Origin of the sequence: Flavobacterium flavigenum (genome assembly GCF_027111255.2) — a bacterium.
GTDB classification, from domain to species: Bacteria; Bacteroidota; Bacteroidia; order Flavobacteriales; family Flavobacteriaceae; genus Flavobacterium; species Flavobacterium flavigenum.
In genome coordinates, this window is record NZ_CP114285.2 from 5132759 (window position 1) to 5248101 (window position 115343).

General features: G+C 34.5%; 89 protein-coding genes and 3 pseudogenes (2 of these 92 running past the window's edge). 61 read left to right on the forward strand and 31 right to left on the reverse strand.

The genetic code is table 11. The features are described 5' to 3' along the window. The 11 genes from OZP09_RS21320 to OZP09_RS21370 all read left to right on the forward strand — a co-directional run. Positions 1-117, forward strand: the 3' end of a protein-coding gene (locus tag OZP09_RS21320; protein WP_269235637.1) for an acetate/propionate family kinase. It extends 1068 nt beyond the left edge of the window; only the last 117 of its 1185 coding nucleotides appear in the window; its start codon lies off the left edge, out of view; the stop codon is at positions 115-117. A 130-nt stretch (positions 118-247) separates the two neighbouring features. Then, a complete protein-coding gene (locus OZP09_RS21325; RefSeq protein WP_281309972.1) occupies positions 248-2992 on the forward strand; it encodes a helix-turn-helix and ligand-binding sensor domain-containing protein in 2745 nt (914 codons plus the stop codon). Positions 2993-3236: 244 nt separating this feature from the next. Beyond that, positions 3237-6266 (forward strand): SusC/RagA family TonB-linked outer membrane protein, encoded by a 3030-nt coding sequence (locus OZP09_RS21330; RefSeq protein ID WP_281309973.1) that lies wholly within the window; start codon positions 3237-3239, stop codon positions 6264-6266. A 4-nt stretch (positions 6267-6270) separates the two neighbouring features. After that, positions 6271-7752 (forward strand): RagB/SusD family nutrient uptake outer membrane protein, encoded by a 1482-nt coding sequence (locus OZP09_RS21335; RefSeq protein ID WP_281309974.1) that lies wholly within the window; start codon positions 6271-6273, stop codon positions 7750-7752. A 70-nt stretch (positions 7753-7822) separates the two neighbouring features. Further along, positions 7823-9199 carry a glucoamylase family protein gene (locus OZP09_RS21340; protein WP_269235641.1) on the forward strand — a complete coding sequence of 459 codons (1377 nt, stop codon included), beginning with the start codon at positions 7823-7825 and terminating at the stop codon, positions 9197-9199. Positions 9200-9207: 8 nt separating this feature from the next. Further along, a complete protein-coding gene (locus OZP09_RS21345) occupies positions 9208-9921 on the forward strand; it encodes a carboxylesterase family protein (RefSeq protein ID WP_269235642.1) in 714 nt (237 codons plus the stop codon). A 176-nt stretch (positions 9922-10097) separates the two neighbouring features. Then, on the forward strand, positions 10098-12398 hold the full coding sequence (gene bglX, locus OZP09_RS21350) for a beta-glucosidase BglX (protein WP_281309975.1): 2301 nt from the start codon (positions 10098-10100) through the stop codon (positions 12396-12398). 209 nt (positions 12399-12607) lie between these two features. Continuing rightward, entirely contained in the window at positions 12608-14527 is a 1920-nt protein-coding gene (locus tag OZP09_RS21355) for a family 43 glycosylhydrolase (RefSeq protein WP_269235643.1), read from the forward strand. A 167-nt stretch (positions 14528-14694) separates the two neighbouring features. Continuing rightward, positions 14695-16083, forward strand: a complete 1389-nt coding sequence (locus tag OZP09_RS21360) for a M20/M25/M40 family metallo-hydrolase (RefSeq protein WP_281309976.1) — start codon at positions 14695-14697, stop codon at positions 16081-16083. Between the two features lie 72 nt (positions 16084-16155). Next, positions 16156-17058: an Imm44 family immunity protein gene (locus OZP09_RS21365; protein ID WP_269235645.1), complete on the forward strand. Its 903-nt coding sequence runs from the start codon at positions 16156-16158 to the stop codon at positions 17056-17058. Positions 17059-17172: 114 nt separating this feature from the next. Beyond that, positions 17173-17676 (forward strand): hypothetical protein, encoded by a 504-nt coding sequence (locus OZP09_RS21370; protein ID WP_281309977.1) that lies wholly within the window; start codon positions 17173-17175, stop codon positions 17674-17676. Positions 17677-17703: 27 nt separating this feature from the next. Here the strand turns inward: OZP09_RS21370 and OZP09_RS21375 are convergent, their stop codons facing one another. Both OZP09_RS21375 and OZP09_RS21380 read right to left on the reverse strand, forming a co-directional pair. Beyond that, positions 17704-18009 (reverse strand): hypothetical protein, encoded by a 306-nt coding sequence (locus tag OZP09_RS21375; protein WP_269235647.1) that lies wholly within the window; start codon positions 18007-18009, stop codon positions 17704-17706. A 4-nt stretch (positions 18010-18013) separates the two neighbouring features. Then, entirely contained in the window at positions 18014-18466 is a 453-nt protein-coding gene (locus tag OZP09_RS21380) for a hypothetical protein (RefSeq protein WP_269235648.1), read from the reverse strand. A 256-nt stretch (positions 18467-18722) separates the two neighbouring features. Between OZP09_RS21380 and OZP09_RS21385 the strand changes: the two genes are divergently transcribed. After that, complete coding sequence (locus OZP09_RS21385) at positions 18723-19211, forward strand: TlpA family protein disulfide reductase (RefSeq protein WP_269235649.1); 489 nt, start codon at positions 18723-18725, stop codon at positions 19209-19211. Between the two features lie 52 nt (positions 19212-19263). Here OZP09_RS21385 and OZP09_RS21390 read toward each other — a convergent pair whose 3' ends face one another. Further along, complete coding sequence (locus tag OZP09_RS21390; protein ID WP_281309978.1) at positions 19264-20085, reverse strand: polysaccharide deacetylase family protein; 822 nt, start codon at positions 20083-20085, stop codon at positions 19264-19266. Between the two features lie 158 nt (positions 20086-20243). Here OZP09_RS21390 and OZP09_RS21395 point away from each other — a divergent pair, with 158 nt between their 5' ends. From OZP09_RS21395 to OZP09_RS21405, 3 genes are all read left to right on the forward strand, one after another. Then, positions 20244-21275, forward strand: coding sequence for a LacI family DNA-binding transcriptional regulator (locus OZP09_RS21395; protein WP_269235651.1), 1032 nt, complete (start codon positions 20244-20246; stop codon positions 21273-21275). Positions 21276-21347: 72 nt separating this feature from the next. Then, entirely contained in the window at positions 21348-21599 is a 252-nt protein-coding gene (locus tag OZP09_RS21400; RefSeq protein ID WP_269235652.1) for a type II toxin-antitoxin system ParD family antitoxin, read from the forward strand. Continuing rightward, positions 21592-21885 (forward strand): type II toxin-antitoxin system RelE/ParE family toxin, encoded by a 294-nt coding sequence (locus OZP09_RS21405; RefSeq protein ID WP_269235653.1) that lies wholly within the window; start codon positions 21592-21594, stop codon positions 21883-21885. Before OZP09_RS21400 ends, OZP09_RS21405 begins: the two co-directional genes overlap by 8 nt. Positions 21886-21911: 26 nt before the next feature. Here the strand turns inward: OZP09_RS21405 and OZP09_RS21410 are convergent, their stop codons facing one another. The 4 genes from OZP09_RS21410 to OZP09_RS21425 all read right to left on the reverse strand — a co-directional run bounded on the left by OZP09_RS21410 (position 21912) and on the right by OZP09_RS21425 (position 27388). Beyond that, a complete protein-coding gene (locus OZP09_RS21410) occupies positions 21912-22916 on the reverse strand; it encodes an FAD:protein FMN transferase (protein WP_281309979.1) in 1005 nt (334 codons plus the stop codon). Between the two features lie 215 nt (positions 22917-23131). Further along, positions 23132-25315, reverse strand: a complete 2184-nt coding sequence (locus OZP09_RS21415) for a PepSY domain-containing protein (protein WP_269235654.1) — start codon at positions 25313-25315, stop codon at positions 23132-23134. Between the two features lie 27 nt (positions 25316-25342). Beyond that, positions 25343-25825, reverse strand: a complete 483-nt coding sequence (locus OZP09_RS21420) for a DUF2271 domain-containing protein (protein WP_269235655.1) — start codon at positions 25823-25825, stop codon at positions 25343-25345. A 54-nt stretch (positions 25826-25879) separates the two neighbouring features. Beyond that, positions 25880-27388 carry an ankyrin repeat domain-containing protein gene (locus tag OZP09_RS21425; RefSeq protein ID WP_281309980.1) on the reverse strand — a complete coding sequence of 503 codons (1509 nt, stop codon included), beginning with the start codon at positions 27386-27388 and terminating at the stop codon, positions 25880-25882. Positions 27389-27699: 311 nt separating this feature from the next. On the opposite strand from OZP09_RS21425, the gene OZP09_RS21430 reads away from it, so the two are divergent. The 5 genes from OZP09_RS21430 to OZP09_RS21450 all read left to right on the forward strand — a co-directional run bounded on the left by OZP09_RS21430 (position 27700) and on the right by OZP09_RS21450 (position 34012). Beyond that, positions 27700-28926: a PQQ-dependent sugar dehydrogenase gene (locus tag OZP09_RS21430; RefSeq protein ID WP_269235656.1), complete on the forward strand. Its 1227-nt coding sequence runs from the start codon at positions 27700-27702 to the stop codon at positions 28924-28926. Between the two features lie 86 nt (positions 28927-29012). Next, positions 29013-29495 (forward strand): hypothetical protein, encoded by a 483-nt coding sequence (locus OZP09_RS21435; RefSeq protein ID WP_269235657.1) that lies wholly within the window; start codon positions 29013-29015, stop codon positions 29493-29495. A gap of 104 nt (positions 29496-29599) precedes the next feature. Further along, entirely contained in the window at positions 29600-31255 is a 1656-nt protein-coding gene (locus OZP09_RS21440; RefSeq protein WP_281309981.1) for a peptidase domain-containing ABC transporter, read from the forward strand. 2 nt (positions 31256-31257) lie between these two features. Beyond that, the gene (locus OZP09_RS21445; protein WP_269235659.1) at positions 31258-32613 is read left to right on the forward strand and encodes an HlyD family secretion protein; all 1356 of its coding nucleotides are present in this window, start codon (positions 31258-31260) and stop codon (positions 32611-32613) included. Further along, a complete protein-coding gene (locus OZP09_RS21450) occupies positions 32594-34012 on the forward strand; it encodes a TolC family protein (RefSeq protein WP_269235660.1) in 1419 nt (472 codons plus the stop codon). The genes OZP09_RS21445 and OZP09_RS21450 overlap by 20 nt, the downstream gene beginning before the upstream one ends. Positions 34013-34081: 69 nt before the next feature. Here OZP09_RS21450 and OZP09_RS21455 read toward each other — a convergent pair whose 3' ends face one another. Together OZP09_RS21455 and OZP09_RS21460 are read right to left on the reverse strand one after the other, a co-directional pair. Continuing rightward, positions 34082-34438 carry a hypothetical protein gene (locus tag OZP09_RS21455; protein ID WP_269235661.1) on the reverse strand — a complete coding sequence of 119 codons (357 nt, stop codon included), beginning with the start codon at positions 34436-34438 and terminating at the stop codon, positions 34082-34084. 59 nt (positions 34439-34497) lie between these two features. Beyond that, positions 34498-35421: a phytanoyl-CoA dioxygenase family protein gene (locus OZP09_RS21460; protein WP_281309982.1), complete on the reverse strand. Its 924-nt coding sequence runs from the start codon at positions 35419-35421 to the stop codon at positions 34498-34500. Positions 35422-35683: 262 nt separating this feature from the next. Between OZP09_RS21460 and OZP09_RS21465 the strand changes: the two genes are divergently transcribed. From OZP09_RS21465 to OZP09_RS21575, 23 genes are all read left to right on the forward strand, one after another. Next, complete coding sequence (locus OZP09_RS21465; RefSeq protein WP_281309983.1) at positions 35684-39688, forward strand: two-component regulator propeller domain-containing protein; 4005 nt, start codon at positions 35684-35686, stop codon at positions 39686-39688. Positions 39689-40373: 685 nt separating this feature from the next. Continuing rightward, on the forward strand, positions 40374-41771 hold the full coding sequence (locus OZP09_RS21470) for a cadherin repeat domain-containing protein (RefSeq protein WP_269235667.1): 1398 nt from the start codon (positions 40374-40376) through the stop codon (positions 41769-41771). A 34-nt stretch (positions 41772-41805) separates the two neighbouring features. Beyond that, a complete protein-coding gene (locus OZP09_RS21475; protein WP_269235668.1) occupies positions 41806-44838 on the forward strand; it encodes a SusC/RagA family TonB-linked outer membrane protein in 3033 nt (1010 codons plus the stop codon). Positions 44839-44849: 11 nt separating this feature from the next. Beyond that, positions 44850-46451, forward strand: a complete 1602-nt coding sequence (locus tag OZP09_RS21480; protein WP_269235669.1) for a RagB/SusD family nutrient uptake outer membrane protein — start codon at positions 44850-44852, stop codon at positions 46449-46451. Between the two features lies 1 nt (position 46452). Continuing rightward, positions 46453-48090, forward strand: a complete 1638-nt coding sequence (locus OZP09_RS21485; RefSeq protein WP_281309984.1) for a glycoside hydrolase — start codon at positions 46453-46455, stop codon at positions 48088-48090. Positions 48091-48289: 199 nt separating this feature from the next. After that, complete coding sequence (locus tag OZP09_RS21490; protein WP_269235670.1) at positions 48290-49876, forward strand: glycoside hydrolase; 1587 nt, start codon at positions 48290-48292, stop codon at positions 49874-49876. Positions 49877-49957: 81 nt separating this feature from the next. Then, positions 49958-52378, forward strand: a complete 2421-nt coding sequence (locus tag OZP09_RS21495; RefSeq protein ID WP_269235671.1) for a glycoside hydrolase family 2 TIM barrel-domain containing protein — start codon at positions 49958-49960, stop codon at positions 52376-52378. Between the two features lie 130 nt (positions 52379-52508). Continuing rightward, positions 52509-53879, forward strand: coding sequence for a glycoside hydrolase family 27 protein (locus tag OZP09_RS21500; RefSeq protein WP_269235672.1), 1371 nt, complete (start codon positions 52509-52511; stop codon positions 53877-53879). Continuing rightward, the gene (locus tag OZP09_RS21505; protein WP_281309985.1) at positions 53879-56452 is read left to right on the forward strand and encodes an alpha-L-arabinofuranosidase C-terminal domain-containing protein; all 2574 of its coding nucleotides are present in this window, start codon (positions 53879-53881) and stop codon (positions 56450-56452) included. Before OZP09_RS21500 ends, OZP09_RS21505 begins: the two co-directional genes overlap by 1 nt. Before the next feature lie 245 nt (positions 56453-56697). Then, a complete protein-coding gene (locus OZP09_RS21510; RefSeq protein ID WP_281309986.1) occupies positions 56698-58629 on the forward strand; it encodes a glycoside hydrolase family 43 protein in 1932 nt (643 codons plus the stop codon). Between the two features lie 1061 nt (positions 58630-59690). Beyond that, positions 59691-60209: a hypothetical protein gene (locus OZP09_RS21515; RefSeq protein ID WP_269235674.1), complete on the forward strand. Its 519-nt coding sequence runs from the start codon at positions 59691-59693 to the stop codon at positions 60207-60209. Between the two features lie 192 nt (positions 60210-60401). Continuing rightward, positions 60402-61058, forward strand: a complete 657-nt coding sequence (locus tag OZP09_RS21520; protein WP_269235675.1) for a WG repeat-containing protein — start codon at positions 60402-60404, stop codon at positions 61056-61058. Between the two features lie 163 nt (positions 61059-61221). After that, the gene (locus OZP09_RS21525) at positions 61222-61926 is read left to right on the forward strand and encodes a hypothetical protein (protein ID WP_269235676.1); all 705 of its coding nucleotides are present in this window, start codon (positions 61222-61224) and stop codon (positions 61924-61926) included. Positions 61927-62091: 165 nt separating this feature from the next. After that, positions 62092-63252 (forward strand): tetratricopeptide repeat protein, encoded by a 1161-nt coding sequence (locus OZP09_RS21530; RefSeq protein ID WP_269235677.1) that lies wholly within the window; start codon positions 62092-62094, stop codon positions 63250-63252. Between the two features lie 846 nt (positions 63253-64098). Beyond that, on the forward strand, positions 64099-66615 hold the full coding sequence (locus OZP09_RS21535) for a DEAD/DEAH box helicase family protein (protein ID WP_281309987.1): 2517 nt from the start codon (positions 64099-64101) through the stop codon (positions 66613-66615). A gap of 3 nt (positions 66616-66618) precedes the next feature. Next, the gene (locus OZP09_RS21540; RefSeq protein ID WP_269235681.1) at positions 66619-68937 is read left to right on the forward strand and encodes an N-6 DNA methylase; all 2319 of its coding nucleotides are present in this window, start codon (positions 66619-66621) and stop codon (positions 68935-68937) included. Then, complete coding sequence (locus tag OZP09_RS21545) at positions 68937-69623, forward strand: DUF6602 domain-containing protein (RefSeq protein WP_269235682.1); 687 nt, start codon at positions 68937-68939, stop codon at positions 69621-69623. Before OZP09_RS21540 ends, OZP09_RS21545 begins: the two co-directional genes overlap by 1 nt. Positions 69624-69633: 10 nt before the next feature. After that, a complete protein-coding gene (locus tag OZP09_RS21550) occupies positions 69634-69855 on the forward strand; it encodes a hypothetical protein (RefSeq protein ID WP_269235683.1) in 222 nt (73 codons plus the stop codon). Positions 69856-69961: 106 nt separating this feature from the next. Next, positions 69962-70138 carry a hypothetical protein gene (locus tag OZP09_RS21555; protein WP_269235684.1) on the forward strand — a complete coding sequence of 59 codons (177 nt, stop codon included), beginning with the start codon at positions 69962-69964 and terminating at the stop codon, positions 70136-70138. 95 nt (positions 70139-70233) lie between these two features. Continuing rightward, on the forward strand, positions 70234-70797 hold the full coding sequence (locus OZP09_RS21560; protein WP_281309988.1) for a hypothetical protein: 564 nt from the start codon (positions 70234-70236) through the stop codon (positions 70795-70797). Between the two features lie 174 nt (positions 70798-70971). Beyond that, positions 70972-72204, forward strand: coding sequence for a hypothetical protein (locus OZP09_RS21565; RefSeq protein WP_281309989.1), 1233 nt, complete (start codon positions 70972-70974; stop codon positions 72202-72204). A gap of 272 nt (positions 72205-72476) precedes the next feature. Beyond that, the gene (locus OZP09_RS21570) at positions 72477-72923 is read left to right on the forward strand and encodes a hypothetical protein (protein ID WP_269235688.1); all 447 of its coding nucleotides are present in this window, start codon (positions 72477-72479) and stop codon (positions 72921-72923) included. A gap of 437 nt (positions 72924-73360) precedes the next feature. Continuing rightward, the gene (locus OZP09_RS21575) at positions 73361-73687 is read left to right on the forward strand and encodes a DUF7677 family protein (protein WP_269235689.1); all 327 of its coding nucleotides are present in this window, start codon (positions 73361-73363) and stop codon (positions 73685-73687) included. 324 nt (positions 73688-74011) lie between these two features. On the opposite strand, the gene OZP09_RS21580 is transcribed toward OZP09_RS21575, so the two are convergent. Further along, the gene (locus OZP09_RS21580) at positions 74012-75550 is read right to left on the reverse strand and encodes an IS1182 family transposase (RefSeq protein WP_281309990.1); all 1539 of its coding nucleotides are present in this window, start codon (positions 75548-75550) and stop codon (positions 74012-74014) included. Positions 75551-75660: 110 nt separating this feature from the next. Between OZP09_RS21580 and OZP09_RS21585 the strand changes: the two genes are divergently transcribed. Further along, entirely contained in the window at positions 75661-76350 is a 690-nt protein-coding gene (locus OZP09_RS21585; RefSeq protein WP_269235691.1) for a hypothetical protein, read from the forward strand. Between the two features lie 383 nt (positions 76351-76733). Here the strand turns inward: OZP09_RS21585 and OZP09_RS21590 are convergent, their stop codons facing one another. Further along, entirely contained in the window at positions 76734-77096 is a 363-nt protein-coding gene (locus OZP09_RS21590; protein ID WP_281309991.1) for a DoxX family protein, read from the reverse strand. A 117-nt stretch (positions 77097-77213) separates the two neighbouring features. On the opposite strand from OZP09_RS21590, the gene OZP09_RS21595 reads away from it, so the two are divergent. The 3 genes and pseudogenes from OZP09_RS21595 (at position 77214) to OZP09_RS21605 (ending at position 79078) form a co-directional block, all read left to right on the forward strand. Then, complete coding sequence (locus OZP09_RS21595; protein WP_269235693.1) at positions 77214-77555, forward strand: winged helix-turn-helix transcriptional regulator; 342 nt, start codon at positions 77214-77216, stop codon at positions 77553-77555. Between the two features lie 189 nt (positions 77556-77744). Beyond that, a pseudogene (locus OZP09_RS21600) lies at positions 77745-78557 on the forward strand (oxidoreductase). Between the two features lie 4 nt (positions 78558-78561). Further along, positions 78562-79078: pseudogene (locus OZP09_RS21605) on the forward strand (Crp/Fnr family transcriptional regulator). Between the two features lie 33 nt (positions 79079-79111). On the opposite strand, the gene OZP09_RS21610 reads toward OZP09_RS21605, so the two are convergent. Beyond that, positions 79112-79471 (reverse strand): winged helix-turn-helix transcriptional regulator, encoded by a 360-nt coding sequence (locus tag OZP09_RS21610; RefSeq protein WP_269235694.1) that lies wholly within the window; start codon positions 79469-79471, stop codon positions 79112-79114. Positions 79472-79596: 125 nt separating this feature from the next. On the opposite strand from OZP09_RS21610, the pseudogene OZP09_RS21615 reads away from it, so the two are divergent. From OZP09_RS21615 to OZP09_RS21635, 5 genes and pseudogenes are all read left to right on the forward strand, one after another. Beyond that, a pseudogene (locus OZP09_RS21615) lies at positions 79597-80389 on the forward strand (SDR family oxidoreductase). 21 nt (positions 80390-80410) lie between these two features. Continuing rightward, complete coding sequence (locus tag OZP09_RS21620) at positions 80411-80629, forward strand: hypothetical protein (RefSeq protein ID WP_269235695.1); 219 nt, start codon at positions 80411-80413, stop codon at positions 80627-80629. A 303-nt stretch (positions 80630-80932) separates the two neighbouring features. After that, positions 80933-81853, forward strand: coding sequence for a hypothetical protein (locus tag OZP09_RS21625; protein ID WP_269235696.1), 921 nt, complete (start codon positions 80933-80935; stop codon positions 81851-81853). Between the two features lie 215 nt (positions 81854-82068). Beyond that, positions 82069-82272, forward strand: coding sequence for an ArsR family transcriptional regulator (locus tag OZP09_RS21630; RefSeq protein WP_281309992.1), 204 nt, complete (start codon positions 82069-82071; stop codon positions 82270-82272). A 2-nt stretch (positions 82273-82274) separates the two neighbouring features. Further along, positions 82275-82643 carry a VOC family protein gene (locus tag OZP09_RS21635; protein ID WP_269235697.1) on the forward strand — a complete coding sequence of 123 codons (369 nt, stop codon included), beginning with the start codon at positions 82275-82277 and terminating at the stop codon, positions 82641-82643. Between the two features lie 30 nt (positions 82644-82673). Here OZP09_RS21635 and OZP09_RS21640 read toward each other — a convergent pair whose 3' ends face one another. Then, positions 82674-82985, reverse strand: coding sequence for a winged helix-turn-helix transcriptional regulator (locus OZP09_RS21640; RefSeq protein ID WP_269235698.1), 312 nt, complete (start codon positions 82983-82985; stop codon positions 82674-82676). Positions 82986-83185: 200 nt separating this feature from the next. On the opposite strand from OZP09_RS21640, the gene OZP09_RS21645 reads away from it, so the two are divergent. Continuing rightward, positions 83186-84097, forward strand: a complete 912-nt coding sequence (locus tag OZP09_RS21645; protein ID WP_269237938.1) for a ClpXP adapter SpxH family protein — start codon at positions 83186-83188, stop codon at positions 84095-84097. A gap of 79 nt (positions 84098-84176) precedes the next feature. Here the strand turns inward: OZP09_RS21645 and uvrA are convergent, their stop codons facing one another. The 3 genes from uvrA to OZP09_RS21660 all read right to left on the reverse strand — a co-directional run bounded on the left by uvrA (position 84177) and on the right by OZP09_RS21660 (position 89577). Then, the gene (gene uvrA, locus OZP09_RS21650; protein ID WP_281309994.1) at positions 84177-87008 is read right to left on the reverse strand and encodes an excinuclease ABC subunit UvrA; all 2832 of its coding nucleotides are present in this window, start codon (positions 87006-87008) and stop codon (positions 84177-84179) included. A 124-nt stretch (positions 87009-87132) separates the two neighbouring features. After that, positions 87133-88917, reverse strand: coding sequence for a chloride channel protein (locus tag OZP09_RS21655; RefSeq protein ID WP_269235700.1), 1785 nt, complete (start codon positions 88915-88917; stop codon positions 87133-87135). Positions 88918-88992: 75 nt separating this feature from the next. Continuing rightward, positions 88993-89577, reverse strand: coding sequence for an acyl carrier protein phosphodiesterase (locus OZP09_RS21660; RefSeq protein ID WP_269235701.1), 585 nt, complete (start codon positions 89575-89577; stop codon positions 88993-88995). 207 nt (positions 89578-89784) lie between these two features. Here OZP09_RS21660 and glmM point away from each other — a divergent pair, with 207 nt between their 5' ends. Beyond that, positions 89785-91173, forward strand: coding sequence for a phosphoglucosamine mutase (gene glmM, locus OZP09_RS21665; RefSeq protein WP_281309995.1), 1389 nt, complete (start codon positions 89785-89787; stop codon positions 91171-91173). 80 nt (positions 91174-91253) lie between these two features. Here the strand turns inward: glmM and OZP09_RS21670 are convergent, their stop codons facing one another. The 7 genes from OZP09_RS21670 to rsfS all read right to left on the reverse strand — a co-directional run bounded on the left by OZP09_RS21670 (position 91254) and on the right by rsfS (position 96881). Beyond that, a complete protein-coding gene (locus OZP09_RS21670) occupies positions 91254-92033 on the reverse strand; it encodes a superoxide dismutase (protein ID WP_269235702.1) in 780 nt (259 codons plus the stop codon). A gap of 7 nt (positions 92034-92040) precedes the next feature. Beyond that, a complete protein-coding gene (locus OZP09_RS21675; RefSeq protein ID WP_269235703.1) occupies positions 92041-92310 on the reverse strand; it encodes an acyl-CoA-binding protein in 270 nt (89 codons plus the stop codon). Continuing rightward, on the reverse strand, positions 92310-92963 hold the full coding sequence (locus OZP09_RS21680) for a phosphatidylserine decarboxylase family protein (RefSeq protein WP_269235704.1): 654 nt from the start codon (positions 92961-92963) through the stop codon (positions 92310-92312). Before OZP09_RS21680 ends, OZP09_RS21675 begins: the two co-directional genes overlap by 1 nt. Further along, positions 92953-93843 carry a phosphatidate cytidylyltransferase gene (locus tag OZP09_RS21685; RefSeq protein ID WP_269235705.1) on the reverse strand — a complete coding sequence of 297 codons (891 nt, stop codon included), beginning with the start codon at positions 93841-93843 and terminating at the stop codon, positions 92953-92955. Before OZP09_RS21685 ends, OZP09_RS21680 begins: the two co-directional genes overlap by 11 nt. 1 nt (position 93844) lies before the next feature. After that, complete coding sequence (locus OZP09_RS21690) at positions 93845-94450, reverse strand: lactate utilization protein B/C (protein ID WP_223680923.1); 606 nt, start codon at positions 94448-94450, stop codon at positions 93845-93847. A gap of 115 nt (positions 94451-94565) precedes the next feature. Next, positions 94566-96491 carry an ATP-dependent zinc metalloprotease FtsH gene (gene ftsH, locus OZP09_RS21695; RefSeq protein WP_223680925.1) on the reverse strand — a complete coding sequence of 642 codons (1926 nt, stop codon included), beginning with the start codon at positions 96489-96491 and terminating at the stop codon, positions 94566-94568. An 18-nt stretch (positions 96492-96509) separates the two neighbouring features. Next, entirely contained in the window at positions 96510-96881 is a 372-nt protein-coding gene (gene rsfS, locus OZP09_RS21700; protein ID WP_110306154.1) for a ribosome silencing factor, read from the reverse strand. 92 nt (positions 96882-96973) lie between these two features. Here rsfS and OZP09_RS21705 point away from each other — a divergent pair, with 92 nt between their 5' ends. Next, complete coding sequence (locus OZP09_RS21705; protein WP_269235706.1) at positions 96974-97702, forward strand: biotin--[acetyl-CoA-carboxylase] ligase; 729 nt, start codon at positions 96974-96976, stop codon at positions 97700-97702. Between the two features lie 113 nt (positions 97703-97815). Here OZP09_RS21705 and OZP09_RS21710 read toward each other — a convergent pair whose 3' ends face one another. Beyond that, positions 97816-98208 (reverse strand): SRPBCC family protein, encoded by a 393-nt coding sequence (locus OZP09_RS21710; RefSeq protein WP_269235707.1) that lies wholly within the window; start codon positions 98206-98208, stop codon positions 97816-97818. A gap of 63 nt (positions 98209-98271) precedes the next feature. Beyond that, positions 98272-98916, reverse strand: coding sequence for an orotate phosphoribosyltransferase (gene pyrE / locus OZP09_RS21715; RefSeq protein WP_269235708.1), 645 nt, complete (start codon positions 98914-98916; stop codon positions 98272-98274). A gap of 7 nt (positions 98917-98923) precedes the next feature. On the opposite strand from pyrE, the gene OZP09_RS21720 reads away from it, so the two are divergent. The 3 genes from OZP09_RS21720 (at position 98924) to OZP09_RS21730 (ending at position 102023) form a co-directional block, all read left to right on the forward strand. Further along, on the forward strand, positions 98924-99547 hold the full coding sequence (locus OZP09_RS21720) for an NUDIX hydrolase (RefSeq protein ID WP_269235709.1): 624 nt from the start codon (positions 98924-98926) through the stop codon (positions 99545-99547). Between the two features lie 451 nt (positions 99548-99998). Continuing rightward, positions 99999-101348, forward strand: coding sequence for a DEAD/DEAH box helicase (locus tag OZP09_RS21725; protein ID WP_281309996.1), 1350 nt, complete (start codon positions 99999-100001; stop codon positions 101346-101348). 225 nt (positions 101349-101573) lie between these two features. Continuing rightward, on the forward strand, positions 101574-102023 hold the full coding sequence (locus OZP09_RS21730) for a hypothetical protein (protein ID WP_269235710.1): 450 nt from the start codon (positions 101574-101576) through the stop codon (positions 102021-102023). 81 nt (positions 102024-102104) lie between these two features. Here the strand turns inward: OZP09_RS21730 and OZP09_RS21735 are convergent, their stop codons facing one another. The 3 genes from OZP09_RS21735 to OZP09_RS21745 all read right to left on the reverse strand — a co-directional run bounded on the left by OZP09_RS21735 (position 102105) and on the right by OZP09_RS21745 (position 106760). Beyond that, complete coding sequence (locus tag OZP09_RS21735) at positions 102105-102620, reverse strand: DUF421 domain-containing protein (protein ID WP_269235711.1); 516 nt, start codon at positions 102618-102620, stop codon at positions 102105-102107. A gap of 81 nt (positions 102621-102701) precedes the next feature. After that, on the reverse strand, positions 102702-104072 hold the full coding sequence (rimK, locus tag OZP09_RS21740) for a 30S ribosomal protein S6--L-glutamate ligase (RefSeq protein ID WP_281309997.1): 1371 nt from the start codon (positions 104070-104072) through the stop codon (positions 102702-102704). Between the two features lie 141 nt (positions 104073-104213). After that, positions 104214-106760, reverse strand: coding sequence for an ATP-dependent Clp protease ATP-binding subunit (locus tag OZP09_RS21745; protein WP_281309998.1), 2547 nt, complete (start codon positions 106758-106760; stop codon positions 104214-104216). 256 nt (positions 106761-107016) lie between these two features. Here OZP09_RS21745 and gyrA point away from each other — a divergent pair, with 256 nt between their 5' ends. The 3 genes from gyrA to OZP09_RS21760 all read left to right on the forward strand — a co-directional run bounded on the left by gyrA (position 107017) and on the right by OZP09_RS21760 (position 112312). Continuing rightward, positions 107017-109659 carry a DNA gyrase subunit A gene (gene gyrA, locus OZP09_RS21750; protein WP_269235713.1) on the forward strand — a complete coding sequence of 881 codons (2643 nt, stop codon included), beginning with the start codon at positions 107017-107019 and terminating at the stop codon, positions 109657-109659. A gap of 40 nt (positions 109660-109699) precedes the next feature. After that, complete coding sequence (locus tag OZP09_RS21755) at positions 109700-110968, forward strand: tetratricopeptide repeat protein (RefSeq protein WP_281309999.1); 1269 nt, start codon at positions 109700-109702, stop codon at positions 110966-110968. Positions 110969-111115: 147 nt separating this feature from the next. Then, the gene (locus OZP09_RS21760; protein ID WP_269234850.1) at positions 111116-112312 is read left to right on the forward strand and encodes an IS256 family transposase; all 1197 of its coding nucleotides are present in this window, start codon (positions 111116-111118) and stop codon (positions 112310-112312) included. A 358-nt stretch (positions 112313-112670) separates the two neighbouring features. Here OZP09_RS21760 and OZP09_RS21765 read toward each other — a convergent pair whose 3' ends face one another. The 3 genes from OZP09_RS21765 to OZP09_RS21775 form a co-directional block, all read right to left on the reverse strand. Further along, on the reverse strand, positions 112671-113180 hold the full coding sequence (locus OZP09_RS21765) for a hypothetical protein (RefSeq protein WP_269235715.1): 510 nt from the start codon (positions 113178-113180) through the stop codon (positions 112671-112673). A gap of 168 nt (positions 113181-113348) precedes the next feature. Continuing rightward, complete coding sequence (locus OZP09_RS21770) at positions 113349-115154, reverse strand: hypothetical protein (RefSeq protein ID WP_349293613.1); 1806 nt, start codon at positions 115152-115154, stop codon at positions 113349-113351. 91 nt (positions 115155-115245) lie between these two features. Beyond that, positions 115246-115343 carry the 3' portion of an AI-2E family transporter gene (locus OZP09_RS21775; RefSeq protein WP_281310001.1) on the reverse strand. The gene runs 1003 nt beyond the window's last position, so 98 of the gene's 1101 nt are visible here — the last part of the coding sequence; its start codon lies beyond the right edge, outside the window — the gene reads right to left on this strand; the stop codon is at positions 115246-115248.

Genomic DNA, 115343 nt, shown 5'->3' on the forward strand with positions numbered 1-115343 from the left:
CGTTCCAGGGAAATAAGGGAAATCAATAAAGCTAATTCAAGAGCAAAGGTTTTGGTAGTTCCTACAGATGAGGAGTTTGAAATTGCTAGTCAGGTATATCATTTACTACAGAATTAGTTAGGATTTTAAAATGACAAATTTTATAATAGTATTGTAAAAATTAAATATATGAGCTCCTCTACAGGGAGCTTTTTTATGCTCAAAATTTAAATATTTGTGAGTATATTTGAGGTTAAATCTGAATATTTTGAAATCGATACTCTTAAAATTACTGTTCTTCTTTTTCATTACCGCTCAAATTCAATCGCAAGAATTACTTCCATTCGTAGAAAATTATACTAAATCCAATTATCAGGGTGACAATCAGATCTGGAATGTCGTTCAGGGGAAAGATAACGCTATGTATTTTGCCAATAATCATTATTTATTGCGATATGATGGCGTTATATGGGAGAAATATACGCTGCCAAATAAAACAATCATTCGTTCTATTATGGTTGAGGGTGATAGAATTTACTCCGGTTCTTATAAAGAATTTGGATATTGGTTAAGAAAAGAAGGTAAGATGCGTTATGTTTCGATTACCAAAAATCTGCGTTTATTCGATGAAAAGGATAATGAAGAAATCTGGAAAATTTTCAAATTTAACGGTTCGATATATTTTCAATCTTTCAACGATGTTTTTATTTATAATGGAAAACAGATCAGAAAAATCAGATTCCCATTTTTGATTTCTTACTGTTTTGTAGTTGATAAGAATCTGTATGTGGCTTCGGTAGAAAAAGGTGTTTTTAAAATGGACGACATCAAAATTGCCAATCCGAAAGGGTGGGGTGCTCTTAAGAATTGTGTTGTTCATGCAATGGAAAAATATCATAACAAGACCTATGTTTTTACTCAGAAAAAAGGAATTTTTATTCTTGAAAACGGAGTTTTAAAGCCCTGGAATAATTCATTTAATGAAGTTTTAAAAGCGGCCACAATTAACGTAGCCAAGTTTATAAAAAATGACAAATTAGTTTTGGGTACAGGCAACAAAGGTGTTTTTATCTATGATTTTAAAACTGACAGCTACAAAAATATTGATCGGAACAATGTATTGATGAATAATTCTGTCTTAAGCATTGGATTTGATAAGGAAAATGATCTATGGCTAGGTCTGGATAATGGTATAGCACACGTTGAAGTAAATTCTCCAGTATCCATTTTTTATGACAATTCTGGAATTTTAGGTTCGGTATATTCCGTTGCAACTACCAATAAAGGCTATTTAATAGCTTCTAATCATGGTGTTTTTGAATTTGATTCCGGTAAATTTAAAATGATCCCAAACACTCAGGGACAGGCATGGAATATTACTAAAAATGACAATAAATATATCATAGGCCATAATGACGGAACTTTTTGTTATGAAAACGGTTCTTTAGTTAAAACAAATAATGTAAGCGGTGGCTGGAATTTATCGAAAAGCAGCATTAATAATACCTGTTTTCAATCGACTTATAGTGGGATTCTGGCATACGATGATATTTCAAAACTGAATGAATACAAAAAAATTGATGGTATTTCGAAACCAATAAAATATGTGGCCCAAAATAAAAAAAATGAAATTTTTGCTGCTGATAATTACCGGGGTTTATATCGTGTTTTGTATAGCGATAAGTACCAGACCCGGAAGGTTGAAAATATTACACAAAAGAGTACCATAGAAAATGATTTTGGGGTAAAAATTTTTGAATTTAGAAACGAGATTCTTTTTCTGATCAATAATTTATGGTATACCTACAATTCGATTACCAATAAGCTTGAGGAAAATGAATTGTTTAATGACAATTTTAAAAATATTTCAGATGTTGTAGCAATCGATGAAAATCATTTTATGGTCCTTCAGGATGGGATTTTATATCATATTTATGCTTCCGGAAATAAATTTGTGTGGAATATCATTCAGGAAAAATATTATAAAGGAAAGCTGATTAATGACAATTTGAGAATTTTCAAGACTCAAAACCATTATTTGCTTAATCTTGATGACGGATTTATTTCCCTTCAGCTGAAATATGAAAATAAGCAAAATACAGATGTTAAAATTGAAGCTTTTAATAACGGAATGCTGCTTTCAAATGATTCTAAAATTAAATACAATACCGAATTAAAAATTAATGTGATATCTGGAATTTATGGCGCCAGTAAACCTAATTTGTTTTATAAAATCAACAACAGTAAAGATTTTATACCTATTTCTGATGGATCAATTTTACTTAATAATTTAAGTAGCGGTAATCATTCTGTTAGCGTTTACAAGCACGATGGGGCTAATTATGATATGGTTTGTAATTTTGATTTTAAAGTGGCCCAACCTTGGTATTTTTCGGTTTGGATGATTTTGCTGTACCTGTTATTGGTAGGAGCAGTTTTGTTTTTTTATTACAAATGGAATAAATTTCGTTACATGCAAAAATTGGAATTGCAGGCAGAAGAGCAAAGACATCAAAGGAAAATTCTCGAAATGCAATTAAAAGCAGAAAACGAACTGAATATTCAGGAATACGAGAAACATATCCTCGAACTTGAACTTCAGACCAAATCATCTGAAGTAGCTGGGAAATCATTGTCAATAGCCAAACAAAGTGAAATGATTGATAAAATTCAGAACATTCTTGATTCAGAAAAAGATTTCAATAAACTGAAGAGTGAGATTAAAAAAGCGATTAAGATTAATGAAGTCAATAAACACGAATGGGAAACCTTTGAAACGAATCTGAATCAAATCCACAATGAGTTTATTATAAATCTCTCTAAAAAATATCCGCATTTAACTCCAAAGGATATTAAACTGTGTGTTTACCTAAAAATGAACCTTTCATCAAAGGAAATTGCTCCTATGATGAATATCTCTTTTAGAGGGGTAGAATTACACAGATATCGACTAAGAAAGAAATTAAACCTCGCTCAGGACGAAAACCTATCAAAGTTTTTATTAACTCTGTAAGATTTAGTTTTGTTTTTTACAAAGTTTATATTTTTTCATATCAAATTTTGCATAATTACAATACATCATTACTACATCATAGCTCTTTGTTAGAAGATTTTATTTAATATTTAATTTATTGATAATTATTGTTTTATGAATGTTTTTTAACACATTGATGTAGCTGTGTTGTAGTGGTGTTTGATGTACTACAACGTTGTAATTGCTTAATTTGGCTCTACTAACTTAAACGATTACAAATTGTATGAAAAATTTTATTTTTAGCTTATTTGTGCTCTTATTGCTTCCAGCTTATATGTCTGGGCAGGCACAAGCGATTAAAGGAAAAGTAGTAGACAGCAGCGGAATGGGAATTCCAGGAGCAATTATAGCTTCATCTGATGCCAGAGCTACTGCCGACGCAGATTTCGACGGAAATTTTACAATTAATGCAAAACCTGGTGACATTTTAAAAGTTTCTATGCTGGGCTTTGATTCTGTGTCTGTACCGGCAACTGCTGCACCCATGACTATTACTTTAAAAGAAGCAGGCGACACTGCTCTAAAAGAAGTTGTAGTAATTGGATATGGTACCAGAAAGAAAATTGATAATACGTCTGCAATTACTTCATTAAAAGCAGAAGATGTTACGAGAACAAAGGTATTAAATGCCTCTCAGGCCATTCAGGGGAAAGCTGCAGGGGTTCAGGTAACTTCTTCAGATGCACCGGGAAGTACACCCTCTGTAGTTATTAGAGGTTTGGGTACTGCATTAGGAGGAAGAAATCCTTTGTATATTGTTGATGGAATGCCAACAGAAAACATCAATAATATCAATACAAATGATATTACTTCTTATGAAATTCTAAAAGATGCTTCGTCTCTTGCTATTTATGGTACAAGAGCTGCAAATGGGGTTATCATTATTACTACCAAAAAAGGTAAAGGAGATAAAGTTTCTGTAGAAATAGAAAGTTTTGGAGGTATTAGAACGCCGCTTAAAAAAGTTAAGATGGCAGATGCTAATCAATATGCAAGCTATTCTAACGCCTCTTTAGGGACAAACAGATTCTCTACAAATCAGCCTGTTAATACAGATTGGTTTGATGAAATTACAAGAACGGGTACATACACTCAAAACAATATTTCTGTTTCTGGTGCTTCAGAAAGTGTTAAATACTTTTTTAGTGCAGGTAACTATCAGGAAAAAGCAGTTCTTAATGGCTTAGATTACAGCCGTACAAATTTTAGAAATAATAATGAGTTTAAAATTTCTAAAAAAATTACTTTAAATCAGAACTTTAGCTTTACATCGGCAAATTCTACTCCAAAGCCTTTAAGCGCATTTACAAATGCTTACAAACAGTCATCAATTGTTCCGGTACGTTTTGCAAATGGTCAATATGGCGCACCTTTTGCAGATGCAAGCGGAGTGGCAAGCCCAACAGGTACTTCATTCAATAATGTTGGAAATCCTGTATCACAATTAGATTTTTACAATGAAGAACAAAGAAGTATTACCCTTCAGGGTGGTTTGAAACTGGATTATGAAATTTTAAATGGACTAAAGTTTACTTCACAATTTAATGGTGAATACTACACCTGGAAAAATTATAATTTCGAGGATACTAAAAATGTTTGGTTAGCGGCTAATCCAACCCGTAAAGATGCCGACTATTCAAGTACTGATCCTATCAATTTATTAACTAGAGGCAGAGAACAATATTTTAACTGGAACCTGTCTAACTATTTTACTTATAATAAAGTATTCGCTAATGTTCACGATGTAGAATTAACAGCAGGTATTGAAACTTCTGTAAAAGGGCCAAGAGAAAAATTAGTAATCACCAGAAAAAATGTGAGTCCTGATTCTAACTATTGGTCTTTATATAATGCAACAGATGCAGAAGGTGTAGATTACTCTGGTACTGTTACAAATTTACAGGATATTGTTTTCAATGAAAGTAAATTAGCATCTTATTTTGGACGTTTCCAATACAAATTAATGGACAGATACTTGGTAACTGGAACTATTAGACGTGACGGATCTTCAAATTTTGCAAAAGATTACCGTTGGGGGACTTTCCCATCTGTAGGTCTTGGATGGATCATGACTAAAGAAAGCTTTCTGACAGATATTAAAGGAGTTGACTTAATCAAATTAAGAGGTAGCTGGGGTAAATTGGGTAACCAAAATGTACCATTAAACAGTCAAAGTTATAATTCGGGTTTAAATAGTTATTTAGGAGGTTCAATTTTATATGAAGGATCAAGCATAACTTCTCAAATTGACCCTTCTTTGACATGGGAAATTACTGAAGAGGCTTCTGCAGGTGTAGATTTCGAATTTTTAGGCAACAGATTAAAAGGATCTTTCGATGTTTATGACAAAAATACAGATAACGTAATTTTATATGTAAAACCTTATCCAACTTCTGGAATTACTACGGCTTCTCCTTCTCATGTTGGTGAAGTTTCAAACAAAGGTTTTGAAATTGCTTTACGTTGGGATGATAAAATTAATGACAATTTAAGCTACTGGGTTGGTGGTAACTTCTCTCACAACAAAAATGAGCTTACAAGCTTAAAAGATGTTTCATTATCTCAGGTAATTGGAGGTAATTTAGGAAATGGTCAGGATACTAAATTGTTGTACAATAATTCAGTAGGTCAGCCATTAGGTAGTTTTTATCTTTACGAATATGCAGGTGTAGATCCGTCAAATGGTAATATGCTTTATTATAATGCTTCTGGTGCTAAAGTAACTCAGGATGCATTATCTGCAACAGCTGATAAAAAATATGTAGGCTCAATTTTGCCAACATCTAACTATGGAGTTTCTTTAGGATTGGTTTACAAAAACATTGATTTTTCAGTTGACGGATATGGAACTGGCGGAGCAAAAGTATATAATGGTAAAAAAGCACAGCGTTTTGGAGGTGAGAATATCGAAGCTTCTATGACAGGCGATTACTGGACTCCAACAAATACAACATCTTCAAATCCAAAACCATTTAATACTGTTCCAGTTGCTTCGACTTATTATATGGAATCTGCTGATTTCTTTAGAATTAACAACATTACAATAGGATATAAACTTCCGCTTAAAGAAGGTTTATTTATGAATTCTTGCAGAATTTATTTTAATGCAATAAATCCATTTATTACCCAAAAATTCTCAGGTTTCTCTCCTGAATTGAATGGAGATGGTAATCCTTATGGAACACAAGGTGTTGAATTGGATGCATACCCAACATTAAGATCATTTGTAATTGGTGCTAATTTAAAATTTTAATATTATGAAAAAGATATATATATCAATCTTTGTATTGGCAGCATTCACTTTTACAGGTTGTGCTGATGATTACTTAGATGTTAAACAAACAGAAACAGTTTCGGTAGATGATATCGAGTTGTTTAATAATGACAATGGAGCAAAAACATTTGTAACTTCTATTTACAGTAAGTTTTTAGACTGGGATATGAGCTCATTTGGGTGGATTGGATTAGCCAGTATTACATCTGATGATGCTGACAAAGGATCGATCCCTAGTGATACAGGTACAGATAAAGATGTTTTAGATGCTTTAACTTATAATGCATCAAATCCATCTGCCGAAAGTACTTTTAATGCAAACTATGACGGAATCAACAGATGTAACCAGGCATTAGCGATTCTTCCTAAATTAGATAAAGCTGATCCTGCATTAAGAGAAAGATTAATGGCTGAGGCAAAATTTTTAAGAGCTTTCATGTACTTTACTTTAGTAAAATGTTACGGAGGTGTGCCAATTGTAGATCACGTTTCCAGTATTCCATTATCAGCAGAAGATAAAGCAATGCAGTTAACTCGTAAAACAGCTGCTGAAGTGTATGCTTTTATTGAAAAAGATTTAACTGAGGCTGCAGCAGTTTTACCAAATAAATCTGAATATGCTGATGCTGAAAAAGCCAGAGCTTCAAAAGGAGCCGCTTATGCTTTATTGGCAAAAGTAAGTTTATATCAGAAAAAATGGCAAGACGTCGTAGACAACTGTAATCTGGTTACCGGCTATAGCATATCTCCAGATTATGCTAAAATGTTCAGATTAGAAGGAGAAAACGATGGAGAATCTATTTTTGAAATAAACGGTAATGGTGCAGTACCAACTCGTGGAATTCAAGGGTATTCTAATACTCAAGGTGTTCGTGATGCATGGGGATGGGGATTTAATCAGCCTTCTCAAAGTTTAGTAGATGCTTATGAAGCAGGAGATGTTAGAAAAGAGGCGACGATTATTTTTAGGGGGACAACCTTATATGACGGAAGAGTAATTCCAGTTGTTAGTGAAAACGATCCTAATCCGAGATACAATTATAAAGCGTATTCTTCTGCATATACAAGCGCATGGGAAACAGATGCTAATATTAAATATTTAAGATATGCTGAAGTTTTATTAATGAAAGCAGAAGCTTTAAACGAACTAGGGCAAACTTCAGAAGCTATTCCTTTGTTGAATCAAATCAGACACAGAGCAGGATTAGGAGATACTCCGGCAACTTCCCAAGATGATGTTAGAAAAGCAATATGGAAAGAAAGAAGAGTTGAATTAGCTTTTGAATTTGACCGATTCTTTGACTTAGTTAGAACTGGTCAGGCAAAAGATGCCTTCGCTGCTGACAAAAGTATTTATTTTCCTAATGGAAGAGTATTTACAGAAGGAAAAAATGAATTATTCCCAATTCCGGCATCATTCATATTACAAGCTGAAGGGATGTCTAAACAAAACCCTGGTTATTAATTAAAATCTTAAAATCACTTCCTTCATATACTGGAGGAAGTGATTATATAACAATTTCAAAATTTTTATAATGATTAGAATTTCAGTTTTATTTTTAGCGTTTACTTTTTTCAGTTGTGGATCGAATCCTTATAAATCAAAAGAAAATGTACAAGAAAATACTTCTGACACTGTTAGGTTAACAGATGAACAGCTTATTGATGCCGTACAAAAACAAACGTTTAAATACTTCTGGGATTACGCAGAACCTAATTCCGGTTTGGCCAGAGAGCGTTACCATCCAGACGGAAATTATCCTGAAAATGATTCGAATATTGTGACCACAGGCGGTTCAGGTTTTGGATTAATGGCTTTGGTTTCGGGTATGGCTCAAGGTTATATTACCAGAGAACAAGGAGTCGAGAGACTGAACAAAATTGCAGATTTTTTAAACAAAGCAGATCGTTTTCATGGGGCATGGCCGCATTGGATTGACGGAAATACAGGAAAAGTAAAACCTTTTGGAACCAAAGATAATGGAGGCGACCTGGTTGAAACTTCATTTTTGGTTGCAGGGATGATTACAGTTCGTGAATATTTTAAAGATGGTTCTGAAACAGAAAAAGCGGTCGCAAAAAAATATGATGCTCTTTGGAAAGGGATTGACTGGCAATGGTACACCAATAATAAAAATGTATTGTATTGGCATTGGTCACCAAATTACGCATGGCAGATGAATTTTCCATTACAAGGATATAATGAGTGTTTAATCACTTATGTAATGGCTGCATCATCACCAACTCATCCAATTGATGCAAAGGCATATCATGAAGGCTGGGCGAGAAGCGGAGGAATCGTTTCATCCAAAACAAAATATAATATTCCTCTAATTTTAAAACATAACGGAGCCGAAGAATTTGGAGGTCCGTTATTCTGGGCACATTATTCGTACTTAGGTCTGGATCCAAATCAATTAAGTGACCAATATGCTAATTATTGGGATTTAAATGCAAATCAGACCAAAATAAATTATGAGTATTGTGTAGAAAACCCTAACAAAATTCAAGGTTATGGACCAAATTATTGGGGATTAACAGCATCCTATTCCAGAAATCCAGACGGTTCTGTTGGTTACAATGCTCATATGCCAAGTAACGATCAGGGGGTTATTTCACCTACAGCAGCAATAAGTTCTATTGTTTATACGCCAAAAGAATCATTGGCTTTGATACGTAATTTATATGAAAATCATAAAAATGAAACTTGGGGAGATGCAGGCTTTTATGATGCTTTGAGTTTAGGAAACAAATGGGTGGCTAAACGCTATTTGGCAATCGATCAGGGTCCAGAAGTTGTAATGATCGAAAATTACCGTACAGGATTATTATGGAAATTGTTTATGAATGCACCGGAAGTAAAACAAGGTTTAACAAAGCTTGGATTCAAATCTGGAAAATACGGAATTTAAAAAACAGCATGAAATATAAATTAGCCATCTTATCTCTTTTGGTTTCCTTTTTTGGATTTGCCCAAAGTGAAACAACCGGAAAAATAAATACCGTCGTAATGGCGAAATATGAGTTGGGTTATGCTTTGCATCGGCCAGACAATCTGAAAGAGAAAAAGCCTCTAATCGTTTTTATTTCCGGAGATGGGGAAAAAGGAACTGATATCGAAAAGGTAAAAATTAATGGTCCTTTTAAATATTTAAAAACACATCAGTTAGATGCTTATGTTTTGGCGCCTCAATGCAAAGAAGATGAAAATTGGGATATTGAATCCATTTATCAGTTGATTGTAAAAATTCAGAAAGAAAACAAAATCGATTCAGAAAGAATATATGTTACTGGTTTGAGCTCAGGAGGATGGGCTTCATGGAATTTGGCTTTTGCACATCCGGATCTATTTGCCGCAAATGTACCTGTCGCTGGTTTTGTAGATTTAATTCAGTTAGAACACGCTTGTGAAATAGCCAATATTCCAACCAGAATTTTTCACGGATTATTGGATGATGTAGTGAATGTGAATTATGCGATTACAATTTATAAAGAATTGAAAAAATGTAATGCAAAAGATGTCAAACTGACCATTTTTGATGATGCAAATCACGATAGCTGGACAAGAGTTTATGACAATCCCGAAGTTTATGATTGGATGTTTAGACAGATTAAAATAAATAAAAAGAAATAAATACCACAGAATGAAAAATCGCCATTGTTCCGAACCAAAATAGGAATATGCAATGGCGATTATAAAAAGAATAAACATTATCTAATATGAAATGAGCATTACAGTAAATTGGTTTCAAACACCAATGAAAATATGCGAATTACATATGACAGATAAAAATCAATAAATATCTTCATATGAAAAAGAAATTAATCATACTGTTTTTAGGTTGTGCTGTTTTGGGTTACGCTCAAAAAAAGAATACTAAAAATGAAGTAAAAATTAAACCAAAGTCCGATTTTGTAGCAGAGTTAATGTCAAAAATGACTTTAGATGAAAAATTAGGTCAGTTAAACTTACCAACTTCAGGAGACATTACAACCGGTCAGGCAAACAGTTCGAATGTTGCCAAAAATATTGCTGAAGGTAAAGTGGGCGGTTTATTCAATATCAAGTCAGTGCAAAAAATTAAAGAAGTACAGAAAATTGCGGTTGAAAAAAGCCGTTTAAAAATTCCGCTGCTTTTTGGTATGGACGTGATTCACGGTTACGAAACAACATTCCCGATTCCGCTTGGATTATCTTGTACATGGGATCTGAATCTAATTGAAAGAAGTGCTCAGATTGCAGCGCAGGAAGCAAGTGCTGATGGTATCAACTGGACATTTTCTCCTATGGTTGACATTTCGCGGGATCCTCGTTGGGGAAGGATTTCCGAAGGTTCAGGAGAAGATCCGTACTTAGGGAGCCAGATTGCAAAAGCAATGGTGAACGGATACCAGCAGCACGATCTTTCTAAAAATAATTCCATTTTAGCCTGTGTCAAACATTTTGCCTTATACGGCGCTCCGGAAGCAGGTCGTGATTACAATACCGTAGATATGAGCCACATCCGAATGTTTAATGATTATTTCCCGCCTTACAAAGCGGCAGTTGATGCCGGAGTAGGCTCGGTGATGGCATCTTTCAATGAAGTAGACGGAATACCAGCAACCGGAAACAAATGGTTAATGACCGATGTGCTAAGAAAACAATGGGGTTTTAAAGGTTTTGTAGTTACAGATTTTACAGGAATTCCTGAAATGATCGAACACGGAATGGGAGATTTACAAACAGTTTCGGCTTTATCATTAAACGCAGGAGTTGAAATGGATATGGTGGGTGAAGGATTTTTGGGAACTCTGAAGAAATCTTTAGCTGAAGGAAAAGTTAAAATAGAAACCATTGATAATGCCGTTAAATTAATTTTAGAAGCTAAATACGATTTAGGATTATTCCACGATCCGTATAAATATTGCGATCCGAAAAGAGCCAAAACAGAAATTTTTACAACAGCAAGCCGAAAGGAAGCCCGTGAGATTGCAGCACAGTCATTGGTTTTATTAAAAAATCAAAATCAGGTGTTGCCTCTTAAAAAATCAGGAACTATTGCCCTTATCGGACCTTTGGCAGATGCAAAAAATAATATGTCAGGAACCTGGAGTGTAGCTACTGTAGGCGAAAAATGTATCTCATTACTGCAGGGAATTCAGGATGTAGGCGGAAAATCGGTAAAAGTCCTTTACGCGAAAGGGAGCAATCTGGATTATGACGAAACTTTTGAAACCAATGCTACGATGTTCGGTAAAACCTTAAATCGTGATCCTCGTCCTAAAGAAGAATTAATTGCCGAGGCTTTAAAAGTGGCGGAACAATCAGATGTAATTGTGGCTGCCTTGGGCGAATCTGCAGAAATGAGCGGAGAATCCAGCAGCCGTACCAATTTAGAAATTCCGCAGGCGCAGAAAGATTTGCTGAATGCTTTGCTAAAAACCGGAAAACCTGTTGTATTGGTTTTGTTTGACGGACGTCCTTTGGTTTTAAATGATGAAAATGCAACCGTTCCTGCCATTTTAAACGTCTGGTTTGCTGGAAGTGAAGCAGGCCACGCTATTGCAGATGTTTTATTTGGAGATGTAAATCCTTCCGGAAAACTAACTACAACTTTCCCAAGAAGCGTGGGTCAGGTACCAATTTATTACGCACACAAAAACACAGGAAGACCGCTTTCAAATACAGAAGGAAAGTTCGAAAAGTTCAGATCAAATTATATTGATGAAAGAAACGAGCCTTTGTTTCCATTCGGATTTGGGTTAAGCTACACCACTTTCGAATATTCAAACCTTAAAATTTCATCTGATAAAATGAATTTTGATGGAAAATTGAAAGTAACGGTTGATGTAACAAATACCGGGAATTTTGACGGAAAAGAAACCGTTCAGTTATATATCAGGGATTTAGTAGGTTCGGTAACAAGACCGGTTAAAGAACTAAAAGGTTTCCAAAAAGTAACACTTAAAAAAGGAGAGAAACAAACAGTAAGTTTTGACATTACTGTTGAGGATTTAAAATTTTATAACTCTGATCTACAATTCGTAGCAGAGCCCGGACAGTTTGATGTTTTCGTAGGAGGAAATTCGGCTTCCGACAAGAAAGTTAGTTTTGAGTTAACTAAATAGTTGGTTTGTTATTAGTAATTGCCCTTCGTACTGGTTATACGAAGGGCTTTTTTTTAAATTTAAATTGAAACACAAATAGTTTAAGATTTAAACGCACAGTTTGTCATTCCGTAGGAATTTAAAAACATTGTTTCCCTAAAATCTGAAATTTACATGAAAAGACAAGATTGCCATTTTTCAATTGCATTCGTCTGTTTATAAAACACAAAATGATGAAAATAATTTATTCAATTCTATTTTTACTGTTGCTGATTGGTTTTAATTTTAAGACATCTGCTCAAAATAAACCTGGTAAAACAGAATGGTTTGATCCTTCCAGGCCTGCAACAACTTACTGTAATCCAATAAATATTGGTTACAATTATACAACACACAATCACAACGGAATTCCGGAATCCCGTCGTTCCAGTGCTGATCCGGTAATTATTATGTACAAAGGCGATTATTATTTATTTGCTACGAATCAGGCGGGGTTCTTTTGGAGTAAAGACATGTCTGACTGGAATTTTGTTTACGGAAGTTTCCAGAGACAGCCGGGCGATGATGATCAGTGTGCTCCGGCAGCCTGGGTGGTAAATGACACTTTATTTTACGTAGGCTCAACCTGGAAAAGAGATCACCCAATCTGGAAAACAGCCGATCCAAAATCGGGAAGATGGACACGTCACGTAGATAAAGCAATGTTGCCAACCTGGGATCCTGCGATTTTTCAGGATGATGACAAAAAAGTATACATGTATTACGGCTCAAGCGGAAAACTGCCTGTTGTAGGTGTTGAGGTTGATTATAAAACCTGGCTTCCAAAAGGAAATCAGGCAGATTATGCAACATTATATAAAGCAACCGAGGTTGAAGATATTCAAAAACCATATGGTCAGATTAAAGAAGTAGCTATTCTCGATCCTTCAGCTCATGGCTGGGAACGTTTTGGACCCAACAACGACATGGAACCTGCACCATGGGGAAATTTTATTGAAGGTGCCTGGATGACCAAACACAACGGAAAATATTATATGCAATATGGCGCGCCGGCAACTGAATTTAAAGGTTATGCCAATGGCGTTCATGTAGGAGACAATCCACTTGGACCTTTTACTTATCAAAAACACAATCCGATGTCGTATAAGCCGGGCGGATTTGTAATTGGTGCGGGACACGGAAATACTTTTGAAGACCATTATGGGAATTATTGGAACACCGGAACCTGTAAAATCTCCATAAAAGACCGTTTTGAACGCCGTATCGATATGTTCCCTGCCGGATTTGATAAAGATGATGTGATGTATTCGATCACAGCTTACGGCGATTTCCCAATTGTATTGCCAACAAGCCAGCGTGACCAGACAAAAGGAGCGTCATCAGGATGGATGCTGCTTTCATATAAAAAGCCAGTGACGGTTTCTTCTTCAGAAGAATGTATGGAAGTCGAAACACACCGAATGGACAATGGAGGAAAAAAAGTCTATGAGAAATTCTGCTATGGCCCTGAAAATTTAACAGATGAAAATATCCAGACCTATTGGTCGGCTAAAACCAGTAATCCGGGCGAATGGCTTCAAATGAATTTAGGAAGGCCAATGGAAATAAAAGCTTTACAGATTAATTACGCAGATCATAAAGCAACGCAGTTTAATAAGGCAATGGATATCTATTACCAGTATAAAATTTTCATGTCGGATGACGCTGTAAACTGGACTTTGGTTGTAGATAAATCTAAAAATGACAAAGATGCACCTCACGATTATGTTGAACTCACAAAATCAATTAAGGCACGTTACATTAAAATGGAAAACATTCACAACGCTACCGGGTTGTTTGCTATTTCAGATTTCAGGGTTTTTGGTGATGGATTAGCAGCAAAACCAAAAGCGGTTGCTTCTTTTAAAGTAAACAGAAACAAAGCAGATTCAAGAAATGCGATGATTTCATGGAAAAAACAACATGATGCAATCGGATATAATATTTATTATGGTATTGATCCCGATAAACTGTATAACAGCATTATGGTTTACGGAGATAGTTCGTATGATTTTAGAGGTCTGGATAAAGGCACAAAATATTATTTCACCATTGAAGCCTTTAACGAAAACGGAATTGGCACAAAAAATAAGATTATCGAAGTAAAGTAATTTTTATTTAGGGAATTTATAAAAGCCCTGACTGCAAATTGTAGAATTTGTAAATCAGGGCTTTTTTGTGAAAAGGCTGAAGAAAAAATCTGACAGATCTGGAGATTTTTTGTTTCTTTGTTGAAGAAGTCAGAATGCAGTCCATAACGCCATAACCTAAAAAAATCATGAAAAAAACAATTCTTTTGACCGTTTCAATTTTAAGCGGATTGTTATCTTTTGCCCAATCAAACGAAGAAAAAAACATTAAACTATTCTATAAAAAAACCTTAACCGATTCTAAATGTTACACTTGGTTAGAGTATTTGTCTAACGATATTGGGGCTCGTTTATCGGGTTCTCAAAATGCTCAATTGGCCGTTAATTATACCAAAACACAATTAGAAAGTTTAGGATTGGATAAAGTGTACCTGCAGGAAGTTATGGTGCCGCATTGGGTGCGTGGCGAAAAAGAAACCGCTTTTATCTTAGATGGAAAAGTAAAAACAGCAGTGCCAATTTGTGCTTTGGGAGGCTCTGTGGCAACCCCAAAAACCGGACTTACCGCTGAGGTGATAGAAGTGCAGGGAATTGAAGAATTAAAAACCTTAGGTGATAAAGCAAAAGGAAAAATTGTATTTTTTAACCGACCGATGAATCCTGAAAATATTGAAACTTTTAAATCATACGGAGCTTGTGTTGATCAGCGATTTGCAGGTGCAAAAGAAGCAGCTAAACTTGGTGCCGTTGGAACAATTGTTCGTTCGATGAATTTGCGTTTAGACGATTTTCCTCACACCGGAGCTCAGAGTTATGGAGATTTGCCAAAGGAACAATATATTCCAACTGCTGCCATCAGTACAAATGGAGCCGAATTATTAAGTGCTACTTTAAAAAATAATCCTGCGTTAAAATTTTATTTCAAACAGTCCTGCGAAACTTTGCCGGATGTTCTTTCATACAATGTTATTGGAGAATTGACAGGAACCGTAACGCCTGAAAATATTATGGTTGTGGGCGGTCATCTGGATTCGTGGGATCTGGCAGATGGTTCACATGATGATGGTGCAGGTGTTGTGCAAAGTATGGAAGTGGTTCGTATTCTTAAAAGTTTCAATTATAAACCTAAAAATACCATTCGTGTTGTTTTGTTTATGAATGAAGAAAATGGCGGAAAAGGAGGAGCCAAATACGAAGAAATTTCCAAGCAAAAGAATGAGAACCATATTTTTGCTTTAGAAAGTGATTCGGGCGGATTTACACCAAGAGGTTTTTCAATCGAAGCAGACGATGCTAATTTGAAGAAAATACAAGGTTACAAAGATCTTTTCGAACCTTACTTAGTACATAGTTTCACCATTGGGCACGCAGGTTCAGATATTGGTCATTTAACCTCAAAAGCTATTGTTAAGGCAGGCTTAAAACCTGATTCACAGCGCTATTTTGATTACCATCATGCGGCAAACGATAAATTTGATGCCATCAACAAAAGAGAATTGGAATTGGGTGCAGCGACTATGACTACTTTGCTTTATTTGATTGATCAGGGTGGGATTATTCTTCCGGGGGCTAATTGATTTTTATAAGCAATATTTAAAAGTTAGTGATAACTCATAATAAAAAGTGTAAACACAACAGGGAGTCTTAAAATGAAAAATGACAATATAAAGAAATATGAATGCTGGTTTTTAGTCAACCAACATATTTTTGAAAAAGAATTTGAGGCAATTGAACAAAAAGCTGTAAAAGTATTCCTTGATTTTATTTCCCATAAAAATTATGGTTTAAGTATTGGACTTTTTCGCTTTGACATTTATGTTGAACCAAAAATAAATTTTGGGCGGCAAACGGATAGTATTTATACTTCTTGTGCTCATTTGTCTGCACATATTCACAAACAACTTTTTGACACAGGAAATGATGAAGATAAATTGAAGTTACTTCTTAATGCTTCTTTGATTTTACTGAAATATTTAGCCCAAAGGGTTCTTTTACCAAAAGATTTTGATGCAGACAATTTGTTTTCGGATTATAAAGTATATTTAAAAAGTAAATCGTTGTTATTAGATCAGATTGAAACAGAAAGAGCTATTATCAAATTTTTTGATACTACCCGTTTTCTTTTCAGACGAACAGAAACAATAGAAGTTGATAAAAGTAAAATCCATTTTGATCTTAATGAAATTCAGGATTTTATAAATAATGAGATTGCTGGCAAAACATTCGGTAAATCTGTTACTACTGTAGATTTTGGTTTTGAACTATATGACTACAATGGTAGCTTTGCAACATTTATGAAACAGACAGAGAACTATAAGAGATACGGAACGAAATACAAAAACTATCTCGTAGTCAAGCACTTTGATTATTCCGAATTAAAAAATAATAATCAAGCGCAACAGTATCAATTATTGAAGGCAAAAATTTTAGAAGGCATAAATGATTATGACAACTTAAAAAGAAAGCCTAAGGATTTTGATAAGGAAGGATTTTATAAAATAATGGAGAACATACTGATCAACTATCAAAAACAAAAAGATTGCAGTTTATAATTTAATTGCCATAACATAGTACAAAAGCGCAATAGGTTTCTATCTGGTGCTCGTTTCAACGAGTAGCAACTTACTTTTTTAGCTAAATAAAGCGTTTTTAAACCGAATAATCTAATGAAACAATTAATCATTATAATCATATTTCTTTTTTTCTCAAATTGCTACCTATTTGGACAGAAATACGTTTTAAAGAATGAAAAAGTAATTTATTCTTTCCAAACAAACAATGGAAAACTAATGACTCTTTGTAGTGATAAAACGGGGGAATATATTGTTTATCGATTTGGAACAAAGGATAATGTTGAATTAGAATTCCCAAACAACAAAGATAAATCAAGTTGGAACAAATTTGAATATTCGTATTGGCTAAGAGGAGGTGGAATACAAAATGAGGGTATTGATCTTAATTATGTTGCATTTACAATTGAAAAGACTAAATATGTAATTTATGATACTTATTTCGCTAATGGAGAAAAATATGAAGTCGGCATCAGAATTATTAATTTAGAAAACAATAAAACAGTAAAAATCAAAGGAAATAGAAAAACTCAAAAAGGAACTTTGATAGACTTCAGGTTTGATAAATCAATAAAAGAAGGTGAAGAACTCTATGATTAAATTACTACATTCTAAAGCCTTGTGGATTCAAGATTTCATCGCAACACTATAATAAAAAACCACAATAGGAATATTACTCAACAGCAGCAAAATTTTAACCGCTACATCTTTCCGTTCATCATATAATTTTACAAAACGGCCAACCAGATGCAACAGCATGATTCCATTTAGAAGCAAAGCCGAAACAACAAACGGAAAAGCAAATACCAAAACATTTGAGTTTTTGTTGGTGAACATATAAGCGGCAAATAAAACAGTACTAATTATAAAAGTTCCAATTACCAATTCAATAGTTTCTGTTTCCTGTGAAAGTTTTTGATTTGTAGTTTGCATAAGATTAAATATTAAAAATGTGTTGAATCGTTTTGACAGGTACTAAAAGCATGTTAGAAAAATCCAGGTAATAAAAAGAATGTGCTTTTTTGCCTCTTTTGTATTGCTCAATAAAATACTGAATTTGTTTAAGGTAGAATGGAGTACCAGAAAAGATGACTAAAAACAAATACAAACTTCTCTTTCCGTTTCCTAAAAGGTAATACTGCATCCCGATTTCATCAGGAACTGAAATTCCGGTATTGGTTAAAACATGAATTACATCATGATCTTCTAATTTTGGCTGCATATCAAAATGATTTTCATTCAGAAACTTTCCTAATCCAAATCCTAAAGTGCCTTCCGGATAGTTCAGGAGCGTTACTTTGTCAACTTCCCAGGGTTTGTTTCTTTTAAAGAATTTTTGATAGGGCACTTTGCTACATTCATAAAGTTTTTCGATTAGTTTATCTTTCATTTTTTTAGTTTTTAAAAAGTTCTTTGTAATTCAAAGTATTTGAATAAATAAAAAAACATAATGTCAAGTAATGATATAATATTATGTTTTATAAAGTACTTTGAGTTGCAAAGTAAATAATAATATAAAAGACTGCCAAATAAAATAACAGTTATTTTTATAATGAATAATGCTCTATTTTTATTTAAAAAGTTACGTGTTGTTATTTATATTTGCCTGAAAATATAAATCAGAATCGTATAAATTGACTATTAATATGAAGAAATTATTTGTTGCAGTATTGCTGTTTTTTTCTGTGATTGGCGTTAAAGCACAGGTTGTAGGTCTTGAAGTGGGAGATATAGCTCCAGAAATTGATCTTCCGGATACAAAAGGGGAAAAGATAGCACTTTCATCTTTAAGAGGAGGTCTTGTATTAGTTGACTTTTGGGCTTCGTGGTGTGGGCCTTGTATCAAAGAACAGCCTGAATTATTAAAATTATACAACGCATATTCCGGAAAATTAGATATTTACGGAGTTTCATTAGATACAAAAAAGCCAGTTTGGACAGGAGTGATAACCAAACTCAAACTTCCATGGACACAAGTAAGTGATTTAAAATACTGGAGTTCAGCAGCAGCAACTGACTATATGGTGCAAGCACTGCCGTTCAATGTTTTAGTAGATAAAAACGGAATTATTCTGGCGAAAAATATTCATGGTAACAAATTAAATGAACTGGTAAAAGAATTGTTGACACAATAATTGCTTTATACAATTTTGCAGATCAATCTAAATTAGACTGATCTGCAAAATTTTAATTTTCCTTAATATATTTTGCCACATCCACCATTGTTGCAACCCAAATATCTTTTTTTCTTTTCTTTAAATATTCCAGTAATTTTCGGTGTTCTTCTAAATCGACATTAAGGGCATGTTCGCCGCCTACACCGTGAAAAAGAAAAACAATAAATGAGCCTTTTTTTTCGGCCTCTTCAACTTCTGCTATCATTTTTTCAGCTGTACTTCCGTTTTCAAAAAAAGAATTTACATTAGAAAAATCAACTTCCTTCTTGTTTAAATAACCGGGCGAAACCCCTCGGGCAGCAACAAAATCATTTTTTAAAAAATTGTAATACAAAGTATCTTTAATCCTGAAATCGCCACACGGATAAGCAAACGTACGCTCGTTTTTTCCGTCAATAGCTTTTAGTAAAGTGTTTGTAATCCGGGTTTCGTTAACTGCCCTTGCAACAGTATATTTCGACAAATCAGTTTCAGATGTTACAAATTCCCTTCCAGGCATATTTCCGTTGCACGGATGGTTTAAAGTATGATTCCCAAGTTCATGTCCTTGTTTGGCAGCGGCTCTCCATTCTTCGATTCTCTGGGAAACAACAGGCGAGGATCCTATCAGATAGAAAGTTCCTTTAAACTGATACGAATTAAGCATCGGAATAACTTTGTCAAGATGGATATTTAACGCATCATCATACGTTAGTACAACAGCACATTTTTTACCATTCCAGTTTCTGTTTTGTTCCTGGGCAAAAATGATGGCTGAAAACAGAAAAAAGATCATAGCAACTATTATGTTTTTGAAGTTTCTGTTTAATAGTTTATAAAAAATTAGGGTCATGTCAGTAAAGTTATTTAATAGTTTTCAATAGTTCTGATCTGAAATATATGAAAAAACTTAAGAAAAAATATAAAAAAACAGGGTTTAATTTCTTCGGTTTTTGGAAGATTACTTCAAATAGAAAATAGCTATCTTTACACTCATTTATTATTTATTTCATGGAAGAAAATAAACATGTAACGATATACGATATTGCTAAAAAATTAAATTTAGCAACTTCAACAATTTCCAGGGCTTTACAGGATCATCATACTATTAGTGATAAAACAATAAAAAAAGTAAAAAAAACTGCAGAAGAAATGGGGTTTGTACCCAATACTTTAGCAGCTGGCTTACGCGGCAATAAAACCAAAACCATAGGCGTTTTAATTCCGACCGTTACTCAGCCTTTTTTATCTTCATTGATCAGCGGTATCGAGATTGCGGCTCAAAAAGCGGGTTATACAGTAATTATTATGCAGTCGCACGACTCTTCTGAAGAAGAGGTTAATATGGCTAAGTCTTTGTACAGCAACCGTGTAAGCGGTGTTATTTGTTCATTGGCTATGGAAACCAGGGACACTTCACATTTTTTGCAATTTTCGAACAATAATATTCCTTTAGTGTTTGTGGACAGGGTTCCTAAGGATTTCAATACTTTCAGGGTTATTATCGATAATTATTCTGCGGGTTATAAAGCGACCAAGCATCTCATAGAGCAAGGCTGCCTCCGTATCGCGCATTTAACAGCAGGATCTGAATTTGGTAATTTATATAATGAAAGAAGAAGAGGTTACATCGCAGCTTTAAAAGATCATAATTTACCTGTGGATGAAGAACTGATTGTGAATTTAAAATCAGTTACTTATGAAGAAGGAGTAATGGCAAGCAATAAATTGTTTGATTTAAATCCAATTCCTGATGGTATATTTGCGGCTGGGGATATTATTGCCGTAAGTGCTGTTCAGACGGCCAAAAAGAGAGGAATTAAAGTTCCGGAAGATATTGCTGTTATTGGATTTAATAATGACCCTATTTCTCAAATCATTGATCCGCCTTTATCAACGATAACGCATCCGGCTGAAAAAATGGGTAAAGCTGCTGCTGATATTATCATTAAAAATCTAAAAAAAGCAAAGGGCGATGAGGTTAAGGAAATTACTTTCCTTAATACTGAGGTTTTGGCAAGGGAGTCTTCGGCTAGGAGGTAGTTTGGAGAGATTCCAAAAAAATCACGTCAATTTGAAAAGTTACCATTTTTTGGTAACTTAGCTAAAAAAATTATGGGACGAAATACTTCTATATCGCTTGGTGATCATTTTGAAAGTTTTATTGAAAATAGTGTTAACGATGGAAGATTCAATAATGCAAGTGAAGTTGTCAGAGCGGGTCTGCGTCTTTTAGAAGATGAAGAAAACAGAATAATTGCTTTAAGAAAAGCAATAAATGACGGAATTGATAGTGGACGTGCAGTAGACTTTGATGCTAAAAAGTATCTTGAAGCTTTAAAAGCAAGAAAAAAATCAAATGGCTAAATACTATTTGACAAATAAAGCTGTTGAGGATTTATCTGAAATTTGGGATTATACAATTGAAGTTTGGTCTGAAATGCAAGCTGAAAAGTATTACGGTTTGCTTTTATCAACATGTGACGATTTGGCAAATAATCCAGAACTTGGAAGGAATTATGATATAATTACAAAAGGAATATTGGGTTTTAAATCAGGCGAGCATATTATCTTTTACTCAATTATATCAAAGAATGAAATAGAAGTCGAAAGAATTCTTCACGGAATGATGGATTTGAAAAGCAAACTATAAAAAAATATAATACTCAATTAAGATCATTACAATTTGGATTTAAATTTAGAAATCTTAAAATTCTTAGATTTAATAATTTTGCCATCATCTGTAATCATGATACAGCTATAATCAGGATCCTGATTAATAAAATCCATTCCCATTTTTTTTCCCAAAACCATTAATGAGGTACTAAAACCATTGGCGACTTCAGCTTTAGGACCAAAAACAGTAACACTGCACAAACCCGTAGCAGGATATCCTGTTGCCGGATTGATGATGTGCGAATAGCGTTTACCGTTAAAAACAACAAACTTTTCATAATTGCCGGATGTTGTCACAGCACCTCCGTTTAAAGGAACTACAGCAAAGATATCGTCTGGATGAAAAGGATTTGTAATTCCGATGTTCCAGTCCCTGCCATTAGGCTGTTTTCCCCAGGTAGTCATATCGCCTGAAGCATTTACGATCCCGGATTTTATTCCTTTTGCCAGCATCATATCACGGCATCTGTCGGCAGCATATCCTTCTCCTAAAGCGCCAAAACCAATTTTCATTCCTTTTAATCTCAGGAAAATGGTGGAGTTTACACTATCTAAAATAATATTTTTGTAGCCCACTTTCTCTACCGATTTTTTGATGGCTTCCGCCGAAGGCATTTCGGTCATGGATCCATCAAATTTCCAAACACGGTCTAAGGCAGCAAAACTCACATCAAAAGCTCCATTGGTTTTTTTAGATAATTCGATTGCTCTCTGCATCAATTCAAAAACCTCCTGATCTACTTTTACGGGTTTGATTCCTGCATTTTGATTTACTTCTGAAACCTGCGAATCAGGTTTCCAGTCCGAGATTAGGTTTTCAATCCGGCTGATTTCTGCTATCACTTCATTAATGCTTTGTTCAGCTGTGAGAGTATCATTTGCAACAATGCGAATATCAAAACGTCCACCCATTAACAAAGTTGTTCTTTTACGCAATACCTGTGAATGCACTGAAAAACTCCAGAGAAGAATAAAAAGAAATAAAATTTTAGAATAACAGAGTTTCATTTGATATAAAAATATTAATGGTAATCTAATGGTTATAATTCGTAAACAAAAATATAAGCACATAGGAACATAGTTTTTAAGATTAAGGCTTGAAAAAAAAGAATACAAAGAGAAACACATTTTTCTCACATGGCTATGTGTTTTAGAAATAAGTGAAACGTCTTTTTTTAAGACAAGGATGAACTATTATTCTATGTGTTAAACAATTAAATAAATTAATAGCAATCAGTTAGTAATTGTCCGTTTTTCTTATAATCATAAAGATTTTTAATGCTGTTTATCAGACATAACTCGTTCAGAATTGCTTCAACATCTTTTTGCATGGCTAGCGAACCGCAAATCATGATAACACCGCCTTGCTGTAATAAATCAATAAAAAAATCAGCGTCACGTTTTATTAAATCCATCACGTAAATGTGGTCTCCTTCACGTGAAAGTGCCAAATGAAAACCCATAAGTTTTTGTCTCTGAATCATTTCATCTGAAAACTTTTTATAACCTGAAACGGTTTCGGTTTCAATTCTGAAGCCAGAGTATAAATGGGTTTCCGTTTTTTTCTTGTTTTGCTCAATCATTCCCAGAAAGGGTGCAATTCCGGTTCCGTTAGAGATCAGGGCTACTTTTGGAGCTTTGTCTGGAAAATGAAAAGACTTGTTGCTTATGATTCGGGCTTTGAGGATATTTCCTATTTCAAGATTATTTAAAAATCCAGAACCTAATCCATGAGGATGCAGTTTGACAACCAGCTGAATGTTTCCGGAATGATTTCCGATAGAGTAGAGGCGTTCGCGCGAATCATTAGCAGGATAAATGGCCAGTAAATCTCCGGATTTGAATTTAGCCCGCATATTGGCCCGTAATGTTAGGATAAAAGTATGTTCTGTTTCAGAAATAGCTGTTTTGTCTAAAACCATGAGTTTTTGCAGTCCTTTGGGAACATGGTTGTATAAAGACGGAGTAACAGCTAACGGAATTCCGGTTTTTTTACTCCATAACTTCACCCAGTTTACAAATTCAACTGCCGATTTATCATTAACGGTCTGCAGTTCCAGAAAACGTTCTGCCCAGTTTTGGTTTTCTAAAAGCTGATCGATTTCAACTGCAAACTTGCAAAAGTCGGGATACGATTCTGAACCAAAGCCTACTACTGAAAAATTGATTTTTTGTTGTTGATGCTGTTTGTTCAAAAGCGATTTAAACTGCGTTCCGTTTGATGGGGCATCACCTAAACCGTGCGTTGAAGAAAAAACAATAATATGCTCCGCTTTTGGATACACAGAAAACCGGTTCAATTCGGATATAAAAGCCTTGTGTCCCTGATCGGTTAATTGGTTCAGAATTGCATTGGCAAACCTGAAAGTGCTCCCGTTTTCAGAACCCACTAAAAGAATGATACTACTTTCGTGAGCTTTATATTTATTTTTTATACGGCTGGAGCGTCGTTTTAGAGTAATCGTAAATCCCGAATAAATAAAGAAAAGGATATTGACACAGGCTAAAGCCAAAATGATAGCCCAGACTGCATTTATTCTTCCTGTATGAAGATCAAGACTCAACGCAGATAACGGAACGGTATTAGGGAAGCGTTTTTCTGAAACAACAGCTCCCGTAATCTGATTTACTTCAATTTCACGGTCTTTTAATTCGATGATGTAGTATTCTTCCGGATCATCCGTAAAAGGGAATTCTATTTTTTTTATATCAGAAAGAAAGGTATTTTTGAATATGGAAGTTTTTTTCGCTTCTTCCGATAGTTCCGTTTTTACAGGCTTTACTTTGTTATCACCCATAAAAAAGTTGAATCTTTCAAGCGAAAGATAAGTTCCGGTGAGTGCAATAATGAAAATCGGAATTAAAGCCAGTCGTCCTAAAACGACATGGTAATACTGCGCAAAATATTCTTTAATGACTTTAGAAAAGAAATTTCGGATTCCGCGCTGTCTTTTCAAAACAAGAACAAAACCCGAAATTGATATTAGTAGTAGGCAAAAAGAGATTGTTCCCACAAAAAAACGTCCAGCTTCATGAAGAAACAAAGAGCGGTGAAACCCCGTAATCCATTGAATAAATTCGCTTTTTTTCTCAGGCGTACCTAATATTTTACCTGTTTTTGGATCGATGTAAGCGTTAATGTCATCTCCATTTTCGTCAATTGCCTGCAGGGTTACAAACTGGTTGTAATCGACACTCAACTCTGTAATTTCAGGATATGCTTTTCTTAGTACTGGCAGTGTTTCCCCTAAAGTTATCTGATTAAAACCGGCTCCTTTGTATGGCAGTGTCTTTTCCTGGGCCGCATCAATCGCCAGAATGATTCCGGTTACCGAAGCCAAAATTAAAAAAACAGAAGAAAATAAGGCCAGGGAAAGGTGTGCGTAACGCCAGAAAGATAGAGTCATTGCGTGTTTTATAGAGAAGTAATCAGATTATATTTTATTTAGTCTTACGTATCTGATGTAGCCTTTGCCCTCTGTTTTTGCAGCAATCCCTTCAGTTGTAAGCGGAATTTCAAGATCGTTTACGTAATATTTCTGATCTTCGACAGCCGATTCAAAACGTAATTTATAACCTTTGTTGATTTTGGAATCTTCAATTTCTATAGAAGTAATACTACGGTCTCCACCCGTAACAGAAGCACCGGTTTTGGCGCTTATATCTTCAGTTTTTTTAGTATGAAATTTGTTCCATTCTTTCAATGATTTATACCATTTTTTATCGTCACCCATTACATAAAGCGTTTTTTCATACTCTCCTTTGGCATTGATAAGCGAAACTACGATGTAAGCTCCTTCACCCATGTAGTTTGACATTTGAAGCATACATTTATATTTTGAGGCCTGTGCATTTATAGTAAAAGAAACAAAACATACAAGGGCGCCCGTAAGAGCAGTTTTAATAATAGATTTCATTTGAAATTGATTTGTTTTTATTGGAAATTGGAAAAAAATTGAAGTTGTATTAAGTTACTTTAAAAATTCAACTGAAATATTACTTTTTGCAAGTGACTCATTTTCCTTTGCCAGAGCATAAGCGCTTTCGTCAAATTCAGTGATAATTTCTTTTTTCGCACCTATAGATAAAAGATATTTCAGTATTGTATCGTCTTTGGCAACCATTGCAGCTTTATGCAAAGCTGTTAAACCATCTTTGTTTTTGGTATTGATGTCGATGTTTAAATCAGCTATCTTTTTCAGCAATGCTAAATCATTTTTGATCACAGCTAAATGGTATAATGTATTTCCGTCTTTTTGAGGAGTGGCTAAATTTAATCCTTTATCCTGTAGTAATTTTGCCTTGGCTGCAAAAGCATCTTGTTTTGCATTAGCACCTTCCTGACCACGTCCCATCATTTGAGGGCGATAAGAATTAACCAGATAGACGCCTAAATTGTTGTCATCATTATCTTTTATATTCACATCGGCACCTTTAGCCAAAAGCAAATTTACAGCATCAGCACTTCCGTATTTAACCGCATTTGTCAAGGCAGATTCGCCTTTTAAATTTTGAAGGTTTACATTTTTTGCTAAAGGAAGCAAAAGTTCCAAACCCGAAGTTTCCCTTGCAGAAGCAGCAGCCATTAATGGCGTATTGCCTTCTTTATCTGCTTTGTTCGGATCAACACCTTTACTTATGAAATAGTTGATAATTTCTGTCTGGTTTGGTTTACCTGCCAAAAGATGTAAAACATTTTGTCCTGATTTATTAAGTGCAGTCGGCTTAATTTTTACTTCTTCAACCAGATATTTGTAAGTTTCGATTGTATTGGTCTCTCTTCGGCTTCCCTGTGCAGCAGTAAAAAGTGCATCATCATTTGGCTTAACACCCTTTTCAAGAAGTTTTTTCAATAGTATTATATTTCCTGATCTTGCAGCGTATGTAAAAGCTGTATTACCATCATTATCCACATCTTTTAAGGACATTCCTTTTGTAGCAAAATATTCAGCAGCTTTTAATTCTTTGTCGGATGAAATAGCCAATAATAACAGGTTGGCACCATTTTGATATTTTTTCTTAGGGTCTATTCCGGCTTTAAAAAAAGCCTCATAAATTTCAGGATTGCTTTGTCCGCTACTGGCTGCTGCCGTCACTGGGAAAGCACCGTGGCTGTCTTCTAAGTTAACATCAGATCCTTTAGCAATCAGATATTTTACAATTTCAGCATTTCCTTTTCCTGAAGCCCAATGAAGATAAATTCGGTTATCGTGTGTTGGCTTATTTATTTCATTTCCTGGCTGTTCTAATAAAAATTTTATGGTTTCTGTTGGAGCATCATTATTAATTGCCATTACAACTGCATCAAAAGCATTTGATGTTGAGGCAGAGGGGCTGTTTCCCTTTGCTATTTCTGCCTTTACAGCTTCAACATTGGGAGCTGTTTTCCAAAAAGATTGTTCTAATAATATGTTTTTTTGCTGGGCATTTACGAATGCCGAAGCTACTAAGGCTAAAGAAACAAAAAGGTTAGTTTTCATAAATTCTGTAGAATTCTTTATTAATAGATTTGAAGTATTTGATTCATTTATCACCAAAAGGTTTAAATCGAGTTGAAATTAAATTATTTAGAATAAATAAAAATAAGGCAAATATAAAAATAAATAATAAAATAGCAATGTTTATTTTGGATCAGTGAAAGTTTTAAAATAATTATAATCACTCCAGATTGGGTATGTATTGATGTTATTTTTATTAAGGAAAATTATATAAGTAATAGGGTGAATTTTATAAATTTTACTAGTTTAAATTTTAGATTTTTGTATTTAATTTAAAATTTAAAGCCCAAATTATGAAAAATACAAACTATATTATGAGTCTTTCGATGGCAGTATTGACATTATTTAGCTGTTCGAATGATGATAAAGCTTCGAGTGATCCGGGAACACCAACAAATCCGGTTGAGAATAATTCACCCAACACAGCCTATACACCTGCATTTGAAGGTCAAACCAGAATTGGTGGGCTTCAGACTAATACAGAATATGAAGCAAAAATTATCACATCAGGATTAACAAGTCCATGGGGTGTCAAAAGTCTTCCTGATGGCAGGCTTTTAGTTACTGAAAAAGCAGGAAATATGCGTATTGTGAAAGTGACTGGAGAAGTAAGTGCAGCAATTACCGGTTTACCAGCTGTTAATGCTTCAAATCAGGGAGGTTTATTAGGTTTATGTCTTGATCCTGATTTTGCATCAAACCGAATGATTTACTGGGTCTTTGCTGAAGCAGGAACAGGAGGAAATAGAACTGCAGTTGCCAAAGGAAAATTATCAAATGATGAAAAAACAATCGAAGGCGCTACAGTAATTTATCGTGCAAATCCGGCAAATCCAAGTGATCTTCATTATGGTGGACGTATTCTTTTTGATAAAACTGGAAACCTTATCGTTAGTACAGGAGAGCGTTCTGTTTTAGAAACCAGACCATTGGCTCAGTCAGTTACGGCTGCCTTAGGAAAAGTAATCCGTATAACTAAAGACGGGCAGCCAGCATCAGGTAATCCAAATTTTAATCAGGCAGGAGCTTTACCAGAATTGTATAGTATAGGACATAGAAATCCGCAGGGACTGGCACTTCATCCAGATACAGGTGAAATCTGGCTGAGCGAGCATGGACCCCGAGGAGGTGATGAAATCAATCGTTTAAAAGCGGGTTCAAACTACGGATGGCCAGTTATTACTTATGGAATTGAGTATGGCGGACAAAAGATAGGTGAAGGAATCCAGAAAAAAGAAGGTATGGAACAGCCTGTTTATTACTGGGATCCTGTTGTGTCGCCTAGCGGAATGACGTTTTATAAAGGTAATCGCGTGCCAGAATGGGAGAACAACTTATTTATAGGTGCATTAAGTGGTCAGCACATTATACGTCTTGCCATTAAAGACAATCGGGTTATTGGTGAAGAAAGACTTCTGGTTAGCGAAGGTCAGCGATTTAGGGATATTACCCAAGGAAATGACGGAGCTTTATATGCAGTAACTGATGGGGGAAGACTTTATAGAATTGATAAAAAATAAAGGATTACTTACTTGAAAATAGTAGTAGCCGGAAGACACAATCTTCCGGCTTTTTTTTGGAATCTTATTAAGAAAAAAATAACAGAATGAACTTCAATTCTAATGTTATTTTAATGTTGGCCATAAAATTTCGTCCTAACTTGCGCCACATTAAGAAAAGGAAAATGTTGAGCAGAATTAAAAATAGTATCTTTTGTAAATGCCTTCAGGCGTTGTTAATCGGCTATTTTTTAATCAATAGCATCAATGTATCAAATAGTTTTGGAAGAATTATAGCTGATAATGCAGCAACTGGTACCGTGAAGGGTATGACTTGTAATTTTCTTAAGAAAATATTCAAATGTGACGGAATTCCAGAAGAACTGGATGACTACGAAACAAAAGAAACCAAAACCGCTAAACTTGCAAAAGGGGTTCTTTCATTGGATTATCTTGTTCCATTAAATACTTCATTGTCTGTTTTGTACTTTCAAATTAGTTCAAATAGAAAAAACTACATTGATAATCAGATATTCTCATTTGGTTTTCATGGTAAAATTCATTTACCGCCTCCTGAATTTATTGTATAAATAAGTATCATTATTTTGTGGGACAGGAAAAAATTTCTTATCCTTAAAAATACGCATTTTGTTGTACATTAGTATCTGTTAATCTTGTATTTATATATAAATTCATGACACCATTAAAACGTTTTTACGATCTACTTCATCTTGACAAGCGCGATGTATATCAAATCATTTTTTATGCTGCTTTTGCCGGATTAGTAAACCTTTCACTGCCTTTAGGGATCCAGGCAATTATTAATTTTATCCAGAGCGGACAGCTAAGTGTTTCCTGGATTGTACTTGTAATTTTGGTTACAATTGGAGTTGGTTTCGGAGGAATCCTGACCATCTTACAGCTTAGAATAGTAGAAAACCTGCAGCAGCGAATTTTTGTGCGTTCTTCATTTGAGTTTGCGTACAAGATGCCTTTGATTAAATTTAAGGAAATGTATTCAGAATATGCCCCGGAAAAAGCCAATCGCTTTTTTGATACTTTAACGGTGCAAAAAGGAACTGCAAAGCTTTTACTGGATTTTTGTACTGCTTTTTTACAGGTTGGTCTCGGAATCATATTATTGGTTTTGTACCATTCTTTCTTTACCGTAATCGGTCTTTTGTTTATCGTAATTTTATATGTAATTTTTAAATTTTCATATAAAGACGGACTTGAAACGAGTCTTAACGAATCAAAATTTAAGTATAAAGTTGCGGCCTGGCTTCAGGAAATTGCACGTAATCGTGATAGTTTTCGTAAAAAAGGAGGTTTTGAATATGCGCTGGAAAGAAACGATGGTTATGTAAGCAAGTACCTGAATTATCGTGAAAAGCATTTTCAGGTTATGAAAAAACAATACATTCAGCTGATTATTTTTAAAGTTATTGTTACAGCTGCCCTTTTGTCTATTGGTGGTTTCCTGGTAATTCACCATCAAATGAACATCGGGCAGTTTGTGGCAGCTGAAATCGTTATTGTTTTACTAATTAATTCGGTAGAGAAAATTATTTTCGGACTGGAATCTTTCTATGATGTACTGACATCATTAGAAAAAATTGGACAAGTAACCGATATGGAAACATCTTGTATTCCGGAAACATCTGCAGTAACTGAAACAGGAATAAACATCGAAACTGAAAGTGTAGGTTACAATTATCCGGATCACAATAAAAAATCGCTTAAAAATATCAACCTGAAAATAAATCAGGGCGAAAAGATCATTTTAAGAGGAACAAATGGCGCCGGAAAAAGTACTTTATTGCGTTTATTGTCAGGTTTGCTTGAACCTGAAACCGGTGCGATGTATGTAACGGATAATTATATGAATCGTCTTAACGAGGATACTTACAGGGCACAGGCGGGAACTTATTTGCAGGGAGATACACTTTTTGCCGGAACCATTAGAGAAAATATTCTTTTCGGGAATGATACACTTAATAATGATGATCTTAAATGGGCTTTAGATAACGTAGGGCTTACACCGGATATTAAAACATTCCCTAACGGGCTCGAACATCAGGTACATCCGGGTGGTAATGAACTTTCGGCTTCAGATACCCAGAAAATTCTTTTGGCACGAAGCATTGTTCATAAACCTAATATATTATTCCTTGAAGATCCGGTTGATAAAATGGACGAATTGACCTCAGGTAAAATTATCGATTTTTTACTTTCTGAACAAAATGAGTGGACGGTAATTGTAACTTCTAAAAATGATATCTGGAAGAACAAATGTAACCGTATGATAACGATCGATGACGGAAAAATTATTAATGACATAAAGCTTTAATCATGCTCAATATATCTAAAGATAATAACGTACTGATAACTCCGGGCAAATACCAGTCTATTACAAGCGTTGCCCGCAGACCGCATTATAAAATCCTAAACAAGGTTATAATAGGATTTTTGTTTTTTCTGATTGCATGTCTTTTTCTGCCATGGACACAAAATATCTCAGGAAGTGGTTCTGTTACAACTTTAAAACCAGATCAAAGACCGCAGACGGTTCACAACGCCATTGCCGGAAGAATCGAAAAATGGTATGTGCAGGAAGGTGATTATGTGAAAAAAGGCGATACAATTGTTTTTATTTCTGAAGTAAAAGAAGACTATCTGGATCCAAATCTTGTTGGGAACACAAAACAACAGGTAGATGCCAAAAAAATGGCGGTTGAATCGTATGGAGATAAGGTGAATTCACTTGAAGTTCAGGCGCAGTCCCTTAATGCCGAAAGGGAGTTAAAATTGCAGCAGGCACAGAATAAAATCAAACAAGCCCAGCTGAAAATCAAGAGTGACAGTATGGATCTTGAAGCGATAAAAACGCAGTTAAGAATCGCTAAAACCCAATTTGACCGTTCGACAGCGCTTAATAAAGAAGGTTTAAAGCCACTTACGGATGTTGAGCAGAAAAGATTGAAACTTCAGGAATCTGAAGCATATATCGTTACACAGCAAAATAAGCTTTTGAGCAGTAAAAATGAATTAATAAATGCAAAAGTCGAAATAAACCGAATCACAGCTGAGTACACTGAGAAAATTTCGAAATCAAAAAGCGATAAGTTTACTGCCTTAAGTACGCAATACGATACAGAAGCTCAGGTAAATAAACTGGAGAACCAATATGTAAATTACCGTATTAGAAATGGTTTGTACTACATTACAGCGCCACAAAGTGGATATGTAAACCGTGCTTTGCTTGCAGGTTTAGGAGAAACAATCAAAGAAGGGACTCCAATTGTCAGTATTATGCCGGCAAGTTATGATATTGCGGTAGAAACCTATGTTGATCCTATCGATCTGCCATTGGTGCACCGTGGTGCAAAAGTACGTGTCTGGTTTGACGGATGGCCAAGAATTGTATTTTCAGGCTGGCCTGGGTTATCTTATGGAACTTATGGCGGAAAAATTGTCGCAATCGAAAATTTTATCAGTTCTAATGGAAAATACAGGGTTCTGGTTTCACCTGATGGTCCTGATAATAAATGGCCAAAAGAATTGAGTATAGGGGCAGGCGCACAAAGTATCGCATTACTGGAAACCGTTTCAGTAGGCTACGAAATATGGCGTAATCTGAATGGTTTTCCTCCAAATTATTATAAAGCAGACGAAAAAGAGGCGAAGGATGGCAAAGACAAAAAATAAATTGAGACATGCTGCAGCGCTGTTTTCTTTCTTGTTTTTATTCGGCTTTTCTAATTTATACAGCCAGGATTTTAATAAAGAGGAACTGACTTACAGCGAGTTTTTAGGATATGTGAAAAAATATCATCCGCTGGTAAAGCAGGCCAATCTTGAGATTAGTACTGCTCAGGCTGCATTGATGCTGGCTCGTGGGGGATTTGATCCTAAAATTGAAGTCGATTACAATAAAAAAGAATTTAAAGGGACAGAGTATTATTCGCTATTAAACAGCAGTTTTAAAATCCCAACCTGGTACGGAATCGAAATCAAAGCCGGTTTTGACCAGACAGACGGACAATACTATAATCCGCAGAATCGTACTCCTGAAGCCGGTCTGACTTCTTTAGGAATCAATGTTGCCTTAGGACAGGGAATGTTTATCAACCAAAGAATGGCAGATGTACGGGAAGGAAAACTGCAGGTAAAACTGAGTGATGCGCAGCGAAAACTAAGGGCAATCGAGGTTTTATACAAAGCCAGCGAGGCCTATTTTGAATGGAGAAAAAGTTATAATGAAGCGGAGTTATATAAACGATATCTGGGCTTTGCAAGCACGCGTTTTCAGGGTGTAAAAAAACTGATTGAACTTGGCGATGCGCCATCAATTGATAGTGTAGAAGCCGGAATTACCGTTCGAAACCGTGAATTAAACTTAGAAAACGGAAATTTGAAATTAGCGAAAGCAAAATTGTACCTGTCGAATTATTTATGGATCGAAAATGTACCTGTTGAACTGGATGATAGTGTTAAACCGGAAGAAAATTTAATTAAAACGCTTGAAGAAACGCTGAAAACAGATGCCATGATGGTTGATGTCGAAACGCTGGATTCTCATCCAAAAATACAGGCTCTGGAAACCAAAATGTCAATTCTTGAAGTTGGAAGACAGTTAAAAGCGAATTCATTGCTTCCAAAATTAAATGTGGGATACAACTATATTTCTGAACCTTCCTACTTTAATTCTTTCAACGCCGATGATTATAAGTTCAATGTTGATTTTAGTATTCCGATTTTTTTGAGAAAGGAACGCGGAAGCCTTAAACTGGCAAAACTAAAAATTCAGGATTTAAAATATGATATAGATCAGCAGCGACTGGAACTTAAAAATAAAATTAAAGCACAGCAGACTGAAATTGCTTCTTTGAAAAGGCAGAAAGGTGTAATTGATAATCTGGTAAAAGATTACATGACAATGCTGAATTCGGAAGAAAAGCTGTTTTCCTTTGGTGAAAGTTCTATATTTCTGATTAATTCCAGGGAAAATAATCTGGTGAGTGCCAAACTATCACAAATTAGCATTGAAAATCAGTTTTACATTTCAAATGCCGAATTGTTTAAAATACTTGCAAATCCTGATTGATATTTTTTTTCTTTTCCAGGCCACTTATTTATTCAGGTAAAATAAGTGGTTTTTTTATTTCAATACTATTTAGTTCAACAGTTCAGAAGTTGTTGTTCTAATACAATGTTCGGTTCCCAGATAAAGCGGATTTCCATATTTTTCTGACCAGAATCCTTCCAGTAAATCTTTGGTGATACAGCGGTAAACGGCAACTCCTTTGTATATTTTTTTATCTTCACCTTTATAACTGAAATTAATTACCAGGATATTATCTTTAAAAAAACCGGAACCTTTTTGTTCATGATTACCGATCATCCATTTGGCTTTAATCCGGTTGTTTTCATCAAGAGAAAGTGTCAGTATTCCTTTGTAAGTCATTTCATCAGAACCGTCCTGATTGCTTCCGGAAATGGAGTAGCTGCCAATTAAATCTTGTATTATCATTACTTGTTTAGGTTTAAAAAAAAATAGGCAAATATATTAAAAATAACATTTTGACTTCTTTATAGCCATTCTCCCGAAGCATTATAATCATTTGGCAAATAAGTAAGATACTGAACCATTCTTGGTGTTTTCCCTTTGTTTGCTGTTGCGCAATGTGGTAAAGCGTTGTTCCATATTATAAAATCGCCTGCATTGCCTGCAACAGGTTTTGGTCGTAATGTTTCAACAGCTTTTTCCCTTGGATTTTCATCAGGACCAAGATCATCCAACCATTGATTTATTTGATTGTGGAAACCCGGAACACAATGAAATGCACCATCATCAGGTCCGCAATCAGTTAGATAAAGCAGTCCCTGAAGTGCGAATGTGAGTGGTTGTTTCAAACTGGTATCCCAATGAAGCGGGCTTCCTAAAAAAGTAAACCGATCGTTTTCAGGCGGATTAAAGCTTACTTTGTCAATTGTTTTATAAATGTTGTTTGTTTTGTAAAGCTGCTCATAGGCTTTTTTTATTATAGGAGAAAATCGGTTTTTATTTAGGGTTTCGTGGTCAGAAAAATTAAGCATCAGTCCTTTTTGATCCTGATGCCTCACATACCAGGTTTCTTTTTTATCAGGATCCATTTGTAGGTATTCCCAGATAGCCTTTTGTGTAGCTTCGCAGTCTTCTTTTGAAACAGCATTTTTTACCACTACATAACCATTTTTTTTCCAGAATTGAAGGTCTTCTTCAGTAAGTACATTTTCTGTTAAATCTTCTATTTCAGTGGCAATATCCTTTTTTCTTCCATTAACCCAGGATTTGAAAACCTCAAAATCAGGTTTTTGGGTGTATAAAAATTGTAAAGTGTCCTCCATGCTTATACCCAGCTGAAATAAAGTTTTAATTTCATTGTTCCAGGTGTAGTTATCCTTTTTTTCAGTAGAAAAATGATCAGGATTTACTGATCGTTTCCATAAATTTTCAAGAATGGTCCAGGGCATATCTGCTAGTTTTGAGGTTATTAAAAAACGAAATCAACTCAAAAATAATTATTTTGATTAAAATACTTGTTTTTAATTCGATGTAATACAAATGCTAATTTTGTTTGAGAAATTTTTTAATAAAATAATAGAGCTGAAATTGTAGTTTTTTCTCTTTTTTATTGTAATTTTTTAAATTATTGATAATTTTAGTGCTCAATTAAGCTTTCTAATTTAATATAAACTAATCTTGAAGAATTTTTTTATAACATTGATTTTATTAATGGGATTTTACGTACCAGTTTCTTCACAGGAAACTCAGGTGAAATTTCTTGATATTTCAGATGGTCTATCCAATAACTCGGTTGTGACCATATTTCAGGATACAGATGGCTATATGTGGTTTGGAACCTATGACGGACTAAACCGATATGATGGATATAATTTTAAGGTATTCCGTAACCGGATCAATGACAAAAAATCGCTGCCTTTTAATACGATTTATAACATCGAAGGAGATTCTAAAAATAATATTTGGATTGGCGGTGCAAATGGCGTGTGTGTTTACAATAAAACCAGTGCTGCGTTTCATCCTGTTAAACATATTTCATTAAATAAAAAGCCTGAAATTGTCAAAGATATAATTCATCAGGTAAAAGCTATTTCTAAAAACAGTGTTTTAGTTGCCTCGCAAAACTTAGGCTTACTTGTATTTGAAAACGGCTCTTTTGTCGGAAATAGTGTTCCGCTTCTGATGTCGGGAAACAGAAATGTAGTTCATAATTATGATGCGGTAGCTATTCAAAATGATACAAAAAACAATAGGTGCTGGGTATATGTCAGGAATGTTGGGCTTTGTGTATATAGCAATGATTCAAAACGGCTAAAAGTTATTTTTCCGTTTGCTGTAGAAGTAAAAACACTCGAACTGGCTTCAGATGGGGACCTTTGGTTTGGAACAGATGAGGGGCTTTTTCTGTTTAACACAAAGTCAGGTTCTTTCTCTGAGAATTACTTCTCCGGAAGATGTACAGTTTCTGACATTCTTATCGATAAGAAAAAAGAAATGTGGGTGACCACAGATGGCAATGGTATTTATAAAGTTACAGGAAAAGAAAAAAAAGCAGTTCTGTATAGTTCTGTAAAAGAAAACAAACTCTTAAAAAGTAATTCTGTCTGGAGTATTTACGAAGATAAAGCAGGAAATAAATGGATTGGCACTTTGCGTGGCGGAATCAGTATGCTCAGCAATTCGGCAGTGTATTTTAAAACAATCCGGTACAAAGCCAATGATCCTGCAGAGAATTTTATATTATCATTCTGCGAAGACGAAAAAAACAATTTATGGGTTGGAACAGACGGTGCAGGACTGAAATATTGGGACCGCAGGACAAATACCTATATTAATTATGGAAATAAGCTTTCGAGTAAATTTATAACAGGTATTGTAAGGGATAATAACAACGAAATCTGGCTTTCTACATGGGCAGGTGGTGTAAACAGGATTAATCCGAAAAATAACTCGGTAACACAGTTTTCATGTTACAATCCTGTTACAAAACAAGTAGAAAAAAATATTTGGTTTGTTTATAAAGATTCAAAATCAAATATTTGGGCAAGTGCAACAAACGAAGGTTCGTTGTATCTTTTTGATCGTGCTACAAACAGTTTTGTGCTTTTTGATAAATCAATAAATAACCTGCAGTGCATGACAGAAACATCAGACGGCAAGCTCTGGGCCGGAAATTATTCTGTGCTGTATTCTATCGAAAAAGAAACCAGGAAAATCAATAAAGTGACCATTGGCAATCCTGTTCGCTGTATTCATGAAGACAAAGATAAAAACCTCTGGCTCGGAACGCAGGAGGGAGGCTTATTGCTGTTTGACCGAAAAACGAATACGTTTAAAAGACTTACTACAGATGACGGACTTTCTTCCAATACTATTTTGAGACTACTAGAAGACAAAGAAGGAAATCTCTGGATGAGTACTTATAATGGTATTTGCAGGTTTGATAAGAAAAGAAAGACCTTTAGGAATTTCTCTGTAAATGACGGTCTTCAGAGCAATCAGTTTAGTTTTAATGCCGGGATTAAATTGTCTACAGGTGAATTTCTCTTTGGAGGTATAAATGGTTTCAACAGCTTTTTTCCCGGAGATATTAAAAGTTTCAGTCAGGAAAACCATCTGTTGCTAACAGACTTTTACGTAAATAATCAGCCTATTGAGGAGAGTAAAGCGGAAATTGACAGGCACTCAGATAAAATAAAAGAAGTAAGTTTAGATTATGACCAAACGACTTTGTCACTGGAATTTGTCGCTTTAGATTTTAACAATGCAGATAAGATTAATTATGCTTATTTGTTAGATGGATGGGATCAGCAATGGAATTATGTAGGACAGAACAGAAGGGCAAATTATTCAAGATTGCCTGAAGGGAAATATATTTTTAAAGTAAAAACGACGAATTTCAAAGGGGGCTGGAATAAAGAGGTCAGTTTGGTTTCTATCCAGGTTTTACCACCATGGTACAGAACCTGGTGGGCTTATTCTTTGTATTTACTGGCTATTGCCGGAGGTCTTTTTGTGTATCTGGATTATCAGAAGAATAAAGAAAAATTAAAATACAAGGTTAAAATTGCAGAGCTTGAAAGCAAAAAAGAAAAGGAAATTGCCGAGAAACAGTCGTCAATGTTTACTTATATTTCACATGAATTCAGAACACCGCTTTCGCTGATTATAAATCCATTGAAAAAAGCAGTTCAGAAAGAAAGTGTTCAAAACGGTTCTTCCGGAAGTGATTTGGCAATTGCACACCGAAACGCCCGTCGGCTTTTGAGTCTGGTCGATCAGCTTTTGCTTTTTAGAAAAGCTGAAAATGATGCAGATTCTCTTCGCTTATCTCCTATAAATGTCAATAATCTTTGTAATGAAGTATATCAGTGTTTTGTAAATCAGGCAAAAGACAAAAATATTGAGTACAATTTTACTATTCCGGATCATGAAATTATGATTATTGGGGATTATGAAAAAATTGAAATTTCATTGTTTAACCTGATGTCGAATGCTTTTAAATACACCTCAGTTGGTGGAAAAATTGATCTTAAACTATCAGAGACAGATGATGAGGTTCACCTTGAAATTACCGATAACGGGGACGGAATCGATAAAAAAGATATTGAGGTGATTTTCGAAAAGTTCAAACAAATCAATTCGAAAGTTTCAATTGGAACCGGTTTTGGAATCGGGCTTTATATTGTAAAATATTTTACAGACAAACATAAAGGAACCGTAAGCTGTACCAGTGAACCAGGTAAAGGAAGTACATTCAAACTAACCTTTCTAAAAGGTGACAGGCATTTCGAAAATGCAGAGATTACCAATGATGTTCAGAAAAGAAGCCAGCTGTTTGATGAATTGATTATTGATGATTCGGGAGATAATACATCTGAAAATACACTTTCTGAAGCCGATTTGCAAAAAGTGATGCTTACAGAAAAACGAACTGTTTTAATTGTAGATGACAATACTGAAATCAGAAACTACTTAATCAAATTATTTGCTGAGAATTATATCGTGTATAGTGCTGAAAATGGTGAAGAAGGTTTAAAGCTGACCAAAAAGCATATGCCGGATCTGGTTATTAGTGATATAACGATGGAAGAAATGGACGGCCTTGAGCTGTGCAGAAAAATAAAGGAAAGCAATGATTTATCGCATATTCCGGTGATTCTGCTCACGGCTTCTAAAAACCCTGAAACACATTTACAGGGAATAAACGATGGAGCTGATGACTACATTACAAAACCATTTGATGATGAAATACTTGTTGCCCGTGTTGAATCCTTATTGAAAAACCGAAGCAATCTGCGGACCTATTTTTTAAACAGTATCACTTTAAAAGAGAATACTCAGAAAGTACCGGTTGAATACCAGGAAATTTTGAAAAAATGTATTGATATTGTAGAGGCCAACATTCATAAAAAAGATTTTACGATTAAAACCTTTGCGCTTGAAATGGGTATGAGCCACAGAACGCTTTATACTAAAATCAAAATTATTTCCGGACAGACTTTAAATGCTTTTATCCGTTCGTTGCGAATCCGAAGAGCTGCCATGCTCATGCTTACCGAAGATATTAATATTGCACAGGCAAGTGCCGAAGTTGGTTTTGAAGATCCTAAATATTTCAGGCAGCAATTTGTGAAGTTATTCGGAATGACGCCATCTGAATATATTAAGAAGTATAAAAGTTCTTTTAATTCTGATTTGAATATCATTAAATAATTGCCTTTCTCATAAAAAGCTATACCTAATTTTAAAATAGTTCTACATATCTACTGAAAGCAGGATTGGAATATAACCTCTTCAAAATTCTTATCATGAACCAGCCAAAACGAGTAAATAGCTTTGATTTATAAGCAGCAAATCCAGTTTGTTAGAATATTCATAAAAGCACCTGGTAATTGTGTTATATGTAAAAAAAAGATTCTATTTTTTCGTACTTCTTAGTTTTTAGGTCTAAATAATCGCTTGTTGCGAATTTGACCTCCTTTTTTTTCCATTTTACCCCTTATCAAAAGTGGGAATTACATATTTCTTTGCAGGTAATAGTAGCATTTTAAATTGTGTTACCGTTTATGTTGTAAGTGTTAGTTTTTGAGATAAGTTTTTGATCTGTTTAAAGAATTGAGCGTTCTTTAAAATAATATGATAAGAGTGTTTTTCTCTTATTTACTTATCTGCCCGCAGTAAAATGCTGCGGGTTTTAATACAAAAGTTAGATACCTGTAGAGGTTTTATAAATAAATAATAACTGACTATTAACCAAACAAAAAATAAATATGAAATAATCCATTAGTAAGTTACACTCCTGTTTGCCCCAAAAAAAACAGAGATAAGAATAACCTACATCAACAATAATACCTTTAAGAATAAAAAAAACAACTAACCTAACCTTAAAATGAAAGAAATGAAAAAAAATGTATTTTTATTTTTTCTTGCTTTTTTTGCCCTTCTGTTTACAGGATGTCAAAATAATGAAGCTGATTTTCCAAGTTCTGACGACCCTACGATAGTGGTTGCAACAACTGAAATTTATGGTGCCCCAACCAGAAAATTTGAAATAAAGGCCGCTTTGGCAGATGACCTGGGGCTAAAAAGTGTACAAATTCAAATACCTGAATTGTCACTTGATAAAGTCATTACGTTTGCAACAGAGCCTTTGCTTAAAACCTACGACTTAAGTTATTTTTTTGAGGTTCCTGCTGACAGAGGTACTTCTGAAACTTTTAAAATCAAATTAGCTATTACAGATGTTTCCGGTAATACTGTTAATAAGGAAATTGACTTACGCCTGGACGGAGACTTTGCTGCTCCGGCAATAAGTATGATGTCTCCAAAAGAAGGAGCCGTTATTTTATTATCGACAAGTAATATCATGCCGGTAAATTTTGTTGTGAATGATGATTCTGGTATCGATTATGTTCAGATTAAATGTGACGCTCTGCATATAGACGAAACAATTAAGTTAGAAGGTTCACCGCAAACTTATACATTCAGCAAAGAATATGTTTTACCTCTTACTGCAGCAAATTATGTATTGACAATTACGGCTTTAGATAAGTTTAAAATTCCTAATAGCGGAAGCTTAAACATCAATATTGTCGCTACTAATGAATATCCTGCTCTTTATCTTTGCGATCAGCCAAAAGGGACTAATCTTGTAAGTGATGCTGTTGGTGTTCCGATGTATTTTCACGAGAAAAGCGGACAGGATTTTGAATTTAAATATTATGCCGACAAAGACAATAAAGAAATTTATTTCTTAGGACAGGAATCTGACTTTGGTCCACATTGTTTTGGATTGGATGGTTCAGGAAACATTATTGATGATCTTGCTTCAGCACCAATTATTTTACCTACAAAAGGATATTACCTAATAAAAGTAAATCCAAATACATTAAAATATACTGCAACTAAATATACACCAACAAGTAAGGTATGGGCTGATGTAGCCAATGGATTATGGCATGATGTTGAGGCGCAAAGAAGACCTTTCGTTAGTGTTTGCGGTGGCGGAATTCAGGGTGCGACCTGGGACACTTGGGATGCATGGGTTCAGACAGGGCTACACTTAGCAAACAATCCAAATAATCCATACCAGTTAGTAGGAGAATATACATTGACAGGAACTATGGAAGCTACTTTTACAGGTCAATGGTGGAGTCCTTCCTGGAGACTTATCAAAAATGGTATTGCAACAATGTCACCGGGTGAAAATGGTAATGCAAAATATCCTGCTGCTCCGGGTGTTTATAAAGTAGTTCTGGATACTGAATTAGAAAGAGCCTTTATAACAAAAAAATAATTTGTTATCTCATTAATAAATAAAATAGCTAAATATGAAATTTAAAGATATATGGTTTTTTATTGCCTTGCTATGCAGTACAGCATCGTTTGCGCAAATAACAATCAAAGGAACTGTAAAGGATAAAGCCAATGTGCCGATTCCGGGTGTGAATGTAATGGTCAAAGGGACTTCTAATTCAACAGCAACAGATTTTGATGGGAAATACTCAATTTCTGTTCCTAATGCAAATACTCAGATTGAATTTTCTTTCATCGGTTTTGCAACTAAACTCGTTCCTGTTGGAGATAAAACTACTCTGGATGTAACATTAGAGGAGTCTAGTCAGGTGTTAGATGAGATTGTAGTAGTAGGATATGCTTCTGTAAAAAAGAGCGATGTAACCAGTTCTATTTCTTCAGTAAAAGGAAAAGAACTGCAGACCATGACAGTTGGTAACGTAACCGAATCTTTACAGGGTAAAGTAGCCGGTGTTCAGATTACGGGACAAGGTGGTCCAGGAGCACAGCCAAGGGTATTGATTCGTGGTATATCTACTCTTAACCTTGGTACAGATCCGCTTTATGTAGTCGATGGTATTCCAATGGGAACCAGTATCAACTTTTTAAGTAATAACGAAATTGAGTCCATGGAGGTTTTAAAAGATGCTTCTGCAAGCGCTATTTACGGTTCTCGTGCGTCAAACGGGGTAATTCTTATTACTACGAAAAAAGGTAAATCAGGAAAAACGAGATTTACTTTTGACCTTAGTTCGGGTATGCAGATGATGAACAATCCGTATGATATGGCAGATGCTGAAGGTTATGCTAATATTATGAATACCGCTTATAATAATTCGGGCTATTCAGATTATTTACCAAATGCTTCTCAGTACAGAGGAAAAACAACAGACTGGTGGGGTGCAGGAATCAGAAAAAGCTCTCCGGTAACGAATGCTTCTTTAGGAGCTTCGGGAGGTTCAGACAAGCACACGTATGCTGTTAGTTTAAACTATTACAATTCAGAATCGATGTATGAAATAGGAGGATGGGAAAGAATCACGATGAGAATCAATAATGATTTTAAATTCTCAGATAAATTCTCCGCAGGAGTTACTTTAAATCCACGTTATGAAACATGGGGAGGTCCTGGAAACTGGGCTGATTTTGTTAAAATTGATCCTATTACGCCAATTTACAAACCGGCAGACGAGTTAACCGGATTAGAAAATGAATATAGCATCTATGCACGTTCTCCTTCGTATGTATGGAACCCGGTTGCTGCTGTAAAAAGATATGATGATTATACAGACCAGTATAATTTAAATACAAATGGTTATTTGCAATATACGCCAATAAAAGGCCTTGTACTACGTACTCAGGCTTCTATCGAAGTAGGGAATAAAGTACAAAGTATATTTAAACCAGATTTCATCATTGATGCTGCTCACGAAAAAGCAGAAATTAACAGTGTTGAGAGAAGAGCGACAACAAACCATGACTGGACATGGCAAAGTACAGCAACATATTCAAGAACATTTGCTGAGAAACACAATGCTTCATTAATGATTGGTACTACAATGGAAGAGTATAATGGTAATGATGTCTGGGGATATGGAGAAGGCGTTCCTAACAATTCAGAATCGATGAGAGAAGTAAATGCAGCTACTAAAAACCGTGACAGCGAAGGTAATAGCTGGTCTAGTTCTATAATGTCATACATTTCTCGTTTTTCTTATAACTATGACAGTAAATATTATTTTACAGGTACTTTCAGACGTGATGGTTCTTCAAAGTTCATGGCAAATAATAAATGGGCTAATTTCCCTTCTGCTTCTGCATCCTGGAGAATTTCGAATGAAGGTTTTATGGATAACACTAAAGAAGTCATAAGCGATCTTAGATTGAGAGCAGGTTGGGGTAAAGTAGGGAATCAGGGGCTTCCAGCTTCAGTTTATCAGTCTAATATTGGACAAGGTTATTACGTAATCGGGGGTGAAATGGTAGATACTTCTTACCCATCTTCTATGGCAAACAAAGATATCAAATGGGAAACCGTTGAAGACATCAATTTTGGAATTGATTTTAGTTTGTGGCAAAATAAATTTTCAGGGTCATTGGAATACTATCAGAAGCAAACAAACGATATGTTGTTCAAAAAACAATTTCCAACATACAGTGGTTTTCCGGGATATGCAACAATCTGGACAAACGTAGGTTCTATGCGGTCAAGCGGTATAGATTTATTGCTTTCGTATAAAAATAAAAAAGGAGATTTCTCCTACGGTGTAGATCTGACTTTTACAACAGTAAATGTAGAAATGGTTTCTTTGTCAGCTGAAGGGGAAAGACTTTACGGAGCAGGAAACAGAACTTTGACGGTTAAAGGCGATGAACCTGGTTATTTTTACGGGTATGTTGCAGACGGATTATTTCAGAACCAAACCGAATTAAATGCTCACACTGACGAACATGGAACCAAAATGCAACAGAAAGCACAAGTTGGAGATATACGTTTTAAAGATTTGAATGGAGATGGGAAAATAGATGAAAATGACAGAACTAAAATCGGTTCACCTTGGGCAGATTACAATGTGGGTCTAAATCTGAATTTTGCCTACAAGCAATTTGATCTGGTAGCTAATTTCTATTCAAGTATTGGAAATGATATCGTGAACCAAAACATCTCAGATTTGTATAACGGTGCAAGTTTAACAAACAAGGTAGCCGGATTAGATCAGATGGCATGGCATGGCGAGGGAACTTCTAATTATATTCCTCGTTTATCTAAAGATGACAATAACGAAAACTTCACCAAATTTTCTTCTTTCTATGTAGAAGATGGTTCGTTTGTACGTATGAAGAATATTCAGCTAGGCTATACGTTCCAGAATAAATTTGGCTTAGATAAATTGAGAATATCATTGTCAGGTCAGAATTTATGGACATGGACAAACTATTCTGGCGTTGATCCTGAAGTTGCAGGTGGGGATCCTAAAAAGGATGATGGAGTTAAAGGATCAGGTTTTGGCGGTTGGAATTATCCGGTTCAGCCAACAATTTTGATGGGTCTTAATGTAGCATTTTAATAATAGAAAACATGAAAAAAATAATTTTATCAATACTAGCTTTTTCAATGTTTGCAGTTTCCTGTGATGATTTTATTGAAAAAGAAGAAAGAGGAACACAGACACTTGATAACTATTTTCAGACAGCGCAGGAATGCGAAAAATACACCAATGAATTAACCCAAAGGTTATTGCTTTCTAAAGACTGGTTCACATTGCTTGCACCAAGAATTACAAATGAAATGGCAACAGATGATGCCTGGATGGGTAATACAGGTCAGGATAATTCAGCTCACAGACCTTGTTCGCAATATATCGTTACTCCTGATAATATGGGGGATATGAATAGTATTTATACGGCACATTATTATACGATTCAATCTGCAAATATCGGTTTAGAGAAAATGGCAAACTCACCAATTACCGATGCTCAGAAAAATCAATATATGGGAGAATCCTTATTTGTTCGTGCATATTGCTACTACGAATTGGTTAATCTTTTTGGAGCTGTTCCTTTATATACAAAATCTTTGGGGACATCTGATTTAAAATTAGAGAGAAGCCCTGCTACAGAGGTATATGCGCAAATAGAAGCTGACTTAAAAGAGTCTGCTGCCAAGTTAGAAGGAATTACGGTAAACAGAAACGGAAGAATAAACAAATGGGCTGCTTATGCTTTGTTGGCTCGTGTTTCTTTATTTCAGGAAAAGTGGGCTGATGCAAAATTATATTCAAACAAAGTAATTACAGAAGGGCCATACTCATTAGAAGAAAATTTCCTGGATATCTGGAATGTAAACAATCATAATGGTAAAGAATCTATTTTAGAAGCTCAGTCTTCTTCTATTCAAAACGAATCTTTAGGATCTATGTTGCCAACTTTATCAGGGGCAAGGGGAGAAGACAAGAAAAACTTTCCTAGTAATGATGCCAAAGATGTTATTGACGGATGGGGATGGTGTATGCCAACGAGTGATTTAGAAAATGCTTATCTTTCTGAAAATGATGAAATCCGCCGCAGAAGCACTATTACCAAATGGGGAGAAGCTGCTTACGGAGATGAGGTTTTAAACCCGACTCACAAATTCAGTTTAAATGATAATAAATCAGGACGTATCTGCCGTAAATATTACATTCCAATTGCTACACGTCGTACTTTGGATAAAAAAGACGGACATTTACCTTTAAATATTCCGTTGATTCGTCTTGCTGAAATGTACCTGACAAGAGCAGAGGCAAACTATCACACAGGCGGAGATGCTTTGGCAGACATTAATATCATCAGGGATCGTGTTGATTTGGAGCCTAAAACAGGAATTTCAGGACCAACGCTTTTAAAACAAATCTACAAAGAGCGTCGTTTGGAATTGGCTTTTGAAGGATTGCGTTTATTCGACATCCGTCGTGAAAAAGATCCAACAACAGGAAAACGTGTTATTGAAACTTTGATGGGACCAAACGGAACTTTTGTTAAATACAACTTAAGTTCTACAGATCCTTACGAAACCACAAATACAAAAGAGCCACAGGATAAAGGAATTAATTTTGATCCTGCTAAACATTTACTATGGCCAATACCACAAATCGAGAGAGATTTAAGTAATGGTGTAATTTCTCAAAACCCTAACTACTAAGATGACATTATATAAAAATAATAGAGTAAGTCTGCTGTGTGCAGGCTTGCTTTTCGCCAGCTCTTTTTTCGCCAGCTGTGATTCTGATAAAAATGAAAATGCTGATTCTGATAATGCTGTTGCAGAATTGAAAGTAAATCTGGATGCTAATCTTCAGACCATGGAAAGTTTTGGTGCTTCTGATGCCTGGCAGTGTAATTTTATTGGAAAAAACTGGCCTTTGGATAAAAAAAATCAAATGGCAGATTTACTTTTCAGCAGAGATATTGATGCTGAAGGAAATCCAAAAGGTATAGGTTTATCATTATGGCGTTTTAACCTTGGGTCAGGAAGTGCTGAACAGGGTGATGCCAGTGATATTGGTGACGAATGGAGACGTACAGAATGTTTTACTACAGACGGAGTAACCTATGATATGACTAAACAAGCGGGTCAGGTTTGGTTTATGAAAGCGGCAAGAGACCGTGGAGTAGACAAGTTACTGGCATTTTCAAACAGTGCTCCGGTTTATTTAACTCAAAACGGAAAAGCGCATGCCAGTATCAAAGAATTTTACAATCTGAAAGAAGGAAAAATGCCGGAATTGGCCGATTTCTGGGTAACTTCATTAGATAAATTAAAATCAGAGCACGGACTAACAATCGATTATGTAAGTCCGTTCAACGAGCCACAATACGAATGGGATGGTTCAGGGCAGGAAGGTTCTCCGGCTACCAATACGAATATTTACAATTTTGTAAATGTCTTATCGCCAAAATTACAGTCAAAAGGACTGAATTCTCAGATTGTAGTAGGAGAAGGAGGATCGTATGAACCTTTGTATAAAACAATTGTAGGAAAAGAAAACAGATCGAACCAGATTGACTACTTCTTTGCTTCTAATTCATCTAAAAATATTGCAGGTTTAAGCAATATTAAGAAAACCATTTCTGCACACAGTTACTGGCAGGCATGGCCTTTGAGAGAGTTAGTGAATTCAAGGGAATTGGCTGCTGCAAGAGCGCAGTCTATTGGAGGATTGAGTCTTTGGTCATCTGAGTATTGCGTTTTAGAAAGCCCTGGAACAGCTGAGCTTCCGGGTGGTGCAGGTCCTGGAAGGGATTTAGGAATTTCTCTGGCACTTTGGACAGCCCGTATTATCAGTACCGATATTGCAGTTGGAGGTGTAACTTCATGGCAGTGGTGGACAGCTATTAGCCGCGGAGACTACAAAGACGGATTAATTCACGTTGATAATGGTTCAAGCAATGGTGCTGGTGATGCCAACTATTGTAAAAATGACGGATTCATCAGGGATTCCAAAACACTTTGGGCTTTAGGAAACTTTTCATTCTTTGTAAAACCAGGAATGGTTAGGGTTCAGGTTCCAAGTGTTGATAGTGCAAAAGCTGTAAACGATGTGATGGTGACAGCCTACAAAGATGTTGCCGCTAAAAAACTGGTAATCGTTGCAGTAAACATCAGCAAAGCCGCAAAAACATACAAATTCAACCTTAGCGGTGGTGCTTTAACAGATAATAAACTGACACCTTATACCACTTCTGAAACATTAAGCCTGAAAAAAGGTGCAGCTGTTGATGCTACGAATTTAGAAATTCCGGCAAGATCAGTTGTAACGTATGTTGGAACGTATAAATAGAGGTTCTAAGGGACTAAGGTTTTGAAAAGTTCTGAATATAACCACAATCTTGTCATCTCGACGAAGGAGAGATCTCCAAAAGGAGCTCCACAAAGATTGACTACTTGTATTGCGGAGTTTCTTGCGAAGATTGCTCGTTCCTCGAAATGACAAACGAAGCGAATAGCAAGATCGCGTCAATAAGAAAAAATAATAATTAATGAAAAAAGTATATCTCTCGCTTTTAGTAGTAATGAGTTCGCTGTCGTATGGACAGCGAACCATCACTATCAGTACAGATAATGTAGTTCAGACCATGGATGGTTTTGGAGGTTCGGATGCATGGAGAGCGCAATTCGTGGGTAAAAACTGGCCTGAACAAAAAAAGAATGCGATTGCAGATTTGTTATTCAGCAAAGAAATTGATGCAGCGGGAAATCCAAAAGGAATCGGACTTTCGATCTGGAGATTTAATCTCGGGGCAGGAAGTACGGAACAAGGCGAAAACAGTAAAGTTTCTGACGAATGGAGAAGAAGCGAATGTTTTCTGAATGCCGATGGAACCTATGATTTTTCTAAGCAGGAAGGACAGAGATGGTTTCTGCAGGCAGCCAAAAAAAGAGGAGTTGAAAAATTCCTGATTTTTACTAACAGTCCGCCGGTTTATATGACGCATAATGGATTATCTTTTTCTTCCAGAAAGAATAAACTGAATCTAAAAGATGGTGCAATTCCAAAATTTGCCGATTTTTTAGTTCAAAGTATTCAGGGACTGGAGAAAAAGGAAGGAATAAAATTCGATTATGTCAGTCCTTTAAATGAACCTCAGTGGGAATGGATGCCAAAAAGCGGTGAAACCAACAGTCAGGAAGGTACTCCGGCAACGAATCAGGAAATTTATGAGGTAACCAAAGCGCTTTCTGAAAAGCTGAAAGCCAATAAAATGAAAACCGAAATCGTAATCGCTGAAGCCGCACAAATCGATTATTTATATGGAAATGTAAATGCCGAAAATCGTGACAATCAGATTGATTATTTCTTTGGAAAGACAAAAACCAACGTTTCAAAGCTTTCAAATGTAAAAAATGTCATTCTCGGACACAGTTATTTTACTACATGGCCAGTTGAAAAACAAGTATTAAGCCGAAAATTGATTGCTGCAGAAGTAAAACAGAAACCAGGATTAAAATACTGGCAGTCTGAATACTGCATTTTAGAAAATCCGGGAGAAGCTGAAATACCGGGTGGTTCAGGCGGAGGAAGGGATTTAGGAATGCAGACCGCTTTGTTCGTAGCGAGATTAATTCATAATGATATTGCGGTTGCCAATGCGGCTTCATGGCAGTGGTGGACTTCTATTACGCGTGTAGATTACAAAGATGGTTTAATCTATCTGGATGACGGAAAAACTAACGGAGGAACAGCACCTGATTATGTTCGCAATGATGGTGAATTTCACGATTCAAAACTGCTTTGGGCTTTAGGGAATTACTCTTTGTTTGTACGTCCGGGAATGCTAAGGATTGATGTGCCGAATCAAAATGAAATGGATGCCGCAAATGATGTCATGCTAACGGCTTACAAAGATGTTCAGAACAAAAAACTGATTGTAGTAGCAGTAAATTGTGGAAAAGAAACGCAGCAATACAAATTTGATTTATCAAAAGGAGCTGTAAAAAACAACGAATTTACTCCTTACACAACTTCTGAAACCTCTAATTTAAAAAGAGGAACAGTTCAGAAAACAGATAACCTGGAAATTCCGGCAAGGTCTGTAGTAACATTTGTGGGAGAATTACAATATTAAAAATGAAGTTTCAGGTTTCAGGTTTCACGTTTGAAGCGAACTTGAAACCTGAAACCTGAAACAAAAATTAACTAAAAAATCATGTTTACAAAAAAGATCCTATTACCCGTATTACTCTTTTCGTGTCTGTCAGCGAGCAGTCAGATTTCGTTTGGGGATTCTAAAAAAATTAATGACAACTGGAAGTTCAATTTACAGGAAACTCCGGATGCAAAAAACACAGCTTTTGACGACAGTAAATGGCAAAAGATAAATGTGCCGCATGACTGGAGTGTAAAAGGCCAGCTGAGCCCAACATTGGCAAGTTGTACAGGTTTTCTTCCAGGCGGAATTGGCTGGTACAGAAAATCAATTAATATTCCACAGAGCAAATCGGGAGAAAAAGTGTATTTGTATTTTGAAGGCGTTTACAACCGTAGCGAGGTTTTCATCAACGGACATTCGTTAGGTAAACGTCCAAACGGTTATATTTCTTTTGCTTATGATGCGACACCATTTATAAAATATGGAGGAGAAAATACTATTTCAGTTCGTGTGGACCACAGCCAGAGTGCCGATTCAAGATGGTACACCGGTTCCGGGATTTACAGGGATGTATGGGTAGTATATGCAAATCCGGTTCATATTGCACAATGGGGTGTTTACGCTTATCCTGAAGTAAAAAAAGGAGCTGGAACTTTGAATGTTGAGGTTGAGGTTGAAAATGGTTCAGCATCAAAATCAGCTCTTACGGTAATTAATGAATTGATTTCGAAAGATGGAAAAACAGTGGCTAAGTCTTCTTCAAAAGTGGATGTGGCAGCCAATCAAAACGGAAAAATTTCGACTAAATTAAACATCAAAAATCCGCAATTATGGGATTTGGAGAATCCGAATTTGTATCAGTTAAAAACGACGGTTTTAAAAGACGGAAAACAAATCGATGAAACGATTACCAAAACAGGTTTCAGAAAATTTACTTTCGATCCAAATAATGGTTTTGCATTAAATGACAAATGGATGAAAATGAAAGGTGTTTGTTTACATCACGATGCCGGAGTTTTGGGTTCAGCAGTTCCTCGTGAAGTTTGGAAAACCAGATTACAGACATTAAAGGAAATTGGTGTAAATGCAATCCGTACGAGCCATAATCCACAGGCTCCTGAATTTTATGAACTTTGCGACGAATTAGGATTATTGGTATTAAATGAAGCCTATGACGAGTGGGAATTTCCTAAGCGTAAATGGCTGGAAGGCTGGAATTACGGAACACCAGGATTTGAAGGATCATTTGATATTTTTGCCGACTGGGCAGAAAAAGACTTAGAAGATTTTGTACGCCGTGACAGAAACCACCTTTCTGTTTTTGGATGGAGTATAGGTAATGAAGTAGATTATCCAAACGATCCGTATTCGCATCCTGTTTTAGATCAGGGTAAAAATGGATTCGGACAGGCAAATTACGGAGGGTATAAAAAAGATGCTCCTGATGCGATGCGTCTTGGTGCAATTGCGAAACGTCTGGTTGCAGCAGTAAAAAAATACGATAAATCGCGCCCTACAACAGCAGGTCTTGCAGGTGTAGCCATGTCTAACGAAACTGAATATCCGGGAGCTTTGGATATTACAGGATACAATTATACAGAAAGCAAATACCAGTCGGATCATGAAAAATATCCAAAAAGGGTAATTTTCGGAAGTGAAAATGTGCACGACATGGAACCATGGCTGGCTGTAAAAAACAACAAACATATTTTCGGACAGTTTTTATGGACAGGAATTGATTATTTAGGTGAATCAGGAAGATGGCCTTCAAGAGGATTTTATTCCGGACTGGTTGATTTTGCAGGAGTAATCAAGCCAAGAGGCTATTTCCGTCAGTCATTATGGTCAGATAAACCAATGGCGTATTTAGGGACTTATCCATTGAAAGATGAGAAAGATGTTTCTAAAGATGCATGGGCAATCTGGAACTACGAGGCAGGGCAGAAAATCCGTGTGGTTTGTTATACGAATGCTGCAAAAGCACGTTTGGAGTTAAACGGAAAAGTAGTTGGAGAAACCAAATTATACGACGAAAAAACCGGAATCATTTACTGGGATATTCCTTTTGCTTCAGGAAAATTAGAAGCGGTTGGATTAGATAAAAACGATAAAGAAGTAAGCCGTTACGCAATCACAACAACCCAACAGCCGGTTGAATTAACGATTGTTGAAAAAGATATCACCATTAGCAAAGACAGAGGCGTTGCTAAAATAATGGTTCAGGTTAAAGATCAAAAGGGTCTTCCGGTGATGCTTTCAGATAATGAAGTGACTTGTACGATTACTGGTCCTGGAGTTTTATTAGGACTTGAAGCAGGAAACAACAGCGACATGACAGATTATACAGATAATATTCAGCGAGTTTATCACGGACATATTGCGGCATACATTGAAGCAACCGGAGAAGCGCAGCCTATCAAAGTCACTTTTACCAGCCAATGGTTAAAACCGGTTGAAATTACGGTGAATGTAAGATAAGTTAGTTAGTTTATTTTAGTTTGAGTTAAACCTGTCTGCATTTTTGGTATTCGCAGGCAGGTTTTTTGTTATAAATGAATAAAAGTTTATTATATTTGAAGTGTACTATTAACACTTATTTTTTATTGATATGAAAATTAAAAGCATCATTATATTTGGATTAGGAATATTTTTAACACCATTTTTTTCAAATGCTCAAAAAGCAGTTTTTAAGAAAGACGAATTTAAGCAATGGGCACAAACTCCTCCCATGGGCTGGAACAGCTGGGATTGCTACGGTCCGACAGTGGAAGAACATGAGGTAAAAGCCAATGCGGATTATATGGCGCAGAAACTGAAGAAATTTGGATGGGAATATGTAGTGGTTGATATCAGATGGTTTGTAGAAAATGATAAAGCCGGAGGCTACAACCAGACAGACCCACGTTACGTAATAGACCAATACGGACGATATCAGCCTGCTGTAAACCGTTTTCCTTCTGCAAAAGACAATCAGGGATTCAAACTTTTAGCAGATTATATTCATAAAAAAGGATTGAAATTCGGAATCCACATTATGCGCGGGATTCCTAAAAAAGCAGTTGAAGAAAAAATGCCAATTAAAGGTGCAAACGGAATCACAGCCGATCAGATTTACACAACGGCTTTGCAATGCGAATGGCTGAAAGACAATTATACCATTTTGGCTGATAAACCGGGAGCACAGGAATACTACGATTCTATTTTTGAATTATATGCACAATGGGGCGTAGATTTCATTAAAATTGATGACTTGTCAAGACCGTATCACGAAGGTGAAATCAATTTAATCAGAAATGCAATAGATAAATGCGGGCGTAAAATCGTATTAAGTACTTCACCTGGAGAAACGCCAATTTCAGCTGCTGCTCACGTAAAAGAACACGCCAATATGTGGCGTATGGTAGATGATGTTTGGGATACCTGGCCACACATTACACATTTAATGGATGTAGCGCAAAAATGGTATCCGTACATTGCTCCGGGAACATGGCCTGATTGCGATATGATTCCGCTTGGACGTATTTCAGTTAGGGGAGAAAGAGGAGAAGACAGAATGACCCGTCTGACAAAAGATGAACAATACACCTTGATTACTTTTTTCAATATTTTTAAATCGCCTTTGTTCTTTGGAGGTGATCTGCCTAGCAATGATGCCTTTACTTTAGCATTGCTGACGAACAAAGAAGTAGTAAAAATGCACAATGAAAGTACTGATGTAAAACAGCTTTTTCACAAAGACGGAAAAATTGCGGTGACTTCAAGAAATCCAAAAGATGATAGCGTATATCTGGCATTGTTTAATATTTCAGATACAGAAACACAAAACGTTTCGGTAAGTCTTTCAGATCTTCATATTGCCGGTTTAGCAGATTGTAAAAACATGTGGACACGCGAAAAAGTAAATCTTTCTTCAAAAGAAGTTTCCACAACTTTAAAACCTCACAGTTCTGTTCTTTATAAACTAAAAAGCAAAAAATAATGAAGCACTTTTCATCGAAAAAACTGCTGGCTCAGCTATCGCTTTTAGTCATTGTTTTGTTTTCTTCTGCTTTTACTTTAAAAATAAAAGAGGAGAAACCAGACAAGGTCTATCTTTTTGCGTATTCGACATTAAAAAGCAACGGCAGAAACGGACTTCATTTTGCCTGGAGCGCAGATCAGAAAAACTGGTTTGCGATAGGACCTGAACACAGTTTTTTAAAATCAGATTACGGCAGCTGGGGACCAACAGGCAAATGCATGACGGAACCATATTTTATAAAAGATGATAATGGAATTTTTCATTGTTTGTGGAGTGTAAATGATGATGTTTTTGCACATGCTTCCAGCAAAAATCTGATTAACTGGAAAAGCCAGAATTACGTTCAGGCGATGAAAAACTTAGAAACAGAGGGGAAGCCGATCATTAAAGATATAAAAGTAAGCCGTAAAAACGAACAGTATGTGATTCACTGGACAGTTGATAATAAAAACTATTCGAATACCACGAAAGACTTTAAAAATTATAGTGCAACAACAATTCATACAGAAAGTCTTCCTTCGAGAACTGAGATTATTTTGCAGGGACAAAATGTAAAAGGAACAGTGACCGAAGTAGAGTGGAACCTTGTTAATTCACTGATCAAAAATATGGAAGCTTCTAAGTTCAGGGACAAACAGAATGATGCTTCTCCAAAAAGTGACAGTATATTATTTACAGGTTTAAAGCCTGTAACGGCTCAAATCAGTATCACTACGAAAGACTCTAAAAAAATAAGCAATATGCTTACAGGCGTATTTTTTGAAGATATTAATTATGCTGCAGATGGCGGTTTATATGGCGAACTGATTCAAAATCGTGGTTTCGAATATACATTGCACGATAAAAAAGGCAGCGATGAAAAATGGAACGCAACAATGGCATGGAACGGTGATTTTAAAATCGCAAAAGAAAACCCGATTCATATCAACAATCCAAATTATGCTGTAGTTACAAAAGGAACTATCAGCAACACCGGATTTGACGGCATTCCGCTTAAAGCCAATGAAAAATATGATTTTAGTGTATTTGCAAAAGGCGCAGGTTTTGTTGTAAAATTAAAGTCGGCTTCAGGAGAAACTTTGGCAGAAGCCTCTTTAAAATCAGGTGCTTCATGGAAAAAAGTAAATGCTGTTCTAAAACCTTCCAAAACCGTTACAGATGCCCATTTGGAAATCAGTACAACTGGCGAAACCGCTGTTGATATGATTTCGCTTTTTCCGCAAAAGACTTTCAAAAACCGTAAAAATGGTCTTCGGGCAGATTTGGCAGAAACTATTGCAGCAATGCATCCTAAGTTTGTGCGTTTTCCGGGCGGCTGTGTAGCACATGGAGATGGAATTCATAATATTTACAAATGGAAAAATACGATTGGACCTTTGGAAAGCCGTATCCCTTCACGAAATATCTGGAATTACCATCAGTCCATGGGATTAGGGTATTTTGAGTACTTTCAGTTTTGTGAGGATCTGGGAGCAGAGCCAGTTCCGGTTTTAGCAGCCGGTGTTCCTTGCCAGAACTCTTCTGACGGAGGGGCCGGACAGCAATTCGGAATCCCGATGAAAGATATGGACGAATACGTGCAGGATGTTTTGGATTTGATTGAATACGCAAACGGAAGCGCAACCAGTGTCTGGGGGAAAAAACGCGCTGAAGCAGGTCATCCAAAGCCCTTCAATTTAAAATATGTCGGAATCGGAAATGAAGACCTGATCAGTGATGTTTTCGAAGAACGCTACCGAATGATCATAAAAGCCGTACAGCAAAAATATCCTGAAATTATTGTAATTGGTACTGTTGGACCTTTTAATGAAGGATCAGATTATAACGAAGGCTGGGCACTTGCAGACGATATGAAACTGCCAATTGTTGACGAACATTATTACCAGAGTCCGGGCTGGTTCATCAACAACCAAAGTTTTTATGACGGCTATGACCGCTCAAAATCAAAAGTATATCTGGGTGAATATGCGTCTTGGGGCAATAAGTTTTACAATGCTTTAGCCGAAGCTTTATACCTGACCGGAATCGAGCGAAATGGTGATGTGGTTGCAATGGCTTCGTATGCGCCATTACTGGCACGCGAAAAACACACACAATGGAATCCTGATTTGATTTATTTTAATGGGAATGAAGTAAAACCAACGGTAAATTATTTTGTACAGCAATTGTACGGTCAGAATCCGGGCAATGTTTATTTGCAAAACACTATAAAACTTTCGGACCCCAATAACGATGTCAGCAAGCGTATCGGAATATCAGCTGTTCAGGATAGTGCTACTGGTGATTTGATTGTAAAATTGGTCAATCTTCTTCCGGCTGCGGTAACGCCTTCCATAGATTTGACGAATTTTTCAACCGCTGAAAATGCAACTTATACACTGATGACCGGAAAACCGGATAAAACAGCAGCGAGACCAGTTACACAGAAACTGACTGCCAAAGAAGCATTTTCAAAAGAACTGCCTCCGTATTCTTTCGTAGTAATCCGTGTGAAGATAAACTCTAAAACACTTTTAAATGAAAGCTTTTAAAATTTTGAATGGGATTAGAATTTAAATGAGCCCGTTGGATGTAATTATTAAAACCGTCAGTTCAAGTGTTTTTTGTGAAGAGAAACGGAACAAAAAATGTATCGAGAACCGTCTTTAATGGATAATTTATCTGTTCTCGATACAATCCCGATGAAAAATCGGGATCACTTGAACTGACGAAAAATTATCATTAAAAACCTAATTGCACCCAACGAGTTTAAAACAGTAAATAAAATTAAATGATAATGAAAAAAACACATTTTTATCTTATAGTACTAGTAGCATTTTTTAATGTACTACAGGCACAGCAGCCTGCAGCAGGAACACCACCGGTTATTGCCGGAAAAGATTTAACCGCGTATTTGTTTGTGTATTTTACCGGAAACAGCGTAGAAGAAGAAGCGGTTCGTTATGCAGTAAGTGCCGATGGTTATCATTATTATACCCTTAACAAAGATAAACCAGTTATAGACAGTAAGGCAATCAGTTCAACAGGTGGCGTGCGCGATCCTCATATTTTGCGCGGTGATGACGGCAAAACATTTTATATGGTATTGACCGATATGACTTCTTCAAAAGGCTGGGACAGCAATCGTGCCATGGTATTGCTAAAAAGTACTGACCTTGTTAACTGGAAAAGCAGTGTCGTAAATATTCAGAAAGTATTTCCGGGCAATGAAAACCTGAAACGTGTCTGGGCGCCACAGACGATTTACGATGCCAAAGCCGGAAAATATCTGATTTATTTCAGCATGCAGCACGGAAACGAAGCAGATAAAATTTACTACGCTTACTCGAATAAAGATTTCACAGCTTTAGAAAGTGAGCCGAAATTGCTATTTATTCCAAAATCTCAAAAAGCCTGTATTGACGGCGATATCATAGAAAAAGACGGCGTATATCATCTTTTTTACAAAACCGAGACCGAAAAGCCGGGAATTAAAGTGGCTACTACTACCGATCTGACTTCAGGAAAATGGACAGAAAACGACAATTACCTGCAGCAGACAAAAGAATCTGTAGAAGGCTCGAGTGTTTTCAAATTGAACAATTCAGATGACTATATCCTGATGTATGACGTTTACATGAAAGGGAAATACCAGTTTACAAAAAGTACCGACTTAGAAAATTTCAAAGCAATTGACGATGAGATTTCAATGGATTTCAAACCGCGTCACGGAACTATTTTGCCAATCACGCGTACCGAATTAAAAAGGCTGCTTGCAAAATGGGGAACTCCTGAAAAATTGCCAAAAATCAATAACAATCCGGTTTTAGAAGGCTACTATGCCGATCCTGATATTTTATATTCAAATAAAACCAAAAAATATTACATCTACCCAACCAGCGATGGATTTGATGGCTGGTCCGGAAAGTATTTTAAAACTTTTTCATCTGATAATTTAGTAGACTGGAAAGACGAAGGTGTGATTTTGGATCTTCCAAAAGATGTAAGCTGGGCCAACAGAAATGCCTGGGCGCCTTGTATTGTAGAGAAAAAAGTAAAAGGAAAATACAAATATTTCTATTATTTCACTGCAGCGCAAAAAATTGGTGTTGCCGTTTCAGACAATCCTGCAGGACCTTTCAAAGACAGCGGAAAAGCTTTGGTAGCGACCAGACCGGAAGGAGTAAAAGGCGGTCAGGAAATCGATCCGGATGTTTTTACAGATCCTAAAACTGGAAAAAGCTATTTGTACTGGGGTAACGGATATATGGCTGTAGCTGAACTGAATGATGATATGATTTCATTCAAAGGCGATGTGAAGCTCATTAAAGTTGATAAAACATTCCGTGAAGGAACCTATGTGATTTACAGAAAAGGAACCTATTATTTCATGTGGAGCGAAGACGATACCAGAAGTCCGAATTACAAAGTGCGCTACGGAACTTCAAAATCGCCTCTGGGACCAATTGAAATTCCCGAAAACAACATCGTAATTCAGGGAATCCCGGATCAGGGAATCTATGCAACAGGTCATAATTCGGTTTTACAAATTCCCAATAAAGACGAATGGTATATCACGTACCACCGATTTTCATATCCAACCGGAATAAAAATGGGCGAGGCCGGAGGTTTTCACCGTGAAGTCTGCATTGACAAATTAGAATTCAATCCGGACGGAACCATTAAACAGGCAACCCCAACCCATACAGGAATACAGGCAATTAAGTAATGCAAATTATTTAGTTGTAAAAAGCTGCTCTACTTTGCCCCGGAGCAGCTTTTTTTGTTTTATAGAATTTGAGTTTTAGGGAGCTATTTCCAGCTGTCCGTTATATCTTTTATGCCGAACACCGGCATAAAAGGATGCCACTACCATCTGGGCTATACTATTTAAAAGATATCTTAGATTTATATAAGAATAGTTTATAAATCAAATGGTTTAAACATAAATCGCTAAATTAAAAATTATTAAACATACATTAGTTAAGATAGGAAATCATCAGAGGAGAACAACAACAGGGAATAAGCGAAACGCATACATAATCAAGTAAATTCATTACAAAAGTCATCAATTCCTTTGATATGTAAGAAAAAATTTTATTTTTGTATGGCAATAAAACGCATAAATACAAACCAAAACATGCGCATAACATGCCAATATAGAATAAAATAGGCTAAATTTATTCGCATATAAACGAGTTGGGAGTAATTGGCAGTAGACTACGGAGTTTCTTGCACAATAAATTTTCGGGATATTTTTTTGGGATGTTTAAAGGATAAAGCATTTAGGCTTCAAGTCTTTCGATTGGGAATCGTAGAAAGTTCACTTTCAATACGTTTGACAACGTAAAAGACTTGGCGAAGTTATCGAAAATAAATGACAAAGTCAAGAACTTACTTTCGAAAACTTAAACATCCCAAAAAAACAGCGCCCAAAAACCCCTATTATTGACTTCGCCTAGCAGGCTTGCTAAGCGCAATAAATAATTGGTTTCATTGATTTGGATTGTGTAGAAAGAAAAAGACAGGAGTAGTCTATCCAACTCCGTTACTGATTAAAATATGGATTGTGTATAAGTCAGTAACTACTCCCAACAGCGGCTATGAGAAATGCCTTCCGCTTTTTTTGGATAAAATAGTACAAATTGAAAAATTTGGCTATTTTAGCTATTATTAGTGAAGCGGCAAAGAGAAGGCACTTCGCATAGCCGCGAAACGTTAGCGGATATTTTGGAGAAAAACTGCGGAATAAAGACAATATCGAAAACAAAAAATCGAAAAATTAACTATATGAAAATTAAGTTTTTAAAAGTATTATTCACAATATTTATATTTTCAAATTTATCTTTCGGGCAATCAAAAACACCATATTTAATAAATAACGAATTATTTGAATTACCAGGAAAGTGGAAACATATTGGAAAAATTGAGAATTCTGCACAATGGGGTTTTGCAAACAAAAAATTAGAACTTACTTTACTTATAAATGTTAGAAAACCAGAAATTTTTGAGTTTTATAACAAAGAAATGACTGAACTGGAATTTTTAAATAAATTCTATGCTTGGGAAACAGAATTTTGGAAAAAAGATGATGGAAACATAGAAATAGAGAAAATTGAAACAAACGAAACGGATAAATACATAATTTGGAGATTAAAAATAATCGACAAAAATATTGAAAGTTTCATTTTTAGCGGAATTAGAAACAGCAAATTAATTGGATTGAGCTTGACGGATGACAACAAAAGAGAACCGAAAAGTAGAGCCGAAAAAATTGAATTTCTCAAGAATATTTACTTTAAAAAATAAAAACATCCGCTAACCGTCGTTTGGCAATATGGCGGGATTTGGCTTAATTTGAAGATGGTTTTGTACTTGGAAAATTAGTCATTAACCGAAAAATAAGGCTTCCTTAATCCGCCACATCGCCAAGCGACCAAACGTTATATGATACCTTACCTAAACAATAGGCTAAAGTATTCAGAAGAAAATTAAATAAAAATGGATAAAGGTGTTGGAGTTAGTATACTTGTAGGTTTAACAATTGCTTCGTCAATTTATGTTTGGGAGCATAAATATTTTAGTAAACTAGAAAAAACTGTCTTGTTACTTTGTATTGTTTTTCCTCCTGCTCAATGGTTAGGAATTTTAGGAATTTTAATCTATTACAATTATAAAGTTAAAAATAGTCCTGCAATAGTAAAGGAAAGAAATGCAAAAACTAAATTAGAAACCTCAATCAACAATCTTACAGATTTGAGAAATAAAGAAATTTTAACAGATGAAGAGTACAATCAAAAAGTTGCCAAAATAAAAACAGAAAAAGCTCAACAAGATATTCAAAACTCAAAAGAGTATAAACAACTAAAAAGCTTACTTGACAGTGGAATCTTAACAAACGAAGAATTTGAAAGTAAAATCACTCTTGTAAATATTGCAAAAACAATAACGAAAGACTATCGAATTGTTGAAGGTTTTTCAGAAGGATTAGCTTTGGCTATAAATTCAGATTTAGATTATGGGTTTGTAGACGAAAATGAAAAAGTTGTTATAGACTTTATTTTTGAACACGCAGAAAACTTTAAAAATGGCATCTCGAATGTAAGATATAAAGGAAGTTTTAGAAAAGTTAATAAAAATGGCGAATTCATACAGTAAAAAAAGCCATCATATAACACACGCTACAAGCAAGTTGGGCATTAGGCTTAATTTAAATATTGTTTTGTGTCGGCGAAAAAAGTAAAAACAGAAAAATAGTAAATTTTAACCCCAACCTGCGTGTAGCGCGGGAACGTTACCAGTAATGCAACACCACGAAACTATGAAAGAACTTCTTGACGAAAGAAACCAAAAATTATGGGACGAGATATCCGAATATTATGAAGTTGAATTTATCGATTCTTCCAATGGTGAATATGGTTGCTATACTGAAAGTAAAAATGTTGTGTTTACAATAAATAAGAACAACATGTGTAAAGATTCATTTACACATGAAATGCTTCACGCCTATTTAAAAATACACGAGTTTTACATTGGAAATTCTATATACCTTACTTTGTCTGGAAGTAAACTTTTTTCATCAATTCTTTCTCCTCTATTGATTGACCACATCGGGAATTGCTTAGACCATATAAAAATGCTTCCATTATATTTGGAGCTTGGCTTTGAAAGACAAAAATTTATTCAAGATTATTTTGAATATAAATGCACGACCGAAGAACTAAGAAATTTTGAGAAAAGCTATAGAACTGGAAAGAAAATAAATCTTGAAGCTGTTGATCCATATATTGGAAGACTAGTAGCTATTTTATGTGATCCAAATGATAAATTCAATTATTCAAATGAGCTTAAAAGACTTCGAAAAGTTGACGATTTATTATATCGAATTATAGAAAGATTAATAAATCATACCAAAGAGATAAAACTTGTTGATCGAAAACCATTTGAAGATTGCTATAGAACAGTTAGTGGGAATTTTTATAATAACTTAAAAGTCTGGGCAACACAAAATAAGCTCACTGCATAATGCACTACTGGTAACACTTGCTACAAGAGATTTGGGCATTTGGCTTAATTTAAAAATGGTTTTGTATTTGGGAGTTTAGGCAAATCCGAAAATAAGGCTTAATTTAATCCCAAACCTCTTGTAGCAAGGGAACGTTATGTGATACCCAACAAGAAAAATGCGTAAATGAAATTACCTTTTATAATTAAATCACTTCTTTTACTAACAATTGTGAGAGGTATAGTTGTGATTTTACACGAACTTGGACACGCAATTCCAGCAATCATATTAACAAAACAAAAAGTTTCTATATACATCGGATCATATGGAAATCCAAAGAAAAGTATAAATTTCAGAATTGGACTTTTGGATGTGTGGTTAAGTTATGAAATGCTTTCTTGGAAAAATGGTTTGTGTGTTCCATCAGCAGAAAATATTTCAATTAATAGACAGATTATTTATGTTTTAACTGGACCTATTTGTTCTTCTATTTTTGCTACACTTTATTTATATGTAGCCCTTTTTAAAAATTTTAGTGATTTATATTTGCATTTCGCAGTAATATTTTTCTTAATCTCAATATTAGATTTATTTGGAAATCTGATACCAAATGAAAACCCAATTGAGTTATTTGACGGAACAGTAACTTACAACGATGGTTATACACTATCTAAACTTTTTAAGTACAGAAAATTTCCAAATCAATATACTGAAGCAATTGATTTATTTAACAAAAAAGAATACAAGAAATCAATAAATCTTTTTGATTACTTCCTAAAAGTAAAACTAAAAGATGAAAATATTTATCGTCTAAATATGTTTGCAAATATGCAAATTAAAAACTTCGAAAGAGCAAAAGAATTATTTGATAATTTCGAACAAGAATTCAAATTAACATCGGACGATTATTCAAATGGAGGGCTTATTTATAGTAAACTAAATATGAATAATGAATCCTTACATTTTTATAATAAATCTATCGAACTAAACGCCGAAAATGTGTATTCTTTAAACAACAAAGGTTTTACTTTAACTTTACTTGAAAAATATTCTGAAGCAATTCCGCTTTTTGATAAAGCAATTGAAATTGATGAATTTTTTGCTTATTCATACAATAACAGAGGGCTTTCAAAAATTAAAACAGGAAGAGTTAACGAAGGTTTAGCTGACATAGAAAAGTCTATTAAACTTGACGAAAATAATTCATATTCATATCGAAATCTTGGAATTTACCATTTTGATATTGGAGAAATAGAAAAAGCAAGAGAACTATTTTTGAAATCAAAAGAGTTAGATGGAGATACTCATATGATTGATGAACTAATTTTATCGACAAGTATATCGTAGATATGGGCATCACATAACACTTGCTACAAGAGATTTGGGCATTTGGCTTAATTTAAAAATGGTCTTGTATTTGGGATGTTTAGGCAAATCCGAAAATAAGGCTTAATTTAATCCCAAACCTCTTGTAGCAAGGGAACGTTATGGTGTATAGCTCCGACGAACAACAGTCGATTTTAATCAGGTGTTTAGTTAAGAAAATCCAAACAGAAACAGAAACCGAGCCGGCGAAAATCTGAACCGAAATCCAACGCTTAATTGTTGCGGACAAACAAACGTGAACCGCTTTTTGGAAAACCGAAAGCGGATTTTTTTTGTCGATTTTTTTTGAGAATTAACTGAAGTTTGAAACTCAAAAGCGAAAACTATTTGGAACGGAAATCGGAAGACGGAAAAGCTACCGAAATTGGAATCGATAATTGGAATGTCAAATCGTCCGTGCTCAACAATCGTCGAGCTACACACCATAACACACGCTACAAGCGATTTGGGCAATTGGCTTAATTCAAATATGGTTTTGTATTTGCAAGAATTTGGCTAAACCGAAAAATAACGCTAATTTAGTCCCAAACCGCTTGTAGCGCGAGACCGTTACCTGCAACCCCAAGAGACCCCTTGCAAACATTGACAGTCCGACAGAAAACGAAAGAAAATCCAACGCTCCGTAAAATTAAAAGAGGTGCAAGCCAACGTACAAAGCCAACGCTTTTGCACCACATTTAATTTACCCCAACGCACCCCAATGCACTCATCCCCCAAAAAGAGGTCTGAGTTAATTTTCAAACAACATAGTAGCAAACAACCCATTTAAAAATTATAAATTTGCGACTAAAAATATAAATAGGCATAATGTCAAAAGAAGCAAAAGCAAGAATTAAAATAAACCACCTACTTGAAGAAGCAGGTTGGAGTTTCTTTGATAGTGAAACTAACAAAGCAAACATTTTATTAGAACATAGAACTAAAAAAGCAAAGTTTGACAATTCTAAACTTGGCGAAGATTTAGAAAATGCACCTGATGGATTTATTGACTATTTATTATTAAACGAATTATCAAGACCAATTGCCCTTGTTGAAGCCAAAAGAGAAAATATTGACCCTTTAAATGCAAAAGAACAAGCAAGAGAATATGCAAGGGCTCAACATATTAGGCACATTTTTTTGTCCAACGGAAACCTACATTATTATTGGGATTTAGAATATGGAGAACCGACTGTAATATCTAAATTTTTAAGTATTGCTCAATTAAATGAAGCAATAAAATGGTCGCCAAGTCCTGAAAAAATGAATGATTTGCAAATAGACGAAAACTATATTGCAATTTCACAAGATGCGAATTGGTTAACATATACAGAAGCACAAAAACAAGAGGCAAGAACCAATAAAGGAATTAAACAATTAAGAGATTATCAAGTTCAAGCAATTCAAAGATTAAAAGGCGAATACATAAATGGAAAAAATCGTTTTCTTTTTGAAATGGCAACAGGTACAGGCAAAACGCTTTTAAGTGCAGGAATAATAAAAATATTTATAAGGTCAGGTAATGCCGACAGAGTTTTATTTTTAGTTGACAGAATTGAATTAGAAAGACAAGCACACAGTGCTTTTAAAAAATATTTAGAAGACGATGCAATCCAATGCGTAATTTATAAACGCAATAAAACGAATTGGCAAAGTGCAAAAGTGGTTGTTTCAACTATTCAAAGTTTAGCATATGATAACCGTTTTCAAAAGGAATTTAGTCCTTCTGATTTTCAATTAATTATTTCAGACGAAGCTCACAGAACAATTAATGGTAACAACAGAGTAATTTTTGATTATTTTATTGGTGCTAAATTGGGTTTAACTGCAACACCAAAAGATTACTTAAAAGGCGTAGCAATTGACGAAGCAGACCCAAGAGAAATGGAAAAGCGTTTGTTGTTAAGTACTTATGAAACATTTGGTTGCGCTGATGGAACACCAACTTATAGATTTAGTTTAGAAGATGCTGTAAAGCATAAACCACCTTATTTGTGTTTGCCAAAACTTTTAGATGCAAGAACAGACATAACAACAGATTTATTAAGTAAACAAGGTTGGACACATAAATTTACAAACGAAGAAGGAGACGAAGAAGAAGACACTTTTTACAAAAAAGATTTTATGAGAAAATTCTTTTCTCACGAAACCAATAAAAAGTTTGTTGAAACTTTTTTAAAGTATGCCAAGAAAGACCCAATTAGCAACGAAATTGGTAAAACAATTTTTTTCTGTGTTTCAAGAGCACATTGTAGAATAATGACCAAACTTTTGAACGAAGAAGCGTCAAAACTATATCCTGAACAATATGGCGGTGGTTCTTTTTTTGCTTTGCAAATCACTTCTGATATTATGGGTTCGCAAGACAGAACTACACGATTTTCAAATAATGATTTGAATGGACACAGTAGTTTTAATCCAGAACTTTTTGATTACGAAAGTAGCAAAACAAGAGTATGCGTAACCGTTGGAATGATGACAACAGGTTATGATTGTACTGATATATTGAATGTAGTTTTATCAAGACCGATTTTTTCGCCAACTGATTATATCCAAATAAAAGGACGAGGAACAAGATTACATACATTTGATTATAAAGACACGAGCATTGCAAAAGACAACTTTCATTTATTTGACTTTTTTGCAAACCACGAATATTTTGAAGATGAATTTGATTACAAGCAAAAAATAGAATTACCAAAGGAAACAGAAAACGAAAAAAAAGGAGGAGTTCCAAATCCACCAAAAGTAGATTTGAATTATTTAGGTGCAGACGAAGTTAAATCGTTTACAGAAGAAGAGTTTTCGGCAGACAAATTAATGAAAGTCGATAAAGAAGCTTTTTCAAAACAATTTGAAAGTGCCACAGTAGAAGAAGTTCAAAAAAATCCTGAATTACAAAAAGCAGTTGAGGAAGAAGATTGGAATTCATTGAGTGCTTATGTTCAAGAGAATATATTTGAAAAACCAAGCGAATTTTGGAATTTGGATAAATTGTTAACTTCTTATGGTGTCGACAGAAGAGCAAGTTTGAAAGAAATAATGATGAAAATTTTCTTGAAAGATTACAAGCTAAAAACAAGAGAAGATTTAGCCAACGACTATTTTCAAAAGTTTATTTCCGAAGCACAATTTGACAATTCAAAATACAATCCTGCAAAAAGATTATGGGATAGTTACTTATTGTACGAAGACATAAGAGAAAAAATAAATAGTAACAGTCCAGACCCAAACGATGCTCGTTTTGGTCTACGAGAAATGAAAGAATTAGGTAAAGACAACCGAATTCAAATAGTGAATTACATTAAAGACAACATTTCAATCAATCAATTTTTACCAAGATAAATTATGCTAACAAAAGAAACGAAAAAAAGGATTGATGATGCAAGAGATACTTTGGTTGGCGTTTTACCTTTGCCTACTGACCAAATTGAATTAATCACAATTGGATTGATTTATAAATTTATGGACGACCAAGACGAAGAACTTCGTCAAAGTGGTTTTGATGAAAAGTTTTTTAAAGGAACATTAAAAGATTATTCTTGGCAACAATTAATGAGCAATCAAATTAGTGCTGACCAACGTGTAACAAAATTTATAAACGGTATTGAGCAAATCCAAAAAGCAACCGAAATTCCGTTACTTTTCAAAGAAATATTTCAAAATGCTTTTTTAAAGTTCAGAGATGGAAAAGTATTACAACGCTTTTTAGATTTAATTAATGGTTTTACCTATTCACACAGTGAAGAGTTAGGAAATGCTTTTGAGTATTTACTCAAAACGATGGGAAGCCAAGGCGACAATGGACAATTCAGAACACCAAAAAATATTATCGACTTTATTGTTGATGTAGTAAATCCATTAAAAACCGATACCATACTTGACCCAGCTTGTGGCACAGGTGGTTTTTTAGTTTCTTCATTCAAACATTTATTGCGAACTAATACCAAAGGTTTTGAAAACACAAGATTTACACTAAACGGAATTGATGAAGAAAAAATATATCAAAATCTTGGCGATAAACTAACCACAGACGAAAGAAAAAATATTGAAAAAAATATAGCAGGTTACGACAATACACCTTTAATGGTAAGGTTGGCAAGGGTAAACTTATATCTACACCATTTTAATAATCCTAAAATACACGAATACAATACATTAATTACCGATACTCGTTGGAAAGACAGATACGATTGTATTTTAGCCAATCCACCTTTTATGACACCAAAAGGAGGTATTGACCCACATAATAAATTTAGAATTCCTGCAAACAGAACCGAAATTTTATTTTCTTCCTACATTCTACAACACCTAAATTCTGAAAAAGGAAAAGCAGGTTTTATAGTTCCAGAAGGCATCATTTTTACTACAAGCGTTGATTACGTAAATCTAAGAAAATGGCTTTTGTATGAAGCAGGTCTTTGGGCTGTGGTTTCATTGCCAGCGAATGTTTTTCAACCCTATTCAGGTGTAAAAACTTCTATTTTGTTTATAGACAAAGAAGTGGCAAGAAACAGAACAGAAGTTCTAATGGTTAAAATTGAAAATGATGGTTTCTCACTTAATACAAACAGAAGTGAGATTAAAGAAAACGACTTACCAGAAGCTTTAAAACTAATAGAACTTTGCAAGTCAAACAAAGTAGAATTTATAAATGAGTTAGATACTGATAATGAGTTTTTTGAAAAAATACGCTTTGTTCATCGAGATGAATTTGCAAAATTAGATGCATATAAAAGTAGTAGTATAGCATATAATTATTGTTCTAAACAATTTGAAAATATTTCTAAACTAAAAAAAGAAACAAACGAAAAAGTAATCGAATCGCCTTTAAAAAGTGATAAATACCAAGAAAAATTTGATAAGAAAAAGCAAGACTTTTTTGATCTTATTGGAATTGATTTTATACCCGATACAAATGAAGAATTTAATATTTGGTTTGACGAAAATATTAGGGAAAACGCTATTGAGTTTGGAACTAGACTAACTAATAGTGAAATTTCTGAAAATATAAAAAAACACATTGAAAGTTATAGAAATTTTGACTTAGGATTTAATAAATTAACTGACGATTTAGATACTACTTCAAAATATGAAATGGTTAGATTGGAGAGACTTGCTCATTTTAAAAGAGGTCCTTTTGGAGGTTCATTGAAGAAAGAAATTTTTGTAGAAAAAGGGTATCTTGTTTATGAACAATATCACGCAATAAATAACGATTTCAATTTTGGAAGATACTTTATAGATGATGCTAAGTATCAAGAAATGAAGGCTTTTGATGTTCATACGAATGACATTCTTATAAGTTGTTCAGGAACAATGGGAAAAATCGCAATAGTACCTGAAAATCATCCCGAAGGTATTATAAATCAAGCATTGCTTCGCCTGAGAACAAATGATTTAATTTCTCCTATATATTTGAAAAAAATTTTAGAATCAGATAATATTCAAAATAAATATTTTAGAAATCAAAATGGAGTTGCAATACAAAATGTTCCATCTGTTGCAGTTTTAAAAGACATTCTTATTCCATTACCACCTATTGAAATTCAAAATGAAATAATTGATAAAATTGATAAAATTGATAAAAAAATAGAAATATTGGAAAGTCAAATTGATGAACTAAGAAGTGATATAGAAATTGAGTTGAATCAAATTTGGATATAATGAACTTCAAAGAATATTTTACATATACTTCGAAATTACTCAATGCACAAAGCGATGTAGCAGAGGTTATTCAGCATATGCCTACAAGAGGCAAAGTAAGAGAGTACTTTATCAAAGATATTATTGAAAAGCATTTTGGTAACACTATTAAAATTCATAGAGGAGTTGTCAATTTAGACAATTCAAACCAAGAAGGACAAATTGATTTGATATTAGCTCACAACAATTCAATAATGGCTTCTTTCACACCAGAAGACATTGGATTAGATGCAGAAGATTGTAAAATGATTTTGGAGGTTAAGACAAATGCAATTTCAGACGACTTTAAGGTATTTAACAGCAGAGCCAAATTAATAAAAGATAATTGCCTTGACAGGCAACCACTTTGTGGAATGTTTTGTTATAAAATCAATCTTTTAAAAACAACAATTTTAGAACGCTTTGGTTACGAATATGACGAAGTAAATTTAATGTATATCCAAAACGATGCAATAGAAATTGACTATCCATTTATTGACTTTGTTGTTTGCATAGACCAAGAGGAATTTGAAGACCACACAAACACAACACAATTTTTCATACGCAAAGACAGTTCAGAATTTTCAACAGGCGACTATGACTTATCTGAAAATTTTCCTTCTGTTGAAGACTTTATAAAAATGATAAAAGGAGTTTTAGACAATTAAATATAGAAATATGAAATATAATAAATACAAAATTGAAGACATTGAAGTTGGTGACGAAGTTTACTTTGACTCTACACAAGGACAAAGTAATCACGATCTTTATTGGAAAGTAATAACCAAAATTGAAAATGAAAAACGATTAATAGTTCAATTAGACGAAATGGGTCATTCAGACTTACGTTGGACAGTTAATATTGACGAGGTTAGACAGCATTTAAAAATTGGTAAATAGATCGCCAACGCTTTTGGTAGCACATTTGCATTTTTGCCAACACACAAAGCCAACGCTAAAAAAATGCAAAAGAGCTACCAAGCCAACGCACAGAAAGACAATAAAAATGGACAGACAAACAGACCCGAAAAAGGGGCAGCAGGTAACACTTGCTACAAGAGATTTGGGCATTTGGCTTAATTTAAAAATGGTCTTGTTTCAGGGAAGTTTAGGCAAATCCGAAAGATTACGCATTTTTAACCCCAAACCTCTTGTAGCAAGGGAACGTTATAGCCAATTTTAGGACGACCCAACGAAATGAAAGAACCAATAGAAGTTTTAGTTTTAGAAAGTCAATTAATCAAGTTTTATGACGAAGCTGATTATAAATTTGACTCTATGGACAACATAAAATCTTATAGTAAAACATTTATAAGTGGTGACAAAAATACGTTGACTTCGCAGATTGGAGTTGAAGTGTTTGAAGACGACAAACTAATATCAAGTTGTCTAATAGGCTCAGAAGGTGGTGGAACTGGAATAACAGGAAATACATCATTAATTAGTTACGGCGGACTAGTCATTTGTTGCTCTAACACGGTATTCAAATTAACAATACCAGACTTAAATTTAGAATGGAAAACAATTTCTGACCCAGCGACTTGTTTTGGTATTCATTATCTTGACAAAGATTATGTAGTTCACGGAGAACTTGAAATCACAAGACTTGACAAAGACGGAAAAATACTGTGGCAACAAAGTGGACGAGACATTTGGACAACAGCAGAAGCTTATGATGATTTCGCAGTTTATGACGACTATATTTTAGCGACTGACTGGGAATACAACAGATACAAGTTTGACTTTGACGGGAAATTATTAGAAGAATATAAAGTTGAACCACGAAAAGAAGAGCTGACAGTAGTAAAGGAAGAAGCAAAAAAATGGTGGAAATTTTGGTGAAAAGAAAAACTGGCTATAACAGGCGCTTGGCAAAAAAGCGGTTTCAGTGCTTAAATAAAGTTTTGTGCTTCATATCAAGTTTTGTGCTGTCAGACAGTTTTGTGCTTCGAAATCCGCTTCTTCGCCAAGCGCCAAAACGTTGTGTGCAATTGTAAAACCGACTACATTTGATTTATGAATTATACAGTATTTTATTCTTGGCAGTCTGATTTAGAAAATAGATATAATCGCTCTTTTATCCAAGATGTACTTGACAAAGCAACCAAAGTTTTGTCTAAAGACGAAAATTTTTCATTAGATGCAGTTGTTGATCGAGATACATTTGGGATGCCTGGCAGTCCATCAATTGTCGAATCAATTACAGGAAAGATAGCAAAATCTGATGTTTTTGTCTGTGATATATCCATTATTAATTTATCTTCAACTGGGCGACCAACCCCAAATCCCAACGTATTATATGAATTGGGTTTTGCATCTGCCATATTAGGCTGGGAGCGAATAATTATGATACAAAATACCGCTTTTGGAAATATAGAAAAGCTACCTTTTGATTTGCGTGGAAGACGTATTTTGCAATACCATTTGGATAATACAATTGAGGGTAAAGCTGATGAAAAAAATAAACTTAAAAAGCAATTAACAGATGTCTTTCAAGAAGCACTTAAACATTACAATAAAGATTACAACTCAAAGGAAAAAATTGTTTGGTGGGGAGATTGGAGTATAGAATCTAAAATTAAAATTCATGGTGGTAAATTACATATTAACCGAGTATCATCAGATGCTTTCTTTTTTAGCATTATAATATGGGACGGTGCAAGAAGTGGACAAATATCTGGTAAAGCACAAATATTGACACCGCATTCAGCCTATACAAGAATTAAAACATTTGACGATCAGGATTGCGAAATTATATTTCGAAGAAGATTAGAAAATGGAGAATGGTTTATTGAAATCGAAGAAGGTGAAGGTTGTAAAATGTTCCATGGTCATAACGCCACATTTTCTGGACATTATAAACATTCACCAGAAATGGTTATTAATTATGGATACTTGGACGAGATAGATCTTAATGAAATTGAGCGAATGACAGGAAAATATTTATCTGTATTTCTAGATAATTTTCAACAGTTTAGTATAGAAAAAGATGAAGAAGACAATGAATTGGTAGTCATTACTGCAGGAGTAAAAGGTCTTTATACAATTATGGAATCAATAGTTGTCCTAAATAAGTTTGGCAACATTTGGTGTGCATTTATAGATCCTGAAATAGACACTATACGCTACTTCACTAATCTGACAGGTCAAGACAAACCAAAATCAATGAAAGATTGGTTATCAAGACTTGCTGAGAAGCAGATTATAGAAAATGATGACAATGAACAACATTCAAATTTAGATGAGTAATAACAACTGCACACAACACTTGCTACAAGAGATTTGGGCATTTGGCTTAATTTGAAAATGGTCTTGTATTTGGGAAGTTTAGGCAAATCCGAAAATAAGGCTTAATTTAATCCCAAACCTCTTGTAGCAAGGGAACGTTACTGGAGACTTGTGCCGAAATTACGCTGAAGAAAATTATTAGAAAATATGCATTTTTTTTGCGCAGAAAATATTAAGTAGAACTCAAAAGTTACCAGCAATTTAAACCGAAAAACTCGCAAAATACCCAAATTATGAAATTCACTTATAAATCGAAAATATTAATTTTTTTCCCATTTTTATTCTTGGCTTGCAATAATCCAAAGTTTGAGACAGAGTCTAGTCCAAAGTTTGAGCCTATATTTAAAGTTAATAATCAATTTGTTAATCTAGAAATACAAAAATTAATAAAAACAAAAAGCCTTTTTATAGAAGGATACAAAACTCGTGTAAATGATACTTTGGACATCTTTCTAACTGTTCAGCTGATAAATGTGGAAATTTCACCTAAAAACAATGATTCTTTAGTCGCTATTCAAAAAAAGGTAGCGAGAAAAATCAAAAATTTATTGAAAAATCCTTTACAATTCAAAGCATACGATATTGTTATAATTAAAAGAGATACTGTCAAAAATCTTTTAGGATCGATGACTTCCGAAGAGGGGCTTTCTCATAATCGATTTAACACAAGTGATTTATAAAAATGCGCAAAACTCTGGAATGTTGGAAGGTGAAAACAGAAACTTGAAAAGCGTTACGCTGAAAATTAAAAATTAAAATCTGCCAACAAAAACGTGAAAATTTATGGTTAGATTCATAATTTTGACAAAAAACAAGCCTCCAGTAACACTTGCTACAAGAGATTTGGGCATTTGGCTTAATTTGAAAATGGTCTTGTATTTGGGAAGTTTTGGCAAATCCGAAAATAAGACTTGATTTAACCCCAAACCTCTTGTAGCAAGGGAACGTTGGCGGTCAGTTGAAGCCGAACTTACGCAGAAAAATATTTTGGAAAGGATAAATTTTCGTCACGCAGAAAAATCAGAAAAGCAAACGTGAAAATTGGAAAGCGACAAGCGGAAGTTTGGAAACTAACAGTAATGTCATTTTTTTAACAAAAAGCATTTAAACAATAAATATGAAACTAAGTAATTCTTTCAGTGGCGCATTAAGAACGTTCTCTTATTTTATGGCTAGCGGAAATCAATCTACATTAAAAGGAATTGATTATTTATCACTTTATGGTGAAGAACCAAGCGCAATTGAACAAGTATTTGCAATTTATGCGAATGTCATTGAATTAGATGTAAACGGTCAAGTATTAAACGCAAAATATGCAGAAAAAAGAGCGACAGATTATCTAAGACAATATTGTGATTCAAGTTTTATCATAGAACCTCCATATGAAGATTGGGAAATTACTTTGCATAATCCACCTCCAAAAATAGATTTAATAACGAAATAATAATCGCACTTTCTTTAAAAAGTTGAGTTTTTCCAGCGGAAATTTGAAAAGCAGAAACGCAAAAATATAGGTTGGTAATCGTAATTTCGACTAAAAACAACCGAACCGCCAACACACGCTACAAGCAAGCTGGGCAATGGGTTTAATTTGAAAATAGTTTGTATTTGATACATTTGTTTTTAACCGAAAGAATACGCATCTTTAATCCCAGCCTGCGTGTAGCGCGGGAACGTCAGGCTGTGAAAAAACCTTCCTTCTTCTATTAAAGTCTTAAAATTTCGCCGCACTATAATTCCAATAAAGCCTTACACTTGACCGCTTTTTTTAGGCTGTCAATTTCTCTGAATAAAAAACTGTTGCTGTATTTAGCTTTAAATAACTCGTTTTCAGCAAAAACAAGACCTTTTCCTTATAAGGTGAGTTCCATTTTTGGAGTTTGGCAATAAGTTCGGGAACGCCCAATATATTGATACTGCGTTTAATATTATAGACCAGCATAATCAGGCTGTGTTCTCCATTTACTTTATCGAGTCCTGTTAAATTGGTGTGGTTATAGCCCCATTGCCGTTTGATGGTTCCAAAGATGTGTTCGTTTATTTCCTGTCGCTTGCGGTACAGCTGTGGATTTTCCTGATAACGTTTGTTGTTTTCTTCTACGGCATCTGCATATTGGCTACGGTCAATTTCCCTGCCTGCCGCTCTACTGGTGCATAAATGTTTTACAGGACATTCCCTGCATTTGGATGTACGGTACTTTTTAAAATTATAGCTGTCTTTATCGGTTGTTTTCTTATGCCATCTTCCCGTGGTTTGTAGCGTTTGCCCTTCTGGGCAAGTGTAGGTATCATTGGATTTGTTGTATTGAAACCTGGCAACCAAATAAGCAGGCTGTGTGCCGTTTTCGTTGCTTTTTCCTTGCCCGGGCTGCGCTACAATGGTAGTGATGCTGCCTTGTTTGCAGATCTCTATTTGTTTGCCGTTGTGATAACCTTTGTCTACAAGGGCAGTATAAGTTTCAATTCCTAAATTCTCTTTGGCTTCAAGGGCAATAGCCGATAAAGCACTGCGGTCGTTCTTGTTGATAGTGTGCGTGGCTACTACAAGATTGTGTTTGGCATCCACTGCAGCCTGAACATTAAAGGATATTTCAACTACTTGTCCCTGCACTAATAATGCTCTGGCATCACTATCGGTAGTGCTGATTTGAGGCTCTCCACTGGCCTTTAACTTTTCTTCCAGCAAATCATAGCGAAGCTTATTTTGTTTTAAGCGTTCTATCTTTTGTTGGATGTTTTTGATTTTTGGAGCATTTTCTTTTGCATCATTTTCTTCCAAAGCATCTAGATATTCTTGGGTTTTAGCTTCAATGTATTCTAAATGTTTGTCTATTTTCTTTTGGTTGAAATTAGCTTTACGGCTATTGTGCGCCCTGCTTTTAGTTCCATCAATAGCAATGGTTTCACAGCCTATTAAGTCGGCGTCTTTTAAAAACACAACATAGAGTTTAAACAAGTTCTTTAATGCCAATGAATTATTCTTTCTGAAGTCTGATATACTGTGGTAGTTGGGACGAATGTCTTCTAATAACCACTGCATTTCAATATTTCTGAAGGATTCTCTTTCTAATTTTCTGGAGCTTCTTATTCCGTTGATATAGCCGTACAAATAGGCCTTAAGGAACAACGTGGTATTGTAGCTCGGACGGCCTTCTCTTTTAATGGTCTGTACTGAAAACCCTAGTTTGGAAAGGTCTATAAACATAACAAATGCATCTATAAACCGCACTTGATTATCGTGAGCTATAGTGTCTTCCAGACTGGAAATACGCATTTGGTTACGAGAAATTCCTGAGATATGTTGCATCCTTAAAAATACGAAATTTCCTGCTGTAAGAAAACTTTTTTGCTATATTTGATTCGAATACAAACGGAAGTTTTTTCACAGACTGACGTTGGCTGTAATTTTTAGAAAAAATGGTCGATAAGAAAAATATTGAAAAATTAATTATTCAAAATAAAAAAAGCAATCTTTTAACTCATTTTAAAGATTCGCAATCATATAATATTACAAAATACAGTGGCGAAATTAGAGATAAAGAAATATTAATTTGGAGATCTGCATACTTTAGTAGAGGTGACTACCCAATATTTCATTTAACTTTTGACAACAATAATAAATTGAAAGAAATCAAAATGGAAAAAAATCCATTTAATATCTTTTTGGACGGAGTAACTATTGTAGTATTACTTATATTAATAGTAACAATATTTATTTCAACTGACTTAAAAACTACATTTTTTGCAATTATTGCAATTACTATAATTGGATTTTTAATGCGATTACTGCTTACAAAATCTAAAATATTTGAAACTAAAATATTGATTGAAGAGTTAAAGACAACAATAAATAATTTAGATGAATTAAATATTTCCAAACAGAAAAAAGACCAAAATTCAGAAAATAAAGAAGTTAATGAATGGTCTTTTTTCAAGATAATGTCAAGAATACTAATTTATCCATTTTGTGTAATTCTTATATGGTTATCGCTTACTCTTATGATACCAGAAGGAAAAATTATAGAAGGAATATTTGCAATCATTGTAGGTCTAGCATATCCAATTTCTGACTTGCTCATAATAATAAATAAAAAAAACTACAGCTAACAATTGCTACAAGAGATTTAAGCAATTGGCTAATTTAAATGGTCTTGTACTTGGGAAGTTTTGGCAAATACGAAGATAAGGCTTAATTTAGCCCCAAACCTCTTTTAGCAAGGGAACGTTCACTGTCATTGTTGAATGTTCCATCAAAAGCCCTATTTGCAATCACCGTTCGGTTCACAGATTTGGCCAGCTCGGATTTTTAACGTATTCGGATTGTCCTTTTGCCATTCAGCAAATGCATTTTCAAGCGTTTTCAAAATTTTACTTGGCAGTTGAGCGCAAGCAATTGCATATTTACGATTTTTGTTTTATCGCTTGACTGCTTTTCGGCTTGCTGACCGCAAGCCGAAAGACAATACAATACAAAAATTGTGATTAAAATTTCACTTCGTATAATTCAGTTTTCTGAAATAATAGTAAGAAACAGCAAGAATAGCAAAAGGTACAAGTGGTGCAATACCTTTTATCCAGCCATCAATAAGAAAATGCGCCAGACTTGCTGAAAGTAAAAGTATTCCAAATCCAACATACGACCATTCCTTAAACATTATTGGAATTGCAGGAATAAGAATAATTACTGCGCCAACAATTTTTAGAATGTCTAATTCTAATCCAAAATAACTTGGAAATTCCATTCTGCGAATAGTTTCTTCTAAGTATTCACGTGGTGCAAAATACGAAGGCAAGACAATTAAAGCCATAGCTATAATGGTTACTGTCCGATAGATTTTTTTCTCTTTGTTCATCTTTTTTAATTTGTTTCGTTTGAAGTTGCGAAATTATCTATATTTACTAACCAATAGTAAGCACTAACCCAACGGTTAGCACTCACTTTTAGGTTAGTAATGTAATTTTGTTGGATAATGGCAAAGACAATTAAATGTGATTCTTCAGGTATTCGTGCTATAAAAGATGCGATGGAAACGCTGAGCGGAAATTGGAAACTTCCGATTTTGTTTTCATTGTCGGGCGGTGCAAAACGTTTCAAAGAAATTACAAGAGAAATTGATGGCATTAGCGATAAAATGTTAAGCAAAGAATTGAAAGACCTGGAAACAAATCATCTTGTAAAACGAACAGTTGTTGACACTTTTCCACCAACAGTTCAATATGAAATAACAGCACACGCAGAAACTTTGTTTGAGGTAATGAAAGCATTACGTGATTGGGGACAAAACCACCGAAAGAAAATCATAGAAGGATAGCAATAAGCAATAATTACAAATCGCTAAAAGCCTAGCTATTGTACGATATCGTCTTTTTGTAAATATTTAAAATCATAAAACCAAAGAACAAAACCTAATTCTAATTAAAACTCATTTTTTTGCCAAATGACAAATAACTCCATTTTTTATGGAGCCAACTTTGCTTATTATTAATTTAAAAATGAAATAATGGCAAAGACAGTTTTAGTAACAGGTGCTTCGGCAGGAATTGGAAAAGCAACAGCAATTTATTTGGCACAAAACGGTTACAATGTTTACGGTGCAGCACGCAGAACAGAGAAGATGCAAGATTTAAAAATACACGGTATAAAACCAATTTCTTTAGATATTACCAAAGAAGAAAGCCTTGTTGCTTGTGTTGAACAAATTTTGAAAGAAGCAGGAAGCATTGACATTTTAGTCAACAATGCAGGTTCAGGGTATTACGGTGCGCTGGAAGATATGCCAATGCGTGATGCAAAATATCAGTTGGAAGTAAACGTTTTTGGTTTGGCTCGTTTGATACAGTTAGTATTGCCTGCTATGCGAAAAAGGAGCTATGGCAAAATTGTAAACATTTCATCTATTGGGGGTAAAGTAACTTTGCCAATGGGCGTATAGTATCACGCCAGTAAATTTGCTGTTGAAGGATTGAGTGACGCACTTCGCAAAGAAGTAAAGCCGTTCGGAATTGACGTAATTGTGATTGAGCCGGGCGGAACAAAATCAGAAATGACAGGGTTTGGAACAGAATATATGTCAAAAGTTTCGGGTAATACCGCATACAGCTCTTTGGCAAAAGGTGTAATGAAGATGTATGCAGCAGTAGAGAAAAATGCAGCAGACCCAATTGTTATTGCTAAACTGATCAAGCAAGGCATTGAAGCAAATCATCCAAAAACAAGATATGTTGGTGCTTCAGGAGCAAAAATGATGTTGTTTTTCAGAAAAATTCTGTCTGATAAAATGTTTGACAAAATGATAATGAACCAAATGAAATAAAACTATGGATAAACTTATCAATTATTTATTGCAATTCGGAAATTTGAACAAACAGCAAATAGACTTTATTACAAGTATGTCAACAGAATTAACACTTCGTAAAGAAAACTATTTTTCAGAAGCAGGCAAAATTGCAAAACAGGTTGGATTCATTTTGGAAGGTATTCTCCGGGTTTGCTATTACAACAACAATGGCGAAGAGATTACCACGTATTTTATAGACGAAAATAATTTTGTTGTGGACCTGGACAGTTTTGATAACAAAATTCCATCTTCAGGATATGTGCAAGCCATTACGGACTGCAAACTAATTGTGTTTTCTAAACAAAATTGTCAAAAAATCATTAATACAAAAGATAGAAAGAAGAAGTCCTTTGGTTTCAGAAGATGCCACAACACGCTATCTGGCGTTTATGGAGAAATATCCCCAGCTCGTCAATCGTATTCCGCTTTCTTATTTGGCCTCCTACCTGGGAGTTACACAATCTTCTTTGAGCAGAATCAGGAAAAATATCCGATAATTTACCGTCTCATTTTTTTAGTAGATACATGATTTAGGACTTCAAACGTCTTAAAATAACGGAACGTAAATGCTCTTCATTTTTGTCGCCCCAGTTTCCCAAAACAGAAATTACAGGAATTAGCGTTTTACCAAATTCAGTTAAGCTATATTCTACTTTTGGCGGTACGACAGGATAAATCTTCTTTGCAATCAATTCGTGTTCTTCCAGTTCCTTTAGCTGAATATTAAGGACACGTCTTGTTGCATCAGGAATTTTCCGCTGCAGTTCACTTGGGCGTTTATGTCCTTCATTGATAAACCACAACAAACGAATTTTCCATTTGCCATACAGCACTTCGCCAATCAAATCCAGGCCACAATTTAGGTTTGGTAAAATCTTTCTTTCATACATAAGACAAAATTAAATCAATGTTCCAAATTGTGCAATAGGGGAAAAATTTATCCCTATCTGAATCGTAATTCCGTACTTGTGAGAAGCGTACATAAGTCTCAACTTTGCCTAAAATAATTTAGCAAATGGAGCAACAATTTAATTTCAACAACGAGTTATCAGGTAGGATTGCCTTGGTAACAGGAGGTACAAAAGGAGCAGGAAGAGCAATTGCAGAAAGGCTTTTACAAGCTGGTGCAACAGTTATCATCACCGCACGCAACGCACCCGAAAAAGAAAACACAAACCTGCATTTCATTGCTTCCGATTTAAGCAAGGCAGAAGATGCAAAAAAAGTAGTAAGCAAAGTGCTGTCAACTTATGGAAAGCTGGATATTCTTGTAAACAACCTTGGTTCTTCAGTAACTCCTGCCGGAGGTTTTGCTGCATTAACAGATGATGACTGGGAATCAACGCTACAGGCTAATTTGCTTGCCCCTGTACGAATGGACAGAGGTTTTTTACCACAAATGATTGACCGAAAGTGGCGTTATCATTCACATTGCTTCCATTCAGGGCAAACTGCCACTCTATGATTCTACATTACCTTATGCTGCTTCAAAAGCAGCATTGATTAACTACAGTAAAAGTCTATCCAATGAAGTGGCGTCAAAAGGCGTTCGTGTGCTCACTGTTTCGCCGGGATGGATCAATACAACAGCATCAAAAGCATGGCTGGCGGAAATTGCCAGAAACGCAAATAGTACGGTAGAAGAAGCGCAGCAAGGTGTAATGGATGCATTGGGCGGAATACCTTTTGGAAGACCTGCTGAATCTGAAGAGGTTGCAGAACTCGTAGGTTTTTTGGTTTCACCAAGAGCAAATTATTTAACAGGGACCAATTTTGTAATAGACGGCGGAACAGTGCCAACAATTTAATAATTAAAAAAAATATAAATTATGGACTTACCAAAAGTAGTAGCAGAATTAGTAAAAACACAAAACAGTTTTGACAGCGTTGCTTATGCCAAATGTTTTACAGAGACAGCCGTGGTTTTTGACGAGGGCAAAACGCATAACGGTAGAAAAGAAATAGAAAACTGGATAGAAAAGGCAAATAAAAAATATCACGCAACAATGAAACCCCTTGAATATTCAGAAATTGAGCATACATTGTAAACCGAGGTTTCAGGGAATTTTCCAGGAAGTCCCATTAGAATGACTTATCATTATGAATTCGAAGAAGGATTAATTCAATCATTAAAAATCGTGTAAATTAATATATAAATAATACTTAAAAACTATTAGTAGAAGCAGGGCTGAAGTGTAAACTTCGGCTTTTGCGTTTCTACTAAACTTTTGTACATTTATCGGGCTAAAGCTTTTTTGTTTACTTTCGTCAATAGCCAAGGAAGTTAACCGATACAGTTTTGATAATTCAAAAACGACATAAGACTCCACAATAGTAATAAATAATTTATAATGATTACACAAAATTCACAATTTACAAGAGTTGAAGATAACAAGAATGTTTGGTTATCTAAAAAAAACAATCAGGAGTTTAATTTTACGGACTATGGTATACACCCCACTATTCTTAGTAACGAAGCTGAGGTTGGACAGGCAATGTTAAATGAGCTTTATAGTACAGCTGCCTCAAAGGAAGGTGATATTAATATAGCCCTTTTGGGTGGGAGAGGAGCTCAGGAGTTGCATCGTTTACTTGGAGAGTTGGCCAAAACAACAGAACAGGATCAGCTCCTGGCCAGGCTGAATGTCTTTACACAGGATGCACTTGCGCCTTTGAGTATGAATAATAGTTTTAGTTTTGTGAGGGATTTTGAACGTATTTTAGGTGATGCTTTTTTCAAAAAAATAAAAAGTTTTACACCGATGCAAACAGATACAAAAGATTTAGAGTCCGCTCTTATAAAGTATTTGAATAAACTGGAAGAATTAGGAGGTTTAGATATATTTTTTATTGGTCATGGTCCTGAAGAAAATCAGGCATCACATCTTGCTTATATTAAACCCTTCTCGGGAGCGCAGAATCATCATATTGCCGGGATAATTCCAATATCGAGTAGTATTCTGGAGCATCACATTAGCAAGTTCAAAGCCGGAGGAAGCCTTGTAAATGAAAGTGATGAAAAGGAGTGTCGATCTGCTGAATACATTCTTACTTTAGGGCCGGCTGCGATATTACAAGCGAGGAAAATCATTCAGTCTCTTGTAGATGCCGATTCTGCTCCTGCTAAAGTTCAAACTTATAAAAACGTGCTTACGACATCCCTGAGTTCTGATAAGAATGAAGCGTTGGCGCAACTAAATGCAAATCCGGGGTTATGGATCAGGTTGCATCCCAATACAAAGTCTTTTGTCCTGCCTAATTTAGGGCTGTAATTTAGAAGAAAGCTATTTAATTCATTTTTATTTGGTTCGGAAGTTTTAAGTTATTGAACATTAAAAATGATTTGATATTAAGTTAGTGGAAAGATAGTTTGTATTTATGAGGATTTGTTTTGCGTGTTTGTTATCTGGTGGAGAATCCTAAGAATGAACTTAAGTTGGTTGCAAAACCTTTGTTACAGTAAAAATATTAATATAAAATTAAGGTAATGAAACAAACGAAAAAAAAACCAGCAAAAACGTGCTATAATCATATTGGAGGAAAGCTTGGAACTCTTCTTTTTGACCAATTTATCAGCAAAGGGTGGATTGAAAAGGAAAAGTTTAGTGACAAACATTTTTTTATTACCGAAAAAGGAGAAAAAGAATTTACAAAACTTGGAATAGATCTTTCACAAATACAATCAGAATAAACATGAATATCATTACGGATTACGACAATTTTTTTCTGCCTGCCAATAATCTCGATATGGCGAAAGAGTTTTACATAAACAAACTTGGACTTGAGATTAAGTTTGACTTTGCAAGTAAAGGAATGACAGCTTTTAGAGTTGGCGAAAATGAATCTGCAATTATCGTCAGTAATAGGCAAAATGCAAAACCCGCAATTTGGTTTACAGTCAACAATGTTCGACAAGCATACGAAGAACTAAAACAAAAAGGAATTGATTTTTTAAGTGAGCCTTTTGAGATTATGACTGGACTTTGCGTTGAGTTCATCGATCCCTTCGGAAATAAATTAGGTTTAACAGACTACTCTAAGATGTCTAATATAAACAAATAATGATATTTTTTGGAACTAAACTTTACAATTTTATGACAAAAATTCCAATTGTTTAAAAACCGGAACCAAAGACTTGCCTCTTTCAGTCAGATAGTATTCAATATGCAGGGGTTTTTGTTTTATAACAACTTTTTCCAGTAATCCAATTTCCTCAAGCTCTCTTAATGCTGTCGAGAGAGATTGTTTGTTTGCGCCCTCAATTTCACGCAACAAACTGCTAAAACGTAAAGGCGATTCAACTGCCAGACGAAAAATCTCAGGCTTCCATTTACCCGATAGCAACTTCAAAAGCCCTTGTGCAGGACAAGTTTCGGTATCACTAGTCATTTTTTTAGTAGTCATAAATTTTTGACTTATTGCATTTGAATTTTATATAAAGCAATTTTGAACAAAAATAAGATTATTTAGCGCATTAAAATAAAAATAGTGCTGAATATAGAACGGCTACAGAGGCAAATTCTAATATGAACCCAATTAATAAACTTTTAATAACCCTAATCATGCATGGCGGTCTATACTGCCAGATACAGATGACTAATAACATGGAAGAAAAAAATAATCCGCTTTTATGCGATCCTGTAGAAGGAATATGTGGAATTCCAGATAGCGCAGCGAATTCAAAAGTTATATTGCAAAATACAGAGAAACCTATCAGGGTTATATATTTTACAGATCCGATTTGCTCCTCTTGTTGGGGAATAGAGCCTCAACTGCGCAAACTAAAACTAGAATATGGTAACAGCATAGAATTTGAATATCGAATGGGTGGTCTGCTGCCGGATTGGAGTTACAATAGCGGAGGCATCAGCAAACCATCTGATGTGGCACATCATTGGGACGAAGTAAGTATTTATTATGATATGCCAATTGATGGTGATGTTTGGCTGGAAGATCCTCTACATTCGTCTTACCCGCCATCCATTGCTTTTAAAGCCGCACAAATGCAGGATAATGAAAAATCAATTTTGTTTTTGCGGATTTTAAGAGAAATGATCTTTTTAGACAAAAAGAACATTACAAAAATGGAGTATTTGATAGCAGCTGCGAAAAAAGCAGGACTTGATGCAGAAAAATTAAAAGTTGACTGTGAAACAAAGGCAAAAATAGCCTTTGAAGAAGACTTAAAACTAGCAAAGAAATTAGGAGTAAGAGGTTTTCCAACATTATTCTTTTTTAATAATACAGGAAATAATGAAGCTATTTATGGTGCAAAACCATATGCTGGTTACGAATCAGCCATTTTAAAATTATATTCTGCTGCACCAAAAAATCAATATGGAAAAACTTGGGAATCTCTTTTTGAAAAATATGATTCGCTTACAGCAAAAGAGTTTTCAGAGCTTTCAGGAACACCTCGTAACGAAAGTGAAAATCTTTTAAATGAGCTTTCTGGTAAGGGGATTTTAGTGGAACTTATCACAAAAAATGGTTCTTTGTGGAGGCAAAAGATTTAAAGATATTAATTTTTTTAAAAGAGTTAAAAAAACAGTAGTAATGTAAATCTCTACTGTTTTTTTATTTGTGTAAGTTTTTTTAAACCAGCTCTTTTTTCAAAAACTTAGCTGTATAGCTTTTTTTATTCTGGGCAACTTCTTCCGGAGTTCCTTTTGCAACCAATTGACCGCCACCTTTTCCTCCTTCAGGGCCAATATCAATAATATAATCGGCTAGTTTAATAACGTCCATATTATGTTCAATCACTAATATCGTATTTCCTTTATCAACCAGTTTGTTTATTACTTCCATTAAAACACGGATGTCTTCAAAATGGAGTCCTGTTGTGGGTTCATCCAGAATATAAAATGTATTTCCGGTATCTTTTTTTGATAATTCCCCTGCTAATTTAATACGCTGTGCTTCACCACCTGATAGTGTGGTGCTTTGCTGGCCAAGTGTAATGTATCCTAAACCAACATCCTGAATTGTTTTTACTTTTCTATAGATTTTCGGAATATTTTCAAAAAACGGAACGGCTTCATCAACTGTCATATCCAGAACATCCGAAATTGATTTTCCTTTATATCGAATTTCTAAGGTTTCTCTGTTAAAACGTTTTCCCTGACAGGTTTCACATTCTACATAAACATCCGGAAGAAAATTCATTTCGATTGTTCTCACACCTGAGCCTTCACAGGTTTCACAACGACCTCCCTTTACGTTAAAACTAAAGCGTCCTGCTTTATATCCGCGTATCATGCTTTCAGAAGTCATAGTAAATAAGTTTCGGATTTCTGTAAAAACTTCTGTGTAAGTTGCCGGATTCGAACGGGGTGTACGCCCAATCGGACTTTGGTCAATATCAATTACTTTGTCTATATGCTCTAAACCTTCAATCTTTTTATAAGGCTGAGGTTTTTTTACACCATTAAAATAATAAGCATTCAGAATCGGATAAAGTGTTTCATTAATCAAAGTCGATTTACCGCTTCCGGAAACCCCTGTAACACAAATTAATTTTCCTAACGGAATTTCAATCGAAACATTTTTTAAATTATTACCTGTTGCTCCGGTCAGTTTAAGAAATTTTCCATTTCCTTTTCTTCGTTCTTTAGGAATCTCCAGTTTCATTTTACCGTTTAGGTATTGAGCAGTAATTGTATTTGATTTCAAAGTCTCAGCAGGTGTACCAATACTGATAATTTCTCCTCCGTATTTTCCTGCTTTAGGACCAATATCAATAACATAATCAGCAGTTTCAATCATGTCTTTGTCATGTTCCACCACAATAACCGAATTTCCAATATCCCGCAATTGTTCAAGGGATTGAATCAGTTTTTCGTTGTCTCTTTGGTGTAAACCAATACTTGGTTCATCCAAAATATATAAAACACCAACCAATTGCGAACCAATTTGTGTTGCCAAACGGATACGCTGCGCTTCACCACCGGAAAGTGATTTTGAACTTCGGCTTAAAGCCAGATAATTCAAACCTACATTCATCAAAAAGTTCAATCGGTCTTTAATTTCTTTTACAACTTCAGAAGCAATTAAAAGCTGTTTGTCCGTTAAATGACTATTCAGGTCATGAAACCATGCTGTCAAGTCTGAAATATCCATTTCGCACAACTCGGTAATGTTTTTTCCATTTACCCTAAAAAACTGTGCTTCCTTTTTTAAACGCGAACCATCGCAAACCGGACAATTTATTTCGTCCATGAAATCTTTTGCCCAGCGTTTTATGCTTGTTGTGGCGCTTTCATCATATTGATTTTTAATGAAATTAGAAATTCCTTCAAAATCAATTTTATACTCTCTCGTAACGCCAAGATCTTTTGAGTTGATAGTAAATTTGTCTTTTCCACCATAAAGAATCATATTTAAAGCTTCTTCAGGAATTTTTTCAATTGGATCCGTGATTTTGAATCCGAATTTTTCTCCAATAGTTTCTAATTGTTTGAAAATCCAGGACGATTTATATTCGCCAAGCGGAGCAAATCCACCAGCTTTTATTGATAATTTCGGATTCGGAATGATTTTTTTAACATTGATTTCGTGTACCGTTCCCAACCCGTTACAATGTGGGCAGGCGCCTTTTGGAGAGTTGAATGAAAATAAATTCGGTTCAGGGTTTTGATACGATATTCCGGTTGACGGGCACATCAAATTCCGACTGAAATAGCGTACTTCATCCGAATCCTGATCTAAAATTATCAATACATCTTCACCATGATGCATTGCCGTATTGATACTTTCCGATAACCTTTTTTGTGTATCGGCATTATCTTCAATTACCATTCGGTCAACAACAATTTCAATATCATGAGTTTTGTAACGGTCCAGTTTCATTCCGGCAACCAAATCCTGAACTTCACCATTTACACGCACCTTTAAGAATCCCTGTTTGGTGATTTGCTGAAATAACTCAGCGTAATGTCCTTTTCTGGCTTTAATGACCGGGGCGAGAATGTTAATTCGTTTTCCGGTATAATCCTGAATAATCAAATCTTTAATTTGTTCATCAGAGTAGGAAACCATTTTTTCGCCTGTGTTATAACTGTATGCATCAGCACCTCGGGCATATAAAAGTCTAAGAAAATCGTATATTTCAGTAATGGTTCCAACTGTAGAACGGGGACTTTTACTGGTTGTTTTTTGTTCAATCGCGATTACAGGAGAAAGCCCGTCGATTTTATCAACATCCGGACGTTCTAATCCTCCAAGGAATTGTCTGGCATATGCCGAAAAAGTTTCTACATAACGACGCTGCCCTTCAGCATAAATTGTGTCAAACGCCAAAGAGGATTTTCCAGAGCCTGACAAACCGGTAATTACAACCAGCTTTTCACGTGGAATTGAAATGTCTATATTTTTAAGATTATGAACTCTTGCACCAAGAACTTCAATAGTATTGTCTTTATCTAGCATAAATTTGAGCAAAACGCAAAGTTACCACTTTGATTTGTTCTTTTTAGACTAGGGTGCAGAAGTTTATGTTAAAAATTGTAACAAAAAACACTAGTGTTAACTAAATTTATTCTAAACAATAAAATTATTCAATAGTCATTGAACGCAGTTTCATTCTATAAGCTTCAAGTGCTATAGATTTAGAAATAAAGCCGTAATATTTATCATTTCGAATAACCGGAAGGAATGCTGATTTGGTCTTTTCAAACTTTGTCATTACAATTTCCATGCTATCATAAGAAGAAATCGTTGCAGGAGGCATTTTCATTACATCTTTAATCAAAGTGTATTTTACGCGGTATGTGTTAAAAATAATTTCTCTGATATCGTTAAAATGTACGATACCAACAAGGTCTTTTTCATTAGTAACAACAGCAAAAACAACCTGATTGGAATGCGAAATCAAATCTACTAATTTGTTTAAATTTTCATCTGGATGAACGGTCAGATAATCGGTCTGAATGATAGAATCGATATCAAGGGTAGATAAAATGTTTGAATCCTTATTGCTGGTAAACGCATGTCCTTTTTTAGCAAGATTTTTTACATCAAGGGAATATTTTTCAAAGCGTTTCGAAATGGCAAAGCTTATTGAAGATACAATCATTAACGGAATCATTAAGCCGTAGCCACCGGTTATCTCAGCTATTAAGAATATCGAGGTTAGCGGTGCATGGAACAATCCGCTCAAAATACCTGCCATTCCTACCATCGTAAAATTGGTGATTGGTAATTTTGATAGACCAATCATGGATATAAATTTTGAAAAGAAATAACCCAGATAAGAACCCAGAAATAAAGATGGGGCAAAATTACCTCCATTTCCGCCGCTTCCAATGGTAAGTCCGGAAGCAAAGACTTTGATCATCATCGTAGACCCAACAAATAACAGCAAAATCCATTCATTATTTCTGAAATCTGCAAACAAGGTATTCTCTAACAGTTTTCCAGGATCCGTTTCAGATAAAGTCCTGATACTTTCATAACCCTCTCCAAAAAGGGTGGGAAAAACAAAGATAAGTAGTGCCAGAATTGATGATCCAAACAATGCCTTTTTATAAGCATTCATTTTTAATTTCGAAAAATAATGCTCTACTTTTTGAAAATTTCGGGCATAATAAACAGCCATAAATCCTGTTAATATTCCTAAAAACACATAAAAAGGAATGTTGTGATAATCAAAAGCTTCCTGTTTTTTGAAGGATAAAAGGATGGATTCATCTAATACAATAGCAGATACTAAAGCTCCCGTAGCTGCCGAAATCATAATAGGCGTAAAGGCGGAAATGCTTACATCCACTAATAAAACTTCTATGGCAAAAAGAACTCCTGCAATAGGTGCGTTAAAAGCTGCTGAAATTCCTGCTGCAACTCCACAGCCAATAAGAAGCGTCCTGTCTTTATAGGCTAATTTATAGTTTTGAGCAAAGTTTGATCCGAATGCTGCCCCAGTAATCACAATTGGACTTTCAAGACCTGCTGAACCTCCCAAACCTACAGTTAAGGAGCTGGTTATAATTTGGGCATACATTTGTTTTTTTGGAATTATACCGGCTTTTTTTGCAACTGCATACAAAATTTGGGAAGTTCCTTTTTCAATACTTCCGTTCAATATTCTGTTTACAACAAAAACAGTAAGCAAAATACCAATAATAGGTAAAATCCCCGAGATAAAACTCCATTTTAAAATTCCGCTAATATAGGTTGCAAAAGAAAATACGCTATGGGCAAAAGTTTTTAAAATAATTACGGCTAACGAACATGAGATGCCAATCAATACACTTGATAGGAAAATAAACTGCTTTGGCGTCATTAATGACTGGGCTAAAGCAATAATGCTTTCTAATTTTCTAAAATATTTTTTAAGCATTCTGTTTCGAAAAATTAAGGAGTTTACAAATTTAACTCTTAGAATTCAAATTCGTGTAAATTTTGAGTGTAAATCTTACAGTGAAAGTAACTTTTGTTTTGACTGGTATTGAATATCTTCAAAAAAAATGGTGAATTCCTCTTCGAAATCGGTATAATATTGTTTTAATTCTTCGCTGGCAAACTGCATTTTGGATATATTTTTTGACCTTCTGTCCATCTGTGTCAAAATTTGATGAATTCCTTCAACAGTACGGTAACTCAAAAGCCAGTTTCTTTCAATCATATAGGGCATTAAATCCTGAGTTTTTTCAGTTAATACAGCATAATTGTCATGTAATGAATTGTAAAAGCGATTGATGAAATCTTCTAATTTTTCGTCTGAATATTTTGTCCAGTTTTTAGCTAAAAAATGATCGTAAACGATGTCAACAATTACTCCTGCGTAATGGTGATATTTTTTATGTAGGCGCTTGGTGCTCTGTCTGAAAACATCATGTGAATCGGTATAAGTATCTATAAAACGATGTAAAATAATTCCTTTTTGTATATCATCAGGAAAGTGTTCAAATTGTTTTCCACGGATACCATCAGCCATAAAATTGCCAATTTTAATTAAATCATTTTCACCTGAAAGATATATATGTGCAAGGAAATTCATTGTTTTGCCGTATTATAATTTAGGAGGATTTCATAAACTACGAATCATCAACGTAAATGTATAAAAAACTTTTTAAATCATTTTTGTTAAAAAAAGTTGGTTGTTTATTATAAGCATTAACGATTATTTTGAAATCTTGGTGCCAGAGCATCTAAGTAAACCGACAACTTTTTTATATTTGTAGATAAATAACCTTAACTCACAAAAATGACTTTAATAAAATCGATTTCAGGAATAAGAGGAACAATCGGTGGTAAAGTAGGAGATAACCTGACTCCAGTCGATGCTGTAAAATTTGCATCAGCATACGGAACCTTTCTGAAAAATAACACTTCAAAAGAAAAACTGACTGTTGTAATTGGGCGTGATGCCAGAATTTCAGGTCCAATGATTCATAATCTTGTTGTAAATACACTAATAGGTTTGGGGATTAATGTAATTGACCTTGGACTTTCGACAACACCAACGGTAGAAATCGCTGTACCATTGGAAAAAGCGGATGGAGGAATTATTCTAACAGCTTCACATAATCCTAAACAATGGAACGCACTAAAATTGCTGAATGAAAAAGGCGAATTTTTAAGCGGTGCTGAAGGTGCAAAAATCCTTGAAATTGCTGAAGCTGAAGCTTTCGATTTTTCAGATGTCGATAATTTAGGGGAAATTACAGTAAATGATGCTTATATGGATATTCACATTGATGAAGTTTTAAACTTACCATTAGTGGATATTCAGGCAGTAAAAGAGGCAAGATTTAAAGTTGTTGTTGATGGTGTAAATTCTTCGGGGGGAATTATTATTCCAAAATTACTGGAATTAATGGGCGTTGAAGTTGTAAAATTATATTGCGAGCCAAATGGACATTTTGCTCATAATCCTGAACCTTTGAAAGAGCATTTAACTGATATTTCTGAATTAGTTGTAAAGGAAAATGCTCACCTAGGAATTGTGGTAGACCCGGATGTTGACAGATTAGCTTTTATTAGTGAAGATGGAGAAATGTTCGGAGAAGAATATACTTTAGTAGCCTGTGCAGATTATGTTTTAAGCAAGACTCCTGGAAATACAGTTTCGAATATGTCATCTTCCCGTGCTTTGCGCGATGTAACAAAAGCACATAATGGGAATTATGAAACTAGTGCAGTGGGTGAGGTGAATGTGGTAGAATTAATGAAAAAAAACAATGCCATCATTGGAGGAGAAGGTAATGGTGGGATTATTTATCCTGAATCACATTATGGAAGAGACAGTTTGGTTGGAGTAGCTTTATTTTTAACACATCTGGCAAACAAAAAAATATCAGTTTCTGCCTTACGTGCTTCATATCCGCAATATTATATGAGCAAAAATAAAATAGAACTGACACCTCAAATTGATGTTGATGCAATTTTAGTTGCTATGACTGATAAATATAAAAATGAAGATATTTCAACTATTGACGGTGTAAAAATTGATTTCGCGCAAGAATGGGTTCATTTAAGAAAATCAAATACAGAGCCTATTATTCGTATTTATACAGAAGCGCCTTCTCAGGAAAAAGCCGATGTTTTGGCACTTCGAATAATTGATGAAATAAAAGCAATCGCTGGTATTTAAAAATTAATATATTAAGTATTGGAAATAAAAAAAGTTTGATGATTATTTCATCAAACTTTTTTGTTTTAAAATGGATTTTTTTAATACTTTTTAACTTTGCTTAGAGCTGTTTTATAATTTTCGTTTACCTTTTCCCAATTGATCAATTTGTAAAAAGCGTCTATGTAACTTCCTTTTCTGTTTTGATAATCAAGATAATATGCATGCTCCCATAAGTCAATTCCCATAATAGGTGTGCCGGGAATTAATGCATTTCTCATTAAAGGGTTATCCTGATTCTCAGTAGTTGTAATTTGTAATTTTCCTGCCTTATCTACAACCAGCCAAACCCAACCTGAGCCGAATTGTTTAGTCGCTTCATTTTTAAATTGAGTGGTAAGGTTGTTAAATGATCCAAATTCTTTATTAATTGAGCCAGCCAAAGTATCTTTTGGAGTTTGTTCTTTTGGTGTCAAAATATCAAAATAAAGAGTATGATTGTAATAACCGCCTGCATTTTGACGAAGTTTGGTATTATTCATATCCATTTTTTTAAGGATATCTTCAATAGGCGCATTTTCAAATTCTGTTGAAGCAATTTCTTTATTTAAATTATTAGTATAGGATAAATAATGTTTAGAATAATGGGTTTCTAAAGTCAGAGATCTTATTGCGGGAGCTAAAGCATCATAGCTAAAAGGTAACTTTGTTAAAGCAAAAGAACCTTCATCAGCTTTTACATCTGCAGGAGTTCCAATTATGATTTTTTCTTCTTTTGTGGGTAGAGGCACTTCAACAACCTCAATCAACTTTTTATCATTACAGGAAAATAACATCAGTAATGAAGCTGTGAAAGTAAAACGAATCATGTTTTTTTTCATAATTTAATTATATTGATGTTAGCAAATTGATTATTTCAATGTAATTTTCTTTTGCTTCTTCAATAGATATATGACTAATTTGCATCCATGCATTTGTTTTGAACGCGTCACGCAAACCAAAATTTTCAGATTGATTGTACACGGCAGTTCCAAACGTAGCTTGTTTGTAATATGCATAAAGTCTTAACTGCACATCTTGTGGCAGTGAAGCCTGTGTCATTGTCATAGCTTTTTCTACAGCTTCAGAAAAACGAATATCTAAATCTTTTTTACTCATTAAGCTTTTGTAGCGATGATTGTTTTACCTCCAATTGCTTTTTGGCCCAAAACTACATCAATTGGAGTACCTAAAGGTAAAAATAAATCTACTCTTGAACCAAATTTAATAAAGCCCGCATCAGTACCCTGAATAACATGGGTTCCTTCTTTAGCATAATTTACAATTCTTCGTGCCAATGCACCGGCAATTTGTCTGTAAAGTATTTGTCCAAATGTGTCGTTTTCTATTACAACAGTTGTTCTTTCATTTTCTTCACTTGCTTTTGGATGCCACGCAACTAAAAACTTCCCAGGATGATATTTACTAAATTTTATAATTCCGTCCATTGCATAACGAGTTACGTGCACATTAATAGGAGACATAAAAATAGAAACCTGTAAACGTTTGTCTTTAAAAAATTCACCTTCATAAACTTCTTCAATAACCACAACTTTTCCATCCACGGGAGCAAGGATGTGATTACTGTTTCGAACTGCAATTCTTTTTGGGTTTCTGAAAAATTGCAGAATTATAATTAAAACTGCTAAAGCAAAAATTTGCACTAGTTTTTGTAGCCAGTAAATATCAATAAATTGGTCAGCTAATAAAACCACAATTACAGTAAAAACTACACCTAATAAAATGGACGGTCCTCCTTCTTTATGAAACATAATATAAAATTTGATAAAATAAAAATATAACTGGTGCTACAAATATAACACTATCTAATCGATCTAAAATACCTCCATGTCCGGGCATGATGGTACCACTGTCCTTTACATCTGCTATTCTTTTAAATTTTGATTCGATCAAGTCACCAATTGTTCCAAAAATACTGGCAATTAAAGCAATAATCGTCCAAATCAAAATAGATCTGCTGCTGAATTCAGGATTGGGCTGAATGTAAAATTTTGAAATCAAAAAGCCTGCAAAAGCAGCAAAAACAACCCCGCCAAGAAAACCTTCTATCGTTTTTTTAGGCGAAATACGTTCAAATAATTTATGTTTTCCAATTGATTTTCCAACTAAATAAGCAAATGTATCATTTGTCCAGATCAAAATAAATAATCCAATAATTATTTTTGGATTATAATCATTAGTTCCAAAAGAAATTTTAATGATAAAAACAAATGGCAAGGTAATGTATCCAAGTAAATAAAGGTATTTGGAAGAAGTACTTACTTTCTGTACATTGTCGTAAAATAAGAATAAAATGCATTTTATAGCGATAACAATAGTAACAGCCAGAAGTATTAAATCGAGTTGTTGAGTATTGGTATCTAGATTTAAGTTTAAATGAAACGAATCTTCTAAAAATAAAGCAGTTTGTTTATTGTAGTGACTTAATAGTATAATACTCGAGTATAATAAAATACTGAAAAGAATGGAAAAGACTTTATTGAGGTTAACTAAGTTACTGAATTCATAAACAGTAATGAGTAGAAAAATGCCAAACAGGATAATAAAGCTTTCTGTAGAAAACAAAATAGAAGTTAGTAGTAAAGCAATATAAACAGCACCAGAAATGGTCCTCTTGAGTGTTTCATTCATCTTAAAGGTCCTCTAAGAGCAACAAGTATAAATTTTTTGCAACACTTCCGTATTGAGTAAAATCTTCTTCTTTTGCTTTTTCGAAATATTTTATTGTAGTAATATTTGTAGGGTAATCTCGTTCGTATTTTCTTTTTATAGCGCTCAGGCCATCACTTTTCATAGGTAGTATTTGGCTTGTTGTTGCTATTATGACAATATTAGCAGGTAATTCGTTTGGTTTGTCTTGCCTAATTTGTTTTGATGAAAATAAAATTGAACCTTCATCAGCAATAAGATTTTCACAGGACGCTAATAAGAATTTTGGATTTTTAGGGGAAATATAGAGCAATTTATTTTCTTCTAATAAATGAAAAAGAGCAGGTTCGTAACATAAAACCTCATTTTCAAACCAGTCATTTTCTTCTAAAATATTTTCAAATTGTTCTTCTACTTCCTGTTTGTTTTCGCAATATAAAAATTTACCTCCATTTTTTTTAAAATTAAAAATGAATTGTTCATCTATTGACAAATGACTGTTTGGAGTAGGATTATTTCCATATTCACTTTCATTTTCTTCATCAGATGAAGTATTGGCAGAACCAAATATTTTTTTGAAAAAACTCATTTTATGTGAAATACTTTACATGTTAATTGAAAACGTTCAAAGATAAAAAAATCTTAATTCAAAAGGGTATTTTGAATTAAGATTTTAAAAAATATTACTTAATGTATCGAATAATTTATGAAACGACCTCTTCTAAATTTTTATCCCAAGTACGTTTTCCGAAAATTGTCTCAAGATCATCTTTAAAGATGACTTCTTTTTCGATTAAGATATCAGCAAGCTGATTTAATTTATCTTTATTTTCTTCGAGTATTTGAATAGCTCTTTGGTATTGCCCTTCAATTAATTCTGAAATTTCAGCATCAATAATTTTTGCAGTTTCATCAGAATATGGTTTAGAAAAGTTATACTCACTTTGTCCTGTTGAATCGTAATATGTAACGTTTCCAATTTTGTCATTCAAGCCGTAAATGGTTACCATAGCACGAGCCTGGCGCGTTACTTTCTCTAAATCGCTTAATGCTCCGGTAGAAATTCTGTCAAAAGTTACTTTTTCGGCAGCTCTTCCTCCCATAGTTGCACACATTTCGTCTAACATTTGATCTGTTCTCACGATTTGTCTTTCTTCTGGAAGATACCAGGCAGCACCTAAACTTTGTCCTCGAGGAACAATAGTTACTTTGATAAGTGGTGCAGCATGCTCTAACATCCAGCTCACAGTTGCATGACCAGCTTCGTGAATTGCAATTGCTCTTTTTTCTTCTGGAGTAATGATTTTGTTTTTCTTTTCAAGACCTCCAATGATTCTGTCAACCGCATCAAGAAAATCTTGTCTGTCGACTGCTGCTTTGTTGTTACGGGCAGCAATTAAAGCAGCTTCATTACAAACATTTGCAATATCAGCACCGGAGAATCCTGGTGTTTGTTTTGCAAGAAAATCCAAATCAAGACCCTCAACTTTTTTAATAGGTTTTAAGTGTACCTGGAAAATTTCAGCTCTTTCGCGAATGTCTGGTAAGTCAACAAAAATCTGTCTGTCAAAACGTCCCGCACGCATTAAAGCTTTGTCAAGAACGTCAGCTCTATTTGTTGCAGCTAAAACAATTACGTTAGAGTTAGTACCAAAACCATCCATTTCTGTTAGTAATTGGTTTAAGGTGTTTTCTCTTTCATCATTTCCTCCAGACATATTGCTTTTTCCTCTGGCTCTACCTACAGCATCGATTTCATCAATGAAAATGATTGCTGGAGATTTTTCTTTTGCCTGCTTGAATAAATCACGAACACGTGATGCACCAACTCCTACGAACATTTCTACGAAATCAGAACCTGATAAAGAGAAAAATGGTACTTGAGCTTCACCGGCAACAGCTTTTGCTAATAATGTTTTACCAGTTCCCGGAGGTCCTACCAATAAAGCTCCTTTAGGAATTTTACCTCCAAGGTTGGTGTATTTTTCTGGGTTTTTAAGGAATTCAACAATTTCCTGAATTTCTTCTTTAGCCCCTTCTAGACCAGCGACATCTTTAAAAGTAGTTTTAATATCTGTTTTTTCGTCAAAAAGTTTAGCCTTAGATTTTCCGATATTGAAAATTTGTCCGCCTCCGCCAGCACCTCCGCCAGACATTTTGCGCATTATGAAAATCCATACACCAATGATGATGATGATAGGTAATAAGCTAACTAAAATATCACTCCAGTTGCTTGCTTCTTTAAAGTCATAATCAACTAGCTTTTTTTCTGCTTTAGCTTTGTCTAGTTTTTCCTGAAAAGATTTTAAATCACCAAATTTAGTAGTGTAATGAGGACCTTTGTTAGGCCTGTCAAACATATCTTTGGCTACTTTTTTATTCGCAGGATCTTTTAATGCTGCATCAGAAAGATAGATTTCAGCATCTTTATTGTTGAATATAATAACGTTTTTAATTTGCCCTTTAGCCAGCATATTATCAATGTCAGACGATTTTAATTGGGCTGGTTCGCTCAGATTAGAACCTCCTGTTGCAAAACTTATAAATAAAAATACCAAAAGTATTGCGGCGTATATTAGCCAGGGGCTTATTTTGAATTTACTCGGATTTGGATTATTATCTTTAGCCATTATTAGAGAAAGTTTCTTTTAGTATTTGTTTTCGATTGTAGTTATTTTGGCGTCACCCCAAAGGCTTTCGATATTATAGTATTCACGAATATGCTTTTGAAAAACATGTACCACGATGTGCACATAATCCATAAGAACCCATTCTGCATTATCGGTTCCTTCTACATGCCATGGTTTATCTTTTAAGTCTTTCGACACTGTTTTCTGAATGGAGTTTACTATAGCGTTAACCTGTGTGTTTGAACTTCCGTTACAAATTACGAAATAGTCACAAACTGCCGTTTCTATTTCTCTTAAGTCCAGAATATCGATATCATTTCCTTTTACTTCTTCAATCCCTTTGATTATGTTCGCCAACAGAACATCATTATTAATAGTCTTTTTCGCCATGAATTATATTTATGAATTTGTAAAGTTACCAAAATTTGTCATTATTTTTGAACCTTAACAAAATATTAAATTAAGTTATTAAAATTATTTTAATGAAACTAATCAAACTCGATGCCATAGATTCAACAAATGACTTTCTTAAGGCATTATCCAGTCAGGATGAAATAGATAATTTCACAGTGGTAACAGCTGAAAATCAGACAAAAGGCAAAGGGCAAATGGGTGCCAAATGGGTTTCTGCGGCCGGTAAAAACTTAATTATGAGTGTTTTGGTTAAAGATTTTTTATTTGATACGGAAAAGGTTTTTGATCTGAGTTTAATAGTTTCATTGAGTGTAATCGAAACATTAAAAGAATTAGATATTCCTCATTTAAGTATTAAATGGTCTAACGACATTATGTCATATAACAAGAAAATAGGTGGCATACTTATTGAAAACACTCTAAAAAGTGATGGCAGAATCGTGTCAGTAGTTGGGTTAGGATTGAATGTTAATCAGACGAATTTTGAACATTTGCCACATGCATCATCATTAAAAGTAATTTGTAATAAGGAATTTGATAAAGAATCCCTTCCTTTTTTAATCATTGAGAAAATAAAACAAAAAATAGGATTATGGGAAAATAATTCTGCTTTGTATCAGCAAGAATATTTCAATTTCTTATTCAGAAAAGGAGTGCCAATGCCATTTAAGAATCTTCACAATAAAAATTTCATGGGAATTATTCAGGGTGTTTCTCCAATCGGAAAGCTTCAGGTTTTACTTGAAGATGATTCTATTGCTGAATTTGAAATAAAGGAGATTCAAATGCTTTATTAGTCCGATTTGGTTACTTACTTAAAGTATATATTACAAAATTATTGCATAAATGAAAAAAAGTCCAATCGTTAGACTGGACTTTCATTTATAATTCACAACTAATAATTCGATTATTAAAGTTTATTCATATTATTGGCTAAAGTTTCAATAAACTTACTGATTGGACCTTTAACCATCATGGCCATCATGGCGTTAAATTCACCTTCAAAAAATAACTGAACAGCACTTTCTGAATCCGAAATACTATCAATATTTGAAATTAAAGTAAAAGGAAGCTTATCACTTGCAGCACCCAAAACGATTTTATTAGGAGCTATTTTGTCTTTCATTTTAAGTTTTATTTCCGGCATCCCTTTTAGTCCAAAAATAAAAGCATCTTCCCCGGTTACTTCAAATTTAGCTATATTATCCGGCATTAATTTTTCAAAACTCTTTACATCAGACAGTAAACCAAATAATTCCTGGGCTGATTTCTGAACGGTAACTTTTGGACTTTCTAAGTTCATTTTGTTTTATCGTTTTTTATTATTTTTCTGGTAAAGTTCCTAAAAGGCAGATTAGACCTTATATTATTCCTGTCTCCACGTTGAAGGACTAACACTCCAGTCTTGTAAAGTTGTTTGCTGATCTTCACTAATATATTGTTTCTGAACAGCTAAACTTAATAAGTTTTCATAATTACTCAATGTAAATAAATCAATATTTGCATTTTTGAAATTTTCTTCAGCAACACTAAAACCATAAGTAAAAATGGCTGCCATCCCTTTAATATTTGCACCTTCATTACGTAAAGCTTCTACAGCCATAAGACTGCTGTTACCAGTGCTGATTAAATCTTCGACAACAATAACATTCTGACCTTTTTGCAAAAAGCCTTCAACCTGATTTTGTCTTCCGTGTTTTTTCGGTTCAGGGCGTACATATACAAATGGTAATCCAAGGCTTTCCGCAACAAGAATCCCAATTCCAATAGCTCCTGTAGCAACTCCTGCAATAACATCTGGCTTGCCAAATTGTTTTTCTATGTTTTTCGCAAATTCATCACGAATGTAATTTCGGATAATTGGAAATGAAAGAATTAATCTGTTGTCACAATAAATAGGTGATTTCCATCCGGAAGCCCATGTAAAAGGATTTTCTGGATTCAATTTAATTGCATTTATTTGCAAAAGCAATTCTGCTGTTTTTTCGGCGGTATCTTTATTAAAAATCATAGTACAAATGTATAAAGTTTTTGTGAACGACAAACCACTTTTTTTGACAAATGAAATCTCAAAAGAGACTAATTTTCAATTGTTCCTGTTGGAGAGTATTGATATAGAGCAGCTTATTGTGAAAATATTTCAAAATAAAATTCAAAAGGCCTATTTATACCATCCCGACGAGAAGGAAATAATGAAGACGCTAAAAGCCAAAATACCTGTAAATAAAGCCGGAGGAGGTTTTGTTTATAATAAAAAAGGTGAAGTTTTGTTTATTTTTAGAAACGGAAAATGGGACTTGCCAAAGGGTGGGACCGAAAAAGGAGAGGAGATTGAACAAACTGCTATGCGCGAAGTTGAGGAAGAAACAGGAGTTAATCAACTCCGAATTACAAATAAACTCCAAAAAACCTATCATGTTTTTAAACGCAACGGAAAATATAAATTAAAAATCACACATTGGTTTGAGATGTACTCTGATTTTGAAGGAACACCTCAAGGGCAACTAGAAGAGGGTATCGAAAAAGTAGCGTGGCTAAATCCGGAACAAATCAAAGAAGCGCTTAAAAATTCTTATGAAAACATTAAATTATTGTTTGAAGAGGAAGGAAAACCAATTTTTAAAATTCCAGACTCTAATTAATTATCATGACGTGCCACCATTTATCAAAAGCCCCAATCAACTTTGCGTTCATTGGGGCTTTTGATAAATGCTGTCGGGCTATCCGCGCTACTTAGGTAGCTTGCTTCTATCCCTCACGCGAAGTTTTAGAATTTGTTTTGAGTTTTTTGCTGTCAGATTATTGGAAGTATGTGAAAAACTCTCTGATATTTCTTTGTATTTAAAACCGTAAAATAATTTCTTGGTTATGTAATTGATTTTTTTGTCCTTTAAAGTATATATAATATGATATTTACATGGGTTTTTCATAAATATACAAAATGTTTGTAATTGTAATCTAATTGTGCTTTCGATTAGAAAATAGCGTGTTCAAAAATACAAACGTAATAATATGCATTAATTTAAATCATCAGTATTTCAGCCTGAAACCTGAAACGAGAAAACCTGAAACAAATTTACCTACTTTTGCAAAATGAATAAAAAACAACATCCAGTCAATATACTTTCGAATTTAGGAATTGAGAACCTGAATGAAATGCAGGAAATGGCACAAGATGCTATTTTAAATGAAAACAATGTTTTATTGCTTTCCCCAACAGGTTCGGGAAAAACATTAGCCTTTCTGCTTCCGGTTTTGGAATTATTACAGCACGAAATTTTATCAGTTCAATGTTTAATTTTGGTTCCGTCCCGTGAACTTGGATTACAAATTGAGCAAGTCTGGAAAAAAATGGGTACCAGTTATAAAGTAAATATTTGCTATGGCGGACATTCGATTGATACAGAAATTAAAAACTTAAGCAATCCGCCTGCTGTTTTAATTGGAACTCCTGGGAGAATAGCAGATCATATTGACAGAGAAACTTTTCGCACAGATAAAATTCAGACTCTAATTCTGGATGAATTCGATAAGTCACTGCAATTGGGTTTTCATGAGCAAATGTCTTTTATTATTGGAAGATTACCAAAAGTGAATAAAAGAGTTTTAGTTTCTGCAACTTCAGATATTGAAATTCCGAAATACACCAGAGTAGTAAATCCAACCATTTTAGATTTTATTCCGGAAGAAGAGGAAAAAGCAAATCTTTCGTTGAAAATGGTAGTTTCGCCTCTTAAAGATAAATTAGAAAGCTTATTTAATTTGATTTGTTCCTTAAAATCACAGTCGGCTATTATATTTTGTAATCATCGCGATGCTGCCGAACGTATTAGTGATACTTTAAATGAAAAAGGGATTTATTCAGTTTACTATCACGGTGGTATGGATCAGGAGGAACGGGAACGTGCTTTAATTCAGTTTAGAAACGGAAGCATGAGTTATTTAATTACTACCGATTTAGCCGCTCGTGGGCTGGATATTCCGGAGATGAAACACGTCATTCATTATCATTTGCCTTTAAAAGAAGATGAATTTACCCATCGTAATGGTCGTACCGCACGTATGCAGGCTTCAGGAACAGCTTACATTATTATGCACGAAAGTGAGAAAAAAATGGATTATATTGATTATGGAATCGAAATCCTCAATGTAGAAAATGCTGCTGTTCTGCCAAAACCTCCTGAATTTCAAACTGTTTATATCAGTGGAGGAAAAAAAACAAAACTGAATAAGTTTGATATCGTCGGTTTCTTTTTGCAAAAAGGAAAACTGGAAAAAGATGATTTGGGTTTAATTGAAGTGAAAGATTTCGTTTCGTTTGCAGCTGTAAATTATAACAAAGTGAAAGATTTAATTAAAAATGTAAAAGATGAGAAGATGAAAGGAAAGAAATTTAAAATTGAGGTTGCGAGAAAAGTTGTAAAAAAAGAAGAGGGCAGATAAATAAATGTTTTGTTTTTTAACTCAAGTTAAAAAATATATTCTAAATATTGAATTTAATACCTGATGTAATTTATTGATTTTTAAAAAGTTAATTATTTTTTGTTCTTTGTTTGTGAAAAAATATATAAAATTCACAATTTAATGTTAATCAAAGTATAGTTTTAGAAGTAATTTTTCATAATTTCGGCGATTATTAATAGTATAAAAATTAACCCCAAAGTCATTATGAAAAAGATTATTACCCTTGCCGTTTTACTTTTTAGTTTTGTATCATTTGCACAGATTAAAGTACTTGAAACTGTACCTGTTGAAAAATTAGGAAAAGTAAACAACAACTACATTCAAAAAATTGGAGATGAATATACTGTTTATTATACTAGTATTGTGAGTGATGATGACGATTCTTCAAGCTTAAGAAAATTCTCTTTTAAAAACGTAAATAACGACTATGCAAGTCTTTATAGTATCATTATGAATGGTTTTAATGCGACTCCCTTATATGATATTAAATTAGAATTGCCTAACAACTATATTTGGTTGCATTACACAGGAAATACTCTTCCTGAAAAAGCTACAGTTCAGTTTATGGTTTCAAGCAAAGATGCTTCTTCAGGTTCAAGCAATGTTTCTGAGCCTTTCGTAAAAGATCAGATCAATAAATTATTTCAAAAATAATTTGCTTTAAAATAAAATTTTTAAAGAGGCTATTCAGTTTTTTGAATAGCCTTTTTTGATTATAAATATTTCTAAAAAGTATTATTTTCTAAAATTCTTATGATTGTGTTTTCGCTTGTAATGGGTTTGTTTCAAGTGTTTTTTGTCTTCAGAAATCACACTAATTGTACCGTCAATTTCAAGCATGCACAGTTTAACGTCATTAAAGTGTTCTAAGCCATGTTCTCGCATTGCTTCTTTTAATTCATCGTTGGAAATGTCTAATTTACTTAAAGTTGTAAAATCAAGTTTTCCATCATGAATCAATACTTCGGGCTTATCTAGAAGTAAATCGCCAATAAGCTTGTATTTGTGTGTCAATTTTTTAATTATAAAGTTGATTACAAACAAGACCAAAGCAGCTACCAAACCTCCCCAAAGACTGGTGTCTGTGCCTACCATTGCGTTTTGAACGGAATTACTAATTAGTAAAATCAGAATAATGTCAGCAGTGTTTAATTGGGATAGCTCTTTTTTGCCGAATATTCGTATAGCAATTGTCATAAAAAAATAGACGGCAGCACTTCTTAAAATGATGTCTAAATAAGGGAAATGCATATTTTTTATTTTAAAGTTAACAAAAAAGCCTTGTCAAAGTTTAAAACTGACAAAGCTTTTTAAATATCTGTATGTTTTAACTTAACTTAATTTAAAATTCTTTTCTATTGCTTTGATCATTTCCCCGGCAACATCTTTATTTGTAGCGCCTTCAATTCCTTCAAGTCCTGGAGAAGAATTTACTTCAAGCAATAGAGGTCCTTTAGATGAACGAATGATGTCAACACCAGCTACTTTTAAATCCATTGCTTTTGCGGCTTTAATCGCGATCTTTTTTTCTTCAGCAGTTACTTTTATTACTGATGCAGTTCCGCCCAAATGAATATTAGCTCTAAATTCGCCTGGCATAGCCTCGCGCTGAATGGCTGCGACTACTTTGCCATCAATCACAAAACAGCGAATGTCTTTTCCGTTAGCTTCTTTAATGAATTCCTGGACTAAAATATTTGCGTTTAGACTTTTAAAGGCATTTATTACGCTTTCTGCAGCTTTTTTGGTTTCGGCCAAAACAACGCCTTTTCCTTGCGTTCCTTCTAGTAATTTTACAATTAAAGGAGAGCCTCCAACCATTTTAATTAAATTGTCAGTGTCTAAAGGAGAATTTGCAAAACCAGTCGTTGGAATATCAATACCGCTATTTAAAAGCAGTTGCAGCGAGTACAATTTATCTCGTGACTGTGTTATGGCTGTAGCCGAATTTAAAACAAATACTTTCAAAGCTTCGAATTGACGGGTCAGGGCACAGCCATAAAAAGTAATACTTGGACGAATTCTCGGAATAATAGCGTCAAACTGGTTTAGTATTTTTCCACCACGATAATGGATTTCGGGAGTTTTAGCATCCAGTTTCATATAGCATTCTTTGATGTTTAAAAAATGCATTTCATGGCCACGCATTTCGCCGGCTTCCATAATTCTTTTGTTGCTGTATAATTCGGGATTGCTTGCTAAAAGCCCAATTCGTAATCCGGAACTTGCCTTTTCAGAATTTTGATAAAGTTCTTTTAACGTTTCAGTAGAAGGTTGTCCCAGCATGTATTTTTCTTCAGGGTCGACTAATACGCGTCCGCTCATTGCTTCACGTCCCAAAAGCATACGAAATCCCATAGAATCCCGATTGGTCAGTGTCATTTCGATTGGCCATTTTATTTCGCCAAGTTTAATGCTGGTCTGAATTACATAACGATGTTCCCTGAAACCGCTTGAACTTTTTACAATTCTTTTATCAATCAAAGGAGCTTCACAATGGATTACGGTTTTAATGTTATTCTGAATTGGATTAATATCGAATTTTACCCAATTGGCATCATTTTTTATAAATGGAGCTATATTGATGGCATGCATTGCCGAAGTTTTTGCGCCTGAATCCACACGAGCCTTAATTGTAGGGATTCCCAGTTCAGGAAATGCGCACCATTCTTCACTGCCTAAAATGACTTTGTTTTGAAGCATATATTGTTTTTTATTGTAGAGATTTAATAACCAAAAATAGCTATTTGCTTTATTAAAGATAGTGATTTATCTAAAAAAATACACCCGTTATGTTATGAAAACGTAACGGGTGTGTTATTTCTGTTATAAATTTAAACTAATTTATTGATTGGTCGGTTCTTCTGCTTTATGTATTTCTACTGAAAGTTCCTGAGAATCATCTTTCAAATCCATTACAATTTCATCACCTGAATGTATTTTTGAAGTGATGATTTCTTCGGCTAACAAATCTTCAACATATTTTTGGATAGCTCTTTTTAGTGGTCTTGCTCCAAATTGTCTGTCAAAGCCTTTTTCGGCAATAAAAGCTTTTGCTTTATCTGTCAAACTTAAATTATATCCAAGTTCAGAAATACGAGCGTATAATTTTTTAAGCTCAATCTCGATGATAAGATCAATGTCAGCTTTTTCTAATGCATTAAATACAATTACGTCATCAATTCTGTTTAAGAATTCAGGAGCAAAAGTTTTCTTCAATGCATTTTCGATAATGCTTTTAGAATTTTCATCAGCCTGAGCCACTTTAGCAGCAGTTCCGAATCCAACACCTTGTCCGAAATCTTTTAACTGACGTGCACCAACATTCGAAGTCATGATAATGATTGTGTTTTTAAAGTCGATTTTACGACCTAAACTATCAGTCAGATAACCATCATCTAAAACCTGAAGCATCATGTTGAATACATCTGGATGTGCTTTTTCGATCTCATCTAAAAGGACAACACAATAAGGTTTTCTGCGAACTTTTTCAGTCAATTGACCACCTTCTTCATAACCAACATATCCCGGAGGCGCTCCAACTAAACGGGAGATAGCAAATTTCTCCATATATTCGCTCATGTCGATACGAACCAAAGCATCTTCAGAATCGAATAATTCTTTTGCTAAAACTTTTGCCAATTGTGTTTTACCAACTCCGGTCTGACCTAAGAAAATAAATGAACCAATTGGTTTGTTTGGATCTTTAAGTCCGGCTCTGTTACGCTGAATAGAACGTGCAATTTTTAAAACAGCATCGTTTTGTCCGATCACTTTATTCTGAATCAATTCAGGTAATTTGGCTAATTTATTACTTTCCGTCTGTGCAATTCGATTTACAGGAATTCCGGTCATCATAGAAACCACATCGGCTACATTGTCTTCAGTAACTTCAATTCTATTGCTTTTAGAATCTTCTTCCCATTGTTCCTGAGCAAGGGCTAAATCTTTTTCAATACGTTTTTCATCATCACGAAGTTTGGCAGCCTCTTCATATTTTTGCTTTTTGACAACCATATTTTTGTTCTCACGCACTTCTTCTAACTGGCGTTCCAGATCCAAAATTTGCTTTGGAACGTCAATATTAGTGATGTGTACACGAGATCCGGCCTCGTCCATAGCATCGATAGCTTTGTCTGGTAAAAAACGTTCAGACATATATCTGTTGGTTAATTTAACGCAGGCTTCAATTGCTTCCTGAGTATAAGTTACATTGTGATGGTCTTCGTATTTGTCTTTTACATTGTTCAAAATGGCAATTGTTTCTTCAACAGAAGTTGGTTCCACAATTACTTTTTGGAAACGTCTTTCTAAAGCACCATCTTTTTCAATATATTGTCTGTACTCATCAAGAGTGGTAGCACCAATACATTGTATTTCACCTCTTGCTAATGCTGGTTTAAACATGTTTGAGGCATCAAGTGAACCAGTTGCTCCGCCGGCACCAACAATAGTATGTATTTCATCAATAAAAAGAATAATATCGTCGTTTTTCTCAAGCTCGTTCATTACGGCTTTCATTCTTTCTTCAAATTGTCCTCTATATTTTGTTCCGGCAACTAAGCTTGCCAGGTCAAGGGTAACAACGCGTTTGTGAAAAAGAATACGCGATACTTTCTTTTGGATTATGCGCAAAGCCAGTCCTTCTGCGATAGCAGATTTACCAACTCCCGGCTCTCCAATAAGGAGTGGGTTGTTCTTTTTTCTTCGGCTTAAGATTTGAGAAACACGTTCAATTTCTTTTTCGCGTCCTACAACAGGATCCAGTTTTCCTTCTTCGGCCATTTCTGTTAAATCTCTCCCAAAATTATCTAATACCGGAGTTTTCGATTTTTTGTTTGACTTATTGGCTGGATTGTTAAAACTACTTTCTTTTAAACTGTCATCTTGTCCTGGATCATCGTTATATGATTCGTTTTTTGGCAAGTTTTCTAAGAATTCTTCTTCGTTTGGCGTCATATTTAAATATTGTTCTTTAGCTATATCATAATCTATTTTTAGCTTATTCAATAGCTTGGTTGTTGGGTCGTTTTCGTTTCGCAAGATGCATAAAAGCAGGTGTGCCGTGCTAATCGACGAGCTTTGAAATACTTTAGCTTCAAGGAAGGTTGTCTTCAGGGCTCTTTCGGCCTGTCGGGTAAGATGAAGATTCTTCTTTTCGGTGTTTACTTCAACGCTGTGGTTGGCCGGACTCAGTATTTCTACCTTCCTGCGTAAATGGTCTAAATCGACTGCCAGGTTATTAAGTATATGAATAGCTTTTCCGTTACCATCTCTTAAAATGCCCAGCATTAGATGTTCAGTACCAATAAAGTCGTGCCCTAAGCGAAGAGCTTCCTCTTTACTGTATGTAATAACATCTTTTACTCTTGGTGAAAAATTATCATCCATAATATATAATTGGTATTGTAAATTTAATGAATTAGTGATTGAAAAACAAAAACCATACCTTTCAGAAACACCTGTCAGCTAATAGACAAAAAAAATAGTAATAAAACAGTTAAAAAAGGCTTAATTTATTAACTAAAACGCAAAAAAAAGTTGTTAATAAATCATTGAAATATCTGTAAGGAAATAGCTGAAAAAATTTCAAAAAAACGTATCTTGGCACGCTTTGAAAATTAATATAATTATTTAATATAACATTATGTCTGAAGGAGAAAAGTTAATTCCTATTAACATCGAAGAAGAAATGAAATCAGCTTACATCGATTATTCGATGTCGGTAATCGTATCAAGGGCACTTCCGGATGTTAGAGATGGCTTGAAACCGGTACATCGAAGAGTTCTTTACGGAATGTATGACTTAGGAGTAACATCAAGATCAGCCCACAAAAAATCTGCGAGAATCGTGGGAGAAGTTCTGGGTAAGTATCACCCTCATGGGGATACATCTGTTTATGATGCCATGGTTCGTATGGCTCAGGAATGGAGTATGCGTTATCTTTTAGTTGATGGTCAGGGTAATTTTGGTTCTGTAGATGGGGATAGCCCTGCAGCAATGCGTTACACTGAGGCCAGAATGAAAAGGATTTCGGAAGAAATTATGGCAGATATCGAAAAAGAAACTGTTGATTTTCAATTGAACTTTGACGATACATTATATGAACCAAAAGTAATGCCTACAAGAGTTCCTACCTTATTAGTTAATGGAGCAACAGGTATTGCAGTTGGTATGGCAACCAATATGCCTCCACACAATTTAACAGAAGTTATCAATGGTACTCTGGCATACCTTGATAATAACGATATTGAAGTAGACGAATTAATGACACATATTAAAGCTCCGGATTTTCCAACCGGTGGTATAATATATGGTTATGAAGGCGTACGTGAAGCATTTAAAACCGGTAGAGGGCGTATTGTAATGCGTGCTAAAGTCGGTTTTGAAGAAGTTGACGGAAGGGAATCTATCATTGTTACTGAAATTCCGTATCAGGTTAATAAAGCTGATATGATTAAACGTACAGCAGACCTGGTTAACGAGAAGAAAATCGAAGGTATTGCGAATATCCGTGACGAATCTGACAGAAACGGTATGCGTATCGTTTACATCTTAAAGCGCGATGCAACTCCAAATGTAGTTTTAAATACCTTATATAAATTTACACAATTACAGTCTTCTTTCAGTGTAAATAATATTGCATTGGTAAAAGGCCGTCCTCAAATGCTGAATCTGAAAGACATGATTCATTATTTTATTGAGCACCGCCATGATGTTGTAGTTAGAAGAACGCAGTTTGAATTGCGTAAAGCAGAAGAAAGAGCTCATATTTTAGAAGGATTAATTATAGCATCAGACAATATTGATGAAGTAATTGCAATTATCAGAGGTTCTAAAAATACAGAAGAAGCACGTGAGAAATTAATTGAGAGATTCAGTTTATCAGACATTCAGGCTCGTGCAATTGTTGAAATGCGTTTACGACAGTTGACTGGTCTTGAACAGGATAAATTAAGAGCTGAGTACGAAGAGTTGATGAAATTAATAGAGCATTTAAAAGCTTTATTGGCAGATGTTAATTTGAGAACCGACTTAATTAAGGAAGAACTTGTTGAAATCCGTGATAAATATGGAGACGAGCGTCGTTCCCAAATTGAATATTCTGGTGGAGACGTAAGTATTGAAGATTTAATTGCCGATGAAAATGTAGTAATTACAATTTCGCATGCAGGTTACATCAAACGTACAAACTTAACAGAATACAAAACTCAAAATAGAGGAGGAGTTGGTCAAAAAAGTGCCGGGACAAGAGATCAGGATTTCCTTGAGCATATGTTTGTAGCTACAAATCATCAATATATGATGTTCTTTACGCAAAAAGGAAAATGTTTCTGGATGCGTGTTTATGAAATTCCTGAAGGAAGTAAAACGGCAAAAGGAAGAGCAATTCAAAACCTTGTAAATATTGAAAGCGATGATAAAGTAAAAGCTTTCATTTGTACACAAGACTTAAAAGATAAAGATTACATCAACAGCCATAATTTGGTTATGGTTACGAAACAAGGTCAGGTTAAGAAAACATCTTTAGAGAAATATTCTAAGCCTAGAGTAAATGGTGTAGCAGCTATTACTATTAAAGAAGGTGATGAGTTGATGGGGGCACAGTTAACAAACGGAGAAAGCCAAATTATCTTAGCTGTAAAATCCGGAAAACTGGTTCGTTTTGAAGAAACGAAAACGCGTCCAATGGGAAGAACAGCTTCTGGAGTTCGCGGTATCACACTAAAAGATGATACTGATGAAGTTATTGGTATGGTTACTGTTGATAAAAATGATATTAATGATTCACAAATTCTGGTTGTAACTGAAAATGGTTATGGTAAACGTACTAAATTAGTTGATGAAGATGGTGAAGATGTTTACAGAATTACAAACCGTGGAGGTAAAGGAGTTAAAACGCTAAATATCACTGAAAAAACAGGAAAATTAATCTCTATTAATGCTGTAACGGATTCTGATGATTTGATGATTATCAATAAATCAGGACTGACAATCAGAATGGCGATTGAAGATTTACGTGTTATGGGGCGTGCTACCCAGGGTGTAAGACTTATTAATTTAAAAGGGAAAGATTCTATTGCAGCTGTTACAACTGTGATGAAAGATGAAGTTGATGAAGTTGTTGTAGATGAAGACGGAAATGTTATTGAATCCGGAATTGAAAGGGTTAAACCCGATTTAGAAGTTCTTGAAGATGACAGTGCAGCCGAAGATGATGAAGACGATGATTCTGAAGAAGAAGTTGAAGATGAGGATGATGCTGAAGAAGAGGAATCTGAAGAATAAAATGAACCACACAAATTAAAATTAATACAAATTGAATATTATGAAAAGTAAATATGTAATACTTGCATCAGCATTATTTATTTCAGTAGCTACTTTTGCTCAGAAAGATCAGATAAAAAGTGCTGAAAAAGCATTAAAAGGCGGAGATGCACAAGGTGCGCTTGCACAATTAAAGGACGCGGAAAATCTTATTGTAAATGCAAAAGATACAGAGCAGGCACAATATTATTTTATTCAGGGAAATGCTTATTTAGATCTTGCAAACAAAAAAGTAGAAGAAGGGAAAAATTTATCTCTTGCTGCAGAAAGCTATAAAAAGTTAATTGAAATTGAGAAAACATCCGGAAAACAAAAATTCTCAACTCAGGCTGCTGCTTCAATTGCTCAAATTAAAGGATTGTTAATTAATTCAGCTATTGCGGATACGCAATCAAATAAAGCTGCTGAAGGAGCAAAAAAATTGTATGATGCTTACTCTTTGGATAAAAAAGATACCATCAATTTATATTATGCAGCTTCTACTTATGTAAACGCTCAGGATTATGATGCAGCTTTACCAATGTACGAAGAGTTGAAAAAATTAAATTATTCAGGAAAAGGAACAAGCTATACAGCTGTAAACAAAGTTTCTGGTAATGAAGATGGTTTTAATAATGAAAAAGACAGAGATTTAGCTGTAAAATTAGGAACTCATGAAAAACCTAAAAAAGAAGTTATTCCTTCTAAAAGAGGTGAAGTTTACAAAAATTATGCATTAATTTTAGTTCAGAAAGGAAGAACTGAAGATGCTAAAAAAGCTTTGGCTGATGCAAGAAAAGCTAACCCGGAAGATTCTTCTTTAATCCTTTCAGAAGCTAATTTATATTTAGAAACTAAAGATTATGATACTTATAAAAAGTTAGTTGGAGAAGCTTTACAAAAAGATCCAAATAATAAGGAGTTAATTTTCAACCTTGGTGTATTAAGTGCAAATGCTAAGAATGCTGCAGATGCTGAAAAATATTATTTAAAAGTGATTGAAATAGATCCTAATTATGCAAATGCTTATCTTAATCTTGCTGCATTAAAATTAGAGGCAGAAAAGCCAATTATTGACGAAATGAATAAATTGGGTACTTCTGATAAAGATATGAAGCGTTATGATGTATTGAAAAAACAAAGAGAAAATGTTTTTAAAAGCGTAATTCCATATCTTAAAAAAGCAAATGAATTGGATCCAAAGAATGAAGATGTTTCTAAAACATTATTAGGAGTTTACAAAGCTCTTGAAATGACTGCTGAGGCCAAAGCGTTAAAAGCAACAATGTAATAGTTTAAACAAATAAAAATGCAAAGCCGTCTAAAATATTTAGGCGGTTTTTTTTATTGGTAGTGTCTCACTAACTGTGTAAGTTAAAAAATGATGGGGTTATTAAATCACCATCATTTTTTTTAACTTTAACTTTTACACAGTCTTATGAAAAAAGAAGATTTATTATCAGATGAATTTTTAAAACAATTCAAAACAGGTGAAGACCTAAACGGTTTTCTGGCTCAATTACAAAAACGAGGAATAGAAGCTATTCTATCGGGGGAGCTGGATTCTCATCTAGGATATGAGAAACACGAAAAGACAGCTTCATCGAATTCTCGTAATGGTTTTTCCAATAAGAAAATAAAAACTTCATTTGGAGAATCAGACATTCAGGTTCCCAGGGACAGGGAAGCTTCTTTTAATCCCATGATTATTCCAAAACGTCAAAGCATGATTGATGGATTAGAGAATGTAATTATCTCTCTTTACGCCAAAGGAATGACTGTTAGTGATATTGAAGAACAAATAAGAGAAGTCTATAAATTTGACATATCAACCTCCACTATTTCCAGAATTACCGAATCAGTTTCCAATGATATAACAGCTTGGCAAAATCGCCCGTTAGAACCTGTTTATTTAATCGTTTGGATGGATGGGATTGTCTTTAAAGTTCGAGAGAACTCAAAGGTTATTAACAAAACTATTTATCTTGCTGTTGGTCTGAATCGAGAAGGAAAAAAAGAAGTTTTAGGCATGTGGTTAGGCAAGAATGAAAGTGCCAGCTTTTGGTTAGGGGTTTTAACAGATTTAAAAGCCAGAGGTGTTGAGGATATATTAATTACAGCTACAGATAACCTAAACGGCTTTACTCAGACTATTAAAAATGTATTCCCTGAATCACAGACTCAAATCTGTGTAGTACACCAAATACGTAACTCAGCGCGTTATGTAGTATGGAAAGATAAAAAGGAGTTCTCTAAAGATATGAAGCAGATTTATGATGCTCCAACTAAAGAAGCTGCTAAAGCTGCTCTTGAAGATTTTGCCTTTAAATGGAATCAAAAATATCCTTATGCCGTTAAATCCTGGCAGGAAAACTGGGAAGAACTTACAGTCTTTTTTGACTTCCCTATAGAAATTAGGAAAATAATTTATACCACTAATCTAATTGAAAATCTAAATGGAAAGGTTAGAAAATACACCAAAAATAAATTATCATTCCCCACAGATGAAGCTGTTTTAAAATCTGTATATTTGGCTTTAAGAGAAGCTACCAAAAAATGGACAATGCCAATCCATAATTGGGGATTAATACTCAATCAGTTCTTAACTATATTTGAAAAAAGGGTTCAACTTTAATTAAAAAGTCAAACCCCGTTATTTTTAAACTTACACACTTTTAAGGACAGTGTCTTTTTATTTGCAGCCACACAAAAAAAATATGATTTGCTAATATCTGTTTTTAAATGCATGCTTATTTATGCAATAAAATAAAATACTTCAATTTACTTTTCTGTGTTAGCATAAGCGTCTTTGATGATTGTATTACTTTTATATTTAATCATTATATTGCCATCTACTTTTAATAGTAATAAAATTAATTTTACAGTTATTTATCTTTTGGAGTACTTTTAACGGTTTTTTCTAAAGTTTTATTATGAAAAAAAAGAGAGCATCAAATTTTGATACTCTCTTTTACTAAAATTAAGATAACGTTTTATCTCCTTCCGTGACCATGATCATCACGTCTTTCGTGTCTGTCATGTCTATCATGTCTGTGATCTCTATCATGATGTTTATAGTTTTTATGGTGATCACGGTGACGGTCATTATACGCATATCCAGGTCGTGGTTCGTAACATCTTTGTGGAGCCCCGTGGTATCCTTTATAATATTTTACTTTATGTCTGTCAAAATATTTATAAGGAGTTCTTCCGTGGTAGTCATTTAAAACTACTTTGTAGCCTCCATATAAGTCGTAATTTCTGTAAGGTCTTGGCAAATAAGAGGTTCTAACCCATCTTCCTCCTCCAAAATAAATGAATTGTGAAGCACGTACATCATAATAAGCTTCAATATCCGGAAGATAATAATATTCTACTTCAGAATATCCAACTGGTCCCCACGCAGGCGGTGTTCCTATGTTTACATTTACAGATACCTGAGCTTGTGTCGAATTTGCAACGATTAGAAATAATCCTACGATTGCTATTTTGATTGTTTTCATTTTTAATACTTTTTAAATGTTAATCTATATGTGGATATCCATATATTATGCCAAAACATAAAAACAAAATGTGTTTTGACTGTAAAAAACAATCTAAAAAGCAATAGTTAAATCGTATCTTGTTGATTATTAATTTGTTTTAATCAGAAAGAAAAAACAGAAAAATGCTTATTTATATTCCACAATTTTAGGTTTTCCTAATTCAAAAGACTGAATTCCGATGTCCTGAGTTTCAAATGTGTTTGTTTTAAAGATACTTTCGCCCTCAAACGGGATGGTAGGATAATATGAAATTGAAAGCTGAAATGCACTAAAAACAAGATAATCATTACTTATTAAAACTCCGACACCAATTTTTGAAAAATATTTATTTTGCAGCAATCCTGATGAACTGTTTCCTAATACAGCAATAGAATAATTAAAATAGGGATTCAGCCTAAAGCCTAAAACTTCTTTAGGAGCATATGTCTGAGTTTGTAATGTTAGTACCATTTTGCTTTTTCCGTAATATGCTGCATTAAAACCGGCAAGGCCATAGTTTTCATTTATTGTAAGCTGATCTCCCACAGAGCTAGCTCTGTTGATTCCTATAACCATTTCTGGCTTAATAAATTGTCTTAACTTCCAGTCTCCTAACGTCAATAGACTAGTAAAATAATTTGCTTTTAATGAAATAGAGGTCTGATATGTCTTAGATTGATTAAAAAAAGTGCCAATCTCAAAGTTAGTACTCAAAAAACCCCATTTGTAATAGTCACCAAAAGAAGCCTGTGCACCTACGTAGGGGCGCCATATTTTATTTTTATACTGATAACCAAGTGTTATCCCATAGATTCTTCCAATTGGAATGTCTTCGGTAAAACCATTTCTAAAAATATAATTATCTTTCACGAATTCCCTTGTATTTATTCCAAAACCCATTAAAACTTGTTTTTCATCAGAAAAAAAATTAATAGTATCAAATTCAATGTTAGGTTTTTCAGTGTAATCAATGTTTAAAAAGCGTCCGGACAAAATCAAATTAGTGGTTCTCTCCTTTTTTTTAGGATTTACCCCAGTTATGTTAAATGCTTTCCCAGCCCAAAAATCATGCGAATTATACTTAAATGGCTGGTATTCATATTTTAATGTTGCATCCTGTAATGTGTCTCGTCGATATTGCTGTTCCATTATAATACCACCAGCCCATTTGGCCAAAGGAGAATAAAATGGTCTTTCGACAGCAATACCTTTGATATAGTTGTCATCTAAATCATTGAAATATTTAAATTTTGTAGTAACAAAAGTGTTTTTAATGTTGGGTATTGTATATAGAGCATTATGACCATTATGTCCATCCTCAAATCTGTTAGAAAATTTATATTCTAGCTGCTGTCCGGAACCAAAAAAGTTACGGTCATTAAATCCAATACCAATCCGCGAACTTGATATTGAAAATTTTGGAATTAAGCTCCAGGTATCAAGAACACGAACCGTAATATCAATCGAGTCATTTGTTGGAGAAACCAATTCCTCAGATATATTTACCTTACTTACGAATTTTTGGGATCTTATTATACGTTCAGTTTCTTTTATTTTATAAGTGTCGTAAGCAGAGTTTTTTCTAAAAAGTAATAAATTCTGAATTGCAAATCTTTTCGTCTTGAGGTGTAATTTATTTCCTGTTCTTTCTCCCCAATTTTTAGGAACCATAGTAGAATCTGTATCAGATTGTCCAAAAGGATCTAAGGTTATAATTCTGATGTTGCGAATAATTTTTCCATCTACATTAGGCAAGTGTTCCTTTTCGACTAATGTTTTGTTCTTTTTTTTTATTTTAGCAGGCTTGAAAATTATTTTTCTTAAAAAATTAGTAAACTTACTTTTTTCAGAAAGCTTTTTAATTTTATGATATTTCTCCTGGCTATCTTTTTTAGTGTGTTTTTCTTGCGAAAAGGTGCTTTGGGAAAAACTCCAAAGAAAAATTAAAAACAAGAATATTTTTAAAAACCTGTAAGACATGCTAATAAAGTTAGCGTAAATTATTGATTTTTTTATCATATAATTAAACTGAGCAAATAAATATTTAGTTTTCAGTTTTTAATTTTTTAATACGCCAGGTAAATTTTTTTGGCATATGATTTCCCATAACATAGCCCCAAGGTTCTAAAGATTCTATTCTGT

What these genes read in the sequence shown, in the direction of transcription:
- OZP09_RS21565 (WP_281309989.1), top strand. Translation starts at nt 70,972, where the DNA reads ATGAATTATACAGTATTTTATTCTTGGCAGTCTGATTTAGAAAATAGA.
- OZP09_RS21720 (WP_269235709.1), top strand. Translation starts at nt 98,924, where the DNA reads ATGTATAAAGTTTTTGTGAACGACAAACCACTTTTTTTGACAAATGAA.
- OZP09_RS21620 (WP_269235695.1), top strand. Translation starts at nt 80,411, where the DNA reads ATGGACTTACCAAAAGTAGTAGCAGAATTAGTAAAAACACAAAACAGT.
- OZP09_RS21690 (WP_223680923.1), bottom strand. Translation starts at nt 94,450, where the DNA reads ATGAGTTTTTTCAAAAAAATATTTGGTTCTGCCAATACTTCATCTGAT.
- OZP09_RS21510 (WP_281309986.1), top strand. Translation starts at nt 56,698, where the DNA reads ATGAAAAAAACACATTTTTATCTTATAGTACTAGTAGCATTTTTTAAT.
- OZP09_RS21730 (WP_269235710.1), top strand. Translation starts at nt 101,574, where the DNA reads ATGAAAAAGATTATTACCCTTGCCGTTTTACTTTTTAGTTTTGTATCA.
- OZP09_RS21585 (WP_269235691.1), top strand. Translation starts at nt 75,661, where the DNA reads ATGGTCGATAAGAAAAATATTGAAAAATTAATTATTCAAAATAAAAAA.
- OZP09_RS21470 (WP_269235667.1), top strand. Translation starts at nt 40,374, where the DNA reads ATGAAAAAAAATGTATTTTTATTTTTTCTTGCTTTTTTTGCCCTTCTG.
- OZP09_RS21745 (WP_281309998.1), bottom strand. Translation starts at nt 106,760, where the DNA reads ATGGATGATAATTTTTCACCAAGAGTAAAAGATGTTATTACATACAGT.
- OZP09_RS21540 (WP_269235681.1), top strand. Translation starts at nt 66,619, where the DNA reads ATGCTAACAAAAGAAACGAAAAAAAGGATTGATGATGCAAGAGATACT.
- OZP09_RS21435 (WP_269235657.1), top strand. Translation starts at nt 29,013, where the DNA reads ATGAACTTCAATTCTAATGTTATTTTAATGTTGGCCATAAAATTTCGT.
- OZP09_RS21765 (WP_269235715.1), bottom strand. Translation starts at nt 113,180, where the DNA reads ATGAAAACAATCAAAATAGCAATCGTAGGATTATTTCTAATCGTTGCA.
- OZP09_RS21340 (WP_269235641.1), top strand. Translation starts at nt 7,823, where the DNA reads ATGATTAGAATTTCAGTTTTATTTTTAGCGTTTACTTTTTTCAGTTGT.
- OZP09_RS21760 (WP_269234850.1), top strand. Translation starts at nt 111,116, where the DNA reads ATGAAAAAAGAAGATTTATTATCAGATGAATTTTTAAAACAATTCAAA.
- OZP09_RS21570 (WP_269235688.1), top strand. Translation starts at nt 72,477, where the DNA reads ATGAAATTCACTTATAAATCGAAAATATTAATTTTTTTCCCATTTTTA.
- OZP09_RS21360 (WP_281309976.1), top strand. Translation starts at nt 14,695, where the DNA reads ATGAAAAAAACAATTCTTTTGACCGTTTCAATTTTAAGCGGATTGTTA.
- OZP09_RS21735 (WP_269235711.1), bottom strand. Translation starts at nt 102,620, where the DNA reads ATGCATTTCCCTTATTTAGACATCATTTTAAGAAGTGCTGCCGTCTAT.
- OZP09_RS21580 (WP_281309990.1), bottom strand. Translation starts at nt 75,550, where the DNA reads ATGCAACATATCTCAGGAATTTCTCGTAACCAAATGCGTATTTCCAGT.
- OZP09_RS21385 (WP_269235649.1), top strand. Translation starts at nt 18,723, where the DNA reads ATGAAGAAATTATTTGTTGCAGTATTGCTGTTTTTTTCTGTGATTGGC.
- rimK (WP_281309997.1), bottom strand. Translation starts at nt 104,072, where the DNA reads ATGCTTCAAAACAAAGTCATTTTAGGCAGTGAAGAATGGTGCGCATTT.
- OZP09_RS21560 (WP_281309988.1), top strand. Translation starts at nt 70,234, where the DNA reads ATGGACAACATAAAATCTTATAGTAAAACATTTATAAGTGGTGACAAA.
- OZP09_RS21755 (WP_281309999.1), top strand. Translation starts at nt 109,700, where the DNA reads ATGAAAAGTAAATATGTAATACTTGCATCAGCATTATTTATTTCAGTA.
- OZP09_RS21710 (WP_269235707.1), bottom strand. Translation starts at nt 98,208, where the DNA reads ATGAACTTAGAAAGTCCAAAAGTTACCGTTCAGAAATCAGCCCAGGAA.
- OZP09_RS21450 (WP_269235660.1), top strand. Translation starts at nt 32,594, where the DNA reads ATGGCAAAGACAAAAAATAAATTGAGACATGCTGCAGCGCTGTTTTCT.
- OZP09_RS21660 (WP_269235701.1), bottom strand. Translation starts at nt 89,577, where the DNA reads ATGAATTTCCTTGCACATATATATCTTTCAGGTGAAAATGATTTAATT.
- OZP09_RS21380 (WP_269235648.1), bottom strand. Translation starts at nt 18,466, where the DNA reads ATGAAAGATAAACTAATCGAAAAACTTTATGAATGTAGCAAAGTGCCC.
- OZP09_RS21520 (WP_269235675.1), top strand. Translation starts at nt 60,402, where the DNA reads ATGGATAAAGGTGTTGGAGTTAGTATACTTGTAGGTTTAACAATTGCT.
- OZP09_RS21505 (WP_281309985.1), top strand. Translation starts at nt 53,879, where the DNA reads ATGAAGCACTTTTCATCGAAAAAACTGCTGGCTCAGCTATCGCTTTTA.
- OZP09_RS21445 (WP_269235659.1), top strand. Translation starts at nt 31,258, where the DNA reads ATGCTCAATATATCTAAAGATAATAACGTACTGATAACTCCGGGCAAA.
- OZP09_RS21670 (WP_269235702.1), bottom strand. Translation starts at nt 92,033, where the DNA reads ATGAAAAAAAACATGATTCGTTTTACTTTCACAGCTTCATTACTGATG.
- OZP09_RS21640 (WP_269235698.1), bottom strand. Translation starts at nt 82,985, where the DNA reads ATGACTACTAAAAAAATGACTAGTGATACCGAAACTTGTCCTGCACAA.
- glmM (WP_281309995.1), top strand. Translation starts at nt 89,785, where the DNA reads ATGACTTTAATAAAATCGATTTCAGGAATAAGAGGAACAATCGGTGGT.
- OZP09_RS21490 (WP_269235670.1), top strand. Translation starts at nt 48,290, where the DNA reads ATGAAAAAAGTATATCTCTCGCTTTTAGTAGTAATGAGTTCGCTGTCG.
- OZP09_RS21410 (WP_281309979.1), bottom strand. Translation starts at nt 22,916, where the DNA reads ATGAAACTCTGTTATTCTAAAATTTTATTTCTTTTTATTCTTCTCTGG.
- OZP09_RS21465 (WP_281309983.1), top strand. Translation starts at nt 35,684, where the DNA reads ATGGGATTTTACGTACCAGTTTCTTCACAGGAAACTCAGGTGAAATTT.
- OZP09_RS21415 (WP_269235654.1), bottom strand. Translation starts at nt 25,315, where the DNA reads ATGACTCTATCTTTCTGGCGTTACGCACACCTTTCCCTGGCCTTATTT.
- OZP09_RS21595 (WP_269235693.1), top strand. Translation starts at nt 77,214, where the DNA reads ATGGCAAAGACAATTAAATGTGATTCTTCAGGTATTCGTGCTATAAAA.
- OZP09_RS21460 (WP_281309982.1), bottom strand. Translation starts at nt 35,421, where the DNA reads ATGCCCTGGACCATTCTTGAAAATTTATGGAAACGATCAGTAAATCCT.
- OZP09_RS21590 (WP_281309991.1), bottom strand. Translation starts at nt 77,096, where the DNA reads ATGAACAAAGAGAAAAAAATCTATCGGACAGTAACCATTATAGCTATG.
- OZP09_RS21455 (WP_269235661.1), bottom strand. Translation starts at nt 34,438, where the DNA reads ATGATAATACAAGATTTAATTGGCAGCTACTCCATTTCCGGAAGCAAT.
- OZP09_RS21680 (WP_269235704.1), bottom strand. Translation starts at nt 92,963, where the DNA reads ATGTTTCATAAAGAAGGAGGACCGTCCATTTTATTAGGTGTAGTTTTT.
- OZP09_RS21495 (WP_269235671.1), top strand. Translation starts at nt 49,958, where the DNA reads ATGTTTACAAAAAAGATCCTATTACCCGTATTACTCTTTTCGTGTCTG.
- OZP09_RS21375 (WP_269235647.1), bottom strand. Translation starts at nt 18,009, where the DNA reads ATGCAAACTACAAATCAAAAACTTTCACAGGAAACAGAAACTATTGAA.
- OZP09_RS21355 (WP_269235643.1), top strand. Translation starts at nt 12,608, where the DNA reads ATGATGAAAATAATTTATTCAATTCTATTTTTACTGTTGCTGATTGGT.
- OZP09_RS21630 (WP_281309992.1), top strand. Translation starts at nt 82,069, where the DNA reads ATGAAACAAACGAAAAAAAAACCAGCAAAAACGTGCTATAATCATATT.
- OZP09_RS21345 (WP_269235642.1), top strand. Translation starts at nt 9,208, where the DNA reads ATGAAATATAAATTAGCCATCTTATCTCTTTTGGTTTCCTTTTTTGGA.
- pyrE (WP_269235708.1), bottom strand. Translation starts at nt 98,916, where the DNA reads ATGATTTTTAATAAAGATACCGCCGAAAAAACAGCAGAATTGCTTTTG.
- OZP09_RS21635 (WP_269235697.1), top strand. Translation starts at nt 82,275, where the DNA reads ATGAATATCATTACGGATTACGACAATTTTTTTCTGCCTGCCAATAAT.
- OZP09_RS21400 (WP_269235652.1), top strand. Translation starts at nt 21,348, where the DNA reads ATGGGACGAAATACTTCTATATCGCTTGGTGATCATTTTGAAAGTTTT.
- OZP09_RS21555 (WP_269235684.1), top strand. Translation starts at nt 69,962, where the DNA reads ATGGACAGACAAACAGACCCGAAAAAGGGGCAGCAGGTAACACTTGCT.
- rsfS (WP_110306154.1), bottom strand. Translation starts at nt 96,881, where the DNA reads ATGGCGAAAAAGACTATTAATAATGATGTTCTGTTGGCGAACATAATC.
- OZP09_RS21705 (WP_269235706.1), top strand. Translation starts at nt 96,974, where the DNA reads ATGAAACTAATCAAACTCGATGCCATAGATTCAACAAATGACTTTCTT.
- OZP09_RS21525 (WP_269235676.1), top strand. Translation starts at nt 61,222, where the DNA reads ATGAAAGAACTTCTTGACGAAAGAAACCAAAAATTATGGGACGAGATA.
- OZP09_RS21530 (WP_269235677.1), top strand. Translation starts at nt 62,092, where the DNA reads ATGAAATTACCTTTTATAATTAAATCACTTCTTTTACTAACAATTGTG.
- OZP09_RS21440 (WP_281309981.1), top strand. Translation starts at nt 29,600, where the DNA reads ATGACACCATTAAAACGTTTTTACGATCTACTTCATCTTGACAAGCGC.
- uvrA (WP_281309994.1), bottom strand. Translation starts at nt 87,008, where the DNA reads ATGCTAGATAAAGACAATACTATTGAAGTTCTTGGTGCAAGAGTTCAT.
- OZP09_RS21390 (WP_281309978.1), bottom strand. Translation starts at nt 20,085, where the DNA reads ATGACCCTAATTTTTTATAAACTATTAAACAGAAACTTCAAAAACATA.
- OZP09_RS21575 (WP_269235689.1), top strand. Translation starts at nt 73,361, where the DNA reads ATGAAACTAAGTAATTCTTTCAGTGGCGCATTAAGAACGTTCTCTTAT.
- OZP09_RS21550 (WP_269235683.1), top strand. Translation starts at nt 69,634, where the DNA reads ATGAAATATAATAAATACAAAATTGAAGACATTGAAGTTGGTGACGAA.
- OZP09_RS21625 (WP_269235696.1), top strand. Translation starts at nt 80,933, where the DNA reads ATGATTACACAAAATTCACAATTTACAAGAGTTGAAGATAACAAGAAT.
- OZP09_RS21685 (WP_269235705.1), bottom strand. Translation starts at nt 93,843, where the DNA reads ATGAATGAAACACTCAAGAGGACCATTTCTGGTGCTGTTTATATTGCT.
- ftsH (WP_223680925.1), bottom strand. Translation starts at nt 96,491, where the DNA reads ATGGCTAAAGATAATAATCCAAATCCGAGTAAATTCAAAATAAGCCCC.
- OZP09_RS21545 (WP_269235682.1), top strand. Translation starts at nt 68,937, where the DNA reads ATGAACTTCAAAGAATATTTTACATATACTTCGAAATTACTCAATGCA.
- OZP09_RS21655 (WP_269235700.1), bottom strand. Translation starts at nt 88,917, where the DNA reads ATGCTTAAAAAATATTTTAGAAAATTAGAAAGCATTATTGCTTTAGCC.
- OZP09_RS21500 (WP_269235672.1), top strand. Translation starts at nt 52,509, where the DNA reads ATGAAAATTAAAAGCATCATTATATTTGGATTAGGAATATTTTTAACA.
- OZP09_RS21515 (WP_269235674.1), top strand. Translation starts at nt 59,691, where the DNA reads ATGAAAATTAAGTTTTTAAAAGTATTATTCACAATATTTATATTTTCA.
- OZP09_RS21480 (WP_269235669.1), top strand. Translation starts at nt 44,850, where the DNA reads ATGAAAAAAATAATTTTATCAATACTAGCTTTTTCAATGTTTGCAGTT.
- OZP09_RS21610 (WP_269235694.1), bottom strand. Translation starts at nt 79,471, where the DNA reads ATGTATGAAAGAAAGATTTTACCAAACCTAAATTGTGGCCTGGATTTG.
- OZP09_RS21425 (WP_281309980.1), bottom strand. Translation starts at nt 27,388, where the DNA reads ATGAAAACTAACCTTTTTGTTTCTTTAGCCTTAGTAGCTTCGGCATTC.
- OZP09_RS21420 (WP_269235655.1), bottom strand. Translation starts at nt 25,825, where the DNA reads ATGAAATCTATTATTAAAACTGCTCTTACGGGCGCCCTTGTATGTTTT.
- OZP09_RS21645 (WP_269237938.1), top strand. Translation starts at nt 83,186, where the DNA reads ATGGAAGAAAAAAATAATCCGCTTTTATGCGATCCTGTAGAAGGAATA.
- OZP09_RS21335 (WP_281309974.1), top strand. Translation starts at nt 6,271, where the DNA reads ATGAAAAAGATATATATATCAATCTTTGTATTGGCAGCATTCACTTTT.
- OZP09_RS21535 (WP_281309987.1), top strand. Translation starts at nt 64,099, where the DNA reads ATGTCAAAAGAAGCAAAAGCAAGAATTAAAATAAACCACCTACTTGAA.
- OZP09_RS21370 (WP_281309977.1), top strand. Translation starts at nt 17,173, where the DNA reads ATGAAACAATTAATCATTATAATCATATTTCTTTTTTTCTCAAATTGC.
- OZP09_RS21365 (WP_269235645.1), top strand. Translation starts at nt 16,156, where the DNA reads ATGAAAAATGACAATATAAAGAAATATGAATGCTGGTTTTTAGTCAAC.
- OZP09_RS21725 (WP_281309996.1), top strand. Translation starts at nt 99,999, where the DNA reads ATGAATAAAAAACAACATCCAGTCAATATACTTTCGAATTTAGGAATT.
- bglX (WP_281309975.1), top strand. Translation starts at nt 10,098, where the DNA reads ATGAAAAAGAAATTAATCATACTGTTTTTAGGTTGTGCTGTTTTGGGT.
- OZP09_RS21330 (WP_281309973.1), top strand. Translation starts at nt 3,237, where the DNA reads ATGAAAAATTTTATTTTTAGCTTATTTGTGCTCTTATTGCTTCCAGCT.
- OZP09_RS21430 (WP_269235656.1), top strand. Translation starts at nt 27,700, where the DNA reads ATGAAAAATACAAACTATATTATGAGTCTTTCGATGGCAGTATTGACA.
- OZP09_RS21405 (WP_269235653.1), top strand. Translation starts at nt 21,592, where the DNA reads ATGGCTAAATACTATTTGACAAATAAAGCTGTTGAGGATTTATCTGAA.
- OZP09_RS21675 (WP_269235703.1), bottom strand. Translation starts at nt 92,310, where the DNA reads ATGAGTAAAAAAGATTTAGATATTCGTTTTTCTGAAGCTGTAGAAAAA.
- gyrA (WP_269235713.1), top strand. Translation starts at nt 107,017, where the DNA reads ATGTCTGAAGGAGAAAAGTTAATTCCTATTAACATCGAAGAAGAAATG.
- OZP09_RS21485 (WP_281309984.1), top strand. Translation starts at nt 46,453, where the DNA reads ATGACATTATATAAAAATAATAGAGTAAGTCTGCTGTGTGCAGGCTTG.
- OZP09_RS21475 (WP_269235668.1), top strand. Translation starts at nt 41,806, where the DNA reads ATGAAATTTAAAGATATATGGTTTTTTATTGCCTTGCTATGCAGTACA.
- OZP09_RS21395 (WP_269235651.1), top strand. Translation starts at nt 20,244, where the DNA reads ATGGAAGAAAATAAACATGTAACGATATACGATATTGCTAAAAAATTA.